The organism is Enterobacter sp. V87_3 (genome assembly GCF_029967835.1).
GTDB lineage: Bacteria > Pseudomonadota > Gammaproteobacteria > Enterobacterales > Enterobacteriaceae > Enterobacter > Enterobacter cancerogenus.
This window is the reverse complement of sequence record NZ_JASCAM010000013.1, coordinates 115344-226246: the sequence shown is the minus strand read 5'-3', so window position 1 is coordinate 226246 and position 110903 is coordinate 115344. Positions and strand designations below refer to the sequence as shown.

The window sequence follows — 110903 nt, the reverse complement described above, 5'->3', positions numbered from 1 at the left end:
GATCCCGCAGCCGATGAAAGCCCCTGTGCTGAAAGTTCAGGCCGTGCCGCAGGCTATTCCTCAGGCAACGCCGCAGGCGATCCCGCAGCCGAAGAATGCCCCGGTGCTGACAGTCGAGTCTGTGTCGCAGAAAACCCCTCAGCCCGTGCTGCCTGCTCAAAAAACACCACCGCTTCCTCACACCGGAACGTCTACCTCTACAACGCTGATCGCTAAAACCCCGGTATTGACTACAACGACAGGCCTGCCAAAAAGCACCCTGATCAATCCGCAAACGCCTCGCACCAGTAGCGTCACTTACATTGATAACACGACGAAAACGACAACGACCACAGAGCCTTCAGCGAAGGCAAACGGTTCTGCCGGTACCGTCACCGAGATCAATCAGGTGAACAATTACTATGTTGCCCAGAGCAATAACCGTCAGGTTGCGGATAACTCGCAGCGCATCGAGAACAACAGCCAGCGCATCGAGAGCAACAGCAAGGCTATCGATCGCAACGCGAGAGAGATTGATGACACCCGGGACGAACTGAAACGTGGCCTGAATAACGCCGCGGCGATGTCCAGCCTCCACTATCACTCAGATAACGCATGGGCGCTCTCAACCGGCACCGCTAACGGCGATGGGGCGGCGCTGGCAGCAGGGATCCAGAAAGGGGTTACCAGCCACGTTGCGGTAAACATGCAGGCATCAAGCTCCTTCGACAGCGGCTGGATGGCAGGCGCGGGTATTTCTGGCGATTTTTAATCTCATTTAATCCAGCGGGCCGTCTTAAAAGCGGCCTGTTAATTTTTTCTTATTAATTAGCACCTCACAATGAAATGAACGCTGTTCGCGGTTCTGGTCTTTATTACCCGCAGCCTGGCGGGTTGCGTCAGGCACACTACGCTCTCCCTTGCCCCACCCTTACGCATTCAACCCTTCATTAGTCAGTAAAATGTCAATCAAATTTGACATGTTGACATTAAAAAGTAACGTATATCTTCCATTTGTGATCGCTAAAGGGTTCCAGCATGCGCTGCTAATAGCCTATGCCATTGCGGGGTGTTAAACTTTTTAGCATACAAATTGACACTCTTATAACTATAGGAAGTATGCGGCATGACACATATCTTTTATGAGTTCTCTTCCCTGAAGCCAGGCGTTCCTGATGTTGAAACATTAATGGAAGTCATCAATTCTTCAGAACTCACGAGTTTTGTCATCGGTGCAGAGGTCGTCGATTTTGTTAAGAAGGCGCTGATCGTGAACACCACGATTGGCAGCTTTAAAAATTGCTATTTTGCCTTCGACGATGGCGCGCACTTTATCGAATTTGACAGTAAGGGAAAATCGAAACGCTTTAGCGAAATACCGGACTGGTTCGTCTCTCCGGCTGAGTTTTCACGCACGCAGTGGCTAATAAACCATAATCTCGCGAAGGTGAAAGCCACCCAGTTTATCGACGTTTTACTGTCCTACCCGCTTAAAGAGCGTCGTGCGCACTGCAACCTGCTGTTTGGCCTTGATCTTGAAAAAGTGAATGCGAACCCGGCGTCGGTAACATCGCCGCGAAAACCGGGCAATAAAAACGGCAAAACCACCAAGCCGCGCGTGACCGATCTCAACTCATTCGAACTTTTTAGCCAGTTTTTTGAACGCATGAAGCGCGCGGTCTATGCCAATGAATTTCCGACCCTGCAGGTACTGACCGACAGCGAAAATCTCGCCAAAGCCCCGCAGAACTTAAAGCAAGGGATCAGAACGTGGTTTAAAGCCATAACAGGCGACCTCCCACCAAACAACAAGCGCGTAGAGGCGGGGAACGCGGTCCTGTTCTGTGCTCCTATCCGCGAGCAGATCCAGCAAATCGAAGCCCTGGGGCTGGAAAATTACTATCAGGGGCTTTCAAAAGCCATCGCCGACGAGGGCGACGGTTTCATCGCCGATTTTACCTATACCCATCCCGCCAACTGACCTCTCGCGCCCTGCCATCCGGCGGGGCGTTTTCCTTTTTCCAGTCTGTAAACAACCTTTTTAAAAAGGCGATTTTATACCTGATAGTCGATATACTGACGGATACTACACACGCCTTTTTTTTTCATTTTTTTTGCATGTAAAACAGGAGGTTTTAATGCTCATCGTTATTCCAGTTCTTATCCTGGTTGCGCTGATCATCGTCGGCGCTGGCGTCAAAATTGTTCCGCAGGGCTATCAGTGGACGGTCGAGCGCTTTGGCCGCTACACCAATACGCTGACGCCAGGCTTGAGCCTTATCGTGCCTTTCATGGACAGAATCGGTCGTAAGATCAACATGATGGAACAGGTGCTGGATATTCCGTCTCAGGAGATCATCTCCAAGGACAACGCTAACGTCACCATCGATGCGGTCTGCTTTATTCAGGTGATCGATGCGCCAAAAGCGGCGTACGAAGTCAGCAACCTGGAACTGGCTATCGTCAACCTGACGATGACCAACATCCGTACCGTGCTGGGCTCGATGGAACTGGATGAGATGCTCTCCCAGCGTGACAGCATCAACACCCGCCTTCTGCACATTGTCGATGAAGCGACCAATCCGTGGGGGATCAAAGTCACCCGTATTGAGATCCGCGACGTGCGCCCTCCGGCAGAACTGATTTCCTCCATGAACGCCCAGATGAAAGCAGAACGTACCAAGCGCGCCTATATCCTGGAAGCTGAAGGCGTACGTCAGGCAGAAATCCTAAAAGCGGAAGGGGAAAAGCAGTCGCAGATCCTGAAAGCCGAGGGCGAGCGTCAGTCGGCATTTTTGCAGGCCGAGGCGCGTGAGCGTTCGGCAGAAGCAGAAGCCCGTGCGACGCAAATGGTATCCGAGGCGATTGCCGCCGGGGATATTCAGGCGGTGAACTACTTCGTTGCGCAGAAATACACGGACGCGCTGAAAGAGATTGGCTCGGCGAACAACAGCAAGGTGGTGATGATGCCGCTGGATGCCACCAGCCTGATGGGCTCTATCGCCGGTATCACCGAACTGATCAAAGACAGCGGAAACGAGCGTAAAAGATGATTGAGCTTATCGTCGCCCATCCTCATGCCTTCTGGCTTAGCCTCGGGGGCTTAATGCTCGCCGCCGAGATGCTGGGGGGCAACGGTTATCTGCTCTGGAGCGGCGTCGCTGCCGTGATCACCGGGCTAGTCGTCTGGCTGCTGCCGGTTGGCTGGGAAGGACAAGGCGTCTTGTTCGCGGTTCTGACTCTCGTTGCTGCGTGGCTGTGGTGGCGCTGGCTTAACAAGCGGGTGAGCAAGCAAAAACCCGCTGATGCCCATCTTAACCAGCGCGGGCAGCAGATCGTCGGCAGGCGTTTTACGCTCGATACCACGCTGGTGAATGGCCGCGGCCACATGCGCGTGGGTGACAGCTCGTGGCCGGTCGTGGCCGATGAAGACCTCGCTGCCGGAACGCAGGTAGAGGTCGTGGCAGTAGAAGGGATAACGCTGCGGGTTAGGGCCTGCTAGCTATGCACCTTGCGATGACAGCAGCCGGAAAGATTGTCGATAATCGGACAGTCGGCGCTGTCATCTCCCGGGCACGAATTCGCCAACTGCAGCAGCTGTTCACGCATCGTCTGCAGCTCAACAATATGCCGTTCGATCTCCGCCACTTTTTCCAGCGTGCGTTTTTTGACGTCGGCGCTGTGGCGTTTCGGATCGTTAAACAGGTTCACCAGCTCGCCGCACTCTTCAAGGTTAAATCCTACCTGCCTTGCCTGTCGCAGTAGCGTCAGCTCGTCAAGGTGCCGCTGGGTGTAGCTGCGATAGCCATTCTCGCTGCGCAGCGGCGGCGTCACCAGCCCTTTCTCTTCGTAAAAACGGATCGCTTTGCTGGTTAATCCGGTTTTTTTCGCCATATCACTGATATTCATTTTCCCCTCCGGCTGTTGGTGTTTTCAGTCATCGGCCTTCTGATATTGTAAGCCTGGCCGGGCAATAACCCATCTCTTTCTGGCATACGCACCGCATTAGAAGATATATCTCATATGATTCAAATGGCTAGTATTCTCTTGTGTGACTTCCGTCTGTGATGCTCGTCACAATTTAGTGTTTACCGCACGTGACGAATTGACTCAAATCAAAGATGTATTGGCTTTACATCTTCGCCGGTGGACGAAGGCGCGTCTCTTTTATATAAATGCGAACGATATTAATTATCATTAAAATTAAGGTTCAAGTTTATGATGCGAAGAACTTGCCAGGAGCGCGTGATGCTCTCCGCAATTTCATTTTTGATGGCGGGTACTGCCACGGCAGCCGCTTCAACCACAGCACAGAATAAAACACACGACGATACCCTGGTTGTCACCGCTAACCGTTCAGAAAGTAGCTTATGGAAAAGCCCGGCGACGATTCAGGTTATTGACCGTGAAACGCTGGAGAGATCCACCAGCACCTCAATTGCCGACGATTTGCAGGATATTCCCGGCGTGGAGGTGACCGATAACGCACTGGCCGGGCGCAAGCAAATCCGTATTCGTGGCGAAGCATCGTCCCGCGTGTTGATCCTGATTGATGGGCAGGAAGTCACCTATCAACGCGCCGGGCAAAACTACGGAGCGGGTCTGCTGATCGATGAATCTGCGTTAGAGCGTATAGAAGTGGTTAAAGGTCCCTACTCCGTTCTGTATGGCTCGCAGGCCATTGGCGGAGTGGTGAATTTTATCACCAAAAAAGGGGGCGATAGGCCGCTGGGCGGCGTGGTAAAAGCCACTTACAACTCGGCAACCGCTGGCTGGGATGAGTCTGCCGCCGCCTGGGGCAGCATCGGGCAGTTCGACTATCGCATCAACGGAAGCTACTCCGATCAGGGCAACCGTGATACACCGGATGGCCGCCTGCCAAATACCCATTTTCGCAATAACAGCCAGGGCGTGTGGCTGGGATATACCGTCGATCGTCACAAGTTTGGCCTGTCAGTCGATCGTTACGATCTCAGTACACAGACGTGGTACGACGATCCAACCTATGAAGATTTCAGCGTCAGGATCCCCGAGCTAAAGCGCGAAAAAATTGGCCTGTTCTATGATTTTGACGTTGCGGGAGAGTACCTGAAAACGCTGCACGTCGATGCCTACACGCAAAATATTAAACGAAAATTTGAAAATAGCGTCGCCGTTAACACCCCCACTGGCAGCCCGATGATCGGTAACCTGCGCGTGGCAAATCAGACGCGTTCGGAAGATAAACAGGAGACTCAGGGCCTGACGCTGCAGTCTAACTTCAGCCTGCCGTCGAATAATAATCTGGTGCTGGGCGCACAGTATCAGCGCGATACGGTAAAACAAACCTCCCGGAGCGCAACCGACACCTCCAGCACTACCGGCTTCCCGTCGGCGGTGAACTACAGTAAAAACACGCTTTCCCATAACCGCTCGGAGCAAACCAACTGGTCCGTATTTGCCCAGAACGACTGGGCATTTGCCGATAACTGGACCTGGACGCTGGGCGCGCGCCAGTACTGGCTTTCGTCGAAGCTTACGGGGGGCGACGAAACCACCACCAGTTCGCTGACGGGCACAACCACCTCCTCGCCTGGTCATGACAGCACCCGTGATAACGAACTGGTTACCTCCACCAGCCTGCGTTATTCCGGATTCGATAATCTGGAGCTGCGTATGGCCTTTGCCCAGGGATACGTCTTCCCGACGCTGAGCCAGCTCTTTATGCAGACATCAGCGGGCGGCGGTGTGAACTATGGCAATCCTGATCTTAAGGCTGAACATTCCAACAACTACGAGATTGGCGCGCGTTATAACGGCAATCTGTGGGTCGTAGACGGCGCGGTGTACTACTCCGAAGCGAAGGACTACATCGCATCCGTCGCCTGTTCCGGTCAGCGCATTTGCAACGGCAACAGCAATAGCTCACGCACGGGGTATTACTTCTACGATAACGTCGACCGGGCGAAAACGTGGGGGATGGAACTGAGCGCCGAGTACAACGGCTGGGCTGTTTCGCCTTATCTGAGCGGCAATATTCTGCGACGTCAGTATGAAGGCAGCACCCTTAAAACCTGGGATACCGGGGAGCCAACGGTCAACGGCCGCGTCGGCGTGAAGCACGCACATTTGTTCAACAACCTGAACATCATGACAGATCTCTTCGTGCGTGCCGCCTCGCGCGCCACGGATAACACCAGCGAGACCCATACCCGTTATCCCGGCTGGGCGACACTGAACCTGGCCTTTAACACCGAGTTTGGCCCGCAGGATCAGTACCTGATCAACCTTGCGCTGAATAACCTGACCAATAAACGCTATCAAACCGCACATGAGTCCATCCCTGCTGCGGGCTTTAACGCCGCCGTTGGCTTTGCGTGGAAATTCTGATGATGAAAAAAACGCTCACGGGACTTCTGCTGCTCTGCGTGACCGCCATCGGCCACACCAGCGACCGCATCGTGGTAGCCGGCGGGTCGCTCACGGAAATGATCTATGCCCTGGGGGCGGGCGATCGCGTGGTCGGGGTGGATGAAACGACTTCCTGGCCGCCACAGACGGCCCGCCTGGCGCACATTGGCTACTGGAAGCAACTTAGCAGCGAAGGCATCTTGTCACTGCATCCGGACACCTTTATGACCTGGCAGGACGCAGGCCCTGCCGTGGTGCTGGAGCAGCTTCGCGCGCAAAAAATCAACGTCGTGACGCTTCCACGCGTGCCCGCCACACTGGAGCAAATGTTTGCCAATATCCAGACGCTGGGGCATATCCTTGGTGCGGAGGAAAAAAGCCACGCCCTGATCGCAAACCTTCGCCAGAGGCTGGATAAGGTCAGGGAGGAAAATGCGGGCAAATCGCCGGTACGCGCCATGTTTATTCTCTCTGCTGGCGGCAGCGCGCCGCAGGTTGCGGGAAAAGGCAGCGTAGCCGACGCCATTCTGACACTGGCAGGCGCGCAGAACGTGGCAACCCACCAGCAGTACAAAGGCTACAGCGCGGAAGCCCTTCTCGCTGCCAATCCGGACGTCATTATCGTCACGCGCGAAATGGTTCAGGGCGATCTCCAGCGCCTGAGCACGGTTGCGGGGCTCACCCGCACCGCCGCGTGGAAAAACCAGCGCATTATTACCCTCGACCAGGCGCTGATCCTGGGTATGGGTCCGCGCATTGCCGACGCGGTTGAAACCCTGCATCAGCAGCTTAAGTAACAAGGATCTTACGTCGTCATGAATTCAACTCCACTCGATCTCACCCCGCATTTTGCGCAGGAAGGCGGGCAGCCCTTTCGCGATCGTCATGCCACTATGCCGTGGCGCGGCGCGGTACCGGTCGCCAGCGAAGAACTGCAGTCCACCTGGCAGGCGTTGCTCAGCCAGCAGATGCCCGCGCGCAAACGGCTTTTGTATTTGCATATCCCGTTTTGTGCCACCCACTGCACCTTCTGCGGGTTCTACCAGAACCGTTTCGAAGAGGACCGTTGCGCTGCTTACACCGACGCGCTGTTGCAGGAAATTGCCATGGAGGCGGACAGCGCGTTGCATCAGTCAGCGCCTGTACACGCAGTCTATTTCGGCGGCGGCACGCCCTCTGCTCTCTCCGCGCGCGACCTTGGCCGTATTATCACCGCGCTGCGCGAGCGACTGCCGCTGGCTCCCGACTGCGAAATTACCGTCGAAGGTCGGGTATTGAATTTCGATGACAATCGCATTGACGCCTGTCTTGACGCGGGAGCTAACCGCTTTTCAATCGGCATTCAGTCGTTCAACAGCCAAATCCGCAAAAAAATGGCCCGCACCTCCGATGGCCCAACAGCAAGAGCCTTTATGGAAGGGCTGATCCGCCGCGATCGCGCAGCGGTGGTATGCGATCTGCTGTTTGGTCTGCCCGGACAAAACGCCGGGCTTTGGGAACAGGATCTCACCATCGCGCGGGATATCGGCCTCGACGGCGTCGATCTGTACGCATTGAATCTGCTGCCACAAACCCCGCTCGGCAAGGCCGTGGCCGCCGAACGCGTCACCATCCCCTCGCCCACAGAGCGACGCGATCTCTATCTGCAGGGCTACGAATTCATGGACCGCGCGGGCTGGCGCTGTATCAGCAACAGCCACTGGGCGCGGACCACGCGCGAGCGCAATCTTTACAATCTGCTCATTAAGCAAGGAGCAGACTGCCTGGCGCTGGGGTCAGGCGCAGGCGGGTCGGTTAACGGCTGGTCGTGGATGGTTGAGCGCAACCTCACGGCCTGGCATGCGGCGATCGCCGCGGGGCAAAAACCACTCATGATGATGATGCGTACACAAGAGCACAGTTTTCAGTGGCGCCACATTCTGCAGGCGGGCGTCGAAACCGCCCGCATCCCGCTGAGTGAACTTACCCCGCGCGCGCAGGAACTGGCCCCGCTGCTGGCGCAGTGGCATCGGGCGGGGCTGGTCAAGGATGCCTCGGACTGCATTCGGTTAACCCGTGAGGGCCGTTTTTGGGCGAGCAATATTTTACAGTCCCTTCAGGAACTGATTCAGCAACTCAATACGCCACACGCCGTGGCGAAATAACCATAAAAGGAGTAGTCCATGAGCCATGTCTCTTTACGTGAATTCATGAAAACCGAGCCGGACGGCACGTTAGAAGCTATTGCATCGCAATATGGCGTCACGCTGCTGGAGGTGGTGGAAAACCTGCCGTCACATACACTTGTGAGCGGCGATAAATTCGACGCGGTGTGGGACAGCGTATGCCAGTGGGGAAATGTGACCACGCTGGTCCATACCGCCGACGTGATTCTGGAATTTACAGGCGAACTGCCTTCCGGTTTCCATCGCCACGGTTACTTCAACCTGCGCGGCAAAAAGGGGATGACGGGCCATATCAAAGCGGAAAACTGCACATACATTGCGCTGGTTGAACGCAAATTTATGGCCATGGATACCGCCTCGATTCTGTTCTTTAATGCCGCAGGCAGCGCGATGTTTAAAATTTTCCTGGGGCGCGACGACCATCGCCAGCTGTTAACAGCGCAGGTGGAGGCGTTTCGCGCCCTGGGTCAAACGCTTAATGAGGAAACGGTATGACTCCATGGCTGATTTTTGGCGCGGGTGGTACGGGCGTCGGTGCGCTGACAGCAGACATCGCGCTGCAACAGCAGCGGCCAGTATATGCGCTGGTGCGCAACCCGCAGGCCGCAGAGCGTCTGCGGGAGCAAGGCGTTCAGGTTGTTATCGGTGACGCCTGCGATGTGGACCGCGTGAAGGAAGTTTGTACCCTGGCGGGAAAGCACGCTCAGATTATCTCCACCCTTGGCGGGCAGGCGGAATATCTGGCAAACCGGACGATTATCGATACCGCTGAAGGTACCGGCATGACCCGCATGATTCTGGTGACATCACTGGGCTGTGGTGACAGCTGGACCTGGTTGTCTGAACGAGCGAAAGCGGCGTTTGGTCAGGCGGTGCGCGAAAAATCGCTGGCCGAGAGCTGGCTTCAGACCAGCACGCTGGATTTTGCCATTATCCGGCCAGGCGGCCTCCTTAACGGCGCACCAACGGGCAAAGCGGAACGCACACAGGGCGTTGAAGTGCATGGTCTGGTGATGCGTGCCGACGTGGCCGCGCATGTGGCCGAGCTTGCCGGGCAACCCACACTTAATAAACAGGTTTATAGCCTCGTTGAACCGGGTCTTAAGCCCGCGTGATGTCACACGCGGCAGCGCTGGCTGCCGCACGTTTAAGGAGAAGGGTGACTTGAAGGATTCACTTTCATCGCTGAGCGTCTGTATCGGGCTGGCGTTTACGCTGGTTGCGCTCACGCTGGTTGCCGCCAGTCAGGGGGCGATGAAGATTGGTTTATCGTCCCTGGCGGACGAAATGTATCGCGATATCTGGCTCAATATCCGCTTGCCGCGCGTGCTGCTGGCGGTGGTTGTAGGCGGTGCGCTGGCGGCGTCAGGCGTATTAATGCAGGGATTATTTCGTAATCCGATGGCTGACCCCGGCCTGCTCGGCGTCAGCAGTGGCTCGGCGCTTTTCGTTGGCATCGCCGTCGTCTTCCCCCTCACCTTGCCCGCCGTGTTGATGCTCTATGAGCAGATGATTTTCGCCATCGCCGGGAGCCTGGTCGTCTGCGCGGTCATTTTTCTGATCGGCCTGCGCCACACCCACGGCGGGATGATGCAATTGTTACTGGCGGGGATCGCCATCAACGCGCTCTGTGGGGCGACTATTGGCGTGCTGAGCTATGTGGGGGATGAGCAACAGTTGCGTCAACTCACGCTGTGGATGATGGGCAGTCTTGGTCAGGCGCAGTGGTCGACGCTGGCGGTGGCGTCGAGCGTCATTCTGCCGACGATTATCGGCACGCTGTGGCTGGCAAATACACTAAACCTGCTGCAACTGGGGGATGAAGAGGCGCACTACCTGGGTATTCACGTCAGGCGCAAACGCCAGCAGCTCCTGTTGCTCAGTTCGGTACTGGTGGGGACGGCGGTCTCGGTCAGCGGCGTGATCGGCTTCATCGGCCTGGCGATCCCGCATCTTGTGCGTATGACTATCGGCGCGGACCATCGCTGGCTGCTTCCCTGCGCAACGCTCGCCGGGGCGTGCCTGTTGCTGGTCGCGGATACGCTGGCGCGTACCCTGGTTCAACCTGCTGAAATGCCGGTTGGCCTGCTCACCAGCCTGACTGGCGGCCCCTATTTTCTGTGGCTGATTTTGCGCGCAAGGAGAGTGATGTGATTGAAGCACGCGAGCTGAGCTATAGCATCCGGGGGCGTAAGCTGACGGATAACGTCTCGTTTATCCTTCCGGGTAACGAAATTGTGGCGATCCTCGGACCGAACGGCGCGGGAAAATCGACATTGCTGCGCCAGCTGACCGGCTACCTGAAACCCGATGCAGGCGAGTGTCTGCTGTTTGGCAAATCGATCCATGCCTGGCCGACGGCCGAGCTGGCCAAAATCCGGGCCGTAATGCGGCAAAACAGCCAGATGGCGTTTCCCTTTAGCGTACAGGAAGTGATCCGAATGGGGCGACATCCGCACCGCGCACGTCATGCGCGCGATGAGACGGAACGTATTATGACACTTTGCGGTTGCGAGACCCTCGCTTCGCGGGATTACCGGCATCTTTCAGGCGGCGAACAGCAGCGCGTTCAGCTTGCGCGCCTGCTGGTTCAACTTTGGGAGCCTGACCCCACGCCAAAATGGCTGTTCCTTGATGAACCGACCTCCGCGCTGGATATTCACCACCAGCAGCAGTTATTTCGGCTGTTGCGTATTTTGGTTCGCGAACGGCAGTTTAGCGTCTGCTGCGTGCTGCATGATTTAAACCTGGCCTCACGCTATGCGGACAGGATCCTGCTACTGGAGGCAGGCAAGGTCGTGGGCAACGGCACGCCAGAGACTGTGTTGACGCAGGGCCAGCTGACCCGACTCTACCGTGCTGAACTGACGGTAACCACCCCGCAGGACGACAATTCTCCCCTGATCGTGCTCGATCGTTAATCCATTTTGCAAAACACCTTGACCTTCCAGTTGCTGGAAGGTTTAACCTTTACGACAGTTAATCAATTCACTGAGGTAAAAGGAGTCTGGGTATGTCACAAACAATCGACCTGACGCTGGACGGTCTCTCCTGCGGCCACTGCGTCAAACGCGTTAAAGAAAGTCTGGAGCAGCGCCCTGATGTGGAAAGTGCTGACGTGACCATCGACCATGCAGCCGTGATCGGCAGCGCCAGCGCCGACGCGCTCATCGACACCATTAAACAGGCCGGTTACGGGGCGGAGCTGAGCCACCCAAAGGCTAAACCGCTGACAGAGTCATCAACCCCGTCGGAAGCACTGACAGCGGTCTCTCCTGAGCTTCCGGTAGCGGATGACGTTGATGACAGCCAGCAGTTGCTGATCAACGGCATGAGCTGCGCCAGCTGCGTCTCCCGGGTACAAAATGCCTTACAGGCCGTACCGGGCGTTGCGCAGGCACGGGTAAACCTTGCGGAGCGGACTGCGTTGGTTATGGGCAGTGCCTCCGCCGCAGAATTAGTGCAGGCGGTTGAAAAAGCGGGCTACGGCGCAGAGGCGATCGAAGACGATGCCGAACGCCGCGAACGCCAGCAGGAAACCGCCATCGCCACCATGAAACGCTTCCGCTGGCAGGCGATTGTCGCCCTGCTGGTAGGTATTCCGGTGATGGTGTGGGGCATGCTCGGCGACAACATGATGGTCACCGACGACAACCGTACGCTATGGCTGGTGATTGGTCTGGTCACGCTGGCGGTGATGGTTTTTGCGGGCGGCCACTTCTATTCCAGCGCCTGGAAAAGCCTGAAAAACCGTACGGCAACAATGGATACGCTGGTCGCGCTCGGCACCGGCGCGGCGTGGCTCTACTCGATGAGCGTTAACCTCTGGCCGCAGTGGTTCCCGATGGAGGCCCGGCACCTTTACTACGAAGCGAGCGCGATGATCATCGGCCTGATCAACTTAGGCCATATGCTCGAAGCCCGCGCGCGTCAGCGCTCCTCGAAAGCGCTGGAGCGACTCCTTGATTTAACCCCGCCGACGGCACGCGTGGTAACCGACGACGGCGAACGGAGCGTACCGCTGGCGGAGGTGCAGCCCGGCATGACGCTGCGCCTGACTACGGGCGATAGCGTTCCCGTCGACGGTGAGATCGTACAGGGAGAAGCCTGGCTGGATGAAGCCATGCTGACCGGCGAACCCATCCCGCAGCAAAAATCACAGGGCGATGTCGTGCACGCCGGGACGGTTGTCCAGGACGGTAGCGTATTGTTCAGCGCCCGTGCGGTCGGCAACCACACTACGCTGTCGCGCATTATTCGGCTGGTACGGCAGGCGCAGAGCAGCAAGCCTGAAATAGGGCAGCTTGCCGATAAAATCTCCGCCATTTTTGTCCCGGTGGTGGTCTGTATCGCCCTGCTGAGCGGGGCCATCTGGTACCTCTTTGGCCCGGCTCCGCAGATTGTTTACACCCTGACCACCGCCACCACGGTGCTGATCATCGCCTGCCCTTGCGCGCTGGGCCTGGCAACGCCGATGTCGATTATCTCCGGCGTAGGCCGCGCCGCCGAATTTGGCGTGCTGGTGCGTGACGCCGATGCGCTGCAGCGCGCCAGCACCCTCGACACCCTGGTGTTCGATAAGACCGGGACGCTGACCGAGGGCAAACCGCAGGTGGTGGCGGTCCATACCCCTGGACTCGCCCAGACAGACGCGCTGCGCCTGGCCGCCGCGCTGGAGCAAGGCTCCAGCCACCCGCTGGCCCGCGCCATTCTGGATAAGGCGGAAAGCGCCGCGCTGCCTGACGTCAGTCAATTCCGCACCCTGCGCGGGCTGGGCGTGAGCGGTGAAGCCGAGGGGCACGCGCTGCTGCTGGGTAATCAGGCCCTGCTGAATGAAAACGGCGTGGATACCTCCGCGCTTGAGAGTGAACTGAACGCGCAGGCATCTCAGGGGGCCACTCCGGTACTGCTGGCGGTGGATGGCAAAGCGGCGGCGCTGTTTGCCGTTCGCGATCCGCTGCGTCCGGACAGCGTAGAAGCCCTCCAGCGCCTGCATCGCGCGGGCTATCGCCTGGTGATGCTGACCGGCGATAACCCCACAACCGCCAATGCGATCGCCAAAGAGGCGGGTATTGATGAGGTAATTGCGGGCGTGCTACCGGACGGCAAAGCCGACGCTATCAAGGCGCTGCAAGCGCAGGGTCGTCAGGTGGCGATGGTCGGCGACGGCATTAACGACGCCCCGGCGCTGGCGCAGGCGGAAGTGGGCATTGCGATGGGCGGCGGGAGCGATGTCGCCATTGAGACGGCGGCAATTACGCTGATGCGTCACAGCCTGACCGGCGTTGCGGACGCGCTGGCGATATCAAAAGCCACGTTGCGCAACATGAAGCAGAACCTGCTCGGGGCGTTTATCTACAACGCGTTCGGCATTCCGATTGCCGCCGGGATTTTGTGGCCGCTGACCGGCACGCTGCTGAACCCGGTCGTGGCGGGGGCCGCCATGGCGCTCTCTTCCATCACCGTGGTGAGCAACGCCAACCGGCTGCTGCGTTTTACACCGAAGGATTGAACCTTGTACTCGTACGCGCTAGCATGAACCTTTCCATTCATGGAGCGCGTATGAGTCTGATTCATCGTATAAAAGCATCGTTTCGCGCCCTGTTTCCCCGCCGTTATGCCTGGCCCGGTATGGATATTGCCCTCCCGGGCGGCCAACTGTTGCACCTGGTTGGCAGTATTCATATGGGCACGCAGGATATGTCTCCCCTGCCTTCCGGCCTGCTTAAACTGCTGAAAAATGCCGACGCGCTGGTCGTTGAGGCGGATATCTCAGGTCAGGAGTCGCCGTTTGCCGGGCTGGAAAGCGATACCCCTCTGGCTGCGCGACTGAATGCGACGCAGCTGGCGGAACTGGAGCGTATCGCAAATGAAACCGGCGTGTCGCTGACGATGCTGGATACGCTGCCGCTGTGGCAAATTGCCATGGTACTTCAGGCCACCCAGGCGCAGCGTCTCGGTTTGCGCGGGGATTACGGCATCGATTATCAGCTGTTGAACGCGGCCCGCGCGCGCCGTCTCGCCATTATCGAGCTGGAAGGTACGGACAGCCAGATCGCCCTGCTTCGCCAGCTTCCCGATGATGGCCTGATGCTGCTGGATGATACCCTGACCCACTGGCACACTAACGCCCGTCTGCTGCAAACGATGATAGGCTGGTGGCTTAATGCCCCGCCTGCGGACAGCACGCTGGCGCTGCCTTCGACCTTTAGCGAGTCGTTGTACGATGTGCTGATGAACGCGCGTAACCAGGCATGGCGCGAGAGGCTGCATGCGCTGCCCGCCGGGCGATACGTCGTCGCGGTCGGCGCGCTGCATTTATACGGTGAAGGAAACTTACCGTCGCTGCTGAAATAAAAAAATGGCCAATATCTCTATTGGCCCGTCAAAGAGGAATTTCATCGTTTTTATTATGCCGAAGGAGACCTTCGGTTGAGCCGATTGTCGCTCAAAGTGACCATCACTGCCAACACTATTGCGCAAGATGGTGCTATTTTTTAGACAACCGTCAGGCGTATGCTGCCAGCATGAAATGTCTGATGTGAGAAGGATAGCTATGACTCCCGCCGTTAAATTACTCGAAAAAAACAAGATTACTTTCCGGATCCATACTTACGATCACGATCCGAACGAAACCAATTTTGGTGATGAAGTGGTGCGTAAACTGGGGCTGAACGCGGACCAGGTTTACAAAACGCTGCTGGTCGCGATGAATGGCGACATGAAGCACCTCGCCGTGGCGGTAACGCCGGTGGCCGGTCAGCTGGATCTCAAAAAAGTCGCCAAAGCGCTGGGGGCCAAAAAGGTCGATATGGCGGACCCGATGGTTGCGCAACGCACCACCGGCTATCTGGTCGGCGGGATCAGCCCGCTCGGGCAGAAAAAACGCCTGCCCACGCTGATCGATGCCCCTTCGCAGGAATTTGACACCATCTACATTTCAGGCGGCAAGCGCGGGCTGGATATTGAACTGGCCGCGAGCGATCTGGCAAAAATGCTCGACGCGAAGTTTGCGGATATTGCGCGCAGGGAGTAAAAAAAAGCCGGGTGGCGGCTACGAGGTAAAAGCAAAACGGTAACAGGCGTTACCGTTTTTTATGTTCGCGCCCTCTCCCGGTGGGAGAGGGTTGGGGTGAGGGCATCAGGCCGCACAACGCTACTGCCAGCTTACCTCGCCTTTCGGCTCGTACGCGTTCACGTCAATCGGTGAATTCTGCTCTATAAACTGCTTCAACACTTCCGCATCGATAAAGCCAGTGTTCACATAGCCGGGTTTGTTATCGATATGCGGATAGCCGTCGCCGCCGGTGGCGTTAAAGCTTAACGTCGCCATACGGTAGGTTTTAGCAGGGTCGACCGGCTCGCCTTTGATTTTGAGATCGTTAAGCTTGCCGTCTTTCGCCACAAAGCTAACGTTGGCAAACTGCGGATAGGCGCCAGAGTCCGGTTTCATTTGCGCCACGGCGGTCAGGTAGTCTGTCACCTCTTTGCCGCTCATATCGACATAGACCACGATGTTGCCAAACGGCTGAACCTTCAGCACGTCTTTATAGGTGATATTGCCGCCCTCGATAGAGTCACGAATGCCCCCGCCGCTCATCACGCCAAAGTCTGCCCCGGTCCGCGCAATTTGCGCTGCCAGCACCAGATGGCCCATGTTGGTCTGCACGAAGCGGACCTTACTGCGATCCCCTTCCAGGCGACCGTTGAGGGTGCCGATCTTAACGTCCAGCTGCGCTTTGCCCTTGCTCTGGAACGGCGTCAGCAGGGAGAGCATCTGCTGGTTTTCCGGGATTTCCGGGGTGTAGAGCACGCGCTCGCTTTTACCGTCCGGGTAGGTCACTTTCTTCTTCAGGTTGACCGGAATCAGCTGGTAGTGCACCAGTTTCATCTCGCCGTTGCGGAATTCAAAGTCCGCGCGGCCCACATATTTGCCCCACTCATGCGCCTGGACAATCCAGATGCCGTTCTGACGGTCTGGCGCGCACGGCGTGCCCGGCACGTAATCCACCTGTTTTTTGTTCTCTGATGCCATGCACACCGGGTCCTGTGAGTGACCGCCCACAATCATTGCCAGCGAACCGGCAGGCAGGCTGCGCGCCATCTCGACGTCACCCGGCGCATTGGAACCGTGCTCGCCGTTGTCGTAGTGGCCCATATGGGTCGTGGCGATGATCACATCCGGCTTCTCGTTCTGCTGCAGCTCCTGGATAACCAGCTTCGCTTCGTCTGCCGGTTTGCGGAATTCAATATCGGTAAAGAATTCAGGATTGCCTATTTTCGCCGTATCGTCGGTCGTTAAGCCAATCACCGCGATGTTAAGACCCTGACGCTTGAACAGCGCCCAGGGTTTAAACAGACGTTCGCCGGTACTTTTCTGGTAAATATTGGCGGAGAGGAACGGGAATTTCGCCCATTTTTCCTGCTGGCGCAGCACGGTCAGCGGATTATCAAACTCATGGTTACCGACGGCCATCGCGTCGTAACCGATTAAATTCATGCCGCGGAAATCGGGTTCGGCATCCTGTAAATCCGACTCCGGCACGCCGGTATTAATATCCCCGCCCGACAGCAGAAGCACGCTTCCGCCCTCAGCCGCCACCTCTTTACGAATGCCATCCACCAGCGTTTTTTGCGCAGACAGGCCATATTCACCGTATTCACTGCGCCAGAAATGGCCGTGATGATCGTTAGTATGCAGGATGGTAATTTTATAGGTTTTGTCTTGTTCGTACGCCTGCGCGGGCAGGCTTGCCATGCCCCACGCGGCAAGCAGCGCCAGCGCGACGCCAAGTTTAATAAACTTCATCTTCTCTCTCCCTGACCCATAGACAAACGCAAAAATTACAATGAGTAATCAGAATAGACAAATATGTTTTCAGAATTGCGACTTTCTTCAAATGTCGGGGACGGGTATGTTAGTCGGATAATAATTACACCCTGCATTTCTAATAACAAAACGACGTGGTATTTATGGCAATCAGTGAATCAACCCAGCCCGCGACGGGCGCTCCGGCGTCGCCGCCAGCCTCGCGCACCTCTTTTAAAGTATTAGGCGCAATCAGTCTTTCTCATCTGCTCAACGACATGATCCAGTCGTTGATTCTGGCGATCTATCCGCTGTTGCAGTCTGAGTTCTCATTAACCTTCGTACAGATCGGGATGATCACCCTCACCTTCCAGCTGGCCTCTTCGCTGCTGCAACCGGTGGTGGGCTACTGGACGGATAAATACCCGATGCCGTGGTCACTGCCGATTGGCATGTGCTTTACGTTAAGCGGGCTGGTATTGCTGGCGATGGCGGGCAGCTTCGAGGCGGTGCTGATAGCCGCCGCGCTGGTGGGTACCGGCTCATCGGTCTTCCACCCGGAATCGTCCCGCGTGGCGCGTATGGCCTCTGGCGGCCGTCACGGGCTGGCGCAGTCGCTGTTCCAGGTCGGCGGAAACTTTGGCAGCTCTCTAGGCCCGCTGCTGGCCGCGGTGATCATCGCCCCTTACGGTAAAGGTAACGTGGCGTGGTTTGTGCTCGCCGCGCTGCTGGCGATCGTTGTGCTGGCGCAGATCAGCCGCTGGTATGCCGCTCAGCATCGCGTGAACAAGGGCAAGCCCGTCGTGAAAGTGGTTAACCCTCTGCCGCGCAATAAGGTCATCCTGGCCGTATCAGTGCTTCTGGTGCTGATATTCTCCAAATATTTCTATATGGCGAGCATCAGCAGCTATTACACCTTTTATCTGATGCAAAAATTTGGATTATCGGTACAAAACGCCCAGTTCCACCTCTTTGCCTTCCTGTTTGCGGTGGCTGCCGGCACGGTAATTGGCGGGCCTATTGGCGATAAAATCGGGCGTAAATATGTGATTTGGGGCTCTATCCTCGGCGTTGCGCCCTTTACGCTTGTTTTACCGTACGCAAGTCTGGAATGGACCGGGATTTTAACCGTTATCATTGGTTTTATCCTCGCATCGGCCTTCTCGGCGATTCTGGTCTACGCACAGGAGCTGTTACCGGGGCGTATCGGTATGGTTTCCGGGCTGTTTTTCGGTTTCGCTTTCGGTATGGGCGGCCTGGGTGCTGCGGTACTGGGGATGGTTGCGGACCATACCAGCATCTTCCTGGTCTATAAAATCTGTGCTTTCCTCCCACTTCTGGGGATGTTGACCATATTCCTGCCTGACAATCGTCACAAAGCGTAGTTTATCGGCCGCCAAAGTTAAACTTTGGCGGCCACACTTCCTGATGTTGTAAGGCTTCCCTCCTGTTCCCCCCGGCGAATTTATCAAAATCTGCTTTTTTTCACGCTTATTGCTGTTTTATTCAAATTTCAACAATTATTCATAAACATAAGCGCGAAAATTGTCATAAACTATTACTCGGCTTTTTGGTATTTACGCCAGAAATGGAACACCCACGACGAAAGGAGACGGAATGCACCACGCCACACCGCTTATCACCACCATTGTAGGTGGACTTGTGCTCGCTTTTATCCTTGGCATGATTGCCAACAAACTTCGTATTTCTCCTCTTGTAGGTTATTTATTGGCGGGTGTGCTGGCGGGACCCTTTACGCCGGGTTTTGTGGCGGATACCAAACTGGCACCTGAACTGGCGGAATTGGGCGTGATTTTGCTGATGTTCGGCGTGGGATTGCACTTCTCACTGAAAGATCTCATGGCGGTAAAGTCTATCGCCATACCGGGAGCGATCGCCCAGATAGGGGTGGCAACGCTGCTGGGGATGGCGCTTTCGGCAGTGCTTGGCTGGTCGTTGATGACCGGCATTGTATTCGGACTGTGTCTCTCAACCGCCAGTACCGTGGTGCTGCTGCGCGCGCTTGAAGAGAGGCAGTTGATAGACAGCCAGCGCGGGCAGATCGCCATTGGCTGGCTGATTGTGGAAGATCTGGTGATGGTCCTGACGCTGGTCCTGCTGCCTGCCGTCGCCGGAATGATGGAAAAAGATAACGTCGGCTTCGCCTCGCTGGCGCTGGATATGAGTATAACCATCGGTAAGGTTGTGGCGTTTATCGCCATCATGATGGTCGTGGGCCGCCGCCTGGTGCCGTGGATCATGTCCCGCAGCGCCGCAACCGGGTCTCGCGAGCTGTTTACCCTGTCCGTGCTCGCGCTGGCGCTGGGGATTGCCTTTGGTGCCGTCGAATTATTCGACGTCTCCTTTGCGCTGGGCGCGTTCTTCGCCGGGATGGTGCTGAACGAATCCGAACTGAGCCACCGCGCGGCGCATGACACCCTGCCGCTGCGCGACGCGTTTGCGGTGCTGTTCTTTGTCTCCGTCGGGATGCTGTTTGACCCGCTGATCCTGATTGACCAGCCGCTGGCCGTCCTCGGCACCCTGGCGATTATCATCTTCGGCAAGTCGGTTGCTGCCTTCTTCCTGGTACGGATGTTTGGCCACTCGCCGCGTACGGCGCTGACCATCGCCGCCAGCCTGGCGCAGATCGGTGAGTTCGCCTTTATTCTTGCCGGCCTTGGCATGGCGCTGAATCTGCTGCCGCAGGCCGGACAAAATCTGGTGCTGGCCGGGGCCATCCTCTCGATAATGCTCAACCCGGTGCTGTTCGCGCTGCTCGAAAAATACCTCGAGAAAACCGAAACGCTGGAAGAACAGACGTTCGAAGAGGCCACGGAAGAAGAGAAGCAGATCCCGGTGGATATTTGTAACCATGCCCTGCTGGTCGGCTTTGGCCGCGTCGGCAGCCTGCTCGGCGAGAAGCTGATGGCTCAGGGCATTCCGCTGGTGGTGATTGAAACCTCGCGTACGCGGGTTGATGAGCTGCGCGAGCGCGGCATCCGCGCCGTGCTGGGCAATGCAGCCAATGAAGAGATCATGAACCTGGCGCATCTGGACTGCGCCCGCTGGCTGCTGCTGACCATTCCTAACGGCTACGAAGCGGGTGAGATTGTCGCCACCGCCCGTGAAAAATGCCCGAACATCGAGATAATCGCGCGCGCCCACTATGACGACGAAGTGGATTACATTACCGAGCGCGGGGCTAATCAGGTGGTGATGGGCGAGCGTGAGATTGCCAATACGATGTTCACGCTGCTGGAGAAACCGCCGATTGAAGAGGCGGTGACGGGTTAAAAAAGCCTGCTGGCGCTACGCTAAGCAGGCCTACAGGTAGCCCCGGTAAGCGTAGCGCCACCGGGGTTTTCTTTTAGCAATCAACGATCCCAGTACGCCTCTTCGAGGCTATCTTCCCGTTCCGGCAGGCCACGCGTTAAGCGCGGGGAGTGCTGGTTGAGCACCTGATAACTCACGCGGTTCGCGTACTTACACACCTGCGCCAGCGACGAATAGGTCAGCCAGCTGAACTTGTGCTTGCTGGAGTTCGGCACGTTGGTTTTATGGTAGGCATTGGCGGTAATATCGTGGAGCAGCGCCGCCAGCGCACCGTCGCCCGCGCCGTTGGTGTTCATGATTTTCTCCGGTCCGCCCATATACGGCGCGATGTGGGAGAAAATACGCAGCGGGTTAACGCAGTCTTTGTGGCGCATCGCGCGGCTAAATTCGTACTGGTTGAACTCGGCAATCGCGCCCGGCAGCAGCGGATGCTGGGTTTTACGCTTGCTCTCTTCTTCCGTAAAACCCGCCATATACAGCCCAACCGGCCCGGCGGTACAGAGCACCAGATCCACCCAGTCCAGCGCTTTATCTGACGCCAGCAGCGGATCGCTTTCGCCGGTCAGCGCTTCGGCCTCTTCTTCGTTCATCGCCAGAATCGAGACGTGATCTTTCAGGAAGGTCTGCCACCACTGCGGATTATCGGCAATCACAAACTTCGTGCCCAGCGTCAGGACAACCGGCACGTTGTATTTTTTGGCATACTCGATCGCCTTCATGGTCGCTTCCGGCATAGGCTCACCGGGCTTGCAGCGCACCAGATAGGAGGTAAGCACCAGCGCAGACGCGCCCGCAATCACCGCTTCCGGGATGCTCTCTGCGCGCAGCTTGTTCATGTGCCCTGGGCTGATGGCGAACGTACGCTCGCCGGAGTCGCTAATCAGCGTGAAGCAGCGGCCAATCGGTCCGTCGACGCCCTGCAGATAGTTCAGATCGGTACGGCTGGAGGTGTTGCACAGGTAGCGGTAGGCGTAGCCGCCGATTTCGATGTTGCTGCACATCACGCCCAGCAGCACCGAACGGTCGTCGGCCAGCACGGAGTAGTTGTGCATGGTGTTGCCGATGGTGCCCCCGGCAAACTGGTGGGTGATGAGATTTTCACGCACCAGCTCCTGGTACAGCGCCTCGGCGACGTCATCTTCGATGACCAGCGAGTGTCCGGCGCTCAGACCGTAACGCGCGACAAACGCATCATCCACTTTGGCTTCGATGTCCACCAGCGTCTGATCGATACCGACCACCCAAGCTGCGCTGGTCTCGGTTTCCGGCTGAATTTGCTGCAAAAGCGGATCGCGGGCGTTGACGGGAAAGTAGTGTTTGGATTTACGTTTACCGGGAAATTTCATGGTCTGAACTGTGCAAGGATTATGGGCCGGGAATGGTAGCACAAACCCGGCCTTCAGCGCGATCAGCGGCTTTGAGTCACCAGCGAGGCCATCATCTCGATGTGTTCCGGCGAGTCGTTAAGTGCCGGAATGTACTCGTACTTTGTCCCCCCGGCTTCAAGGAAGAATTCGCGGTTTTGTACCGCAATTTCCTCGAGCGTTTCCAGGCAGTCCGCCGCAAAGCCCGGCGACATCACCTGAATATGCTTCACGCCTTTCTCGCCAAGCATTTTGAGGGTTTCGTCGGTGTACGGCGTCAGCCACGGCTCGCGGCCAAAGCGCGACTGGAAGGTCATCATCACCTTTTCGGGCGGCAGGCCGAGCGCAGAGACCAGCTCGCGCGTGGTATCGCGGCAACGCTGCGGGTAGTCGTCCCCTTCGTTGGCAAACCGCTGGGGGATGCCGTGATAGGAGAGCAACAGCAGGTCCGGCTCGCCATGTTTTTCAAACGACGCGCGCGCGCTGCTGGCAAGCGCCTTGATGTACAGTTCGTTATCAGCGTAGTCGCGAATAAAGGTCACGCCCGGAATGCGACGGCGGGTTGCCAGGATGCGCGCCAGCTCATCCCAGACGGCAGCCACCGTGGAACAGGAGTATTGCGGATAGAGGGCCAGCACCACAATGTGCTCAACGCCCTGGGCCAGCAGCGCATCGACGGCGCTTTTCAGGGAGGGTTTGCCGTAGCTCATCCCCAGCTCAACGGGCATATCCGGCAGACGGGCGGCCAGGGCTTTCTCCTGACGACGGCTGTAGACCATCAGCGGCGAGCCTTCTTCCATCCAGACGGACTGGTACAGCTTTGCCACGCGCGGGGAACGAATCGGCAGAATGACACCACGCAGCAGCGGCCACCACAGCAGTCTTGGGGTATCCACGACGCGCGTGTCGCTTAAAAATTGGCGCAGGTAACGCTTTACCGCGTCCGGAGTGGGTGCTTCTGGAGTGCCAAGATTGGCAAGCAGGATGCCGGTTTTCGCCTGACTCATTCACGCCTCTTAACCATTTGAATAGGGGTCAATTGTAGCGGAAATGTGGGTAAACGAAACCCATTGCTGTAATAGGTGGGATGAGAATTTTTCTCACCCGGAGAGCCGGGTGAGAAAAGTGCACTTAGCCGAGGATTTTTTCCAGCTCTGCACGCACGTCAGCGACAGGCTGAGTCCCGTCAACTTTCGCGTATTTGGTGTTACCCGCTTCCGCTTCTTTAGAGTAGTAGCCGATCAGCGGCGCGGTCATCTGATGGTATTCCACCAGGCGCTTACGCACGGTCTCTTCCTGGTCATCTTTACGGGTGGTCAGCTCTTCGCCAGTCACGTCGTCTTTGCCTTCAACCTTAGGTGGGTTGAATTTGATGTGATAAACGCGGCCAGAGGCAGCGTGCACGCGACGGCCAACGATACGGTCAACGATCAGCTCGTCCGGTACGTCGAACTCCAGAACGTAGTCCACGGTGATGCCAGCGTCTTTCATGGCGTCAGCCTGTGGAATGGTGCGCGGGAAACCGTCCAGCAGGAAACCGTTGCGGCAGTCTTCCTGCGCAATGCGCTCTTTCACCAGGGCGATAACCAGCTCGTCGGTGACCAGCTTGCCCGCGTCCATGATGTCTTTCGCCTGTTTACCCAGCTCGGAGCCAGATTTAACAGCGGCACGCAGCATGTCACCGGTAGAGATTTGCGGAATACCGTATTTCTCCATGATGAACTGAGCCTGAGTTCCTTTACCCGCGCCCGGAGCGCCAAGCAGAATAATACGCATTGCGAAAATCCCCTCAAAAGTTGGTTCAATTTTTCAAAAACGCTAAACAATACCATCAGAACGGATGTGGCTCAAGGAAGGCGGGACGGCTGAAACGGTTAACGGGGGAGATTATTTGGCGGAGTGTGGTCTGTTGCCCTCACCCTACCCCTCTCCCACAGGGAGAGGAAACTTTTACACCCTCTCCCTGTGGGAGAGGGCGGGGGTGAGGGAAATTGTTACGCCAGCAGCAGCGCATTCACACGTTTAATGAACAGGTTAGGATCTTCCAGCGTACCGCGTTCAGCCAGCAGGGATTGATCCAGCAGAAGCTCAACCCACTCGGCAAAGCGTGCTTCGTCCTGGGTATCCGCCGCGCGTTTCACCAGCGGGTGATCCGGGTTCAGCTCGAAGATATATTTCACTTCCGGCATCGCCTGGCCCGCTGCCGCGAACAGTTTTGCCATCTGGGTACCCATTTCGTCGGCGTCGGTGGTGACAATCGCCGGGGTGTCGGTCAGGCGGTGGGTAAAGCGCACCTCTTTGACGCGATCGCCCAGGAAAGTTTTCACGCGCTCAATGAACGGCTCCAGCGCTTTCTCCGCTTCTTTCGCGCTTTCGTCCACTTCATCTGCCAGCTTGTCGATAGACTCGTCAGCTTTCGCAACGGACTGGAAGGATTTACCGTCGAACTCGGTCAGGTAGTTCATCATCCATTCGTCGATGCGGTCAGACAGCAGCAGAACTTCGATGCCTTTCTTACGCAGCAGCTCCAGGTGCGGGCTGCTCTTCGCTGCGGCGTAGCTGTCGGCGGTGATGTAGTAGATCTTCTCCTGCCCTTCCTTCATGCGGGAGACGTACTCTTCCAGCGACACGGTCTGCGCGGAGGAGTCGTTATGCGTGGAAGCAAATCGCAGCAGTTTAGCGATCGTTTCAACGTTGGCGGTGTCTTCCGCCGGGCCTTCTTTCAGCACCAGGCCGAACTGTTTCCAGAAGGTCTGGTATTTTTCCGCGTCGTCTTTCGCCAGTTTTTCCAGCATCTGCAGCGTACGTTTGGTCAGCGCGTTACGCAGGTTGCGGGTCACAGTGCTGTCCTGCAGGATCTCACGGGAGACGTTCAGCGGCAGGTCGTTGGAGTCAATCAGACCACGGGTGAAGCGCAGGTAGTTCGGCATGAACTGCTCGGCGTCGTCCATGATGAATACGCGCTGCACGTACAGCTTCAGGCCGTGCTTGTGATCGCGGTTCCACATATCCCACGGTGCCTGCGCCGGGATATACAGCAGGCTGGTGTACTCCTGCTTCCCTTCTACGCGGTTGTGGCTCCAGGTCAGCGGATCGGTAAAGTCGTGGGCGATGTGCTTGTAAAACTCGTTGTACTCGTCGTCTTTAATTTCAGACTTGTTGCGCGTCCACAGCGCCTGCGCCTTGTTGATTTTTTCCCAGGAGACAACGGTTTCACCGTCTTTCTCTTCCTGCTTTTCAATCTCAACCGGCAGCGCGATGTGATCGGAATATTTGCTGATGATCGAGCGCACGCGCCAGTCGTTCAGGAAATCATCTTCGCCTTCGCGCAGGTGCAGGGTGATCTCGGTGCCGCGATCCGCTTTGGTAATGTCGTCAACGGTGTACTCGCCTTCGCCTTTAGATTCCCAGAGCACGCCGTTTTCAGCGCTTTCGCCTGCCGCGCGGGTGCGCACGGTGACTTTATCCGCCACGATGAACGCCGAGTAGAAGCCCACGCCGAACTGGCCGATCAGCTGGCTGTCTTTCGCCTGATCGGAGCCCATGGACTCCAGGAACGCTTTGGTACCGGATTTGGCGATGGTCCCGAGATGGTCGATCACCTCGTCACGGTTCATCCCGATGCCGTTATCGGCGATGGTCAGGGTACGGTTCTCTTTGTTGAACGAGACGCGCACGCGCAGTTCGCCGTCGCCCTCGTACAGGTCCGGGTTGGACAGCGCGCGGAAGCGCAGCTTGTCCGCCGCATCCGAGGCGTTGGAAATCAGCTCACGCAGGAAGATTTCTTTATTGGAATACAGGGAATGGATCATCAGGTGCAGAAGCTGTTTTACTTCTGACTGGAAACCGCGGGTTTCTTGTCCTTTCATCTAAGTCGACCTCAACAATGCCATTTAATGGGGTTGTAAAAACGTTGAGTCAGAGATGGGGATAAGGGGGGGAATTTTCAAGCGAAGGCGGCGAACGCCGCCTCCGTTTGGTCAGAAATTAATCTTGTGACGACCGGCCAGAGAGTGCGACAGCGTGGTGCCATCGACCATCTCCAGCTCACCGCCCACCGGCACGCCGTGGGCGATACGGCTGGCGTCAACGCCATACTGCCCGCACAGCTCGGCAATATAGTTAGCGGTTGCCTCGCCTTCCACCGTTGGGTTGGTGGCGAGGATCACCTCTTTGATCGTTTCCGATTCAAGACGCTGTTCGAGCCTGTCCAGACCGATATCGTCCGGGCCAATTCCGTCCAGCGGGGAAAGATGGCCCATCAGCACGAAATAGCGGCCAGAGAACTGCCCGGTTTGCTCAATGGCGTAGATGTCCGCCGGACTCTCCACCACGCAAATCTGACCATTTTCCTGACGACGTGGGTTCGTACAGATGTTACACACGTCCTGCTCGGTAAAAGTACGGCAGTCCGCACAGTGACCAATTTCCGACATGGCGCGGGTCAGAGCCTGCGCCAGGCGCATCCCGCCGCTGCGGTCGCGCTGCAGGAGCGTGAACGCCATGCGCTGGGCCGACTTCGGGCCAACGCCCGGCAGGCAGCGCAGCGCTTCCATTAACTGCGTGAGCAGCGGACTGGTTTGCATCAGAATGGCATCTTGAAGCCCGGCGGCAATTGCATACCGCTGGAAACAGAGGCCATTTTCTCTTTCTGAGTCTCGTCGATACGGCGCGCAGCATCGTTAAACGCAGCTGCCACCAGATCTTCCAGCATCTCTTTGTCGTCTTCGAGCAGGCTTGGGTCGATTTCAACGCGGCGGCAGTTGTGCGCACCGTTGATGGTCACTTTGACCAGACCTGCGCCAGATTCACCCGTGACTTCCAGCTGAGCGATCTCTTCCTGCATCTTCTGCATTTTTTCCTGCATCTGCTGAGCCTGCTTCATCAGGCCACCCAGACCGCCTTTTCCACCAAACATAGGCTTCTCTCTCTTTCACGATTAATGATTAAAACCGTAAGTCAGACTCACGATCAAATGGGGCGAATACTCTCTTCATCCAGGTCCGCGTCGAAGAACCGGCGCAGGGTCTGGATGTTGTTATCCGCAACAATCGACTCGCGCGCCTGCGCGAGCTTCTCTTCATAAATTGCCTGTCGCCACTCCAGCGGCGTTTTTACTGCCGGATTATCATCTTCAATGATAGTCAATTCAACCGACGATCCCTGTAATGCGCTGAGCGCTTCCGCCAGCGCTTTTTGCGCGCCAGGGGAATTGAGGTGGCGTTGACCAGGACGCAGATGCAGACGCACCTGATTGCCGTCCTGCTCTTTCCAGGCGTTCAGCGCGACCTGCTCTACCAGCTTCGGCAGCTGCAGTTTGCTGACCTCGGCGGCCCAGGCGTCGCGCTCAATGGATTCTTCGGCGAGCTTCGCGGAAAGCTCCGGCGTTTTTTCGTGCTCCAGCGCCTTTTTCAGCGCTTTCGGCGTGGCAACCTCAACCTTGACCTCTTGCACGATCGTGGTTGCTTTCCAGCGGTAAGCCTCTTCTTTCACCGGGGCTTTCTGCTCGAGCGCGGACGGCACAGGGCGCGACTGAACGCGCTCCGTTACCGAGGCCAGTCGTTCAAGCGCGGCGTTGTTCACCGGCCGCGCTCTTGAAGGCGCTGCCGGTTCACTCTTTTTTGGTTTGGTTACTCCCTGCGCGCGCTGCAACTGGCTGCGGGCGGCAAGTACCGAACTGGTGGCATCCGACAGCGGCACGTTTTGCGGCGGCGGCGTCGGCTGCGGGGGCACCTGCTGCGGCGACATCACCGCGGTAGGGGCAACGGGCGCAAAGGACTGCCGCGGAACGTCCAGCTCCGGCAGCGGCATGCGCGGGTGAAACGCCAGCGCACGGAGCAGCGTCATTTCAACGCCCATGCGGCGGTCCGGCGCGAACGGCAGCTCTTTACGGCCAATCAGCAGCGTCTGGTAGTACAGCTGGACATCGGCAGGCGGCACGGTGCGAGCCAGCTCGCGCATCCGCTGTTCGATGGTCGCCATGTCCGCCCCGATGGCCGACGGAGAAAGTTGCAGCATGGCCACACGGTGCAGCAGGCCGAGCATCTCCACCAGCAGCGATTCCCACTCCACGCCACGCGCGGCGGCTTCGTTCACCAGCGACATAACGCGTTCGCCGTTGGCGGCAATCATCGCCTCGATGAGAGACAGCGCCTGATCGTCGTCCAGCGTGCCGAGCATGGTGCTGACCGCGTCGGTCGAGAGTTTGCCATCACCGCTGGCAATCGCCTGGTCGGTAAGGCTTAATGCATCGCGCAGGCTGCCGTCCGCCGCACGCGCCAGCAGCTGCAGGGCGCGAGGCTCGTGGACGATCTTCTCTTCGTCGAGAATGTGTTCGAGCTGGGCGCGGATCTGTTCAACGTCCAGCGCCTTCAGGTGGAACTGCAGGCAGCGGGACAGGATCGTCACCGGCAGCTTTTGCGGATCGGTGGTCGCCAGCAGGAATTTCACATGCGCAGGCGGCTCTTCCAGCGTTTTCAGCAGGGCGTTAAAGCTGTGGCGCGACAGCATGTGCACTTCATCGATCAGGTAGACCTTGAAGCGACCGCGCGCCGGTGCGTACTGGACGTTGTCCAGCAGATCGCGCGTATCTTCGACTTTCGTGCGCGAGGCAGCGTCGATTTCGATCAGATCGACAAAACGTCCCTGCTCGATTTCACGGCAGTTATCGCACACGCCGCACGGCGTGGCGGTGATCCCGGTTTCGCAGTTCAGTCCTTTTGCCAGCAGACGGGCAATAGAGGTTTTACCGACGCCGCGGGTGCCGGAAAAAAGATAGGCGTGATGGATGCGACCTAGCGACAAGCCGTTCGCCAGGGCCGTCAGCACATGTTCCTGACCGACAACGTCAGCAAAGGTTTGTGGTCGCCATTTACGGGCTAACACCTGATAACTCATGGGCAGGCTCTGCAACGCTGGAAGGTGGATTTATGGAGGGGAATGCTATCACAACCTCACCCATTGAGCGAGGCTGTGAGAACCGGGATTAATGACCCGGGAAAGGCACCAGGCAATAGCTGGTAATGCCCTGTTTTTCCAGGCGCTGTTCGCCACCCAGATCGAACAGGTTGATGATGAAGGCCGCGTCGGTCACTTCCCCACCCAGACGACGGATCAGCTTCACGGTTGCTTCGATGGTGCCACCGGTTGCCAGCAGATCGTCCACCACCAGCACTTTATCGCCGAGCTTGATAGCATCGACGTGGATTTCCAGCTGATCGGTGCCGTATTCCAGTTCGTAGCTTTCTGCGATCGTTTCACGCGGCAGTTTGCGCGGCTTACGTACCGGCACAAAGCCTACGCCCATCGCCAGCGCAACCGGTGCGCCAAACAGGAAGCCACGGGCTTCAGTCCCTACGACTTTGGTGATCCCGGCGTTTTTATAACGTTCGACCAGCAGTTCAATGCTGAGCGCATACGCTTTCGGGTCTTCCAGCAAGCTGGTGACATCGCGGAAAAGAATGCCAGGCTTTGGATAATCCTGGATACTTTTGATGCTGTTTTTCAGATATTCAAGCTGCTGTGCAGTTGCGGTCATCGGTTTGTGCCTAAATGAAACAGTGTTACTCACGGCGCGCAGAGAGTCGGTCAAGGTAACAATTGTTTAACCTTTAACCAGGCGTGCCTGTGCTCGAAAACGGTCGAATTTACTGGCTGCGGACAATAATTGCAACAGCCAGGATAAGGGTTCAGTGCTTTTGTTGCTTTTCATCAACCACGGGGATCCGCCACATAAAGATCAGCAGGCAGGTGAGGATCGCCAGTAGCAGGATGCGCACCCACAGCATGTTGACCAGCCACAGTGAAATGGCGAAGGTAACAAGAATGACCGCAATCGCGCGCGGCTTGGCCCCGGGCGGCATCGCACGGTGCTGTTGCCAGTGACGCAGATAGCCGCCAAACCACGAGCGATACAGCAGCCAGTGGTGAAAGCGCGGCGACGAGCGGGCGAAGCACCAGGCCGCCAGCAGGATAAACGGCGTTGTCGGGAGCAAGGGCAAGACCACGCCCAGCGTGCCGAGGACTACCGCGAGCCAGCCAATGATGATTAAAATAGTACGCTGCATAATGCGAATCGTTATCAAACTGAACGGCTACTTTACCACTGGAGAGCGTATTGAAAACAGCCTTGCTTCTGGAGACGCTGCAAAATCAGCTGACGGCCCTACGGGCTCAGGCCACGCCGCTGATGGGCCATGCCACGCTGAAGCCGCGCTTTGACAGGCAGCTCTTTCGTACCCGCAGCACTTTAATTCAGGATTATCTCGCGGAATCCCAGACCCATCTCGACGAGCTGCGCCACGCTGTAGAGAGCGGGCAGCAGGAACAGGTGGCCTGGCTTGCGGCGCATCTTACCGAGCAGATCACCGCCCTGCACCGTGAAATTGCCGCCTGGCCGCTGCGCGTCTGGGACACCGCCTCCCCGGGCCTCGGAAAATGGCAGCGCAAGCGGCTGGAGAACCAGGAGTTCGAGCGCCGTCTGTTTGAGATGAAACGCGAGCGCGAGACGCGGCTTAACGCCGCCGAAACGCTTGAAGAACAGCAGTTATTGATGCGCGAAATTACCGCGCTGGAAGGGCGTATCGTCCGCTGTCGTCAGGCGCTGGACGAGATTGAACGCGTCATTGAACGGTTGACCCGCTAACAGGAGCAGGACATGTCACTCGAAAATGCACCCGATGAGGTCAAGCTGGCCGTGGATTTGATTATGCTGCTGGAGGATCACGCTATTCCGGCAGAGACGGTGCTGAAGGCGCTGGAGATTGTTAAGCGGGATTTTGAGGGAAAATTACCCTCACCCCGGCCCTCTCCCTGAGGGAGAGGGGGAAAACATCAGCAGATGTTAAGCGGGAGTGGGGTCGTCCCCCTTCATCTCGCGCTTCACTTCCGTATATTCCTCACCTTTTTCATTGCGCAGGTGAACCTCAAGCTGGTTGAAGGCGATATTAATGTCGTTTTCACGGCACAGGCGATCGATGGCGCGGTTCAGTTCGTCCACGGTGTAGCTGCGATCGCGCAGTTCGCGCACGTACAGACGCAGCTCGTGGTCCAGCGTGCTCGGCCCGAAAGTGGTGAAGAATACCGCCGGCGCAGGATCGTGCATCACTTTCGGATGATCGGCCGCCGCTTTCAGCAGCACCTCTTTCACTTTATCCAGATCGGATCCGTAGGCCACGCCGAGGCGGATCACCACGCGGGTGGTGGTATCGGAGAGTGACCAGTTGATCAGTCGCTCGGTCACGAACGCTTTGTTCGGGATAATCACCTCTTTGCGATCGAAGTCGGTGATGGTGGTCGCACGGATACGGATCTTACTGACGGTACCGGAGAAGGTGCCGATGGTGACGGTATCGCCAATGCGCACCGGACGTTCAAACAGGATAATCAGGCCGGAGACGAAGTTACCGAAGATCTCCTGCAAACCAAAGCCCAGACCGACCGAGAGCGCCGCTGCCAGCCACTGCAGTTTATCCCACGCCACCCCCAGGGAGCCGAAGACGGTCATGGCACCCACGATGATGATCACGTAGTTGAGGATGGTAGTGATGGCATACGATGCCCCCTGACGCAGGTTGAGCCGCGACAGGACCAGCACCTCCAGCAATCCCGGCAGGTTACGAATCAAGGCCCAGGCGATAACCAGCGAAACCAGCGCAAAGAGCAGGCTGCCCATGGTCACACTCTTCATCACCGTGGCGCCGGCCTCGGTCGCGTTGTACTGCCAGAGCGTGATGCTGTCGAGATAGGCAAACACGGTGATCAAATCAGACCAGATGGCCCAGAACATCACTGCAAACAACGCTACCATCACCAGCATGGTAATACGCATGGTCTGCTGGTTAACCTGCTCCAGCGCGATGGTCGGTTCTTCCTGCGGTTCAGCGCCTTCCGCCCCCTCCTTCACCTGATGCTGGCGACGGGCGATAGCACGACGGTAGGCGATACGCCGCGCCGCCACGCTCAGGCCACGCAGCACGGTCTGGAACAGCAGGTTCCAGAGAATCACCAGATACACCGTTTCAATCCAGCGGCCCGACAGGCGCAGCGTGGTGTAGAAGTAGCCCGTCGCCGTCAGCACCATCAGCGCCAGCGGAATAATCGCCAGCACCGTGACGGTGACCAGACGCAGGTTGTGCGACTCTTTATCGCGCCAGCTGTCGCGGCACATCGGCCACATCAGAACGGCAATCAGCAGCAGGTTAAGCATGATGACCAACTGCCCCAGCACATCATCCATCAGATGAAGCGGGGAAAGCTCGGCCAGGACCGACCAGAAGTGCAGCGGCAGCAGCGCAAGGCTGATGCGCACAATCTGGCGACGCCAGTGGCTGGTAAGCGCCTCCGGCATGTTGAAGTGACGCACCGCCACGCCGTCTTTTTCCAGCACCTTCCAGCACAGGCCAAACACCAGCCAGAACAGCGCCAGCTTTTTGCTGAATGCCCACAGCAGGTCGCTGATATTGAGCTGCATGGTGAGCAGGATCAGCCCGGCCGCTAGAATCAGCAGGCAGACCGGCAGCGCGCGGATAAGGTCAATCAGGATAGCTTTCGGGGTGTGCAGCTGGCTGTCATTGCGCAGTTGCCCCACTTCGGATGCGAGCTTCGCCTGGTATTTTTTCAGCCAGCCCAGACGCCAGCGAATTAATCCGGCAATCAGCAGCAACGGCAACCCCGCCAGGAAAGCAATCATCACCGCGGGCCAGGCTTTCTCCCAGTTGACGGTAATTTTTATGCTCTTGATCTGGGTCTTCAGGCTTTCCGGGAAGGATTTAACCCACTCCCAGTCCATCGGTTTGTTGCTGTTCACCCAGAAAATCTGCTGGGTCAAAATCTCCTGCAGGTTTTTCGAAACGCTCACCAGTTGCTGCTGGTTAATTTGCAGGTTGATGGCCATCATCAGCTGATTGCCAAGCTGTTTGTTGAGCTGGTCGAGCAGCTCGCGGCGCATATCCACCACCTGCAACAGCGCATCGTGTACTTCGCCGTTAACTTCTGCGGAGTGCCCTTCTTCCACTTTGGCGACGAACGCATCGCTCTGGAAAAGCGCGTCGCGCTGCTGGTTCACGTCAAACTGCTCCAGACGTAAATCGGCGATGCGGTTGGTCATGTCCTCCAGCTCGTCGGCGGAGGGCAGCGTCTGCTGTTGCTGGTAGAGAATACGCGAGAGCAGAAGGCTGCCTTTCAGCACTGCGATCTGCTCTTTGATGTTACGTTCGGCCTGCAGGGCGCGATCGAGCCAGTTTTTGACTCGGATATTTTGCTGCACCAGCGTGTTGCCGCTCTCGGTTGCCTCAATCAGGCGCTGGCTGAGCTGATGGTTAATCTCCAGCTCTTGCTTCACCAGAGGATTTTCCTGGATGCGGGCCGTTTCGTCTGGCGATACCGCCTCCTGCGCCGTTTTTTCCGTCAGCGTCAGGCGCTTGCTGTTCACCGCTTCCTGCAGCAGCTGGAGCTGGTGTTCAAGGCGGTTGATATTGGCCGTGACGTAATCTCGCTGTTTTTGCAGGGTGTCCTGCAGCACCGTGTTCCCTTCCAGGCTTTTACGCTGCTGTTCAATCTCCGCGTTAAGCAAATTCTGCTGGATGAGCAGCAGCGTTTGCTGAGTGGGACGCAGCGCCCCTTCGCCCACGGTGGTGCCGTTCAGACGGTTGCGGATCTCCTGCAGCTGTTGCGAGGCGGAATACATCGCATTTTGCACGCGCTCAGGCTGGGTTTGCAGCGAGACAAGCTGGCTGTTATAGGTCGAGAGATCGGACTGCGCCGTTTGCAGGTCGTCCAGCAGCTGCGCCACACGCGATTCAAGCTGACGTAGTGAGAGCGAGGCGAGCGTTTTGCGGGTTTCGTCATCGTTATCCACGTCGCTCAGCGCACTCAGGGCATCCATCGCTTTGCGCATGTTGTCCGGTGCCTGCGCCACTTTCTGACGCAGCTGGGTCGTTTCGGCTTTGACGCGCTCGATTTTGTCCAGCGTTTCCAGCGTCTCCGTCAGATCGCCCTGAACGAGCTTCTCCTGAGGCGATAACTCTTTTTGTTTGTTGAGGGTTTCCAGCTGCGACTGAATGTCGGCACGCGTCGGAATATCACTGGAATTGTCTGCACGAGCATGCGCGAAAGGCGCAACCGTGAAAAAAATCAGGATGGAAAAAAGTAAAGCAATAACAGCGTTTTGCGAGCGATAGGTGTGCAGCATAGTCATGAATATGATGTCTGAGGATGACCGAAAATAGTCCTGCGTGAAGGATATCACGCCCGTCAGACGCAGAATAGCGCGAACATTCTCACTCCCGCGCAGAATACGGCTGAAGGGTTCAGGCAGACAACGGTACGGAATCGTCGCGAAGCGTTGGGCAGTACTGGCACATTTCAAGCAGGATGGCGACGTAGCTGCGCGCTTCCGCTTTCAGGTCAAAAGACTGGGGCGCGAAAAGCCAGTTTTCCATCAGCCCGGAAATATAGCTGCGCATCAGGATCGCCGCGCGGCGGGTCAGTAAATTGGCGGGCAACAATTTTGCCTGCATGCATTGATTTAACGTGTATTCTATGCGGTCATAGCTCTCCAGACACAGGCTGCGCTGCGCCTGCTGGACAACGGCCATTTCGCCAACAAATTCACATTTGTGAAAAATGATCTCCATCATCAGGCGACGGCGCTCTTCAACTACCGTTGCTTCAAGGATATATACTAATATCTCTCTTAATACTGAGAGTGGATCGTCGGGGAATTTTGCCCGATACTCAGTCTCAAGATCGCTAATGCTGGACTCTGATAGCTCCCAGATTTCACCGAACAGATCTGACTTGTCTTTAAAATGCCAGTAAATCGCTCCCCGCGTGACGCCCGCGGCCTGAGCAATCTGCGCCAGCGAGGTTGACGAAACACCCTGCTGTGAAAACAAACGCATTGCCACATCAAGAATGTGTTGTCGGGTTTCCAGCGCTTGTTGTTTGGTTTTTCGTGCCATACGTCAGTGAATTTACAGGAGTCAGATTTACATACATTTGTGAATGTATGTACCATAGCATGACGATAATATAAACGCAGCAATGGGTTTTTAAACTCAGGACCCTTGATCAATTTGAAATCGGACACTCGAGGTTTACATATGAACAAAAACAGAGGGTTAACGCCTCTGGCGGTCGTTCTGATGCTCTCAGGCAGCTTAGCGCTTACAGGATGTGACGACAAACAGGCAGAACAAGGAGCTCAGCAGATGCCAGAAGTGGGTGTCGTGACGCTCAAATCCGAACCTCTGCAGATGACCACCGAATTACCGGGCCGAACCAGCGCTTACCGTATTGCGGAAGTGCGTCCACAGGTAAGCGGCATCATCCTGAAACGTAACTTCACCGAAGGCGGTGACGTGAAAGCAGGTGAGTCTCTGTATCAGATTGATCCAGCAACCTATCAGGCGTCTTATGAGAGCGCAAAAGGCGATCTGGCGAAAGCAGAAGCAGCAGCCAAGATCTCTCAGCTGACGTTGAACCGCTACAAAAAGCTGCTCGGCACGCAGTACATCAGCCAACAGGATTACGACACAGCCCTGGCCGATGCGCAGCAGACGAACGCGGCCGTTGTAGCGGCCAAAGCGGCCGTTGAGACGGCACGTATCAACCTCGCCTATACCAAAGTGACCTCCCCTATCAGCGGTCGCATTGGTAAATCTTCCGTCACGGAAGGGGCGCTGGTGCAGAACGGTCAAACCAATGCGCTGGCAACGGTGCAGCAGCTTGATCCGATCTACGTTGACGTCACGCAGTCCAGCAACGATTTCCTGCGCCTGAAGCAAGAGCTGGCTAACGGCACGCTGAAACAGGAAAACGGCAAAGCCAAAGTGGAGCTGGTGTCCAATGACGGTATCAAGTTCCCGCAGGCAGGCACACTGGAATTTTCTGATGTGACCGTCGACCAGACCACCGGGTCCATCACCTTACGTGCGATTTTCCCGAACCCTGACAAAAATCTGCTGCCAGGTATGTTCGTGCGCGCCCGTCTGGAAGAAGGGACCAATCCTAATGCGCTGCTGGTACCACAGCAGGGTGTGACCCGTACGCCGCGCGGCGATGCGAGCGCACTGGTTGTCGGTGCTGATGACAAAGTAGAAACACGCAATATCACCGCCACGCAGGCGATTGGCGACAAGTGGCTTGTAACGGATGGCCTGAAAGCGGGTGATCGCGTGATTATTACTGGTTTGCAAAAAGTACGTCCTGGCGCGCAGGTGAAAGCGCAGGAAGTCAAATCTGACGATAAACAGCAAGCCGCAGCCGGTGGCCAGTCAGAACAAACCAAGTCTTAACTTAAACAGGAGCCGTTAAGACATGCCTAATTTCTTTATCGATCGCCCCATATTTGCATGGGTGATCGCCATTATCATCATGCTAGCCGGGGGACTTGCGATCCTGAAGCTGCCTGTCGCGCAATATCCAACGATTGCGCCACCGGCAGTGACGATCTCCGCAACCTACCCAGGGGCTGATGCCAAAACGGTGCAGGACACCGTGACACAGGTTATCGAACAGAACATGAACGGTATCGATAACCTGATGTACATGTCCTCAAACAGTGACTCAACCGGTACGGTTCAGATCACCCTGACCTTCGAGTCAGGCACTGATGCCGATATCGCGCAGGTTCAGGTGCAGAACAAACTGCAGCTGGCGATGCCGCTGCTGCCGCAGGAAGTACAACAGCAGGGTGTAAGCGTCGAGAAATCGTCCAGTAGCTTCCTGATGGTTGTTGGCGTTATCAACACCAACGGCACCATGACGCAGGAGGATATTTCCGACTACGTAGGCGCCAACATGAAGGACGTGATCAGCCGTACGTCCGGTGTGGGTGACGTGCAGCTGTTCGGTTCCCAGTACGCGATGCGTATCTGGATGGATCCGAACAAACTGAACAACTTCCAGCTGACGCCGGTTGACGTGATCAGCGCTATTAAAGCGCAGAACGCCCAGGTTGCAGCCGGTCAGTTAGGCGGTACGCCGCCGGTGAAGGGCCAGCAGCTTAACGCCTCGATCATTGCACAAACGCGTCTGACCTCTGCGGATGAGTTCGGCAAAATTCTGCTGAAAGTGAATCCGGACGGTTCTCAGGTTCGCCTGCGCGACGTGGCGAAAGTGGAACTGGGCGGTGAAAACTACGACGTTATCGCCAAGTTCAACGGCAAACCGGCTTCCGGTCTGGGTATCAAACTGGCAACCGGCGCTAACGCCCTGGACACCGCGGCAGCGATCCGTGCAGAGCTGAAGAAGATGGAACCTTTCTTCCCGTCAGGTCTGAAAATCGTTTACCCGTATGACACCACGCCGTTCGTGCAAATCTCCATTCACGAAGTGGTGAAAACGCTGGTTGAAGCGATCATCCTCGTGTTCCTGGTCATGTATCTGTTCCTGCAGAACTTCCGTGCAACGCTGATCCCAACCATCGCCGTGCCGGTTGTACTGCTCGGGACCTTCGCGATCCTGGCGATATTTGGCTACTCGATAAACACCCTGACGATGTTCGGGATGGTGCTCGCCATCGGCCTGTTGGTGGATGACGCCATCGTGGTGGTCGAGAACGTCGAGCGTGTGATGGCGGAAGAAGGCCTGCCGCCGAAGGAAGCAACCCGTAAGTCGATGGGCCAGATCCAGGGCGCGCTGGTCGGTATCGCGATGGTACTGTCTGCGGTATTTATCCCGATGGCCTTCTTCGGTGGCTCCACCGGGGCGATTTACCGCCAGTTCTCGATCACCATCGTTTCCGCGATGGCCCTGTCGGTGCTGGTGGCGTTGATCCTGACGCCAGCTCTGTGTGCCACCATGCTGAAGCCAATTCAGAAAGGTGGCCACGGCGAGCATAAAGGCTTCTTTGGCTGGTTCAACCGCATGTTTGACAAGAGCACGAACCACTACACCGACAGCGTGGGCAGCATCCTGCGCAGCACCGGTCGTTACCTGCTGCTCTATATCATCATCGTGGTGGGCATGGCCTTCCTGTTCGTTCGTCTGCCAAGCTCGTTCCTGCCAGACGAAGACCAGGGCGTATTCCTGAGTATGGCTCAGCTTCCTGCAGGTGCCTCGCAAGAGCGTACCCAGAAGGTGCTGGATGAGATGACCGATTACTTCCTGACCAAGGAAAAAGACAACGTTGAATCCGTGTTTGCGGTTAACGGCTTTGGCTTTGCGGGTCGTGGTCAGAACACCGGTATCGCCTTCGTCTCTCTGAAAGACTGGTCCGAGCGTCCGGGTAAAGAGAACAAGGTAGAAGCAATTACCGGCCGCGCGATGGGCACCTTCTCGCAGATCAAAGATGCGATGGTGTTCGCGTTCAACCTGCCGGCAATCGTTGAGCTGGGTACGGCAACCGGCTTCGACTTCCAGCTGATTGACCAGGGCGGTTTAGGCCATGAGAAACTGACTCAGGCGCGTAACCAGCTGTTTGGGGAAGTTGCGAAACACCCTGACCTGCTGACCGGCGTGCGTCCTAACGGCCTGGAAGATACGCCGCAGTACAAGATCGACGTCGATCAGGAAAAAGCGCAGGCGCTGGGTGTGTCCATCAGCGACATTAATACCACGCTGGGTGCAGCCTGGGGCGGTAGCTACGTCAACGACTTCATCGACCGCGGTCGCGTGAAGAAAGTGTACGTCATGTCGGAAGCGAAATACCGTATGCTGCCGAACGATATCAACAACTGGTACGTTCGCGGTAGCGATGGTCAGATGGTGCCGTTCTCCGCCTTCTCTACCTCGCACTGGGAATACGGTTCACCGCGTCTGGAACGCTATAACGGCCTGCCATCGATGGAAATCCTCGGTCAGGCTGCAGAAGGTAAGAGTACCGGTGAAGCGATGGCGATGATGGAGCAGCTGGCCAGCAAACTGCCAGCGGGGATCGGCTATGACTGGACCGGCATGTCCTATCAGGAACGTCTGTCCGGCAACCAGGCCCCTGCCCTGTACGCCATCTCGCTGATCGTGGTCTTCCTCTGTCTGGCGGCGCTGTATGAGAGCTGGTCGATTCCGTTCTCGGTTATGCTGGTGGTTCCGCTGGGGGTTATCGGTGCGCTGCTGGCCGCTACGTTCCGCGGGTTAACCAACGACGTTTACTTCCAGGTGGGCCTGCTAACAACCATTGGGCTGTCGGCGAAGAACGCGATACTTATCGTGGAATTCGCCAAGGATCTGATGGAGAAAGAGGGTAAAGGCCTGATTGAAGCCACGCTTGACGCCGTACGTATGCGTCTGCGTCCCATCCTGATGACCTCGCTGGCGTTCATCCTCGGGGTGCTGCCGCTGGTTATCAGTTCCGGTGCCGGTTCCGGCGCGCAGAACGCCGTAGGTACGGGCGTAATGGGCGGGATGGTGACCGCGACCGTTCTGGCAATCTTCTTCGTGCCGGTGTTCTTCGTGGTGGTACGCCGCCGCTTCAGCCGCAAGAATGAAGATGTTGAGCATAGTCACCCGGTAGAACGTCACTGATACCGGTTTCACCTGATAAAAAGGCCGCATTTGCGGCCTTTTTTCTTTCTGATTAAAATCATAAATTACGCTTATTGCGGTTCTGTATATTTTCCGCCATCGTGAAAAGGCATATCATAATTAACTGAAAATTTAACAGGCGAATTTAGAATTTTTTTATTTCTATTTCTTCGCATACATTATTAGGAACATTCCTGGTTTTTTGTGCAACAGAGAGAGAAGTCTGAATCTGGACATCTAATGGCGTTAAGCTAACTCAATGAAACATAAGGAAGCCCTGAAAAAATAAGGTTATCGGGATAAAAAAATGCCGGCCCGAACGCACATTTGCGTAGAAGATCGCAGAGGCCGCTTTTAATTGTAATTTTTCGTAATAGCGCGGTGAAATCTTGATCAGAGTGGCTTATAGTTAGAGATATCAGGAACACAGCACCCGCGTGGCTAAGTGAGTTGTATCCATCCCGACAATGTTGTTCGGTGAGTAAGAAATCACTCAAAAGGGGATGCGCTATGGACGAGTACTCGCCAAAAAGGCATGATATTGCGCAGTTGAAATTTCTCTGCGAATCCTTGTACCATGACTGTCTTGCCAATCTTGATGAAAGTAACCATGGGTGGGTTAACGACCCCACCTCGGCCATCAATTTGCAGCTTAATGAGCTGATAGAGCATATCGCCACCTTCGCACTTAATTATAAAATTAAGTACAATGAAGATAATAAGCTGATTGAGCAAATTGATGAATATCTGGATGACACCTTTATGTTGTTCAGCAGTTACGGCATTAACGCACAGGATTTGCAGAAATGGCGTAAATCAGGAAATCGGCTATTCCGTTGTTTCATCAATGCAAGTCGAGCTAATCCTGTTAGCCTTTCCTGTTAAAATTATTACAATGACTAAGGTGAATTTATGTCTGAAAAACCATTAACCAAGATCGATTATTTGATGCGCTTGCGACGTTGTCAGTCACTGGACACGCTTGAACGTGTTATCGAAAAAAATAAATATGAGCTTTCTGATAACGAACTGGCTGTATTTTACTCAGCAGCGGATCATCGCCTGGCCGAGTTAACCATGAATAAGCTTTATGACAAAATACCGTCTTCCGTATGGAAATTTGTCCGTTAATTTTTGTACCTGGCTGTAGAGTGTCTACGTCAATGTTAGTGGGATTCCCTTTCGCGTTACGCCCCCCTGTGTGACACACAGGTCCCCGAGTGAAGAATCACTCACAACAATGTTGTGACTATCGTCACACCTGCCTTTTGGGAACGTTCCCTTTATGTTGAATTCCTTTTACCTTTAGGTCATCAACAAATGCTGAGAGGTTCCCATGAGTGAAGAAAAACGAAAGATGATTGCGGGCGAGCTGTATCGCCCTGGCGATGAAACGCTACGGGCCGATCGGTTGCGCGCGCGTCATCTGCTGCATCGTTATAACCACACCGCACCTGATGAGAAAGCAGAACGCACGGCCTTGCTGAAGGAACTGCTGGGGCAAAGCGAAGGCGCATATATAGAGCCGAGCTTTCGGTGTGACTATGGCTACAACATTTTTCTGGGCAACGATTTTTACGCCAACTTTGACTGCGTGATGTTAGACGTCTGCCCTGTCCATATTGGCGATAACTGTATGCTTGCACCGGGCGTGCATATCTATACGGCCACCCACCCGCTGGATCCGACAGAGCGCAATAGCGGGGCTGAATATGGCAAACCGGTGACCATCGGCAACAACGTCTGGATTGGCGGACGCGCGGTAATCAACCCTGGCGTGACGATCGGCGATAACGCGGTGATCGCCTCCGGCGCAGTCGTGGTCAAAGACGTTCCGGCGAATGCCGTGGTGGGCGGTAACCCGGCGAAGATCATTAAGATGCTGTAAGCCTGCCAGACGTAACTGTTATGGCTTTTCACCCCATAACTGTTACTTTCCTCCCCCCGGCCGCTCCCCTAAAATGAGCAGATCCCCTGTATTTTCACGATTCATGAAGGCAAAAAATGACAGAGATACAGCGCCTGCTCACCGCCACCATCGACGATCTCAACACCCGTGAAAAGCGCGACAATCGCCCGCGCTTTAGCATCAGCTTTATCCGCAAACATCCGGGACTGTTTGTTGCCATGTACGCCGCCTGGCTGGCCACGCTGGTTGTCATGATGACCTCCGCAACGCTTGCTGACTCGGTCTGGCTTCTGGTGGTGCTCTTTGTGGTGTTTAACGCGTTCTTCTTTTTTGACGTTAATCCGCGCTATCGCTATGAAGATATCGACGTGCTTGATTTCCGGGTCTGTTATAACGGCGAATGGTATAACACGCGCTATGTGCCGTCGGAGCTGATCGACAACATTCTTCATTCGCCGTCGGTCGATATCAGGCAAAAAGAGCAGCTGCAAAAAATGGTCTCGACCAAGGGGCAACTCTCTTTCTATGACGTCTTCACCCTTTCCCGCCCCGCTGCTGCACAATCAGCTGCTGTAAACGCCTGACAGCGGGTGTGAACTGCGAGGCAGAGGTATTACCGTACCCCAGCACCAGGCCGGTTTGCCCCTGCTTCGTCTCAAGGTAATATCCGCTCAGAGCCGCCGGTGCCAGCTGGAAGGCTCTCGCCTGCTGTGCTATTTCGCTGTCGTCGATGCCCTCAATCGCCACGGTAAGATGCATGCCCCCCTCTCCCGCCAGTACGCGATGTTCAGCGTGCAGTTCCGCGCTTAGCGTCTCGCGAAGCTGTCGGTAGCGTTTACGGTAGAGTCTGCGCATCGCCGCAAGATGCCGCGCATAATGCCCCTCCTCAATAAACAGCGCCAGCGTGCGCTGCTCGGCGCGATGACCGCCGCGCAGCAGCGAGCCGATAGCATGTCCCGTGGCCTTTGCCAGCGCAGGCGGGAGAACCATAAAACCAATCCGCAGCGACGGAAAAAGCGTTTTACTGAACGTCCCGAGATAAACCACCGGCGCGTTTTTTATCATCCCGAGCATCGCCGGAACCGGCTCACCGGCGTAACGAAACTCGCTATCGTAGTCATCCTCGATGATCCACGCCTTGTGGTGCTGCGCCAGCTCAAGCAGCGCCAGGCGTCGGCGCGCGCTGAGTACGCTCCCATAGGGAAACTGATGGGAAGGCGAGGTAAAAATCAGCGACGGGGCAGGCGCGGGCTGTGCTTCCCAGCGCATTCCCGCGTCGTCCACCGGCATACCCACCATCCTTACGCCGGATTTGGCAAACGCGCTTTTTGCTCCGGCATAGCCGGGGTTCTCCACCCAGGCGACGTCGCCTGGCTCGCTGAGCAGTTGAGTGCAGAGGTTAACGCCCTCCAGCGCCCCCTCGGTGATGACTATCTGGCTGGCCTCGCAGTTAATCCCCCGGGAAAGGGCCAGGTGACGGGCGATGGCCTCGCGCAACGCCGGTTCACCCGCCGGGTCGCCATAGCCCAGCAGGGCGCTGCCCTCCTCCCGCAAAACGCGATCGTACAGGCGTCGCCACAAAGGCAGCGGGAAATAATTGATAGCAGGCGTGCCGGGGGTCAATGCCATAACTGGCGTGTCGCGGGGCGTGGGTGTCGGCAGCAGGGTCACACGTTTTGCAAGCGTGACCGCAGGCTCGGGTAAATCCCTGGCGATAGCGCGCGGAGCCAGCTGCGCCACGCGCGTTCCCTGACGGTTACGCAGCAAATACCCTTCGAGCGTGAGCTGCTCCAGGGCCGCATTGACAGTGTTGCGCGAGAGGTTAAGCTGCTGCGCAACGGTGCGTGAGCCTGGCAGGCGGCTATCGGCGCGGAGCCTGCCGCCCAAAATCGCCTCCCGCAGCGTCAGATACAGGGTGCGCTGCAGCGTCTCGTCTTCACGCGCGTCGAGCGCATCCCTTAACAGGGCATGAAATTCATCGCCAGGTATATTCATTTTTCTCTCCCGTGGTACCACCAAAACATAACTCAGTGGTGCTTTTTAAGGAACCAGAACTTATCTACTCTGAGGGTCTACTGACGATGACGGGGAAAACAATGAATACAATCAATGCGTTTGGACAACCGATGGGCGATGCACTGGAAGACTGGCAGCCACGCCCCCATCCTGAGCGAGTGGTACTGACGGGCCGCTATTGTCGACTTGAACCTTTATGCGTCGGGCACGCACAGGCGCTGTTTTCCGCCTATCAGCTGGCGGAAGACACGCGCAGCTGGACGTGGCTGCTGCGCGAACCCGATGCCACCGCCGACGCGTTTGCCGGTTGGGTCGAAAGCGTCTGTGAACTCTCTGATCCCATGCATTTCACGGTGATTGATAATCAGACGCAGTCTCCGGTCGGCACGCTGGCGCTGATGCGTATCGATCCCGCCAACGGGGTTGTCGAAGTGGGTCATGTGCATTTTTCACCGCTGCTCAGCCGCACGGTAATGTCCACCGAAGCGCACGCTCTGCTGATGCGTTATGTCTTTGATACGCTGGGCTATCGACGCTACGAATGGAAGTGCAACAGCCTTAACGAGCCATCCCGCAAAGCGGCGCTGCGTCTGGGCTTTCAGTATGAAGGACGCTTTCGTCAGGCGCTGGTCACGAAAGGTCATAACCGGGATACGGACTGGTTTTCAATCATTGATAAAGAGTGGCCCGGGCTGGCGGTCGCCTTTGAGAAATGGCTTGCCACCGACAATTTCAGCGCCGATGGCAAGCAGGTAAGATCCCTGGAGAAGTGGCGAGATGCGCGCCTCTAACGCCTTTTTTTGCGTCCCTGTACCGCTTTAAAGCGCGGGTTAGATTTGCAAATGACGTACAGACGTCCCTTGCGTTTGACGATCTGGCAGTCGGGATGGCGCTGTTTGGCGCTGCGCAGCGAGTTAAGTACCTGCATGGTTAACCTCGCTTCGCATTAAGAAAGCCGCCAAAACGCTTGCGGAAGCGTGCTGCGCTGCCGTCCGTCGAGAACGTTTTTTGCTTACCGGTATAGAACGGATGCGATTTTGAAGAGACCTCGATGGTGATATACGGATAGGTTTCATCGTCGAGTTCAATTTCGCGGTCCGTTTTGATGGTCGAACCGACCTTAAAGTATTCGTTGGCACTGGTGTCATGAAACACAACGGTGCGATAGGCAGGATGGATATTTGGTTTCATCGTGGACTCTTCATGTATTGTTATAACATAACAAAATGATATCCGAGCGCTGGCGTAAAAACAACCCTCAATCACGCATCGCGTTGACAGCGATCTGTCCTGCATCCCCTTTTCTGAGCTAAAATCAATCGCTTTGACGCGCTATACGGTATTATTTGACGATAACGTCTTTCTCTTCTGAAGGGCTTACTCAGCGCCCCGGGGCGGACATATGAGGAAGGATACAACCGCATGAGAACCCGACATCTGGTCAGTCTGGTAACAGGTATACTGATTTTTTCGGTGCTGGTCCCCATTTGCCTCAGCATCTGGCTGGCACACCGTCAGGCGGAAGAGAAATTTGTGGACGCGCTCGACGGTTATGCATCGCGCGTGCTGCTGCGCACGGATAAAGTGGTTGAGCAGGCGAAAGACGCGCTTTCACAGCTTCAGGCCCTGCCCTATCCCCCGTGCAGCCGTCTGCATCTGCGTGAAATGCGGCGGGTTGCCTTCTCCTTACGTTATATCCAGGAAGTGATTTACGCTGAGAATCTGAAGCCACGCTGCTCCTCTCTGGAACAGACCAGCGCCGCCGCCCCCTTTCCACCGCCAATACGCACCACGCATGATGGCTATGACGCCTGGCTGACCACGCAAAACGATCTGGGCTTTAATCACTACATGGCGGTGATGGGAAAGGGAAATTATCTGGTGATGATCGATCCTGAATCGCTGGTCGATGTGATCCCCTTTGGCGCCGTGCGTATGGATGCGGCTCTGATTGGTCACGATAATCACATTGTCTTTGCCAGCAGTGACACGCTCGAGCCGCAGATTCGCCATCAGCTGGAAACGCTGACGCCTGCACGTTTGCAGTTCAACGGTTCGATGTACGTTGCGAAAGCGGTTCCCGACCTGGGCTTTACGGTGGTGACGTGGGCGGCGTTAAAACCGCTGGAAGCGTCCTGGCACCGGCAGCTTTTTGTCTGGCTTCCCTTCGGGATACTGGTCAGCCTGCTCGCGGCGCTGTTTGTCCTGCGGATCCTGCGCCGCCTTCAGTCTCCGAAGAACCGTCTGCAGGATGCCCTTAACAGCCGCGATTTTGTGGTTCACTACCAGCCTATTGTGGACCTGGACAGCGGTAAAGTCGTCGGTGCCGAAGCGCTGAGCCGCTGGCCCCAGCCTGACGGCAGCAGCCTGTCACCGGATATCTTTGTGCCGCTGGCCGAGCAGACGGGCCTTATTTCACAGCTGACCCAACTGGTTATCGAAAAGGTGTTCGAGGATATGGGGCACTGGCTTCATCTGCATCCTGACCAGCACATTTCGATTAACCTTGCGCCTGCGGATTTGACCTCAGGCAAGATCCCCCCGCTGCTGCACAGCCTGCTGAACAAATGGGAGGTTCATCCCCGGCAGATAGCCCTGGAGCTGACCGAACGCGGCTTTGCCGATCCCACCGTCAGCGCCCCGGCCATCGCCGCATTCCGCCGTTCAGGGCATGCTATCTATATCGATGATTTTGGTACCGGCTACTCCAGCCTGAGTTATTTGCAGGATCTGGACGTCGATACGCTCAAGATCGACAAATCCTTTGTCGATGCGCTGGAGTACAAAAACGTCACGCCGCACATCATCGAAATGGCAAAATCGCTGAAGCTGGCGATGGTTGCGGAAGGGATTGAGACTGAAGGCCAGCTTGCGTGGCTGCATCGTCACGGCGTGCAGTATGGACAAGGCTGGTACTACAGCAAGGCGCTGCCAAAGATGGAGTTTATTCTGTGGGCCGAACGCAATCTCGACCCGCATCAGCCTGAGTAAGTGCGGCCACGCTGGGTGGCCGCGTCGTGCAGATTAACGGTCGCGTTGTTGCCAGCTAAAGCTATAGCGCAACTGACGGTGTTGCAGGATAAATTCCGGTGACACGCTCGGGCTCCACGAATCATCGCCCCCCACGCCCATATGGAAAGCATCCAGGCTCAGCCAGCAGCCCGGCTCATCGCGCAGAAAATGCTGGTGCGTTGTCTCACGAAGCTGCTTCTGGCTATGACGGCTGACGGAGAAGTGGAAACGCCCCCGCAGCGCATGCGCACCGAAATCCAGTTCGCGCGTGTCGCAGCGCAGGCCGTTTTCCGTCGGGAAGATGTACGGCGTCTGCATGGCGTGCAGCGGTAACGTCCAGCGCCCCTGCTGTGCCGCCAGCTTACGGTCCGGGTAGTTTTCCAGCGGTCCTGACCCCAGCCACTGTACGGTTTCAGGCGTCTGCGCAAGCTGAACGCTCAGGCCAATCCGCGCTGGCTCGGGGATATCCGCCGCAACCTGCACCTGGACCTCCCCGTGCAGGATGCCTTCATCATCAATCCGCCAGATCTTGTGACTCAGGAATAACGCCTTGCCGCGATGCTCCCAGACATGACGCGTGGTCACGACCGCCTCGCCAGCCCGTTGTTCCGCCTCGCAGTGCAGCAGGCGCGGGGTAACATCGTACATTCCCGCCGCCTTCCAGCGCTCGACCCAGGCATTGGGATCGATGCGCGTGGCTTCGCTGACGCCGATATCGTTATCCAGCGGGGCACGCGTAAAGTTATCCGTCAGCGGCGTAAGCAGCGTTTCCGCGCCACGGTTCCGCCACCCGGAAAGGTGTCCTGAGACGCGATCAAACAGCCACTGCTGATGCCGGTGCGTAATTTCAAGTCGATCATCGCGCGTCACCAGAACCGGCGCACTGCCTTTGGGTTTTGACGGCGGGATGTACAGCGGAGCCGCAAGCGGCCACTGATCCCAGGCGCAGCGATGGTTTTCCCGTGACCATGGCGTCGCCCGCGGCTGGACGACCTCAACGTTAAGCCAGACCTCGCCCGGCGACGCGGCTAGCGCAGGCTGGTCGATCGCCAGACGCTGCGTGCGCTGCGGCGCAATGCACAGCGCTATCTCGCCGGAGGCCAGCACCTCGCCGTCACGCGCAATGGACCAATTCAGTCGCTCATTATCGGTGTTGCGGAACAGATAATCGCTTTGCACTTCAACCACCAGCGGGGAGGTGCTCGCCAGCCTGAACGTGAAGAATTGCTGGGCGCGCTGGGCCTCATACAGCGCCGGATGCGGAGTACGATCCGGAAAAACCAGCCCGTTCAGGCAAAACTGCCGGTCGTTTGGCTTATCGCCGAAATCGCCGCCGTAGGCCCAGAACTTGTTACCGTTTTCGTCTTTTTTGGTCAGCGCCTGGTCAACCCAGTCCCAGACAAACCCGCCCTGTAGGCGCGGATGGTCGCGAAACGCCTGCCAGTATTTGGCGAAGCCACCGAAGCTGTTGCCCATCGCATGGGCGTATTCGCAGAGGATCAGCGGACGCGTTTCATCCGGCATACCGATCCATTTCTTGATCGACCACTTAGGAACCGCCGGGAACGGCTGATCGCAATCAACGCGGGCGTACATCGGGCACACAATATCCGTCGCCGCCGTGTTTGCCCCGCCGCCTTCATACTGCACCGGACGCGTCGGATCGGTGGTTTTGATCCAGCGATACAGCGCATCGTGGTTGGCCCCATGCCCGGACTCATTGCCCAATGACCAGATGATGATCGACGGGTGGTTGCGATCGCGCTGCACCATGCGGGTCACGCGCTCGCTCATGGCGGGAAGCCAGCGCGGATCGTCAGCGAGGCGGCTCATCGGCACCATGCCGTGCGTTTCGATATTGGCCTCGTCGACCACGTACAGCCCATAGCGATCGCACAGGGAGTACCACAGCGGATGGTTCGGATAGTGCGAGCAGCGTACGGCATTAAAATTGTGCTGCTTCATCAATTCAATATCGCGGCGCATTGTGGCTTCATCCATCACCTGCCCTCGCTCAGGGTGGTGTTCATGGCGGTTCACGCCGCGGATCAACAGCGGTTTGCCGTTTAGCTTCAGCAGACCATTGCTGATTTCAACCCGACGAAAGCCGACATCGCAGGCCTCCACCTCCACCACCTTGCCCTCACTATCCTGGAGCGCAAGCGTCAGACGATACAGCTCGGGGGTTTCCGCGCTCCAGAGGGCGGGAGCATCGACAGGCATCGACACCGTCAGCCGCTCATCCCAGCGGCCACGTTCATCCACGATAGCGGAGCCAGGACGCTGGCAGGCGCTGGCGCACGGTTCGCCGTTGCGCCACAGCGTTAACGCCACGCTGCAATCCGCATAGCGGGCACCGGCCAAGGCGACGTCAACCTTTAGCACCGCGCGGTCACACTCGGCGTTCAGATCGGTCGCCACGGTATAATCGGCAATCTGCGTCCCGGGCTTGTGCAGCAGCGTCACGTCGCGGAAGATACCGCTCATGCGCCACATATCCTGGTCTTCGAGATAGCTCCCGTCGCACCAGCGTAACACCATCACCGCCAGGCGGTTTTCCCCGGGACGCAGCGCGGTGGAGAGATCAAACTCGGCCGGCAGGCGGCTGTCCTGTGAATAGCCGATCCACTCCCCGTTGCACCACAGATGAAACGCCGAATTCACGCCATCAAAGATGATGCGGGTTTGACCGCTTTCCAGCCAGGCGTCATCCGGAGTAAATGTGAGCGAGTAACAACCCGTGGGGTTTTCAGCCGGAACGAACGGCGGATTGACGGCGATAGGGTAAGTGACGTTGGTGTAGATGGGCGTATCGAACCCTTGCATCTGCCAGTTAGACGGCACGGGCATCGCGACGGCATCAGGCAGTTCGTCCGTCACCCACGCCTCGGGAACCTGCTCAGGGGCCGGGAACAGTGCAAACCGCCATTCGCCGTTCAGTGACCGCCTGCCCGGCGAATGTTCGTCCTCTCTGGCGCACCGCTCGTCGCGCCAGCTATGAAGCGGCGCATGGGCCGCCAGACGATTCCACTGCGTAACGCCGGGATTTTCCCAGTCCCGACGCGCCAGAAGTGCGCTGAGGGTCAGCGGCTGTATATTGGACATAATAACCTCGTTGCGAAGCGCTCACAATTTTAGTCAACATGCCCTGGCAACATGCGGGGGTAAAGCGCCAGACGGCAAGGAAGCGGGCCAGATCACAAAAGATCTACCCGCGCGCGATTTTCTCGGCCAGCACGGCCAGGCTTCTTAGCTGCCGGGCCAGATCTTCACGTTCAGCCTGCAAAGGCGCGCGCGGGGCGCTGGACTGTCGGGTAATCAGGGTGACGGGAAGCTGCTTCTGCCAGCGCGTTTCGCCCTGCGTCGGGGCCAGCAGCCACTCCACGCTTTGCTCGCCCGCCTCGCGGAAGGCCTGGCGTATGGTGGTCAGCGGGGGCGTGAACCAGGCGCTGTCGGCCGTGTCATCAAACCCCACGATCGCGATCTGTCCGGGGACGGCAACCCCCTTTTCTGCACAGGCGCGTATCACGCCCAGCGCCATCTGATCGTTTGCCACAAGGATGGCCTCGGGCAATTCCGCGCCCGATAACAGCTGATGGCCTTTTTCGTATCCCGAGGCGGCACTCCAGTCGCCGCAGGCTTCGCCAGCAGGCTGAAGACCCGCCTGCGCCAGCACGTCGCGCCAGCCCGCGAGACGCGCCTTCGCCGAGACAGCATCGTTGGGCCCGCTGAGCAGCGCAATCCGCCGGTGTCCGAGGGCGAGAAGATGCTCAGCCCCGAGTCGCGCCCCCTGCACGGCATCAAAGACCAGACTGTTAACCTCTGCGGAAGGGGCCACATCAAGAAACAGTATCGGCACGGGCGAGGCCATCGACTGCAACCGTTCCGCGTACGGATCGTCGAGCGGAACGTTGACCAGCAGCGCATCCACGCGCTGCGCCAGCAACTCCTGCAGGGCGGCCTGACACTGCTCAGGGCGTTCAACCATCGAAATCAGTACGCTCGCCCCCTGCTCGCCCGCGCGGGATTTTACCGCCGAGGCAATTTGTGACGGGGCGTGGAGGGCAAGGTCGGTGGTTATCAGCCCCAGCGTGCGGGTGCGCTTTCCGGCCAGCTGCTGCGCGCCGCGGTTCGGGACATAATGCAGCTCCGCCATGGCCCGCAGGACCTTTTCCCGCGTCCGGGCAGAGACATGCTCTGCCTCGTTAATGACGCGGGACACCGTCTGATAAGAAACCCCCGCAAGGCGGGCTACGTCATAAAGGGTGATCGCTTTCATGCACTCTGACATCGTTAAAATAGATGCGCTATTCTGGCACATCGGCCTTATGAATACCTGTGAGCGCTTCGCATTATTACATCACCCGCGCGGGCTTACCCACTCGCGGCTTCTGGAGAAACCACGGCATACAGAGCTGAATGAGCGGGCCAATGGACAATGCATACAGCACCGTGCCGACGCCAAAGGTTCCGCCCAGCGCGATGCCAATCACCAGCACCGAGACTTCAATCACCGTGCGCACCACCCGGATTGACCAGCCAAACCGCGCATGCATACCGGTCATCAGCCCGTCGCGCGGGCCTGCGCCAAAGCCCGCGCCGATATACATTCCGGTTGCAAGGGCATTCACCACGATGCCAGACACCAGCAGGGCGATACGGATCGGCAGCGAGGTCAGTTCCGGGATCAGCGCCATTGAAGCATCCGCCGCCAGGCCAATACAGATCACGTTGCTGATCGTCCCAAGCCCGGGAAGCTGGCGAAGCGGGATCCACAGCAGCAAGACCGCCGCCCCGGTCAGGATAATCACCGTACCGATGGTCATTCCCAGCTGAAGCGCGACCCCGAGGTGAAACACATCCCACGGATCGACACCCAGATCCGAACGGATAAACATCGCGGTCGACAGGCCATACAGCCCCAGCCCGATATAAAGTTGAACCAGACGACGTACCATTATTTGCTCTCTACAATGAATCAGGCGTTCATCATGGCGGAAAATGGCACTATGATTAATGTCCAGTTTTCAAATAGTGGACTGCATATGTCATCACGCCGCTTCGGCAGCCAGTCTTTAGTGCGCCTGTTAGGCCACTGGCAGCAACCCTCCTCACGCACCCCGCTCTGGCGACAGCTGGCTGATGCGTTACGTCTGCTCATTCTTGACGGCAGGCTGGCGCTCAATACGCGCCTGCCGGGGGAGCGAGAACTGGCGACCTCGCTTAACGTCAGCCGGACTACCATCAGCAGCGCGCTGGCGCATCTGCGGGAAGAAGGCTACCTGGAAAGCCGCCACGGCAGCGGCTCGCGCGCGATCCTGCCGGACACCCGCGCCGTCCCGACGCTTTCCACCGCAAGCGTCGCGCTCGATCTGTCAACGGCCGCCCTCAGCGCCGGGCCTGAACTTCACCAGGCCTACACCCATGCGCTGACGGCCATCGCCCAGCACCTGACCCTAACCGGATATGATCAGCTGGGGTTACCTGCCCTGCGCGAAGCTATCGCGGCACGTTACACCGCGCGGGGGCTACCCACCCGTGCGGATGAGGTGATGGTGGTCAACGGTGCGGTCAGCGGTTTTGCCCTGGTATTGCGCATGATGACCGGCCCCGGCGACCGCGTGGTGGTGGATCATCCGACGTACCCGCTGGCGATAGCCGCCATTCAGGGCGCGCTGTGCAGGCCGGTCGGCGTCTCGCTGCCTGAAACCGGCTGGGACACCGACGGTTTTGCCGCCACGCTTGCGCAAACCGCGCCGCGTCTGGCGTACCTGATGCCGGACTTCCATAATCCGACCGGACGCTGCATGGATAACGTAACGCGCCAGGCGATAGCCGATATTGCCGCCAAAACCCGCACTCCGCTGGTGGTGGACGAAACCATGGTCGATCTGTGGTTCGATGCCCCGCCGCCACCGCCGCTGGCCGCGTTCAACCCCGAGGCCACGGTCATTACGCTCGGTTCGGCAGGAAAAAGTTTCTGGGGAGGATTGCGGCTCGGGTGGATCCGCGCGTCGTCGCGAACGATTGCCACCCTCGTTCAGACCCGCGACACGCTGGATTTGGGCTCTCCCCTGCTGGAACAGCTGGCCACGGAGTGGCTTATCGAAAACAGCGAGACTTTTCTGCCCGCACGCCGGGCCATGCTGGCGAAACGCCGCGACCGCTGCGGCGAGCTGTTGCGTGAGCATTTTCCGCAGTGGACCTTCAATGAAGCGGAGGGCGGGCTTTCCTACTGGGTTGAGTTGCCCGGCATGCTGGCAACACAGCTTGCCGCCCGGGCGGAGGCGCTGGGAATTAATCTGGGAACAGGTACGCGATTCGGGCTTTCAGGGGCCTTCGACCGCTATCTCCGTATGCCCTTTTCACTCGATTCGGCGGAGCTTGAGCAGGCGCTGCTGAGAATTAAGCCGCTATGGCTGGCGCTAAACGGCACCACGCCGCCCGTGAAGCAAAGCCCGGTATAATTGGTTAAGCGAAGCGGATAATAAAAACTGCTGACTGTCATGCAACAGTCAGCAGTTTTCACAGGTCAGGATTTAGTGCTGAGGAGGAATAGGGAAACCCTTCAGTGAAATAACGAAACTTTCACCTTCTTTCTTTATTTTTGCGCCGGTGTCGCACCAGTCAGACGCAATACGAAAGAACTCATCACTTTCCACATTCCAGCCAAGACGAACATGTTTTACATAGCCTGAACGCAACAGATCGCAGGCCTCTTTGTAGTCACTGGCAGTCGAGGGTTGTTGTTTCATTTTCTCTTCTTCAGAAGTTTTCGTAGAGCTTTGATTTCTTTAGGAGTAAAAGGAGAAACGCTCTCTTCTTCCGTATGCTGATTATCAATATCCTCTTCCGATACTCCCGCCTCTTCTACCGCTTCGAATGCCAGCAGTAGCAGTTTCTCTGTGGTCACGCTCAGGTTCTCATTATTCACTTCGGCATAGTGGCGAAGTCTTTCTTTTAGCGCTTCATCAATTTTAACGTTTAATACCGCAGTAGCCATAATGGTTACATCCCTTCGCAATAAGTTATTTATTTAATACACGAAGTTGTAAGTCTTATCCAGATATATATTTTTTGCTTATGACAGAAAAAAGACGCCCAATAATAAAATGCCAGTCTATTATTACAGGTTTATGACAATATTATTTCAGGAGAATGAAAGAAATATTACACGGCGGAATATAATCCTAATAATTGTGTGGATTAATTCCGTTTCCAGGGTCAAGGCGACAGGGAGGAAAGAGTGAGAATGTCTGGAGAGCAGAAATGGGTGGGGGCCCTGCCAGCTACATCCCGGCACACACGTCGTCTGCCCTGGCTGCTTCCTTCCGGACCTGACCTGGTGAACAGAGTAGCGTTGCGGGAGAACCAACAGAGCCCCCATTGAGAGCGTTGATAACCAACGCGCTGGCGCATTATCCCCATGCAGCACCCTAATTGCAAGCCGCCCGCAACTGGATGGTGGTTTATTGCGCAAACTTCCCTTTAATATCAGGTATTATCTTCTTTTCAGGCCTCTGAACGCCAGAATCGCAATTCCGACAGGAGCAGTAATGGACGAACACGACTCTTTCCCGCAGCGCGTGTGGCAGATTGTGGCCTCCATCCCGGAGGGGTTTGTCACCACCTATGGCGATGTCGCCAGGCTGGCGGGATCACCGCGTGCGGCGCGACAGGTGGGCGGCGTGCTTAAACGTCTGCCGGAAGGCAGCACGCTTCCGTGGCATCGGGTGGTGAACCGCCACGGCGCCATCTCGCTCACAGGGCCGGATTTACAGCGTCAGCGTCAGGCGCTGCTCGCAGAAGGGGTCCAGGTGTCAGGAAAGGGGCAGATTGATATACAGAAGTATCGGTGGCGCTATTAGCGCCCTCTCCCGAAAGAGAGGGCGAAAGGCCGATTAAAGCTGGGTCGGAGGGTTTGTTGGCATCGCGGGCTGATTTGCCTGCGGCGCGACCGGCACGGCGGTCTGCTGGACAGGCACCAGCGTCAGGTCGGCTTTGGTGCCGCCTTTGTTGATCACTTCCTGAACCGTATCGGTGATAAAGACCAACTTATCGTTGATCGTCACCGCGGCACTCAGCAGGATACGCGCGTTAGGCTGAACCTCTGACGGGTTAAACGGCAGCACGAAGCTGAACGGCGCCTGTTTACCCTCGGTACGTACCGCACGCTGTGCCAGCACCTTAGACGGGGCATCGGCCATAGACGCGTCGGAAAGCGTAACCGTCAGGACTGCGTCAGGCGGTAAAGCCACTTTCTGACGGATCCATACCGTACCAGAAACATTCGGCTGCTTAATGGTTTGCTGCGAAAGTGTACTTACTCCACCCGGGGTAGCGGTTGGAACGGCTACATCGGCGCTCTTATCGGCACAGGCTGACAGCGCAACCGCCATCGCAAGACCACTTATCATAGGCACGAGTTTCATTGAAGTCTCCTTATCATCAATGCACCAGCGGGATCGATCCCATCCGATGTCGTTTACATTCACATAACGTTTTCAAGTGTGGCACAAATCACTGATTAATGCCTAATTTTGACCAGATATTCAGACTAATCTACCCATCGGACCACTTAGATTTCTGCGTTATACTCAGCGTATCTTTCGCCACGGCGTTATATTGAGGACAATTATGAGTCAAGCACTGAACAACTTGCTGACGTTACTGAACCTGGAAAAAATTGAGGAAGGGCTCTATCGCGGACAGAGCGAAGATTTAGGTTTACGCCAGGTCTTCGGGGGGCAAGTGGTTGGCCAGGCGCTGTACGCCGCAAAGGAGACCGTCCCGACGGACCGTCTGGTGCACTCCTTTCACAGCTACTTCCTTCGCCCGGGCGATAGCGCAAAACCCATTGTTTATGATGTTGAAGTCCTGCGTGATGGCAACAGTTTTAGCGCCCGCCGCGTGGCGGCGATCCAGCACGGCAAGCCGATCTTCTACATGACCGCCTCGTTCCAGGCACCCGAACCGGGCTACGAGCATCAGAAGACCATGCCGCCAGCGCCTGCACCGGATGATTTGAAATCTGAGACGGACATCGCCCGCTCGCTGGCGCATCTGCTGCCGCCTCAGGCGAAAGAGAAGTTTCTCTGCGATAAGCCGCTCGAGATCCGCCCCGTCGAATTCCATAACCCGATGAAGGGCCACGTCGCCGAGCCAAAACGCCAGGTGTGGATCCGCGCCAACGGCAGCGTGCCGGAAGATTTCCGCGTGCATCAGTATCTGCTGGGCTATGCCTCTGATTTTAATTTCCTGCCAGTCGCGTTGCAGCCGCACGGTGTTGGCTTCCTGGAAAAAGGGATGCAGGTAGCAACCATTGACCACTCCATGTGGTTCCATCGTCCGTTCGACATGAACGACTGGCTGCTTTACAGCGTGGAGAGTACGTCGGCATCCAGCGCACGCGGGTTTGTGCGCGGCGAGTTCTATACCCAGGATGGCGTCCTGGTAGCCTCGACGGTGCAGGAAGGAGTAATGCGTAATCGCGGTTGACGTAAAAAAGCCGGGTGGCAGCTTCGCCTGACCCGGCCTACAAAAGTACAATCACAGGCCCGGTAAGCGCAGCGCCACCAGGCAATGGACTCTGGTTACGCGTTATAGGCGTTCTCGCCGTGGCTGTTGACGTCCAGCCCTTCGCGCTCCTGCTCTTCCGGTACGCGCAGACCCACGGTCATGTCCGCCAGCTTGTAGCCGATAAAGGCCACTACGCCAGACCACACCACGGTGATGGCAATACTTTCCAGCTGAACCAGCACCTGATGCATCATGGTCACGCCTTCCGCGTAGCCCACGCCACCGAGCGAGGTTGAGGCGAAGATACCCGTCATGATACAGCCGATAATGCCGCAGACGCCGTGCACACCAAACACGTCGCAAGGATCGTCCACGCGCAGTACGCGCTTCAGGGCCGTGACGCCCCACAGACCGGCCAGACCCGCCACGATGCCGATCAGCAGCGCGCCGCCAACGCCCACATACCCACAGGCCGGGGTAATACCAACCAGACCGGCAATCGCACCTGAACAGGCACCCAGCAGGGAAGGTTTACCGCGCACCGCCCACTCACCAAACACCCAGGAGAGGATTGCGCCCGCGGTAGCCACCACGGTGTTCACAAAGGCCAGCGCCGCGATTTCGTTAGCCGCACTTGCTGAACCGGCGTTGAAGCCGAACCAGCCAAAATAGAGAATTGCCGTACCGGTAAACACCATCGGCAGGTTATGCGGCTTGAATGCTTCTTTGCCAAAGCCCACGCGCTTGCCGATCAGGTATGCGCCGACCAGGCCCGCCACCGCAGCGTTAATATGCACAACGGTACCGCCCGCAAAGTCCAGCGCGCCGTGGGAGGCCAGCAGACCGCCGCCCCAGACCATGTGCGCAATTGGCACGTAGGAGAGCGTCAGCCAGACCACCACAAAAATCAGCACCGCCGAGAAACGAATGCGCTCGGCCAGCGCGCCGACAATCAGCCCGACGGTAATACAGGCGAACGACCCCTGGAAAGCGACGTGAATATACTGGTAGAAGCTGCCCATTAAGGCGGTCAGCTCGATATTTTTCAGCATCGCCCAGTTGAAGTTACCAAAGAAGGCGTTGCCTTCCCCGAAGGCCAGCGAGTAGCCGTACACTACCCACAACACGCAGACCAGCGCGAACGTCACTGCCACCTGCGTCAGCATAGAGAGGACGTTTTTGCCGCGGATCAGGCCGCCGTAAAACAGCGCAATGCCCGGGATAGTCATGAACAGCACCAGCGCGGTGCAGATCATCATAAAAGCGTTATCCGCTTTGTCTGCCACAGCAGGGGCAGCCATGGCGAGGCCCGGCAGCAGCGCCAGCGACCCCAGACCTGTTTTAATCGTTGCTATCTTCATTTTCTCGATCCCTATCACTGTATGCAGGCGTTAATTAAAGAGCCGCTTCGTCGTTTTCGCCGGTACGGATGCGAATGACGCGCTCCAGTTCAGCAACAAAAATTTTGCCGTCGCCAATTTTGCCGGTATAGGCAGCTTTGCTAATAATATCAATCACTTCATCAAGCTGATCGTCTGCGATTGCGACATCAATCTTCACTTTTGGCAGGAAGTTAACGCTGTACTCTGCGCCGCGATAAAGCTCGGCATGCCCTTTCTGACGCCCAAAGCCTTTCACTTCGGTGACCGTCAGCCCCTGAATACCCATGGAAGACAGGGCTTCACGCACGTCCTCAAGTTTGAATGGTTTAATAATCACCGTAACGAGCTTCATAAATCCCCTCCAGTCAGAATTCGGTATTGGCCGTAGCTGCACGAAGAGGCTATTGCAAGCGGTATGCCAGAATTGAAAAAGCGAGGAAAAAGCGGCGCGGTGAACGCAGGACGGGGATTGTCATTTAACAGGTGAAAAAAAACGCACCATGGCAGTGCACGGTGCGTTTCATTTTTGCACCAACGGATATGCCCGTCGGCGCAATGCCTGATTATGGTGCATCAGGCGTTCAGGGACGCTTCCTCACGGGTGCTGGCGGCCAGCTCTTCACCGGCCAGCTGCAGCTGATACATCTGCCAGTAGCGCCCTTTCGCTTCGAGTAGCGCTCTGTGCGTGCCGCGCTCCACGACCTGTCCACGGTGCAGCACCAGAATAATGTCAGCATCCACGATCGTTGAAAGACGGTGGGCGATCGCCACCAGCGTCGTACGATCGCGTACGGCCGCCAGCGCCTGCTGGATCGCCTGTTCGGTGCCGGAATCAATGCTCGCCGTGGCTTCATCCAGAATCAGCACCTGCGGCGTGTCGATTAACACCCGCGCCAGCGCCAGAAGCTGCTTTTGCCCAACGGACAGATTGTTGCCCTGCTCGCCCAGTTTGGTGTTGATCCCGTCGCTAAATCCCCGCGCCAGGTCCGCCAGCTGCACCTTTTCCAGCACGTCCCAGACCTGTTCCTGAGTAAAGGGTCGGCCGAGCGTCACGTTGGCGAAGAAGGTATCGGCCAGCACGACCGGATCCTGCTGCACCATTGCGACGCCCTTACGCAGCGTGTTGTGACTTAATGATGCGAGAGGACGCCCGTCGAGACGAATTTCTCCCTGCGTTAAGGGGTAGTAGCCCATCAGCAGGCTGGCAAGCGTGCTTTTGCCGCTGCCGGTATGCCCCACTAAGGCCACAAAGCCGCGCGAGGGGATATCCAGGGTGATGTCCTGCAGCACCAGCCGGTCATCGCGATAGGCAAAGGAGACGTTATCAAAGGCAATGCTGCCGCTTTGCAGCGGGCGGTCATCATCACCGTAGGTCTGACGCGGTCTGTCCATCAGTTCAAAAACGCGTTCCCCGGCGACGACCGCCTGCTGGAGCATCGACTGCTGCGTCGTCAGCTCAATCAGCGGCTCGTTGAGGCGGCCAAGGTAGCTGATAAAGGCGTACAGCACCCCAACCTCAATGGTTCCCTGGGTTGTCAGGCCAAACAGCATCAGCAGGCCACACAGCACCAGCGTCGAGAATAGGCTCAGCAGCGGGCGTAACAGAAAACCGTCGAGGCGCAGCGTCTGCATTCTCGCCATATAGTGCGAACGGCTGGCTTCCCCCATCCGCTCGCCAAAGCGCGCCTGCTGGCGGAACTGCTGAATAACGCTCATGCCGTTGATCACTTCGTTAAAGCCATCGTTGATGTCCGCCAGATAGGCGCGCACCCGGCGAACAATAGGCGTGCTGTAACGCTGGTAGATAACCATCACCGTCAGGACGGCCGGGAAGATGGTTATCGCCACCAGCGCCATCCGCCAGTCGAGGCTAAACATCGCCACCAGCATCGCGCCAATCAGCGCCGCGCTTCGCAAGACGGTTGCGACCACGGTGACGTAAAGATCGCGGATCACTTCGGTATCGTTAGTCACGCGCGAGATCACCTGCCCGACCGGCTGGGTATCAAATTCGCTGAGCGGCTGGCGCAGCGCCGCGTCCATAACATCCGTACGCAACTGCTGCACGACGCCAACGGCCGCGCGGTTAAACAGCAGCGATTGGGCATAGTGCAGCCCGGCCGCCGTTAACTGAAGCCCGATATAGGCCACGCCCAGTCCCGCCACCAGCCCCAGCGGCAGGTCGCGTTTCGCCACCATATTATCGATGAAGTAGCTGATGAGTAGCGGACCGCTCACTTCGGCAATGGCCGCAATCCACAACAGCCCCACGGCAATGGACAGCGGTTTTCGCCACGGCGAACCGTAGGCCAGCAGGCGTTTTAGCGTCGGCCACTGGGCGGTAAATTTACGCATCAGACGCCTCCTTTTCCGGCTCCGGCGCATCGTCCAGCGCCGCCTCAAGCTGCTGATAGCGGTACATATCGCGATACCAGCCGGGCGATTCAACCAGCTGCTCGTGCTGCCCGCGCTGAACAATGTGCCCGTGCTGCAGCACCAGAATTTCACTGGCCTCCGTCAGCGCCGACAAACGGTGCGCGCTGATGATCACCGTGCGTCCTTCCCCCCACTCGCGCAGGTTGTGCAGGATCTGATGTTCCGTTCGGCCATCAACGGCGGAGAGCGCGTCATCAAGGATCAGAATTTCCGCGTTCAGGAGCAGCGCGCGGGCAATGGAGATACGTTGTTTTTGCCCGCCAGACAGCATAACGCCGCGCTCGCCCACTTCCGTTTCATAACCCTGCGGCAGGCGCAGAATATCCTCGTGAACGCTGGCTAAGCGCGCCACATGCTCAATGTCTTCCTGCGTCGCCGAAGGGCAGCCGAGGGCGATGTTATTGGCGATGGTGTCGGAGAATAAAAACGGCGTCTGGCTGACCACCGCCAGGCGACTGCGCCACTCGTCCAGCACCAGGTTACTCAGCGGAAGAGTGTGGAAACGAATGTCCCCCTTTGTCACATCGAAATGGCGCTGGAGCAGCGACAGAAGCGTGCTTTTGCCGGACCCGGTCGGGCCGCAAATCCCCATCATCTGACCCGGCTCAAGCGTAAAGGTGACGTTCTCAAGCACCGGATGTTCCGTCTGCGGATAGCGAAACTCGCGGATGTCCGCCTGCACGATGCCACGCCCCTGCGGAACCGCTTCGCTGCCGTCATTGACGACCGGCGCTTCAGCCAGCATGGCGCGGATACGGCTATAGGCCGCGCTGCCGCGCTCCACGATGTTAAACATCCATGCCAGAGCCAGCATCGGCCAGATCATCAGCCCCAGATACATGGCAAAGCTGGTGAGTTGCCCGAGGGTCATCGTTCCCTGCACCACCATCCAGCTGCCGCCGCCAATGGCCAGCAGGTTCGCCATACCGATCGCGATATAAATTGTGGGATCAAACCGGGCGTCAATCCGCGCCACGCGCATGTTTTTCGCCCCGGTATCGGCGGCATCGGCGGCAAACAGGGCTGACTGACGGTCTTCCAGACCAAAGGCTTTGATCATCCTGATGCTGGTCATGCTCTCCTGCGTGCGGTCGTTCAGGGAGGAAAACGCCGCCTGCGCCAGCTTGAAGCGCTCATGCAGCTTTTCGCCGTAGCGGTTGATGGCGAGCGCCATCAGCGGCATCGGCAGTAGCGCGAGCAGGGTGAGCTGCCAGCTGATCTGGGTCGACATGACGATCAGAACCGCGCAGCCCATCACCAGGGAATCGACCAGGGTCAACACCCCTTCCCCGGCGGCGAAGACCACGCGGTCGACGTCATTGGTCGCGCGGGCAATCAGATCCCCGGTGCGATGGCGCAGGTAAAATTCAGGATGCTGGCGGCTCAGCTGACGGTAAAAATCTTCGCGTAGCTCAACGGCCAGCTGATAGGACGCCCCGAACAGCAGCACGCGCCACACGTAGCGCAGCAGGTAGACAATTATCGCGGTCAGCACCAGCGTCCCCACCCACATCATCACCCGTGCGGCGGTGTAATGCTGCTCGGTCACGCCGTCCACGACGTATCCCACCACTTTCGGCGGGAGCAGTTGCAGAATGGCAATAATAATAAGCAGGCAGACTGCACCGAGGTAGCGTTGCCACTCCCGACGAAAGTACCAGCTCAATTGGGCAAATAATCGCACGCGGTTTGTTCCTGAAGGTATTGTATGAAGTTATTCAATAGGTAACGCAGTGGTGTATTTAATCTGTTCCATCGCGAAGCTGGAGGTGACGTCCGACAAGCCCGGCACGCTGTTGACCAGCCGCTTGTAGAAGTCGTCATAACGTTTCATGTCGGCCACCTGAACGCGCATAAGGTAATCGTACTCACCGGCCATGCGCCAGAAACCGAGCACCTCAGGCATATCTGAAACCTGGTTAACGAAACGGCAATACCATTCACTGCTGTGATGCTGCGTTTTTATCAGGACAAAGGCGGTCAGCCCCAGCCCCAGTTTTTCGGGATCCAGTAGCGCCACGCGTCCCAGCAGGACGCCGTCATCTTCCAGCTTTTTCAGGCGCTTCCAGCAGGGTGTGGTGGTCAGATTAACGGCATCAGCCAGCGCCTGCAAAGAGAGGGTGCAGTCGTTTTGCAGCAGGCAAAGCAGCTTGCGGTCAATTTTATCTAGCATACCCACCTCACAGAGAAAAATTTTCTCCTTACATTCTATTTTAAAGGCCAGATAGCAACAATTTTTTCTGTGCTTTTCGCTATGCTGGGCACAAAATGACAAACGGATAAATACGATGAATAGCAACTGGGTTAAACATGCCATCAGCGAAATCAATGCCGACTACCAGCGTTCGGCTGATACCCATCTGATCCGCCTTTCGCTGCCCGGCTTTGCGGGCATTCAGCTCTATCTGAAAGATGAAAGCACCCATCCTACCGGTAGCCTGAAGCACCGCCTGGCGCGTTCGCTATTTTTATACGGGTTATGTAACGGCTGGATTAAAGAAGGCACCACCATCATTGAATCCTCATCCGGTTCAACGGCGGTCTCAGAGGCCTATTTTGCCCGCCTGCTTGGCCTGCCGTTTATCGCCGTGATGCCCTCCTGCACCGCCAAACGCAAAATCGAGCAGATCGAATTTTACGGCGGTCGCTGCCACTTTGTGGAAAGCGCCTGCGAAATCTACGCCGCATCGGAGATGCTGGCCCGCGAGCTGAACGGCCATTACATGGATCAGTTCACCTTTGCCGAGCGTGCGACCGACTGGCGGGGCAATAACAACATTGCCGACAGTATTTTCCGCCAGATGGCCCACGAGCCTCATCCGGTACCCTCCTGGGTTGTGATGAGCGCAGGCACCGGCGGCACCTCGGCGACAATCGGACGCTATATCCGCTGTCAGGGCTACGATACGCAGTTGATGGTGGTTGACCCGCAAAACTCGGTGTTCCTCGACTACTGGCAGAGCCGTGATGCCGGGCTGCGCAGCCCGGTGGGGAGCAAAATAGAAGGGATTGGTCGCCCGCGCGTGGAACCGTCGTTTATTCCAGAAGTGGTGGACGAGATGCTCCGCGTACCGGATGCGGCCAGCGTGGCGACGGCCCACTGGCTGGAGACACAGCTTGGCCGTAAGGTCGGTGCTTCCACCGGGACCAACATGTGGGGCGCGCTACAGCTGGCGGTGCGTATGCGCGAGGCCGGGAAAACCGGCTCTATCGTGACGCTGCTGTGCGACAGCGGTGAGCGCTATCTGGATACCTATTACAACACCGGGTGGGTGCAGGCCAATATCGGTGACATTGCGCCATGGAAAGCGCAAATTGCCGGGATGCTGAAATAAAAAAAAGCCAGACCGAAGTCTGGCTTGCTGGAAGGGTCTCACTATTCGGGGGAATACGGGAGGTTGTTGTTGTCCAGCCAATGAGTCAAAAAATGGGACACGGCTTCGTTACGGCAGTGTCCGATAACCGGCAGATGAGGTAGCTCAGCAATCAGCTGCGGCATCGCGTTCCCCATAATCACACCGCGACCGACGCTGCCCAGCATCTCGCGGTCGTTCATGGCGTCGCCGAACGCCATACAATCCTGCATCGTTAAGCCCAGGTGATCGCTCAGCACCGCCAGGGCCGAACCTTTGTTACAGCCCACCGGCAGCACTTCCAGACAGTCCACCGCCGAGAAGGTCAAATGCGCGCGGTCCCCTAACGCTTCGTTAAGCTGTACGCGCAGGCGGCGGAGATCGTCGTGATCGCCGCAGAAACAGATCTTGGTCACCGCATGCGCGGGGAGGCGGCGCAGATCGACGATTTGATAGCTGAACCCGCTATAAACGTGAGCGTGCAGCAGATCGGGGATCGCCTGTCCGGTAAACCAGCCGTTATCATTGAAGACATGTACGCTGGCCTGGGTATCCCAGGTACTGTGCAGCACAATGTCCGCCACTTCCGGGTTGAGATCCTGACGGTGCAGCACATCACCTTCGACGGAGTGGATCCGCGTCCCGTTACCGGTTATCAAAAACGCGTCCAGGGAAAACGCGCCCATCAGATGGCGCATCTCCAGCACATGACGACCGGTGGCAAATGTCAGAGTGATATCACGCTCGTGCAGACGCTTCAGCGTGTTCAGGGTGATTTCCCCTAAACGGTGATCCGGCATTAACAAGGTGCCGTCCATATCGAATGCTGCGAGCCGAGCCATGAGTACTCCTGAAAAAAGATGCAATTAACTTGTGCATCAGTATTGCGTGAGATATACGGAAGTAATAGTGAATAGATGATAATTATTGTTCCGGGTTTCTTATGCGCCTGCTTAACCGTCTCAATCAGTATCAACGCCTGTGGCAGCCCTCCGGTGGTGCACCACAGCAGGTCACCGTCAACGAACTTGCTGGCCGCTGTTTTTGCAGCGAGCGGCACGTGCGTACGCTGCTGCGCCAGGCGCAGGAGGCGGGCTGGCTAAGCTGGCGTGCGCAGTCCGGCCGCGGCAAGCGCGGTGAACTGACGTTCCACGTCACCCCGGAGTCCCTGCGTAATACGATGATGGAAGAGGCGCTGAAAAGCGGGCAGCAGCATAATGCGCTCGAGCTGGCGCAGCTTGCCCCTGAGGATTTGCGCGCCCTGCTGCATCCGTTTATGGGTGGCCTTTGGCAGAACGATACGCCCGTATTGCGCATCCCCTATTACCGCTCACTGGACCCGCTAACGCCCGGCTTTTTGCCCGGCCGGGCGGAGCAGCATCTGGCAAGCCAGGTTTTTTGCGGATTAACCCGCTTTCACGACAGCAGCAATGAACCGGCGGGCGATCTGGCGCACCACTGGGAGGTCTCTCCCGACGGGCTGCGCTGGCATTTTTATATCCGCTCCACGCTACACTGGCACAACGGCGATAAAGTCGACACCGCCCAGTTGCAACAAAGCCTGCTGGGGCTGCTGGCCATGCCCGCCCTGCAAAAGCTGTTTCAGAGCGTTTTGCGCATTGAAGTGACGCATCCTCAGTGCCTGACGTTTATGCTGCATCGCCCGGATTACTGGCTGGCGCACCGGCTGGCAACCTACTGCAGCCGGCTTGCGCACCCTGACCAGCCGATGACGGGCTGCGGTCCGTTCAGGCTTACCCTGTATGATGCGGAGCTGGTCCGTCTTGAAAGCCATGAGCAGTACCACTTGAACCACCCGCTGCTGAAAGCGATCGAGTTCTGGATCACCCCACAGCTTTTCGATTCCGGGCTGGGAACAAGCTGCCGCCACCCGGTTCAAATCGCCATTGGCGAACCGGACGAGCTGGCCAGTCTGCGGCTGGTGAGTAACAGCACCAGCCTCGGCTTTTGCTATCTCACGCTTAAACAGGGCGGCCGCCTCAGCGAACGCCAGGCGAAACGGCTGGTCAATATCATCCACCTTTCCACGCTCCTGCACACCCTTCCGCTGGACGAGGGGTTAATCACCCCTACAGAGGAGTTGCTTCCCGGGTGGCGCATTCCCGAGTGGCCGGACCTCACCGACGTGCCGCTGCCGCAAACGCTGACGCTGGTTTACCATCTTCCCGTTGAGCTACACACCATGGCGAACCAGTTGAAAGCGTATCTTTCCCGGCAAGGCTGTGAGCTGACCCTGATTTTTCATGACGCTAAAAACTGGGATGGGTGCCCGGCCCTGGCGCAGGCCGACATCATGATGGGCGATCGTTTGATTGGCGAAGCGCCAGAATATACGCTCGAACAGTGGTTACGCTGCGACCCGCTGTGGCCGCATCTGCTAAGCGCGCCGCAGTATTCGCACCTGCAGGCGACGCTGGACGCGGTGCAAACGCAGGTGGATGAGCAGGCAAGGCACGCCGGGCTTAAAGCGATATTCAGCCAGCTGATGGAAAATGCGGTGCTGACGCCGCTGTTTAACTATCAGTACCGGATCAGCGCCCCGCCGGGCGTCAACGGGATACGGTTGAATACCCGCGGCTGGTTTGACTTCACCGAAGCCTGGCTTCCGGCCCCCAAATCGTGAAGGGGCTGGTCGCCGCCAGAGCCAGGCGGTAACATAACGCTTTTACCGTAACTGTCGAGATGATTTATGAAACGTGCCGTCGTCGTGTTCAGCGGAGGACAAGATTCCACTACCTGCCTGATTCAGGCGCTTCATCAGTACGATGAAGTTCACTGTGTCACTTTCGATTATGGTCAACGCCATCGCGCTGAAATCGACGTTGCGCGCGAACTGGCCCTGAAACTGGGCGCGCGAGCGCACAAGGTGCTGGACGTTAACCTGTTAAACGAACTGGCCGTGAGCAGCCTCACCCGCGACAGTATTCCGGTTCCTGATTACGAACCCGACGCCAGCGGCATCCCGAACACCTTTGTGCCGGGCCGTAATATCCTCTTTCTGACCTTAACCGCGATCTATGCATACCAGGTTAAAGCCGAAGCGGTGATCACCGGCGTGTGTGAAACCGACTTTTCGGGCTATCCGGATTGCCGCGATGAGTTCGTCAAAGCATTGAACCACGCGGTAAACCTTGGCATGGCGAAAGAGACGCGCTTCGAAACGCCGCTGATGTGGCTCGACAAAGCCGAAACCTGGGCGCTGGCAGACTACTGGGGCAAACTGGACCTGGTGCGCAGTGAAACCCTGACCTGCTACAACGGCATCAAAGGCGACGGGTGCGGCCAGTGTGCGGCCTGTAACCTGCGTGCTAATGGCCTGAACCACTACCTGGCCGATAAACCCGGCGTGATGGCCGCCATGAAGCAAAAGACCGGCCTGAAATAACCGGGCATTACACCGTGCTGCCGCCACGTTAACGCCGACAGCACGGTGATATCTATCTCACCTTACACGATCATCAACTCCAGCTTTTCACGTAACTCCCCTTCCAGCGGCAGCGCTTTTTGCGTTTTGAGATCGATGCACACAAAGGTGATCAGGGCATCGGCCACCACCTGCCCTTCTGGATCCAGCGTCACCACCTGGCTTAGTACACCGCTTTTTCCGTTTAGCTGCTGGACCTGGCTGGTCACGGTCAGGACATCGCCCAGCACGGCAGGACGCCGGTAGTTGATATTAATATTGACGACCACAAACGCGATGTTGTGTGCGGTCAGCCACTGAAAACTGTCGCTGTGTTCCAGGCCATCCCAGCGAGCCTCTTCCAGAAATTCGAGATAGCGAGCGTTATTGACGTGCTGGTACACATCAAGATGGAAACCGCGTACTTTGATTTTTGTCTGCATAGCGCAAAAGCCTTTACTGTAGTTATAGGTTCAGAGGTCATAACTGGTATGACCTCTTTATCCTGGCAAATTTTTGCCGCCGTGCAAGTTATTGTGCGATTACAACGTCAGGTGTGAGAGGTTGCGCTCAACCAGCGAGCTCCCCATGCCCGGAACCTGTTTCAGATCGTCGAGCGTTTTAAATGGACCGTACTCTTCCCGGTAGCTGACGATCGCCTGGGCTTTTTTCAGGCCGACGCCGTTCATCGCGCGGGCAAGATCCTCTGCCGATGCTGAATTGATGCTCACTCGCGCGCCGTCATCCTCCGCGCTTTTACCCGCGTCAGTGGCTTTCATTTGCCCCTGCGCCTGTGCGGTTGAATCAGATTTGCTCTGGGCGGCCTGCGTTTTAGCTGCGGGCGTTGACGCCAGCGCGCCTGCGCTCATCCCGGTGGTGGCAATAGCCAGGGTAATAAGCAGTGCTTTGATTCCACGTTTCATGCTGTTTTCTCCTTGTTTGTTGACAGCCACATCACGATAGCGACAAGGGAAAACAGGCACAAACGGCAGATAACAGAAATGGAAAAGGCCGCGAAAGCGGCCTTTAGGTTTTGCAGAGCGTTACGAAAATCTGCGAGCAGCGACGTAATTATTGCTGCTGCGTGATGACGTCGCCGAGCTTAATTTTGGCTTCTTTACGCAGGTTGCTCATCATCGCTTCGAACGTGATCTGAGCGTTGTTCTGGGTGATACCCTGAACCATCGCTTTTTTCTGTGCGTCCGGCAGCGTTCCCGCTTTCACTTCGTCCAGCGCCAGCAGAACCACGTTACCCTGCATATCGGTTGCAGTGCCGTAGCCTGGCTTGCCTTTCGCTGGCTGGCTCAGGCTGAACGCCGCCTGGCTGACAGGATCCTGACCGGTACGGCTCAGCGTTTTCGCTTCACCGAAGCTCAGACCCGCCGCTTTCAGCGCCTCATCACCTTTGCCCGCCTTCAGAGCGGCCAGCAGTTTTTCAGCGTCCAGCTTCGCCTGCTGCTCGGCTTTGCTGTGTTTAACCTGGGCAACCACCTGGTCTTTCACCTCAGCCAGCGGTTTCACCGCTTCAGCTTTATGATCGGTCACGCGCAGCACGAAGGCACGGTCACCGTCGACGGTAATGATGTCTGAGTTGCTACCCGGCGCACCGTTTTCGCCCACCAGACCACCGTTGAAGATGGCATCAGAAACCGGCTTGAAGTTCAGCTCTTCCGGCAGGTTGTCGTGGCCGAACCAGCCCGTCTCAACGGCTTTCACACCCGCGGCCTGCTCTGCACCCGCCAGAGATTCGTTGTCGTTGCTCGCAGCATCGCTCACTTTCTGCTGCAGGGCGTAGAAGGCATCCAGCGCTTTTTCCTGCTTCACTTTGGCCGCGATCTCATCGCGTACCTCATCCAGCGGCTTGGTTTTTGCGGCCTGAACATCGTCCAGACGCGCCACGAGGAAACCAACGGAGGATTTAATCACGCCAGACAGCTGGCCTTTGTCTTTCAGACCGGCGTTTTTCAGTTCGTCCGGGGTCGTTGCCGCTTCCAGCCAGCCCATATCGCCACCATTTTTGGCAGAGATGATGTCGGTGGATTTTGCTTTCGCCAGCGTCGCGAAATCGGCACCTTTGTTCAGCTCGTCGAGAACGGCTTTGGCATCGGCTTCGGTTTTGGTCTGGATCACGCTGTAGCGGTTACGCTGCGGCTGGGTGAACTGATCCTGGTGCTGGTCGTAGTAAGACTGAATGTCCGCATCTGAGGCATTCCCCTGCAGAGCGGCAGCATCCAGCTTGATGTAGCTTACGCGGAACTGCTCAGGCGCAACGAAAGAATTCTTGTTCTGCTCGTACCAGGCGTTCACTTCGGCGTCGCTCACCTGCTGCTTCGCAGCCAGGGCGTTGACGTCGATAGTCGCTTCACGCACAACGCGCTGTTGCGCCACCAGCGCAGCCAGTTCGTCCGTTTCACCTTTGAGCATGAAATCCGTGCCCACAACGGCATTGATGAGCTGCTGGGTGGTGAGTTGGTTACGCAGCGCCTGCGCGTACTGGTCTGCCGTCATCCCCATCTGATTAACGATGCTGTTATAACGAGCGTTATCGAATTTACCGTTAGACTGGAATGCCTGCGTCGAGAAGATCGCTTTTTTGACCTGCTCGTCGCTGATCCCCAGTCCCAGGTTTTTGGCATACTGGTCAAGCAGCGCTTCATCGATAAGACGGTTCAGCGTCTGCTGGCGCAGGTTATTCATGTAGCCTTCGTTTGCAGCCAGTTCAGAGAATTGATCGCCCAGCTGTTGCTGCATACGGTTACGTTCACCGGCGAAAGCATTCTCAAACTGCCCACGGCTAATTTCCTGGCCATTCACTTTTGCGGCATAGTTGGCGCCACCGCCGATGAGGTAGCTACTCACGCCGGTCAATATGAACGACACGATAATGATACCGAATATAATCTTGAGCACGAGACTGTTAGCAGCCGTGCGTAAGCTGTCCATCATGGTGTAACAACACTCCGCTGTATGTGACTGGTTACCTGACGCTAACGGAAAATCCTGACCGCTGCGCGTAAAGGCGTATTGTGACAAGAAACCAGTGCGATTGTCAGCCCACAACTCGCATAAACTCGCACAAATCAGGCCTGGACAAACAAAAAAGGCACATCGAATGATGCGCCCTTATACTTTTCGGCTTCCCTTAAGCGGGAAAGCAATCAGTTTACTGCGTCTTTCAGCGCTTTACCTGCACGGAAGCCCGGCACTTTAGCGGCAGCAATAGTGATCTCTTTACCGGTTTGAGGGTTGCGGCCAGTACGGGCAGCACGCTCTTTAACAGCAAAAGTACCGAAACCAACCAGTGCAACGTCGTCCCCAGCCTGCAGAGATTCAGTAACAGAAGCAATTAAAGCATCTAACGCACGTCCAGCTGCAGCTTTAGAAATATCAGCACCAGCAGCAATTTTGTCAATCAGTTGAGATTTATTCACTGTTCTCTTCCTCTCTTTATAATTTATATCGCGCCTGAATCCTTCACAACGCGACCGCGCAGCAGTTATATCAGGCCTGCCATGACCTTACAACACCCGTTGTTGATGGCTGGCCCGATCAGCAATCTAAATTAGCTATACAAAAAAAGGCTGGCAAGTACGAAATGACTTACCAGCCTTGTTTTTATTGACGCTCTTTGCGCGAGGTCACTATTTTGCGGTTACAACCTGCATTCCGGAGGGTTCATTCTGCAGTGCGAGAGTCAGAACTTCCTCAATGCGTTTCACCGGATGGATCTGCAGATCGGCAATAACGTTGTCCGGAATCTCTTCCAGGTCGCGTTTATTTTCGTCCGGAATTAATACGGTTTTGATCCCACCACGGTGCGCCGCCAGCAGTTTTTCTTTCAATCCACCGATTGGCAGAACCTGGCCGCGCAGGGTGATTTCACCGGTCATCGCCACATCGGCACGCACCGGGTTACCCGTCAGGCAAGAGACCAGCGCGGTACACATCGCGATACCGGCGCTTGGGCCGTCTTTCGGCGTTGCCCCTTCAGGAACGTGAACGTGGATGTCGCGTTTTTCGTAGAAATCAGGGTTGATACCCAGTTTCTCCGCACGCGCACGCACCACGGTCAGCGCTGCCTGGATGGATTCCTGCATCACTTCACCCAGCGAGCCGGTATAGGTCAGCTTGCCTTTGCCCGGTACACAGGCGGTTTCGATGGTCAGCAGATCGCCACCCACTTCCGTCCATGCCAGACCAGTAACCTGGCCCACGCGGTTCTCGTTGTCGGCACGACCGTAGTCGAAGCGCTGAACGCCAAGGTACGCATGCAGGTTGTCGCCGTTAATCTCAATGTGTTTCAGGCTCTTATCCAGCAGCAACTGTTTCACCGCTTTACGGCACAGCTTAGAGATTTCACGCTCAAGGCTACGCACGCCCGCTTCACGGGTGTAGTAACGAATGATGCCAATAATCGCGCTGTCATCTACGGTCAGCTCGTTGGCTTTCAGGGCGTTACGCTCAATCTGCTTCGGCAGCAGGTGCTGCTTAGCGATGTTCAGCTTTTCGTCTTCGGTATAACCGGACAGACGGATCACTTCCATACGATCCAGCAGCGGAGCCGGAATATTCATGGAGTTGGAGGTCGCCACGAACATCACATCGCTCAGGTCGTAGTCCACTTCCAGATAGTGATCGCTGAACGCCACGTTCTGTTCTGGATCAAGCACTTCAAGCAGTGCAGACGCCGGATCGCCACGCATGTCCGATGACATTTTGTCGATCTCATCGAGCAAGAACAGCGGGTTTTTAACCCCCACTTTCGCCATCTTCTGGATCAGTTTACCCGGCATGGAGCCGATATAGGTCCGACGGTGACCGCGAATTTCCGCTTCATCACGTACGCCGCCCAACGCCATGCGGATGTACTTACGTCCGGTCGCTTTCGCGATGGACTGGCCCAGAGAGGTTTTACCTACCCCTGGCGGCCCAACCAGACACAGGATTGGCCCTTTGATTTTGTTTACACGGCTCTGTACCGCGAGGTACTCAAGAATGCGGTCTTTCACGCGTTCCAGGCCGTAGTGGTCGGTATCAAGGATTTCCTGCGCCTGACGCAGGTCTTTTTTGACCTTGCTGCGGGCGTTCCACGGAACCTGTACCATCCACTCAATGTAGCCACGCACAACGGTCGCTTCAGCCGACATTGGAGACATCATTTTCAGCTTCTGCAGTTCTGCTTCGGCTTTCTCTTTCGCCTCTTTCGGCATCTTCGCCGCGTCGATTTTACGCTTCAGCGCTTCGTTTTCGTCCGGCGCGTCGTCCATCTCGCCCAGTTCTTTCTGAATGGCTTTCATTTGCTCATTCAGATAGTACTCACGCTGAGATTTCTCCATCTGCTTTTTCACGCGGTTGCGAATGCGCTTCTCAACCTGCAGCAGATCGATTTCAGACTCCATCATCGCCATCAGATATTCCAGACGTTCATTAACGTCGGACATCTCCAGCACGGACTGTTTGTCCGTCAGCTTCAGCGGCATATGCGCTGCGATGGTGTCAGCCAGACGTGCAGGATCGTCAATGCTGTTCAGCGACGTCAGCACTTCTGGTGGGATTTTCTTGTTCAGCTTGATATAGCCTTCAAACTGGCTAATCGCGGTGCGCACCAGCACTTCCTGCTCGCGCTCATCAAGCTGTGGCGAATCAAGGTACTCTGCCTTCGCAGAGAAATGCTCGCCATTGTCAGACAGAGTGGTAATACGCGCACGCTGCAGCCCTTCTACCAGCACCTTAACGGTGCCGTCAGGCAACTTCAGCATCTGCAAAATAGAGGCCACGGTCCCGACGGTGAAAAGATCGTTTACACCCGGCTCATCCGTTGATGCTTCTTTCTGGGCAACCAACATGATTTTTTTATCATGATCCATGGCGGCTTCGAGGCAACGGATAGATTTTTCCCGCCCTACAAATAAGGGTATGACCATGTGCGGATAAACCACCACATCGCGCAACGGCAATACGGGGATTTCAATGCGTTCAGAACGCTCAGGATTCATAGAGCTCTCTCTTAGTTTAGTGTCCGCCAGGTAAACTGGTCATGTAACTGTGCTTCACACAACCATTAACATGTAATCCAGTATATGGGGATGTATTCCATACATTCAACGCCATGAATAAGGAAAAAATAAAGGGGAGATAAAATCCCCCCTTTTTGATTAACTGCTTGTATGAATTGGCGAATTATTCGCCAGATGCCTGCTGCGCTTCCGGCTTACCGTAAATCAGTAACGGTTTGCTTTGACCGCCGATAACTGACTCATCAATCACCACTTTCTCGACATCTTCCATGGACGGTAAATCGTACATGGTGTCGAGCAGCGCCGCTTCGACGATAGAGCGAAGACCACGGGCACCGGTTTTACGGATCATGGCTTTCTTCGCAATCGCGTCCAGCGCTTCGTCACGGAACTCCAGCTCAACGCCTTCCAGATTAAACAGCGCCTGATACTGCTTGGTCAGGGCGTTTTTCGGCTCTTTCAGGATCTGGATCAGCGCGTCTTCGCTCAGCTCGTTCAGCGTGGCGACAACCGGCAGACGACCAATAAACTCAGGGATCAGACCAAATTTGATCAAATCTTCTGGTTCAACCTGTGAAAGCAGCTCGCCTTCGTTCGGTTTTTCGGACGTGGATTTCACCGTCGCGCCAAAACCAATGCCGGAGCCGGTTTCAACACGGTGAGAGATCACTTTATCCAGACCGGCGAACGCACCACCACAGATGAACAGGATCTTGGAGGTATCAACCTGCAGGAACTCCTGCTGCGGATGTTTACGTCCACCCTGCGGTGGAACCGCGGCAACGGTGCCTTCGATCAGCTTCAGCAGAGCCTGCTGTACGCCTTCACCCGATACGTCACGGGTGATAGACGGGTTATCTGACTTACGGGAGATCTTGTCGATCTCATCGATGTAGACAATCCCGCGCTGTGCTTTCTGCACGTCGTAATCGCACTTTTGCAGCAGTTTCTGAATGATATTTTCAACGTCTTCACCCACGTAACCGGCTTCGGTCAGCGTGGTAGCATCGGCCATGGTGAAAGGAACATCCAGCAGGCGTGCCAGCGTTTCAGCCAGCAGCGTTTTACCGGAACCCGTCGGCCCGATCAGCAAAATGTTACTTTTACCCAGTTCAACACCATTACTGGTGTCGCCGTTACGCAGACGTTTATAGTGGTTGTACACCGCAACGGCCAGCACTTTCTTAGCCTGCTCCTGACCGATGACATAGTCGTCAAGATGATGACGAATCTCATGCGGTGTTGGCAGTGCGCTGCGTTCACGGTGAGGCGCTACTTCTTTAATCTCTTCGCGAATGATGTCGTTACATAAGTCGACACATTCGTCGCAGATATACACGGACGGCCCGGCAATCAGTTTACGCACTTCATGCTGGCTTTTGCCGCAAAAAGAGCAGTACAGCAGTTTGCCCGAACCATCTTTGCGTTTATCTGTCATGAGTCCAAACCTCTTTTTAAGTTCTTTGTGCCGCACATGACGACGCAAATGCCATTCTCAGACGCAAGCTGTTTACAGCAGCGTGCCGCCCTACCTTAGTATAGCGGCACACTCGCGTCGCAGGCATCAATTACGATGGGTCAAAACGGAGTCGACTAAGCCGTACTCAACTGCCTCTGGTGCAGAGAGGAAGCGATCGCGCTCGGTATCGCGCTCGATCTGCTCAAGAGATTGACCCGTATGCTGCGCCATAAGTTCATTCATGCGCGCTTTTACTTTCAGAATTTCGCGGGCGTGGATTTCAATATCCGTTGCCTGACCCTGGTAGCCGCCCAGCGGCTGGTGGATCATCACGCGGGAATTTGGCAGGCAGAAACGCTTACCTTTGGCACCCGCGGTGAGCAGGAATGCCCCCATGGATGCCGCCTGACCCATACAAATGGTGCTTACATCCGGCTTGATAAATTGCATGGTGTCATAAATGGACATCCCCGCCGTAATAACCCCGCCAGGCGAGTTAATGTACAGGTAGATGTCTTTTTCCGGGTTTTCCGCTTCCAGAAACAGCATCTGCGCCACGATCAGGTTAGCCATATGGTCTTCGACCTGGCCGGTCAGAAAGATAACGCGTTCCTTGAGCAGACGGGAATAGATATCAAAAGAACGCTCACCACGTGAGGTCTGTTCAATAACCATTGGCACCAGAGCCATATGGGGTGCAAAGTTATCTCGTTCGCCACTGTATGACATGTCCGTCTCCTGGATCTAAATTGAAAACACCTGCTGTACTGATTGTAACCTCATGGACGGATTATCAGCCAGTCTCATTGATCGTGATTACATACTTATGGGGTTCGCAGTGCTCTATTTCAAGCATAACAACCTTTTGTTGATACGCTATCACTGAAAGGGCGTTTTCGCACTCTTCCTGGCCTATCGCTGCGATAAAAAAAACCCGCCGCCGTGAGGCAACGGGTTTTTTGTTCAAACTTTAAACGTTGAGGCGAAATTACGCCTGCTGGTTCATCAGTTCGGTGAAAGAGGTCTCTTTTTCGGTTACTTTCGCTTTCGCCAGTACCGCTTCAACAGCCTGCTCTTCCAGTGCGACGTTGCGCATGTTGTCCATCAGCTCTTTGTTCTTACCGTAGAACTCAACAACTTCTGATGGATCTTCGTACGCGGAAGCCATCTCTTCGATCAGGCCTTTCACACGCTCTTCGTCAGCTTTCAGCTCGTGGGTACGAATCACTTCGCCCAGCAGCAGGCCAACAACAACGCGGCGTTTCGCTTGCTCTTCGAACAGTTCGCGAGGCAGTTCCATCGCTTGCTGCTGGTTGCCACCGAAGCGCTGTGCAGCCTGACGGCGCAGAACATCGATTTCGCCGTCGATCAGGGCAGCAGGAACGTCGATTTCGTTCGCTTTCACCAGGCCTTCGATAGCCTGAGATTTCACACGGTTACGTACAGCACCGTTCAGCTCGCGTTCCATGTTTTTACGCACTTCGGCACGCAGACCCGCGATAGAACCATCTTCCACGCCGAAACGTTTGATGAATTCTTCAGTCAGTTCTGGCAGCTCGCGCTCTTCAACTTTCTTCAGGTTGATCACGAACTTCGCTGCTTTCCCTTTCAGGTTTTCAGCGTGGTATTCTTCCGGGAAGGTCACGTCGATGGTGAACTCTTCGCCCGCTTTGTGGCCTTTGATACCGTCTTCGAAGCCTGGGATCATACGACCCTGGCCCATTGCCAGCACGAAGTCAGACGCTTTGCCGCCTTCAAACTCTTCGCCATCTACGGAACCGGTGAAGTCGATTGTTACGCGGTCTTCAGCGTCAACTGCGCCTTCTTTGTCTTTCCAGTTCGCCTGCTGCTTGCGCAGGGTATCCAGCATGCCGTCAACGTCTTCGTCAGTCACGGAAACGATCGGTTTTTCAACTTCGATGGATTCCAGACCTTTCAGCTCAACTTCCGGGTACACTTCGAACTCTACGGAGTAGGTGAAGTCTTCGCCCATTTTGTATTCGCCTGGCACGTAGTTTGGCGCACCGGCTGGATTAATTTTTTCTTTGATGATGGCATCAATAAAGTTGCGGCTCATCAGTTCACCCAGCACATCCTGACGCACGGAAGCGCCATAACGCTGAGCAACAACATTCATTGGTACTTTGCCCTTACGGAAGCCGTCAATACGTACTTTTTTTGCTACGTTGACCAGCTCGCTTTTCACAGCAGTTTCGATGCTGTCAGCAGCGATAGTAATCGTTACACGGCGGCCAAGGCCTTGAGTGGTTTCAACTGAAACTTGCATCTTGTTACCTCAAAAAAATCACAGTGCTCGGTCAACTCTGAATCTGTCTGTTTTACCGGGATGCTCTCTCAATGTGCAGATTTACATTCCCTGTCGCCAGAATCATCCCGAAGACATTCAATAAGACGCGGCATTATAGCGGCATCACTTAGGTGAGTCGAGAACGGTTGGGGCATGTTGCTGCGGCTTTTTTCACACTTTAAGGCTATTTTTAGCCTTAAAAATGCGCCATGCGCTCAAAACTCAGACAAAACAAAACGGCCCGGAGGCCGTTTTGACGAAATCTTTAAGCAACATACTGGAAAAACTCCAGCGGTTGCAAATCCGATTTATCAGGCTATGCTGCCCGCACCGCGACAGGGAGGTGAGGCAAAGACCGTATCCTGCAGGCCTTCCCATTCCTTAATGGTATAGGTGTGCAATGCCAGCGCATGTACGGTTGTGGAGAGTTCATCCGTCAGGGTACTGTAGATTAAGCGATGACGATTCAGGAAGCGCTCTCCCGTGAAACGATCGCTCACCAACACCACTTTGAAGTGGCTTTCAGACCCTGCCGGTACGTTATGACGATAGCTTTCGTCGACGACTTCGAGGAACACAGGGTTAAACGCTGCCCTTAGTTTTTCTTCTATCTGTTCACGTATCATCATGAAATTACTCCTCCGACAACGCTAAGATGTCACCCATCCCTTTAAATATTAGCCGCTTTTACCGTTTCCATTACACCTTGACAACAAATATTTAGCTTTCATCCGATTTTCTCAGTCAAACGAATGAAGTTAACGATGAGACTCATGCGATTTGCCCATAACGGGCGGAGAAAAGCGGTGGGCCGGTTAGTTTTCGGACAAGGCGATGAATTTACATGCGTTGACCACTTCCCCTCGCCGTTGGCAATGTTATGATGGCGACAAATTCTCTCTCTAAATGCTTACGATTCGTTGAGAACCTCAAAATGTTAAAAAAAATCTTCTTTCCGTTGGTAGCACTTTTCATGCTGGCAGGCTGCGCAACCCCGCCAACGACCATTGATGTGACGCCAAAAATTACCCTTCCTCAGCAAGACCCGAGCCTGATGGGCGTGACGATCAGCATTAACGGTGCCGACCAGCGTCAGGATCAAGCCCTGGCAAAAGTGACCCGTGATAACCAGCAGGTTACGCTGACCGCTTCCCGCGACCTGCGTTTCCTGCTGCAGGAAGTGCTTGAGAAGCAGATGACCGCTCGCGGTTACATGGTTGGCCCAAGCGGCGCGGTAGATCTGCAGATCATCGTGAACAACCTGTACGCTGACGTTTCCCAGGGTAACGTGCGTTACAACATTGCCACCAAAGCCGACATCGCGATCATCGCAACGGCGAAGAATGGCAACAAGATGAACAAAAACTACCGTGCCAGCTACTCCGTTGAAGGCGCTTTCCAGGCCTCTAACAAAAACATTGCTGACGCGGTTAATAGCGTGCTGACTGACACCATTGCCGATATGGCTCAGGACACCAGCATCCACGAGTTTATCAAACAGAACGCACGTTAATCCTGCTCACTGACCCGGCGGTTAGCCGGGTCAGACTTAGAAGAACATGTCGAGTCACTACTTACGCATTTTCCAGCAGCCTAAATCAGCTATCTTGCTGATCCTCGGTTTCGCCTCAGGTTTACCGCTCGCGCTCACGTCAGGCACGCTGCAAGCCTGGATGACCGTTGAGAACATCGATCTTAAAACCATTGGTTTCTTCTCGCTCGTGGGCCAGGCCTACGTGTTTAAATTCCTGTGGTCGCCTGTCATGGACCGCTATACACCGCCGTTCCTGGGGCGTCGTCGCGGCTGGTTGGTCATCACTCAGATTCTGCTGCTGCTGGCCATCGCCGGTATGGGCTTCCTGGAGCCGACAACGCAGCTGCGCTGGATGGCCGCGCTGGCGGTGGTTATCGCCTTCTGCTCCGCGTCGCAGGATATCGTTTTTGATGCCTGGAAAACGGACGTCTTACCTGCCGAAGAGCGTGGGGCGGGAGCCGCCATCAGCGTGTTGGGTTATCGGCTGGGGATGCTCGTGTCCGGTGGGCTGGCGCTCTGGCTGGCCGACCGCTACCTTGGCTGGCAGGGCATGTACTGGCTGATGGCCGCCCTGCTGATCCCCTGCATCATCGCGACCCTGCTTGCGCCCGAACCGAGCGATGTGATCCCGGTTCCACGCTCGCTGGAACAGGCCGTTGCCGAACCGCTGCGTGATTTCTTTGGCCGTAACAATGCCTGGCTCATCCTTCTGCTGATTGTCCTTTATAAGCTGGGCGATGCGTTTGCCATGAGCCTGACGACCACCTTCCTGATCCGCGGCGTTGGCTTTGATGCCGGTGAAGTTGGCGTGGTGAATAAAACGTTGGGGCTGTTTGCGACCATCCTCGGCGCGCTGTATGGCGGCGTCCTGATGCAGCGCCTGAGCCTGTTCCGCGCCCTGCTGATCTTCGGCATCCTGCAAGGGGCATCGAACGCGGGTTACTGGCTGCTTTCCATCACTGACAAACATATGATCAGCATGGCGACCGCGGTGTTCTTTGAAAACCTCTGCGGCGGAATGGGAACCGCGGCCTTCGTCGCTCTGCTCATGACCCTGTGCAACAAGTCGTTTTCCGCCACGCAGTTCGCCCTGCTCTCGGCGCTCTCCGCCGTGGGCCGCGTTTATGTTGGCCCGATTGCGGGCTGGTTTGTTGAAGCGCACGGCTGGCCGACGTTTTATCTCTTCTCCGTGATTGCTGCCGTACCTGGAATATTACTGCTACTGGTGTGTCGCCGGACGCTGGAATATACCCAGCGGACAGACCACTTTATGCCGCGCACCGAATACCATCGCGTCTACCGTTTTGCATTGCGTCTGTTAATGGTGGGCTGCCTTGCGCTGGTGCTGTGGCTTGCAGTACTGATTATCAACGCCACAACCGCGTTGTCACTTCCGTTTGATACCCTTCTGCTGGACGTGGGTGCGCTGCTGGCCGTTGCCGGGATCCTTCTCGGCGGCATGCTTGATTTCCTGGCATTGCGTAAAACGCAGATGACCTGAAGAAAAAAGCGAAAGGTTATTTCCCGTTGTAATCACGAGACGAAATTATAACGGCGAAATAACCGACGGCGGCTAAAAAAAATATTTGTTGTTTTGTGCGGGATAGTTTTTGGAAATTATTGGAGCCAAATCCAAAACGCTATTTCCGTTAACCGATTCAGCATTTGAAAGATTGATTTTTCGTTTTTTAATTGTCTTTATATTGATAATTAATTGTTAATTTTTTGTATATTTTAGACAATGGTTATACCAATTGCCCCTTTTGAGCTATGCTTGGGGATCCTTTCGTAATAAAGCCCGTGGCACGCGGCTTCTGTCTTAAAAAGCGACACAATTTGCAACACTTGTGACATGCACGGCAGAACCCGGTAACACCTTCCTGACACAGGCCTAATGATGTTTACAGTAATGTAACCTTCCCGTAAAATGCCCCCACACTTTAAACGCCACCAGACTCCCGTGGAATTGAGGTCGTTAAATGAGACTCAGGAAATACAATAAAAGTTTGGGATGGTTGTCATTATTTGCAGGCACTGTATTACTCAGCGGCTGCGATTCTGCACTACTAGACCCCAAAGGACAGATTGGACTGGAACAACGTTCACTGATTCTGACGGCATTTGGCCTGATGATGATAGTGGTTATCCCGGCCATCTTGATGGCTGTTGGTTTCGCCTGGAAGTACCGTGCGAGCAATAAAGATGCGAAGTATAGCCCTAACTGGTCACACTCCAATAAAGTGGAAGCTGTGGTCTGGACGGTGCCTATTCTGATCATCCTGTTCCTTGCCGTACTGACCTGGAAAACCACTCACGCGCTTGAGCCAAGCAAACCGCTTGTTCACGATGAGAAACCTATTACCATTGAAGTGGTCTCCATGGACTGGAAATGGTTCTTCATCTATCCGGAACAAGGCATTGCTACCGTGAATGAAATCGCCTTCCCGGCGAACACTCCGGTTCAGTTCAAAGTGACCTCCAACTCCGTAATGAACTCCTTCTTCATCCCGCGTCTGGGTAGCCAGATCTATGCGATGGCCGGTATGCAGACCAACCTGCACCTGATCGCTAATGAAGCAGGCACCTACGACGGTATCTCCGCCAGCTATAGTGGCCCAGGCTTCTCGGGTATGAAGTTTAAAGCTATCGCTACGCCAGACCGCGCCGCGTTCGACCAGTGGGTTGAAAAAGCGAAGCAGTCACCAAACACCATGTCTGACATGGCGGCGTTCGAAAAAGTGGCTATTCCAAGCGAATACAACAAGGTGGAGTACTTCTCTAACGTGAAGCCTGATTTGTTCAAAGACGTTATTGGCAAATTTATGGACCACGGTAAGAGCATGGACGTGACCCAACCTGAAGGTGAGCATAACGCACACCAGGGGATGGAAGGCATGGACATGAGCCACGCGGAAACCGCTCACTAAGGGGCCGAGGAAGAAAATGTTCGGAAAATTGACACTGGATGCAGTGCCCTACCATGAACCCATTATCATGGTTACGGTGGCTGCCATTATCATCGGTGGTGCGGCCTTAGTTGGCCTGATCACTTACTTCGGTAAGTGGAGCTACCTGTGGAAAGAGTGGCTGACTTCGGTTGACCACAAAAAACTCGGTATCATGTACTGCATCGTCGGTATCGTCATGTTAATTCGTGGCTTTGCGGATGCAATCATGATGCGTAGCCAGCAGGCACTTGCTTCTGCGGGTGAAGCTGGCTTCCTGCCGCCGCACCACTACGACCAGATCTTTACCGCCCACGGCGTTATCATGATCTTCTTCGTAGCGATGCCGCTGGTTATCGGTCTGATGAACGTGGTCATTCCGCTGCAAATCGGCGCGCGCGACGTAGCGTTCCCGTTCCTGAACAACCTGAGCTTCTGGTTCACGGTTGTCGGCGTTATTCTGGTAAACCTGTCACTGGGTGTGGGCGAATTCGCACAGACCGGCTGGCTGGCCTACCCGCCGCTTTCGGGAATTGAGTACAGTCCTGGCGTAGGTGTCGACTACTGGATTTGGGCGCTTCAGCTCTCCGGTGTTGGTACAACCCTGACCGGTATCAACTTCTTCGTGACCATTATCAAGATGCGTGCCCCTGGCATGACCATGTTCAAGATGCCGGTATTTACCTGGGCATCTCTGTGCGCCAACATCCTGATTATTGCATCATTCCCAATTCTGACCGTCACCGTCGCGCTGCTGACCCTGGATCGCTATCTGGGCACCCATTTCTTCACGAATGACATGGGTGGCAACATGATGATGTACATCAACCTGATTTGGGCATGGGGTCACCCGGAAGTGTACATTCTGGTTCTGCCAGTGTTCGGTGTCTTCTCCGAAATCGCAGCAACCTTCTCGCGTAAACGCCTGTTTGGCTACACCTCGCTGGTGTGGGCAACCGTGTGTATTACCGTACTGTCGTTCATCGTTTGGCTGCACCACTTCTTCACCATGGGTGCGGGCGCGAACGTAAACGCCTTCTTCGGTATCACCACGATGATTATCGCAATCCCTACCGGGGTTAAGATCTTCAACTGGCTGTTCACCATGTACCAGGGTCGTATCGTGTTCCACTCAGCGATGCTGTGGACCATCGGCTTCATCGTCACCTTCTCTGTAGGGGGTATGACCGGTGTACTGCTGGCGGTACCAGGTGCGGACTTCGTACTGCACAACAGCCTGTTCCTGATTGCGCACTTCCATAACGTTATCATCGGTGGCGTGGTCTTCGGCTGCTTCGCTGGCGTAACCTACTGGTGGCCAAAAGCGTTCGGTTTCACCCTGAACGAAAAATGGGGTAAACGCGCGTTCTGGTTCTGGATCATCGGCTTCTTCGTTGCCTTTATGCCGCTGTACGTGCTGGGCTTCATGGGTATGACCCGTCGCCTGAGCCAGCAGATCGATCCGCAGTTCCACCCAATGCTGATGATTGCAGCAGGCGGTGCGGTGCTGATTGCCTGTGGTATTGCGTCCCAGCTGATTCAGTTCTACGTCTCTATTCGCGACCGCGAGCAGAACCGTGACCTGACCGGTGACCCATGGGGTGGCCGTACGCTGGAGTGGGCAACCTCTTCCCCACCTCCTTTCTATAACTTCGCCATTGTGCCGCAGATCCACGAGCGCGACGCATTCTGGGAAATGAAAGAAAAAGGTGAAGCGTACAAGCAACCTGCTCATTACGAAGAGATCCACATGCCGAAAAACAGCGGTGCGGGCATTGTGATTGCCGCCTTCGCAACGGTATTTGGTTTCGCAATGATCTGGCACATCTGGTGGCTTGCGATTGTTGGCTTTGCTGGCATCGTCATCAGCTGGATTGTGAAGAGCTTTGACGAGGACGTGGACTACTACGTACCAGTCCGTGAAGTTGAAACGCTGGAAAAACAGCATTTCGACGAGATTTCTAAAGCGGGGCTGAAACATGGCAACTGATACTCTGGCGCACTCAACTGCCCACGCGCATGAACATGCGCACCACGATACAGGGCCGATGAAAGTCTTCGGTTTCTGGATCTACCTGATGAGCGACTGCATTCTGTTCTGCTGTCTGTTCGCGACCTATGCCGTTCTGGTGAACGGCACGGCGGGTGGCCCGACCGGCAAGGATATTTTTGAACTGCCGTTCGTGCTGGTAGAAACCGCACTGCTGTTATTCAGCTCCATCACCTACGGCATGGCGGCGATCGCCATGTACAAAAACAACAAGAGCCAGGTTGTCTCCTGGCTGGCGTTGACCTGGTTGTTTGGTGCTGGGTTCATCGGGATGGAAATCTATGAATTCCATCACCTGATCATGGAAGGTTTCGGTCCGGATCGTAGCGGCTTCCTGTCAGCGTTCTTCGCGCTGGTGGGTACCCACGGTCTGCACGTCACCTCGGGTCTTATCTGGATGGCTGTACTGATGTTCCAGGTATCCCGTCGCGGCCTGACCAGCACAAACCGCACGCGTATCATGTGCCTGAGTCTGTTCTGGCACTTCCTGGACGTGGTGTGGATCTGTGTGTTCTCTGTAGTGTATCTGATGGGGGCGATGTAATGAGTCATTCAAACGATCATGGCGCTTCCCACGGTAGCGTAAAAACCTACATGACAGGTTTCATCCTGTCGATCATCCTCACGGTGATCCCGTTCTGGATGGTGATGAGCGGTTCTGCGTCTAAGCCGGTTATTCTGGGTGCAATCCTGGTGACCGCGGTGATTCAGATTCTGGTGCATCTGGTTTGCTTCCTGCACATGAACACCAAGTCCGATGAAGGCTGGAATATGACCGCCTTTATCTTTACCGTGATTATCATCGCTATCCTGGTAGTCGGTTCCATCTGGATTATGTGGAACCTCAACTACAACATGATGGTTCACTAAGAGCGGCGAGTATGTTTAAGCAATACCTGCAAGTAACGAAACCAGGCATCATCTTTGGCAACCTGATCTCCGTGATCGGAGGGTTCCTGCTGGCCTCCAAAGGCAGCATCGATTACACCCTCTTTGCTTCCACGCTGGTGGGTGTGTCACTGGTTGTTGCGTCCGGTTGTGTATTTAACAATTACATCGACATGGATATCGACAAGAAGATGGAGAGGACCAAAAATCGGGTGCTGGTGAAAGGCCTGATCGCCCCTTCCGTCTCGCTGGTGTACGCCACCTTGCTGGGTATTGCTGGCTTTATGCTGCTGTGGTTTGGTGCTAACCCGCTTGCCTGCTGGCTGGGGGTGATGGGGTTCGTGGTATATGTGGGCGTTTATAGCCTGTATATGAAACGTCACTCCGTCTACGGCACGCTGATTGGTTCACTCTCCGGCGCTGCGCCGCCGGTGATTGGCTACTGCGCCGTCACGAACGAGTTCGACAGCGGTGCGCTCATCCTGCTGGCTATCTTTAGCCTGTGGCAGATGCCGCACTCCTATGCCATCGCGATTTTCCGCTTTAAGGATTATCAGGCAGCGAACATCCCGGTTCTGCCGGTTGTGAAAGGCATTTCAGTGGCCAAGAACCACATTACGCTCTACATCATCGCTTTTGCCGTGGCAACGCTGATGCTCTCTCTGGGCGGTTACGCTGGATACAAATATCTGGTGGTGGCGGCTGCGGTGAGCGTCTGGTGGCTCGGCATGGCGCTGCGTGGCTACAAAGTGGAAGATGATAAGGTCTGGGCGCGCAAGCTGTTCGGCTTCTCCATCATCGCCATTACCGCACTCAGCGTGATGATGTCCGTGGACTTCATGGTACCGGATTCACACAGCCTGCTGACATACGTCTGGTAAGTGTGCTGAATTGAAAAAGCCGGGTTGAACCCGGCTTTTTTTATGCCTGCGGCGTCACGCCTTTCTTCAGTAAAATATTGCCGTACTTCGCCGTCTCGCCCGTCACGACGATGGCAAATGCCTGCTGCGCCCGTTGGTAAAACGCGTAACGGTCGATGCGCACGATCCCCTCCCCTTCTTCGTTGCCGAATAATGCCTGGCGGTACCGCGCCTCGACCGCAGCATCAAGCGTATCCCCTTCCACGGGTGCCATCATCACCAGCGGCGGGGCATAGCTGTCGAGTTCAAAAAGCGGGATGACGGCAGCCAGTAACTCGCTCACCCGCAGACCGTCGGCGCGAATAACCTCTGGGCCGAGGCTGTGCGCGGGAAAATGGGCGTCCGCAAAAATAATCTCATCTCCGTGCCCCATTTCCGCCAGGGTTTTAAGCAGCGCGGGTGAGATCAGCGGTGATATCGTTTTAAGCATGGTTTTTTCCCTCTGGATAAAAATAGCGGTAGCGATACTCCACGCAGGCGCGAGCCGCAACGGCACTGGCGGCCTCTCCGGTGCCCCACCAGCCGTACAAGGCCGCACCAAGCACCGTCGTTTCACCCTCATCAAGCACTTTAACCGGGATCCCGAGGGCATCGGCTTTAAGCTGATTCCACAGCGCATTGCGACTGCCGCCGCCCACCAGCAGAAGCTCGCGCGCCGTAAACTGCGCGATGTCCTCCAGCGCGCCCAGGTTATCCTTCAGTCGCGCCGTCAGCCCCTCCAGCGCCGCGCGGTAAAAGTGGGCAGGCGTGGTGTTGAGCGTCACGCCCTGCCAGCCGGCGAGCGGGGAATCGAGCAGTTGCGTATTCATCGTCACCCCGTCCGCCCCCCTCGGCAGCTCTGCCACCTGAGAAAGGATGGTGTCCCAGCTCGTATCAGGAGACCAGAACAGGCTGCGGATCCACTCCAGCACGCCGGATGCCATGTATTGCGTGCCCGGATTAAACAGCCCCGGCTGGCTGTCCAGCTCACAGGTCGCCCCGGGATAGTGAATGAGCGACGCGGTGTTTACACGCGACGTGCGCGCCATCAGGATCTCCCAGGTCCCCGAAGAAAGAACCGCTTCATCAATCCCCGCCCCCGCGCCAAACAGCGCAAACTGCGTGTCATGCCCGGCGGAGATCACCGGCACGCCGGGAGGCAACCCGAGCCGAGCCGCCGCGACGGGCTGCAGCTCGCCAATAACGTCACCGGGGTACACCAGCGCCGGGAAAAGCGAAGGCGCAATCCCCGCCTTCGCGAGAATCGCTTCGCTGAACCGCTGCTGAGCGAGATCGAACATCTGGCTGGTGCCCGCCATGGTGAAATCGGTGGTCATTTTGCCCGTCAGGCGATGGTTGATCAGCGAGGAGATAAAGAGCCAGGCGTGGGCGCGCTGCAGCAGGTCGGGACGGTTTTCCCGCAGCCACAGCACTTTGTATAACGTGTTAAAACTAAACTGCCCTACCCCGGTTATTCGCTGCAGCTCTGCCGGGGAGAAGCGTCGGGACGCATTTTCCATCACCGCGACCGTGCGCGGGCATTTCCAGCTGATCACCGGGTAAAGCAGCTCTCCCGTCTCATCCACCAGCGCGCCATCCACCCCGAAGGTGGTGACGCTTATGCCGCACAGCCGGTACGTACTCAGGACCGCGCCGATCGCCTGACAGCATTGGGCAAATCGCTGCATGATGGCGTCCAGCGACCACTGGTGCCATGCCGGATTTTCAGCCGCGCTTTCGCTGGCGTTTGCGACAGCCGCACGCGCCACAATCTTCCCGTCAGGATCGAGCGCAATGGCGCGCACGTTGGTCGCGCCACAGTCGAGAACCAGAAAGCATTTTTTCATTATGGCCCCCACAGGTTGCCCGCCCGGACAGGCGGGCAGTCAGGGTTAACGTTTGTACAGCGGTCCGTAGTTTTCGCAGGCGCGGTAGTCCTGCCCTTCGACGTCCATTCCGTGCGCACCCCAGGCCGTCGGGCGGTAAATCTGCGCGTCCGGCACGTTATGCATGCACACCGGAATACGCAGCATGGATGCCAGGGTGATGAAGTCGGCCCCGACGTGTCCCACGGTCAACACCCCGTGGTTCGCCCCCCAGTTTGCCATCACCGAATAGACATCGCTGAACGGGCCTTTCCCGGTAAGACGTGGCGCAAACCAGGTCGTCGGCCAGGTGGAGTCCGTACGCTTGTTCAATACGTCGTGCACCGCGTCGGGCAGATCGACGCTCCAGCCTTCTGCGATTTGCAGTACCGGGCCAATGCCCTTAATGATATTCACCCGGGTCATGGTAAACGGCACGCCACCGCGGGTAAGGAAATGAGACGAGAAGCCACCGCCGCGGAAATATTCATGCACCGCCGGACACCAGCGGGTCGCCGCGAGGCAGGCATCGGCCTCCTGCTGGGTCATTTCCCAGTGCGGCTTGAGGGTCGGTTTCCCGTTAGCATCTTTCTGCTCGGCCGTACCGTCGAGCGCAGCCGAACCGGAGTTAATCAGGTGGATAATGCCGTGCTCAGCAAGCCCGGTAAGCTTCTGGCCGGTCACACGTTCCACCGACTCCGGGGACCAGAAGGTGCGCACGTCGGCAAAAATTTGTGCCGTCCCCGTCATCAAATGGCCAAACAGCATCGCCACGCCGTTCAGGCTGTCGTTTTCGGTTGCCACCAGGCAGGGCTGGCGAATGCCGTTCCAGTCGAAGGAGCTGTTGAGCAGCGCTTCTGCGGTATCGCCGTTCGGGTAGTGATCCGTCCAGTGGCGCTGCCCCTGGAAGCCGGAGACGATGGCGTTATAGCCCAGCGACTCCTCCACGCGTCCAGCCTCGGCCAGCTTCGCGTTGCCCTGCATCATGTCGCGGATGCACATCGCCATCAGCAGGCTTTCGCGCAGGATCGCCGCGTTTTGCTGCTCATCGCGCCGATACTGCTGCGCATTTTTGTCCTCGCCAAAGCGGAAATGCGCGTTCGCCCAGCCCAGCGCCAGCTCAAGCTCATGCTCATCGTAGATCTTATGATCGATGCGGCGACGCAGTTCAGTCATGTCCACGGCCTGGACCTTCATGCCAAGCCAGGATTCAAAGAAGTTATGATCGACAATCGAGCCGGCAATCCCCATCGAGACGCCACCGATGGAGAGATAGCTTTTCCCCTTCATGCTGGCAACCGCCAGGCCCGCCCGGGCGAAGCGCAGCAGTTTTTCTTCTACGTCAGCGGGGATACTCTCGTCCCCTGCGTCCTGCACGTTGTGACCATAGATCGAAAACGCCGGGATGCCCTTCTGGTTGTGCGCCGCCAGCGCCGCCGCCAGATACACCGCGCCGGGGCGCTCGGTGCCGTTAAAGCCCCAGATGGCTTTCGGACGCAGGGGATCCATATCAATGGTTTCGCTGCCATAACACCAGCAGGGCGTCACGGTTATCGTCAGGCCAACGTGCGAAGTGCTGAACTTCTCCTCACAGGCCGCCGACTCGGCCATACCGGCGATGCAGGTATCGGCAATCACGCATTCCACAGGCGTTCCGCAGGGATGGCGGAGTTTTTCGCTCAACAGCGCCGCCGTTGCCTTCGCCATGTTCATGGTCTGCGCTTCCAGAGATTCACGTACACCCAGCCGGCGGCCATCGATAACGGGTCGGATGCCAATACGGGGTAACGCTGTTTTTGTTTTCATAGCCCTTCCTCACGTTGGTTAACCTCTCCGTTTCATGGGGCGTAGCCGTACAAAACGCGCATCGACAGCACCGTTGACCGAGAGATGTGAAATTTGCTAACTCGAATTAGCTTAGGTTTCACACTGAAAACGAGACAAGAGAATTGTGCAGGATCTGTGAGCAGTTTCACGATGAGTGGTCAAAATTCGATCGGTGTCAGGTATTACGATTCAGCAAAAATTGCGTTATCGGATATTTATCAATAAGTTAATAAATTACCTTTGCACAGCGTCACAATTTGAATACAAATGATTTGGCTAAATTCTGACCCTAAAATAGCTTTTAAGGACGCAAGCTAAGTCGAGTTAGCTTACTTATAAAACCGTTATGCCAGTGATTCATTGCCTTTCCAACACAGGAATCTTGCAATGTCAGAAACTCTTATACAGATGAAGCGGATAACGAAACGCTTTCCCGGCGTCCTTGCGCTGAGCCAGGTTGATTTTGATTTACGTCGCGGCGAGGTGCATGCCCTGCTGGGCGAAAACGGCGCCGGTAAATCGACGCTGATGAAAATTCTGTCCGGCGTGTATCAACCTGATGCGGGAGAGATCCTGTTTGAAGGCCAGCCGGTTTCATTCAGCGATCCGCTCAGCGCCCAGCTGGCGGGTATTACCATCATCCATCAGGAATTCAATCTCTTTCCCGATTTAACCGTCGAAGAGAATATCTTTATTGGCCGCGAGTTTTGCAAAAACAGCCGCTGGCAGCTCGATAAACGTGCGCAGCGCCAGGCGGTTGAGAAAATACTGCAAACCCTGAATTTAAAGATTGCCCCGGATGCCCGGGTCAGTGATTTAACCGTGGCTCAGCAGCAGATGGTGGAAATTGCCAAAGCCATTTCCGTTAACGCAAAAGTGCTGATTATGGATGAGCCCACCGCCGCGCTGACCGAGAGCGAAATAGAGAGCCTGTTCGAGGTGACGCATATGCTCAAGGCCCAGGGAACGGGTATCGTCTACATCTCGCACCGCCTGGAGGAGCTGGCGCTGATTGCCGACCGCGCCACGGTAATGCGCGACGGGCAGTACATCGCCACCGTCGATTACGACAGAGTGCAGATTAGCGAGCTGATCGCCATGATGGTGGGCCGCAATCTCGACAATATCTATCCCAAACGCCCACCGCATCAGCGCACCGAGAAAGTGCTTGAGGTGACTGGCCTGACGCGCAACGGCGTGCTGAAGGATATCGATTTTACCCTCTGGCGCGGGGAGATCCTCGGCCTGGCCGGTCTGATGGGCGCGGGCCGGACGGAGCTTGGCAGAGCGCTGTTTGGGGCCGATCCGATCGACGGCGGCACCCTGACGCTGAACGGCACGCCAACCCGCATCAAAGACGTGGCGGACGCCATTGGCAAAGGCATCAGCTATTTAACCGAAGACCGCAAAAAAGAGGGGCTTGCCCTCGGCCTCTCCGTTGAAATGAACATCATGCTCGGCAATTACCCGGACTATTCCGGCGTGGCGGGCAACGTTGATGAAAAACGCTGCCGGGCGTCCAGCCAAAAACTGGTGGATGCGTTGCGAATTAAAACGCCGCATCTGGAACAGGCGGCCCTCAACCTCAGCGGCGGCAATCAGCAAAAGATCATCATCGCCCGCTGGGTCTGTAAAGACACCGACATTTTAATTTTTGATGAGCCAACCCGGGGAATAGACGTCGGCGCCAAGCTGGAAATTTATGAATTAATGAACCGCCTTGTCGCTAAAGGTAAATCGATCATCATGATTTCATCCGAACTGCCGGAAGTGTTGGGCATGTGCGACCGCATCCTGGTGATGCGCAGCGGTCGTATTGCCGGCGAAATAGAGGCTGAGCACGCCACTCAGGAAAAAATCATGCAATACGCCACGCTGGAGGATTAATCATGTCCGTTACCGTCCCTTCGCCGCAACGCGGGAATGCTTCTGTGAAGATAAATAAAGCGCTGCTGATGCGCCTCGCCCCCCTGTTTAGCCTGGTGCTGCTGGTGCTGTTTTTCAGCTTCAGCTCACCGTTCTTCTTTAATACCGAAAATATCATGACCATCGCCCTGCAAACGGCGGTGATTGGCATCATGGCCATTGGCGTCACCTTTGTGATTATCACCGCCGGGATCGACCTGTCGCTTGGCTCGGTGGTGGCCTTTTCAGGCGTTGCAGTGGGGATCGCCGCCGGGTTTGGGCTGCCGCTGCCGGTGTGTATTCTGGCGGGCGTGCTGGCGGGCGGCGTGTGCGGTTATGTGAACGCATTTCTGGTGACGAAGATGACCATCCCGCCGTTTATCGCCACCCTCGGGCTGATGATGTCGGTTCGCGGCATCAACATGGTGATGACCGACGGACGCGCGATTTACTTCTCTGACTACCCGCAGTTCCGAATGCTGGCGCAGGGCCGTCTGTTCGATGTCCTGCCCTATCCGGTGTTTTACCTGGTGATTGTGGCGCTGATTGCCATGGGGATCCTGAAAAAAACGGTGATGGGGCGCTATATCTACGCCGTCGGCAGCAATGAAACCGCAGCGCACCTTTCCGGGATCAACGTGCAGCGGGTGAAGATTTTCGTCTATGCCTTCTGCGGCCTGTTAACCGGCGTGGCCGGGGTGATCCTCGCCTCGCGCCTCAACTCCGGCCAGCCCACCGTGGGAGTGGGTTACGAGCTGGAAGCTATCGCTGCCGTGGTTATCGGCGGCACCAGCCTGATGGGCGGCGTGGGTACCATCGGCGGCACCATCATCGGCGCGTTCATTATGAGCGTGCTGAAAAACGGCCTCAATTTGATGGGGGTCTCCCAGTTCTGGCAGATGGTGGCGATGGGAGTCGTGGTCGTTGCTGCCGTCTATCTGGATACGTTGCGTAAAAGAATGCGTTAGGTTCCCGACATAAAAAAGCCCTGCAAACCCTACTACGGAGCAAAATAATGAAAACCAGCCATATCCTGAGCGCCCTGTCGCTCGCCGCAATCATGACCAGCAGCACGCTGGCGAAAGAGTTAAACCTGCCGGTGGTCAGTAAAGGCTACCAGCACGAATTCTGGCAGACGGTCAAAATGGGGACCGAAGCCGCTGCAAAAGAGCTGGGGGATAAGACCAGCTACGTAGGCCCGGCGGATGAAACGCAAATCGCCGAGCAGATCCAGCTGGTGGAAAACACCATGGCGCAAAAACCGGACGGCCTGCTGCTGGCTGCGCTGGACGCCAACGCCCTTGCCCCGCTGGTGGAAACCGCCAACAGCCGCGGGATCAAGGTCGTGACCTTTGACTCCGGCGTAAACTCCGATATTCCGGCCAGTTTTGTCGCCACCAACAACCGTAAGGCGGGCGCGCAGGCGGCCGATGCGCTGGCCGAACAGGTCGGCAAAAAAGGCAAGGTGGGCATTATTGCGCACGTTGCCGGAACAACATCGGCTATCGAACGCTCCGAAGGTTTCAGCGAAGAGATGAAGGCGAAGTACCCGGACATTCAGGTGCTGCCGGTGCAGTACAGCGACGGCGATCCGCAAAAAGCGATGGATAAAACCATCGATATGGTTCAGGCCAACCCGGATATCGCGGGCATTTATGCCACCAACGAAGGTTCAACGCTGGGCGTGGCGAACGCCATCGACAGCCAAAACCTGAAAGGCAAAGTCAAAGTCATTGGCTTCGACAGTACCGAAGCGATCATCAACTTCCTCAAGAACGGTGTGATCCAGGGGTTTGTGGTGCAGGACGCATACCAGATTGGCTATCAGGGGATTAAGGCGCTTAATGCGGCAATCGCCGGGCAGACCGTGGCGAAAGAAATTGATATTCCAGTCAAATATGTCAACGCGCAGAATATCAACACCCCTGAAATTGATAAACTGCTGCATCCATTTGGTAAAAAATAAGGGAGTTCAGGATGAGTGACGGCTATTTCCTCGGGGTTGATGTCGGGTCGGCCAGCGTGCGCGCCGGGCTGTACTCCGCACAGGGCGAGCGTTTGCGCTTCGCGACCCGCCCGATTTCGCAGTTTCGCGCCGACAACGCGCGCGTAGAACAATCCTCTGCGGAAATCTGGCAACAGGTTTGCGCCGCGGTACGGGAAGCCGTCAATGCATCCGGGATCGCCCGCGACGCGATCCGCTCCATAGGGTTCGACGCCACCTGCTCGCTGGTGGCGCTGGACGCCCAGGGCCATGGCCTGAGCGCGTCGCCGGACAGCCCGGCGGCGCAGGACATTATTATGTGGATGGATCACCGGGCGCAGGAGGAGACTGCCCGCATCAATGCCACCCGCGACCCGGCACTTGGCTACGTGGGCGGCGAGGTGAGCATTGAGATGGAGCTGCCAAAGCTGCTGTGGCTTAAAGAACGCCATCCTGAAACCTGGAACCACGCCTGGCGCTTTTTCGATCTGGCTGATTTTCTGGTGTGGAAAGCGACCGGTCAGGACGTCGCCAGCCTGTGCACCCTCACCTGCAAGTGGAACTATCTGGCGCACGAGGCGCGCTTCAGCGATACGCTGCTTCAGGCCGTGGGGCTGGAGAGCCTGCTGACCAAAATCCCTGAGACGATCCTCGACGTGGCCGACCGCGCCGGCACGCTAAGCCCGCAGGCGGCACAAGAGCTGGGATTACCCGAACACGTTATTGTCGCCGGCGGGATGATTGACGCCCACGCGGGCGGCGTGGCGCTGACCGGCGCACAGCCTGAAGGTACGCTGGCCTTGATTAGCGGCACATCAAACTGCCATATGCTTGCCAGCCAGACGGCGATCTTTACTCCCGGCGTCTGGGGCCCGTACTGGGGGGCGATGCTTCCCGGCTACTGGCTGACGGAAGGCGGGCAAAGCGCCGCGGGCGCGCTGGTTGACTGGACGCTGCGCGAGCATCACGCCAGCGCGGCGCTGTTTGCCAAAGCCGAGGCGGCGCAACGCCATCCGGTCGCGGTAATTAACGACTGGGTGGCCGCGCTGGAGCAGGAAGAGAAATACCCGACCCGTAACCTGCATGTTCTGGCGGATCACCACGGCAATCGTTCCCCGCGCTCGCGCCCGGACGCCCGGGGGAGCGTAGTGGGGCTGACGTTAGAGACCGGCGAGCGCGCGCTGGCGAGGCTCTACCTTGCGACGTTGCAGGCTATCGCCTACGGCACGCGGCATATCATCGACACCCTGCACAATCACGGTCACAGGCTGTCGCGCATTGTTATCTGCGGCGGGGCGACCCATAACCGGCTGTGGCTGCGGGAGTATGCCGATGCCACCGGCTGTCACATTCACCTTCTGGCTGAAGAAGATGCCGTTACGCTGGGGGCTGCACTCTGTGGCGCGGTTGCCAGCGGCGCGTGGGCAACGCTGTCCGACGCGACCCGGGCGATGGTCAACACCGGCGACGTCATCGCCCCTCGCCCGGAAACCGCCACCTTCCACCAGCAAAAATATGCCGCCTACCTGGCGCTATGGACCCAGCAGCAGGCGCTTAATCAACTGATGCAACAGGAAATGTAATGGCAGGATGCGTATGCTTTATCTGCGGTTTTTCACACACGAAAAGGATTGAGGCGTAGCGATGGCCAAAACAGTTGAACAGATAGCGAAGGACCTGAATTTATCCGTTACCACCGTGCGCCTGGTGCTGGGCGGCAAAGCCGGGCAGTACCGGATCAGCATGAAAACGCAGGCCAGAATCAATGAACACGTCGAGCGCTACGGCTACACCCTGAATCATTCAGCGCGCAGCCTGAAGCTGAACAAAACCGAGACGCTGGGGCTGATCGTCCCCAATATCTCGAACGTGTTCTTCGCCACGCTTGCAGAAAAGCTGGAGCTGCGCTGCCGCCGTTCGGGCTATCAGCTGATGATCAGCTGTACCTACAACGACGTGGACTATGAGAACAAGCTGGTCAGAGCCCTGATGGCGCGAAACGTCGACGGCCTGTTTATCGTCCCCTCGACGCTGGAAAACCAGCAGCATCATCTGCGGCAGATCCAAAAGCCGCTGGTGCTTCTCGACCGGGATTTTGGCTTCACCGACAACGCGCTGGTGGAGAGTCATAACGAAGCCGGTGGCGATGAACTGGCGCGCAGCATGTTGGGCGTCAGCGATACCCCGCTCTGGTTCCTGGTAGGCGATACCGCCCTGCCGAGCATCACCGACCGACTGAACGGCTATTTACATGCTCTGAACACGGCGGGCATTGATCACCGCGACTGGGTGATTGAAGGCCCGGACAATACGCCGCAGGGAGGATATGCCCTGATGGACAAACTGATCGACAGCCATGGCGTGCCCCAGGCCTTTATCGCCTCGTCGCTCCCGGTGCTGGAAGGGGCAATCGAGGCGCTGCGCGCGCGCGCCGGCACCGTGCCGCAGCACATCAATATCGGTACGTTCGATGAACACCCCATGCTGGGATTCCTGCCGAACAGCGTCTGGTCGATGCAGCAGGATGAAGATACCTGGGCGGAAAAAGCGTTTGAGCTGATGCAACGAGCCATCGACGGCGAAGCGGTCAACGAGACGGCGAAGGTGGATATGAAGCTGGTCAAACGTTCCCGTCAGTAAAAATAAAACTGTACCCGGAGAATAAAAATGGAACGAGCCAGATTAGCCAGAGACATCATCGACACCTGCCTTGAGATGACCCATCTGGGATTAAATCAGGGCACCGCAGGCAATATCAGCGTGCGCTACCGCGACGGCATGCTGATCACGCCGACCGGCATTCCCTACGAGCGCCTGACCGAAGAGAGCATCGTCTACGTTGATGCCGGGGGTCGCCACGAGGAGGGGAAGCTGCCGTCCAGCGAATGGCGTTTTCATCAGGTGGTGTATCAAACCCGCCCGGAAGCCAACGCGGTGGTGCATAACCATGCCGTCCACTGCACGGCGGTTTCGATACTCAATCGTCCGATCCCGGCCATTCACTACATGATCGCGGCCGCGGGCGGCAACTCAATCCCCTGCGCGCCCTACGCCACCTTCGGCACGCGGGCGTTATCCGAACACGTTGCCGTTGCCCTGCGCGATCGCAACGCCACGCTGCTGCAGCATCATGGGTTAATCACCTGCGAAGAGAGTCTCGAAAAAGCGCTGTGGCTGGCACAGGAGGTGGAAGTGCTGGCAAAACTGTATCTGACAACGCTGGCGATTGTAGACCCGGTTCCGGTGCTGGATGACGACGAAATTGCCGTCGTGCTGGAGAAATTCAAAAGCTACGGCCTGCGCGTGGAAGCGTAATTTTTTTACCCGGGGGTGCTTTTATTACACCCTCGTAATATCTCTTAAACAAACACCTATTTACCACACTTATCACCCCGCCTAAACTATGGCCTGCTTTTTGGTAGAGGTGGTAATGAACGATTATAAAATGACGCCGGGCGAGTTGCGCGCGACCTGGGGTTTAGGGACTGTTTTCTCGCTACGTATGCTTGGCATGTTTATGGTCCTGCCTGTTCTGACCACGTACGGCATGGCGCTTCAGGGTGCCAGCGAAGCGTTGATTGGCCTGGCCATTGGTATCTATGGTTTAGCCCAGGCCATTTTCCAGATCCCCTTTGGCCTGTTGTCAGACCGCGTGGGCCGTAAACCGCTGATCGTCGGCGGGCTGCTCGTCTTTGTGATCGGCAGCGTGATTGCCGCCCTCTCCGACTCCATCTGGGGGATTATTCTTGGCCGCGCCCTGCAAGGCTCCGGCGCGATTGCCGCTGCCGTCATGGCGCTCCTGTCGGATTTAACCCGCGAGCAAAACCGCACCAAGGCGATGGCGTTTATCGGCGTCAGCTTTGGCGTCACCTTTGCCATCGCGATGGTTCTCGGCCCGATCATTACCCATCACCTCGGCCTGCACGCCCTGTTCTGGATGATCGCCGTGCTGGCGAGCGTGGGTATCGCCTTAACCCTGTGGGTGGTGCCGGACAGCAAAAACCACGTCCTCAACCGTGAATCCGGCATGGTGAAAGGCTGCTTCAGCAAAGTGTTAGTTGAACCGCGCCTGCTGAAGCTGAACTTCGGCATTATGTGTCTGCATATTCTGCTGATGTCGACCTTTGTCGCCCTGCCGGGCCAGCTGGCGGCAGCGGGCTTCCCGGCGGAAGAACACTGGAAAATTTATCTGGTGACGATGCTCATCTCCTTCCTCTCGGTGGTGCCGTTTATTATCTATGCCGAAGTGAAGCGCAAGATGAAGCGCGTTTTCGTGGGCTGCGTGGCGCTGCTGTTGATATCTGAGATCGTGCTGTGGGGCTCTGGCCCGCACTTCTGGGAGCTGGTTGCCGGCGTGCAACTGTTCTTCCTGGCGTTTAACCTGATGGAAGCCCTGCTGCCGTCGCTGATCAGCAAAGAGTCTCCTGCGGGCTATAAAGGCACGGCGATGGGCATTTACTCCACCAGCCAGTTCCTCGGCGTGGCTATCGGCGGCTCGCTCGGCGGCTGGGTGGACGGCCTGTTTGACTCGCAAACCGTATTCCTGATGGGGGCGCTGCTGGCGATGGTCTGGCTGTTTGTCTCCAGCACCATGAAAGAGCCACGCTACGTGAGCAGCCTGCGCGTTGAAATCCCTGAGGGCATAGAGATTAGCGAAACGCTGAAACAGCGGCTTGAGGCCACGGAAGGGGTGAATGAAGTGCTTATCGTCCCGGAAGAGCGCAGCGCCTATGTCAAAATTGACAGCAAAGTCACCAACCGGTTTGAAGTGGAGCAGGCGCTAAACGCCTGAAAAAATGCCCGGTCTGACCGGGCATTTTCGTCTTAATCGCGGAAGTTTTTAAACTGGAATGGCTGTCCCAGATCGCCGCCGCGGATCAGCGCCATCACGCCCTGCAAATCATCACGGGATTTACCGGTAACGCGGATCTCTTCGCCCTGGATCTGCGCCTGGACCTTCAGCTTGCTGTCCTTGATGAGCTTAACGATTTTCTTCTGCACCGCGCTCTCAATACCCTGCTTGAGTTTGGCTTCAACAAACCAGGTTTTCCCGCTGTGGACAAACTCTTCCGGCACGTCCAGCGAGGTGCCTTCAATGCCGCGTTTTAACAGCTTGGCGCGCAGAATATCGAGCAGCTGATTGACCTGGAAATCAGACTCGCTCAGCACTTTAATGGTCTTATTTGCGTCGTTCAGCTCAAACGTCGCCTCAACGCCACGAAAATCGAAACGTGACTCAACTTCACGGCTTGCGTTATCCACGCCGTTGCGGACTTCCTGGATATCAACTTCGGAAACAATATCGAAAGATGGCATCTTTTCTTCTCCCTTCATTTTTGTTGCGTTGCATAATACCCGTAACGAGGCATAACGAGAAGCTTAGCTGACGGCGCTATACTTAGGCCGTAACACCTGGCGCAGTTGCAGGTGAGGAGGAACAATGAAAATAACAGTGCTCGGATGCGGGGCGCTTGGTCAGCTGTGGCTGACGGCGCTGTGCAAGCACGGACACGAGGTACAGGGCTGGCTGCGTGTGCCACAGCCCTATTGTAGTGTAAACCTGATTGATGAAGACGGAAGCATCTTTAACGAATCACTCACCGCCAACGATCCGGATTTTCTGGCGCAAAGCGATCTGCTGCTGGTCACGCTGAAAGCGTGGCAGGTTTCAGATGCGGTAAAAGCCCTGGCGGCCCAACTCCCCCCGACATCGCCTATTCTGCTGCTGCACAACGGCATGGGAACCCTTGATGAGCTGAAAAGCATCGCGCAGCCGCTGCTGATGGGCATTACCACCCATGCCGCGCGTCGGGATGGCAACATCATCGTCCACGTTGCCAGCGGCGTAACACACATCGGCCCTGCCCGCGAACAGGATGGCGACTACAGCTATCTGGCTGACGTTCTGCAAAGCGTGCTGCCGGACGTGGCCTGGCACAACACTATTCGCCCGCAGCTGTGGCGTAAGCTGGCGGTGAACTGCGTGATAAATCCGCTGACCGCGCTGTGGGATTGCCCCAACGGCGAGCTGCAAAATCATCCGCAGGAGGTTGCCGTGCTGTGTGCCGAGGTGGCGGCAGTGATTGAGCGTGAAGGCCTGCACACGTCGGCGGAGGATTTACGCTATTATGTCGACCAGGTAATTGATAGTACGGCAGAAAATATCTCGTCGATGCTGCAGGACGTTCGGGCGCTACGCCATACCGAAATCGACTATATCACCGGCTATCTGTTAAAACGCGCTCGCGCGCACGGTGTTGCAGTGCCGGAAAACGCCCGCCTGTATGACCTGGTTAAACGTAAGGAGAGTGAATATGAGCGTGTCGGCACTGGTCTGCCTCGCCCCTGGTAGCGAAGAAATGGAAGCCGTGACCACCATCGATGTGATGGTACGCGGCGGTATCGCCGTCACAACGGCCAGCGTGGCCAGCGACGGCAACCTGGCTGTCACCTGCTCACGCGGCGTGAAGATCCTCGCCGATGCGCCGCTGGTGCAGGTGGCGGATGGCGATTACGACATCATCGTGCTGCCTGGCGGTCTGAAAGGCGCGGAGTGTTTTCGCGACAGCCCGTTGCTGGTTGAGACCGTTCGTCAGTTTCACCTTTCAGGGCGCATCGTCGCCACTATCTGCGCCTCAGCCGGCACAGTTCTGGTGCCGCACGATCTCTTCCCGATTGGCAACATGACCGGCTTCCCTGCGCTCAAAGAGACCATCCCGGAAGATCAGTGGGTGGACAAGCGCGTTGTCTGGGACCCGCGCGTCAACCTGCTCACCAGCCAGGGACCGGGTACGGCGATTGATTTCGGGCTGAAGATTATCGACCTGCTGGTCGGGCGCGAGAAGGCCTACGAAGTGGCTTCGTCGCTGGTGATGGCGGCGGGAATTTATAATTTCTACGAAGCCTGATGTCCTTCCGGGCTGGCAACGCGCTGGCCCGTCTGCCCTGGAGAAATAGTGCAGCCAGCGTCACAATTCTGCGATTCATTTCCCTGCCCTGAAGCTTCACCCCACCGTTTTACACCTAAAAAAAACCTTTATTTTCATAGAAATAATCATATTTCTACCACGTTGCACGCCTGTTTGACAGGCTAAAAGAACCGTGAAAAACTGCACCCAACTGGTATATACCAGTTTAAAAATCCGCCAGCAAAGCCTGATAACATCAACAGCGGCGGGAGAGCAGAAATCTCTTCTGGAGTAAGCAATGTGATTACATTTCTTGAGCGCAGAGTCATTCCTGTACTGATTCGCGTAGGCGAAAATAAAATACTGGTCGCCGTGCGCAACGGTATTGCGCTGACCTTACCCTTCACCATCACCGGCAGCCTGTTTCTCATTCTCGCCAATCTACCGTTACCCGGCTGGAGTGAATGGCTTGGCCCGTTTGCCGAAAAGCTCAGCGCCCCGGTGGCTGTTACCTTTGGTGCGATAGGGCTGATTTCTGCGGTGGGTATCAGCTACAACCTCGCGAAGGAGTACAACCTCAACGCCATCACCTGCAGCATAGTCACGCTGGTGGTTTTCTTACTGGCACAACTCAACGACAACTATCAGCTCAACGTTGACAATCTTGGTGCCGCGGGGCTGTTTTCTGCCATCATCCTGGCGATTTTGACGGTGCAAATTGTGCGATTTTTTATCCGGCACAACGTCGTGATCACCCTGCCGGAGGGCGTGCCTCCTGCCGTGGCGCAATCTTTTGCGAGCCTGATCCCCGCCGCGGTGGCAATCACTCTGATCTGGCTGATTCGGGTCATCCTGAATTTTGATATCAACCACTTCTTCACCCTGCTGCTCAGCCCGCTTGTCTCCGGCCTCGGTTCGCTGCCGGGCATGCTGGTGCTTATTTTTCTGATTTCGCTGCTGTGGTGCTGCGGCATACATGGCGACAATGTGCTTTCCGGCATCACCAGCCCCATTTTCCTGAAATACATCGCTGAAAATACCCAGGCCTATCTGCATCATCAGCCCATTCCCCATATTACCGCCGACGGGTTTTATATCGTCTTTATGTGCCTGGGCGGAACGGGCGCGACCATGGGGCTTGTCATTGCCATGCTGCGTTCCCGCAGTCGGCTGTACAAATCAGTGGGCAAGCTCTCCCTGCCCTCCGCGATATTTTGTATTAATGAACCCGTCATTTTCGGTTGCCCGATTGTCTTCAATCCACTGCTGATGATCCCGTTTACCCTGACGCCGATGATCCTGTGCATCTCAACCTGGTCGCTGATGTACTTCGACATCATCGGTCGCCCCGTCTTACAGATCCCCTGGACCATGCCGCCGATCTTCGCCGCATGGTTCGTGACCGGCGGCAATATCCCTGCCGTGATCTGGTCCGTCTGCACGCTGGTTATTTCCGCCCTGGTCTGGCTGCCGTTTTTCAAACTGGCCGAGCGCAAACAGCTTGAAACCGAAGCGGCCGAAGAGAATGCCCGCCGCAATGCGGACACGCTTTCCGACCCCATCTTGTAAAAAGGAACCACGATGAAAAAGCTCAAGGTTGTCACTATTGGCGGCGGCTCCAGCTATACGCCAGAACTGATCGACGGTTTTATCAAACGCTACGCAGAGCTGCCGGTCACCGATTATTATTTGCTCGATATTGAAGAGGGAAAAGAGAAGCTGGAGATTGTCGGAAAGCTGGCCCAGCGCATGGTAGCTGAAGCCGGGCTCCCGATGAATATCCACCTGACGCTCGATCGGGAAGAGGCGCTGAAAGATGCCGATTTTGTCACCACGCAGCTGCGCGTCGGCTTCCTTGATGCCCGCATCAACGATGAAAAAATTCCGCTAAAATACGGCGTTCTGGGGCAAGAGACGACAGGTCCCGGCGGGTTTATGAAAGCCCAACGCACGATCCCGGTCCTGCTGGATATCTGTAAGGACATGGAAAGATGGTGCCCGAACGGCTGGTTGATTAACTTCACCAACCCGGCCGGGATTGTCACCGAGGCGATCACCCGCCACTCGGCCATTCGGACCATAGGCATTTGCAGTGGCGCAAACAGCATGATGATGGACATCGCCAAAGCCTACGGTGTGCAGAAATCGGACGTTTACGCACGCATTATTGGTCTGAACCATCTTATTTTTGCCGATCAAATTTTCCTCAAGGGAGAGGATTATACCGACGACTTTATTGAGAAACTGGCCGAGGGCAGCGCAAATAACTCTCTGAAAAATATACCGGATATTGGGTTCAGCGCCCGCTTTGCCAGGGCGCTCCACATGTACCCTATCTCCTACCTGAAATACTATTTCCTGACCCGCGAGATGACCGACGCCGCGCTGCGCGATGCGAATACAAAGGGAACTCGCGGCGAGCAGACGCGCGAAATTGAGCAACGGCTTTTTACGCTTTATCAGGACCCTCATCTCGCGCACAAGCCGAAAGAGCTGGAGCAGCGCGGAGGCGCCTGGTACTCCGATACCGCATGCTCGATCATCAGCGCTATTTATAACGATAAAAAAGAGATCCACGTTGTAAATGTTCCTAACAGGGGTACAACGCCCGATCTGCCGGATCACGTCACGCTGGAAACCAACGCCATGATCGACCGAAACGGCGCGCATCCCCTCGCCTATGGCAGGCTGCCCGTGAAGATCCGCGGCCTGATCCAGAGCGTGAAGGCCTACGAAGAGCTGACCGTTGAAGCCGCTGTCACCGGACATTACGACACGGCGCTGCTGGCGCTGAGCGTCAATCCCCTGGTGCCATCTGCCGCCGCGGCAGAGCAGATCCTTAACGAATACCTTGAGGTCAACCACCGTTATTTACCCCAGTACGCCAAACGTAAGGACGCACAATGAACGTAGAACAGACAGAAGATTATGCGGCGCTGAGTGACGCCGTGGCGAAAGCGGTCTTTGAAACGGTTACGCAAAAACCCGACGCGCTGATTTGCATCGCGGGTGGAGATACGCCGCTGGGCGTTTTTGCCGCGCTGGTGCGCGCCAGCAAACAGGGTAAGGTCGATTTTACCCGTGCGGCATTTGTTGGCCTGGATGAGTGGCTGGGTCTGGGCCAGGCCGATAAAGGCAGCTGCCGGGAGATGGTATGGGGCCATTTCTTTAGCCACCTGGCCCTGCGCGACGATCAGATCTGTTTTTTTGACGGCCTGACGAACTCCCCCGAGGAAGAGTGCCAGCGTGTGGATAACTTTATTGCGGCCCACGGCGGGCCAGACATCATTGTGCTGGGGATCGGTATGAACGGCCATATCGGCTTCAATGAACCGGGCGCCGCCGTTGATACCGGCTGCCACGTCGTGGATCTGGATGCGGTGACGCAGGCCGTTTCGGTTAAATACTTCGGCCAGCAGCGTCATATCCGTCAGGGCATTTCGCTGGGGATGAAGACTATCCTGGCCTCACGGGCCATTATTTTGATGGCAAGCGGCGAGAAAAAAGCCGACATCATCGCAACAACCGTCAATTCCGCACCGGACCCGGCGGTTCCCGCGACGCTGCTAAAGCCGCACCCACGGTTAAGGATCATTGTTGATAAAGCGGCAGCCGCTAAGCTGTAAAAGAGAAACAGGCGCTGATGCGCCTGTTATCGTTTGATGTGCATATTCTTGACGCGGAAAATATCTGCCCGGTTGTAGCTGATGGAGAAGTTAAACGCTCTACCGTCATCGAGGCGCGTGACTTCGGTAATTTTCAACATCGGCTGGCCTGGCAGAATATTGAGATGGGCCGCCAGCGCCTCATCAAACAGATCCGCTTCAATCAGTGAATCGGCGTCGCTGATTTTCTTACCAGTAAAGTCTTCGATATAGCCATACAGCGATCCCGCTTCGAGAATAGCCTGCGGAACAGTGGCAACCACCTTGTGAGGAATATTGCTGTCTTCAATTAACACCGGCTGTCCGTCCAGTAAACGGATACGGCGAATAAACCAGACATCATCACCCTGCGCAATTTCGAGGTGCTGTGCCAGCGCCGCGTCGGCGTGAAGGGTCGTCAACGTCAGCAAGCGGCTGGTTACGTTGACCCGCCCCTGAAATTCACGGGAAAACCCAAGAATACTGTCACTCTTTTCATTATTCAGAATGTAAATATTGCTGGCAGTATTTTTTAAAACAAACATGCCCTTGCCGTGGATACGCTCGATATACCCTTCCTGTACCAGCATCGCCATGGCTTTCTGAACCGTTACGCGCGTAACGTCATAAATACCGGCAAGATCGCGCTCCGACGGAATGCTCTCGCCCTTTTTGTAGACTTCATTGAGAATATCTTTTTTGATTCTCTCTTTGATTTCCCAGTACTTATGTTTTTTTTCCATTGTCGATTACCCGGCCAAAAAGAGCATAGAATCGCAGGCCCGGTAGCGCTCGCGCTACCGGGCAAGAACGCTACGGGCGATACACCTTCACATTGGCAAAGCCCTGCTCGCGCAGATAGAGCGCCTGCAGACGGCTCATCACGCCACGCTCACACCACAGCAGGTAGGTTTTGCTCTTATCCAGATCGCCAAATTTGGTGCTCAGCTTGTAGAACGGCAGCGAGGCCACTTCAACACCTTCTGGCTCAAACGGCTTCGCCTCCTGCTCATCCACAGAACGGATATCCAGCAGCACGTCGTCAGGACCGAAACCGTTCACGGTTTCAACTTCTACGACCTCCTGCTCGGTCTGCTGGGCAATTTCGCGAATATCGATGTTAGAGGCTTCGGCCACCACTTTCTCAAGGATGCTGAAATCGAAGTTTTCTTCTTCCGCTTCGATTTTCGCCTTCACCGCCTTCACGGTTGGGCTTTTCGAGATCACGCCGCAATACTCCGGCATGGTACGGGCGAAATCTTCGGTGCCAATTTCACGCGCCAGATCGATGATGTGCTCTTTGTCATGGGAGATGAGCGGGCGCAGGATCAGCGTGTCGGAGACGTTATCGATCAGGCGCAGGTTGGTCAGGGTCTGGCTCGACACCTGGCCCAGCGCTTCGCCGGTGACCAGCGCCTGCACGCCGTAGCGCTCAGCCACTTTCGACGCTGCGCGCACCATCATGCGCTTGAGCACCACGCCCATCTGACCGTCGTCGACCTTCTCCAGGATTTCACCGACAACCGGTTCAAAGTTGATCGCCACAAAGCGTACACGGTGGGAGCTGCCGAAGCGGTTCCACAGGTAATGCGCCACCTGACGTACGCCAATTTCATGCGCCGCTCCGCCCAGGTTGAAGAAGCAGTAGTGAACGCGGCAGCCACGACGCATCAGCATATAGCTGGAAACGCCGGAATCAAAACCGCCGGAGATCAGCGACAGCACATCTTCCTGCGTGCCGATCGGGAACCCGCCGATACCTTCGTAGCGGCCTTTCACCAGCAGCAGGCGATCGTTTTCAATTTCGAGATTCACGGTCACGTCAGGGTGAGTCAGACGCACGCGCGCCGTTTCAACGTGCTGGTTCAGACCGCCGCCAACGTAGCGTTCTACTTCAATTGAGCTGAACTCATGCTTGCCGCGACGCTTCACGCGCACGCAGAAAGTTTTGCCTTCGATCTGATCGCGATACTGCGCCAGCGCCTTCTCAAAGATGTCATGCAGGGAAGTGAAGGGTACATCTTCCACTTCAAGAATGTGGTGGATACCCGGAATGCGGGTCAGCGCGTCGCGAATATCCAGACGTTTGTTTTCGTCTTTCGCGCGAACTTCTACGTGGTCCCAGTGACGCACCACGGCAAGGGTGTCATCGTAGTGCTTTAATACGTTACGGATGTTCCCGGTGAGAATTTTAATAAAGCGCAAACGCACAGATTGGCTTTTGATGGTGATTTCAGGGAACAATTTAATGATAAACTTCATGGCGGCAATGTTTCTTAGGCAAGCGATAAGGCTTGTAATGGAAAAGTACAGCAGCCCCTATAACCGAAGGCTGCTTCCAGGCGCGCAAGTATACCACCATCGCGCGGCTCCTGTGCACATTGCGCGTTATTTGATAATTGCCCCGAGTCCGTTACCATGTCGGGGCTGAGAATATAAGAGTCAATTCACTATGCCGAAGAAGAACGACGCACCGGCCAGTTTCGAAACTGCGCTGAATGAACTGGAGCACATCGTAACCCGTCTTGAAAGCGGCGATTTACCGCTGGAAGAGGCGCTGAACGAATTCGAACGCGGCGTGCAGCTGGCGCGCCAGGGGCAGGTCAAACTGCAGCAGGCCGAGCAGCGCGTGCAGATCTTGCTCTCTGATGCCGAAGATGCCAAACCTGCGCCCTTCACACCGGACGCCGAGTAAATGGATTTTGCCACCGAGCTTCAGGCGCGCGTTGTGCGCGCCAACGACGCCCTGCGCCGTTTTATCGCGCCACAGCCTTTTCAGAACACTCCACTGGTTGAAGCCATGCACTATGGCGCACTCTTGGGTGGAAAGCGCCTGCGGCCGTTCCTGGTGTATGCCACGGGCAACATGTTCGGTATCAGCGACGCCACGCTGGACGCCCCGGCCGCTGCCGTTGAGTGCATCCACGCCTATTCGCTGATCCACGATGATTTACCGGCCATGGACGATGACGATCTGCGTCGCGGCCAGCCAACGTGCCACATTAAGTTTGGCGAGGCGAATGCCATTCTGGCCGGAGACGCCCTGCAAACGCTGGCGTTCTCGATTCTGAGCGATGCGCCGATGGTCGAAGTGAGCGACCGCGATCGTCTGGCCATGGTGTCCGAACTGGCGATGGCCAGCGGCGTGGCCGGCATGTGCGGCGGACAGGCGCTGGATCTGGAAGCCGAAGGCCGTCAGGTGAATCTTGAACAGCTGGAGCGTATTCATCGCCATAAAACGGGGGCATTAATACGTGCCGCCGTTCGACTGGGGGCATTGAGCGCCGGGGAGAAAGGGCGGAAAGCCCTGCCGATTCTGGACAGATACGCAGAAAGCATCGGTCTGGCGTTCCAGGTTCAGGATGACATTCTGGATGTGGTGGGCGATACTGCAACATTGGGTAAACGTCAGGGTGCGGACCAGCAGCTTGGCAAAAGTACCTACCCCGCCCTGCTGGGACTTGAGCAAGCCCAGCGTAAAGCCCGAGATCTGATAGAGGATGCCCGTCAGTCGCTGAGTCAGCTGGCCGCGCAATCCCTGGATACCTCGGCACTGGAAGCGCTAGCGGACTACATAATCCAGCGTAATAAATAAACTACCTATCTCGATGAGCCTTTGATGAGTTTTGATATTGCCAAATACCCGACACTGGCGTTAGTGGACTCCACCCAGGAGCTGCGTCTGCTGCCGAAAGAGAACCTGCCGAAGCTGTGCGACGAACTGCGTCGCTACCTGCTCGACAGCGTCAGCCGCTCCAGCGGCCATTTCGCCTCCGGGCTTGGCACGGTTGAACTGACCGTGGCGCTGCACTACGTCTACAACACGCCGTTCGATCAGCTGATCTGGGACGTGGGACACCAGGCATATCCGCACAAAATTCTGACCGGACGTCGCGATAAAATTGGCACCATTCGTCAGAAAGGCGGCCTGCACCCGTTCCCGTGGCGCGGTGAGAGCGAGTATGACGTGCTGAGCGTCGGCCACTCGTCCACGTCGATTTCTGCCGGGATCGGGATTGCCGTTGCCGCCGAAAAAGAGAATAAACAGCGTCGCACCGTCTGCGTTATTGGCGACGGCGCGATCACCGCAGGCATGGCCTTTGAGGCGATGAACCACGCGGGTGATATCAAGCCAGACATGCTGGTTATCCTCAATGATAACGAAATGTCGATCTCCGAGAACGTCGGCGCGCTGAATAACCATCTGGCGCAGCTGCTCTCCGGCAAGCTCTACTCCACCCTGCGGGAAGGCGGCAAAAAGGTCTTCTCCGGCGTGCCGCCAATCAAAGAGCTGCTCAAGCGTACGGAAGAACATATCAAAGGCATGGTTGTGCCGGGCACGCTGTTTGAAGAGCTGGGCTTTAATTATATCGGCCCGGTCGACGGCCACGACGTGCTGGGACTGGTGACCACGCTCAAGAACATGCGTGATCTCAAAGGGCCGCAGTTCCTGCATATCATGACCAAAAAGGGACGCGGATACGAACCGGCGGAAAAAGATCCGATCACCTTCCACGCGGTACCGAAATTTGACCCGACCAGCGGCTGTCTGCCAAAAAGCAGCGGCGGCATGCCGAGCTATTCCAAAATCTTTGGCGACTGGCTGTGCGAAACCGCCGCGAAAGACAACAAGCTGATGGCCGTAACGCCTGCGATGCGTGAAGGCTCGGGTATGGTGGAGTTCTCCAAAAAATACCCTGATCAGTATTTCGACGTGGCGATTGCCGAGCAGCACGCGGTGACCTTCGCCGCCGGGCTGGCGATTGGCGGTTATAAGCCGATTGTGGCGATCTATTCCACCTTCCTGCAGCGCGCCTACGACCAGGTGATCCACGACGTGGCTATCCAGAAGCTGCCGGTGCTGTTTGCTATCGACCGTGCGGGCATCGTCGGTGCCGACGGCCAGACGCACCAGGGGGCGTTCGACCTGTCATTCCTGCGCTGCATTCCTGACATGGTGATCATGACCCCGTCAGATGAAAACGAATGTCGTCAGATGTTGTTTACTGGCTACCACTATCAGGATGGCCCAAGTGCGGTTCGCTATCCGCGCGGCAACGCCGTGGGGGTCGAACTTAAGCCGCTGGAAAAACTGGCGATCGGCAAAGGCCTGGTCAAGCGTCGCGGTGAGAAAGTCGCCATCCTCAACTTCGGTACGCTGATGCCGGAAGCCGCTCAGGTCGCCGACACGCTGAACGCGACGCTCGTCGATATGCGCTTTGTGAAACCGCTCGACGAGGCGCTTATTCTTGAGATGGCCGCCAGCCACGAGATGCTGGTCACGCTGGAAGAAAACGCCATTATGGGCGGCGCGGGCAGCGGCGTGAACGAAGTATTGATGGCGAACCGTAAATGGGTGCCGGTACTGAACCTCGGCCTGCCGGATCACTTTATTCCGCAGGGCACCCAGGACGAAGCCCGCGCGGCGATTGGCCTTGACGCCGCCGGTATCGAAGCCAAAATTCGCGCCTGGCTGGCGTAATCCCTCCCCTTTTCCGCTCCTGCTATGCTTAAACATCAGGTTTAAAAACAGCAGGAGTGGAACCATGCAATACACAACATTAGGAAAAACAGACCTCAAGGTTTCCCGACTTTGCCTGGGCTGCATGACGTTTGGCGAGCCTGACCGCGGGAATCACGCCTGGACGCTGCCGGAAGAGAGCAGCCGCCCCATCATCAAACGCGCCCTTGAGGGCGGCATTAACTTCTTTGACACCGCCAACAGCTACTCCGACGGCAGCAGCGAGGAGATCGTGGGCCGCGCCCTGCGCGATTTTGCCCGTCGTGATGAGGTCGTCGTTGCGACGAAGGTTTACCATCAGGTCGGCGATCTCGCCGAAGGGTTGTCCCGGGCGCAGATCCTGCGCTCCATCGATGACAGCCTGCGCCGCCTGAACATGGATCACGTCGACCTGCTGCAGATCCACCGCTGGGATTACAATACGCCCATCGAAGAGACGCTGGAGGCCCTGAATGACGTGGTCAACGCGGGTAAAGCACGTTACATCGGCGCGTCGTCGATGCATGCGTCGCAGTTTGCCCAGGCGCTGGATCTGCAGGCGCAGCACGGCTGGGCGCGATTTGTCTCAATGCAGGACCATTACAACCTGATCTATCGCGAAGAAGAGCGCGAGATGCTGCCCCTGTGCTATCAGGAAGGGGTAGCGGTGATCCCGTGGAGCCCGCTGGCGCGGGGACGCTTAACCCGCCCGTGGGGGGAAACGACAGCCCGCTCGGTATCGGATGCGTTCGGTAAAACGCTGTATGAAAATACGGAAAGCAGCGACGCCGTGATTGCGGAGCGCCTGGCGGGCATTGCCGATGACACCGGCGCAACGCGCGCGCAGGTGGCGCTGGCATGGCTGCTGAGCAAACGTGGCGTTGCGGCACCGATTATCGGCACCTCGCGCGAGGAGCAGCTGGACGAACTGCTGAACGCGGTAGACATCACGCTGACGCCAGAACAGATTGCCGAGCTTGAGACGCCGTACGAGCAGCATCCGGTGGTGGGGTTTAAATAAACAAAAGCCGGGTGGCGGCTTCGCCTTACCCGGCCTACAAAATCATATGCTCGCGTAGGCCGGTTAAGGCGAAGCCGCCACCCGGCAACACGGAGCGTACAGAATCACCCGAAGTGATCGTACCCTTTCCAGTCGAGCGTGACCGGCGAGCCATCCCGGACAAACTGCAGCCCTTCGCTTTCCGGCATAATCTGCCCGATGCAGGTAAACCGCGCGCCCAGATGCCCTAACGCAACGTCCAGCGTCCCGCGGTTCAGTTCCGGAACGGTAAAGCACAGCTCGTAATCTTCACCACCGGACAGCGCCCAGCGCAACGCCTGCTCAGGCTCTGTGTGACGCAGGAGCTGTTCTGACAGCGGGAAAAGGTCGAGATCGACACGCGCACCCACGCCGCTGGCCTTGAGGACATGACCGAGATCGGAGATCAGGCCATCAGACAGATCGATAGCCGAACTGGCGCGATCGCGCAGCGCCTGGCCGTGCAGAATACGCGGCGTTGGGCGCAGATGGCGTTTGACCAGATACGCCGCATCGTCTTTATCTTCAACGGTTAAACGGTCCTGAAGGATCGCCAGCCCTGCGGCGCTATCCCCCGGCGTACCGGTAACGTAAATCCAGTCGCCCGGTTTGGCCCCGGAACGCTTCAGGGCCCGCCCAGCGGGAACATAGCCGTGGATCGCCAGGGTCATCGACAGCGGCCCGGCCGTGGTGTCTCCCCCGATCAACTGCATATCGTAATAGTTGAGCTGATCAAACAGCGCATCGCTAAAGGCTTCAAGCCAGGCTTCATCGACATTCGGCAGGGTTAAGGCCAGCGTCAGCCACGCGGGATCGGCCCCCATCGCCGCCAGATCGCTGACGTTAACCGCCAGCGCTTTATACGCCAGGTCAGCAGGATCGATATCGGGAAGGAAATGACGTCCGCAGACTAAGGTGTCGGTGCTGATAGCCAGCGTCTGTTTTTCAGGAATATTGAGAAGTGCACAGTCATCGCCAATGCCAGTTTCAACATCAAGACGAGAGGTTCTGACACGGTCGAAATAACGGGCAATCAGGGAGAATTCGCCGCATGCCATACGTTATGCCTCAGCAAATAAAAGAAAAAACCGGAGCCGCACTGCCGGTGAGGCAGTGCAAGACTCCGGTTTGCGGATCACTTTTTGTGGGGACGGATCGCAGGTGCGGCTTTATCCAGCACGCCGTTAACAAACTTGTGGCTGTCTTCAGCGCCGAAGGTTTTCGCCAGTTCGATCGCTTCGTTGATGGCCACTTTGTACGGCACATCATCACGTTTGGACAGCTCGAACAGCGCGATACGCAACACTGCTTTTTCAACCTGACCCAGCTCTTCAAGAAGACGGGACAGGTATGGCTTCATCAGGCCATCGAGATACGCGCTATTAGTCGCCACTCCCGACAGCAGTTCACGGAAGTACAGAACATCGACGTCTTTCACGTCCTGTTCTGACAGGAACTGGTACTCAACATCGGCGATGTCGTTGTGGGACAACTGCCAGGAGTAAAGTGCCTGAACGGCACATTCACGGGCGCGGCGACGAGCAGCAGGTTTCACGGAATTCCCCTTACAAAAA

At 56.5% G+C, this 110903-nt stretch carries 99 protein-coding genes, 1 other RNA gene, 1 pseudogene and 1 other annotated feature; of the genes and pseudogenes, 55 read left to right on the top strand and 46 right to left on the bottom strand.

Annotated elements, in window-relative coordinates; genetic code table 11:
* The 4 genes from QLG21_RS06120 to QLG21_RS06105 all read left to right on the top strand — a co-directional run.
* Positions 1-751: hypothetical protein (locus QLG21_RS06120; protein ID WP_282484068.1), on the top strand; the 751-nt coding region annotated here is incomplete at its 5' end.
* Positions 752-1105: 354 nt separating this feature from the next.
* Positions 1106-1960: a hypothetical protein gene (locus QLG21_RS06115; RefSeq protein WP_282484067.1), complete on the top strand. Its 855-nt coding sequence runs from the start codon at positions 1106-1108 to the stop codon at positions 1958-1960.
* Between the two features lie 157 nt (positions 1961-2117).
* On the top strand, positions 2118-3032 hold the full coding sequence (locus QLG21_RS06110) for an SPFH domain-containing protein (protein WP_282484066.1): 915 nt from the start codon (positions 2118-2120) through the stop codon (positions 3030-3032).
* Positions 3029-3481 carry an NfeD family protein gene (locus QLG21_RS06105; RefSeq protein ID WP_282484065.1) on the top strand — a complete coding sequence of 151 codons (453 nt, stop codon included), beginning with the start codon at positions 3029-3031 and terminating at the stop codon, positions 3479-3481. Before QLG21_RS06110 ends, QLG21_RS06105 begins: the two co-directional genes overlap by 4 nt.
* Here QLG21_RS06105 and cueR read toward each other — a convergent pair.
* The gene (gene cueR / locus QLG21_RS06100; protein ID WP_282484064.1) at positions 3478-3888 is read right to left on the bottom strand and encodes a Cu(I)-responsive transcriptional regulator; all 411 of its coding nucleotides are present in this window, start codon (positions 3886-3888) and stop codon (positions 3478-3480) included. The genes QLG21_RS06105 and cueR overlap by 4 nt on opposite strands.
* A gap of 309 nt (positions 3889-4197) precedes the next feature.
* Here cueR and QLG21_RS06095 point away from each other — a divergent pair, with 309 nt between their 5' ends.
* From QLG21_RS06095 to ybaK, 10 genes are all read left to right on the top strand, one after another.
* On the top strand, positions 4198-6348 hold the full coding sequence (locus tag QLG21_RS06095; protein WP_282484063.1) for a TonB-dependent receptor: 2151 nt from the start codon (positions 4198-4200) through the stop codon (positions 6346-6348).
* 2 nt (positions 6349-6350) lie between these two features.
* Positions 6351-7166, top strand: coding sequence for an ABC transporter substrate-binding protein (locus QLG21_RS06090; protein WP_282484072.1), 816 nt, complete (start codon positions 6351-6353; stop codon positions 7164-7166).
* Between the two features lie 18 nt (positions 7167-7184).
* Positions 7185-8513, top strand: coding sequence for a heme anaerobic degradation radical SAM methyltransferase ChuW/HutW (gene hutW / locus QLG21_RS06085; RefSeq protein WP_282484062.1), 1329 nt, complete (start codon positions 7185-7187; stop codon positions 8511-8513).
* An 18-nt stretch (positions 8514-8531) separates the two neighbouring features.
* The gene (gene hutX / locus QLG21_RS06080) at positions 8532-9029 is read left to right on the top strand and encodes a heme utilization cystosolic carrier protein HutX (protein WP_282484061.1); all 498 of its coding nucleotides are present in this window, start codon (positions 8532-8534) and stop codon (positions 9027-9029) included.
* The gene (locus QLG21_RS06075) at positions 9026-9649 is read left to right on the top strand and encodes an SDR family oxidoreductase (RefSeq protein ID WP_282484060.1); all 624 of its coding nucleotides are present in this window, start codon (positions 9026-9028) and stop codon (positions 9647-9649) included. The genes hutX and QLG21_RS06075 overlap by 4 nt, the downstream gene beginning before the upstream one ends.
* 49 nt (positions 9650-9698) lie before the next feature.
* Positions 9699-10688, top strand: coding sequence for an iron ABC transporter permease (locus QLG21_RS06070; RefSeq protein ID WP_249357429.1), 990 nt, complete (start codon positions 9699-9701; stop codon positions 10686-10688).
* Positions 10685-11455 (top strand): heme ABC transporter ATP-binding protein, encoded by a 771-nt coding sequence (locus tag QLG21_RS06065; RefSeq protein ID WP_282484059.1) that lies wholly within the window; start codon positions 10685-10687, stop codon positions 11453-11455. The genes QLG21_RS06070 and QLG21_RS06065 overlap by 4 nt, the downstream gene beginning before the upstream one ends.
* Positions 11456-11547: 92 nt before the next feature.
* Positions 11548-14046 carry a copper-exporting P-type ATPase CopA gene (copA, locus tag QLG21_RS06060; RefSeq protein ID WP_282484058.1) on the top strand — a complete coding sequence of 833 codons (2499 nt, stop codon included), beginning with the start codon at positions 11548-11550 and terminating at the stop codon, positions 14044-14046.
* 50 nt (positions 14047-14096) lie between these two features.
* Positions 14097-14891, top strand: coding sequence for a TraB/GumN family protein (locus QLG21_RS06055; RefSeq protein ID WP_042320851.1), 795 nt, complete (start codon positions 14097-14099; stop codon positions 14889-14891).
* A 199-nt stretch (positions 14892-15090) separates the two neighbouring features.
* Entirely contained in the window at positions 15091-15570 is a 480-nt protein-coding gene (ybaK, locus tag QLG21_RS06050; RefSeq protein ID WP_058609274.1) for a Cys-tRNA(Pro)/Cys-tRNA(Cys) deacylase YbaK, read from the top strand.
* Between the two features lie 120 nt (positions 15571-15690).
* Here the strand turns inward: ybaK and ushA are convergent, their stop codons facing one another.
* Positions 15691-17343, bottom strand: coding sequence for a bifunctional UDP-sugar hydrolase/5'-nucleotidase UshA (ushA, locus tag QLG21_RS06045; RefSeq protein WP_282484057.1), 1653 nt, complete (start codon positions 17341-17343; stop codon positions 15691-15693).
* A 164-nt stretch (positions 17344-17507) separates the two neighbouring features.
* Here ushA and QLG21_RS06040 point away from each other — a divergent pair, with 164 nt between their 5' ends.
* Together QLG21_RS06040 and ybaL are read left to right on the top strand one after the other, a co-directional pair.
* Positions 17508-18728 (top strand): MFS transporter, encoded by a 1221-nt coding sequence (locus QLG21_RS06040; RefSeq protein ID WP_282484056.1) that lies wholly within the window; start codon positions 17508-17510, stop codon positions 18726-18728.
* A gap of 232 nt (positions 18729-18960) precedes the next feature.
* Positions 18961-20637, top strand: coding sequence for a YbaL family putative K(+) efflux transporter (gene ybaL, locus QLG21_RS06035; RefSeq protein WP_006176955.1), 1677 nt, complete (start codon positions 18961-18963; stop codon positions 20635-20637).
* A gap of 80 nt (positions 20638-20717) precedes the next feature.
* On the opposite strand, the gene QLG21_RS06030 is transcribed toward ybaL, so the two are convergent.
* The 9 genes from QLG21_RS06030 to QLG21_RS05990 all read right to left on the bottom strand — a co-directional run bounded on the left by QLG21_RS06030 (position 20718) and on the right by QLG21_RS05990 (position 30106).
* The gene (locus QLG21_RS06030) at positions 20718-22022 is read right to left on the bottom strand and encodes an inosine/guanosine kinase (protein WP_282484055.1); all 1305 of its coding nucleotides are present in this window, start codon (positions 22020-22022) and stop codon (positions 20718-20720) included.
* Positions 22023-22084: 62 nt separating this feature from the next.
* Positions 22085-23047, bottom strand: coding sequence for a ferrochelatase (gene hemH / locus QLG21_RS06025; protein WP_006176953.1), 963 nt, complete (start codon positions 23045-23047; stop codon positions 22085-22087).
* Positions 23048-23171: 124 nt separating this feature from the next.
* Positions 23172-23816: an adenylate kinase gene (gene adk / locus QLG21_RS06020; protein ID WP_006176952.1), complete on the bottom strand. Its 645-nt coding sequence runs from the start codon at positions 23814-23816 to the stop codon at positions 23172-23174.
* A 218-nt stretch (positions 23817-24034) separates the two neighbouring features.
* Complete coding sequence (gene htpG / locus QLG21_RS06015) at positions 24035-25909, bottom strand: molecular chaperone HtpG (RefSeq protein ID WP_137271698.1); 1875 nt, start codon at positions 25907-25909, stop codon at positions 24035-24037.
* Between the two features lie 111 nt (positions 25910-26020).
* A complete protein-coding gene (gene recR / locus QLG21_RS06010) occupies positions 26021-26626 on the bottom strand; it encodes a recombination mediator RecR (RefSeq protein ID WP_006176950.1) in 606 nt (201 codons plus the stop codon).
* Complete coding sequence (locus QLG21_RS06005) at positions 26626-26958, bottom strand: YbaB/EbfC family nucleoid-associated protein (protein WP_003858972.1); 333 nt, start codon at positions 26956-26958, stop codon at positions 26626-26628. Before QLG21_RS06005 ends, recR begins: the two co-directional genes overlap by 1 nt.
* Before the next feature lie 53 nt (positions 26959-27011).
* A complete protein-coding gene (dnaX, locus tag QLG21_RS06000; protein WP_282484054.1) occupies positions 27012-28937 on the bottom strand; it encodes a DNA polymerase III subunit gamma/tau in 1926 nt (641 codons plus the stop codon).
* Positions 27618-27682, bottom strand: a sequence feature (DnaX frameshifting element). Its footprint overlaps the gene before it by 65 nt.
* 88 nt (positions 28938-29025) lie before the next feature.
* On the bottom strand, positions 29026-29577 hold the full coding sequence (apt, locus tag QLG21_RS05995; protein WP_282484053.1) for an adenine phosphoribosyltransferase: 552 nt from the start codon (positions 29575-29577) through the stop codon (positions 29026-29028).
* A 151-nt stretch (positions 29578-29728) separates the two neighbouring features.
* On the bottom strand, positions 29729-30106 hold the full coding sequence (locus QLG21_RS05990; protein ID WP_006176946.1) for a DUF454 family protein: 378 nt from the start codon (positions 30104-30106) through the stop codon (positions 29729-29731).
* 50 nt (positions 30107-30156) lie between these two features.
* Between QLG21_RS05990 and priC the strand changes: the two genes are divergently transcribed.
* A complete protein-coding gene (gene priC, locus QLG21_RS05985) occupies positions 30157-30684 on the top strand; it encodes a primosomal replication protein N'' (protein ID WP_006176945.1) in 528 nt (175 codons plus the stop codon).
* A 12-nt stretch (positions 30685-30696) separates the two neighbouring features.
* Positions 30697-30855: a pleiotropic regulatory protein RsmS gene (gene rsmS, locus QLG21_RS05980; RefSeq protein ID WP_088207828.1), complete on the top strand. Its 159-nt coding sequence runs from the start codon at positions 30697-30699 to the stop codon at positions 30853-30855.
* 27 nt (positions 30856-30882) lie between these two features.
* On the opposite strand, the gene mscK is transcribed toward rsmS, so the two are convergent.
* Positions 30883-34230, bottom strand: a complete 3348-nt coding sequence (gene mscK, locus QLG21_RS05975) for a mechanosensitive channel MscK (protein WP_282484071.1) — start codon at positions 34228-34230, stop codon at positions 30883-30885.
* 118 nt (positions 34231-34348) lie between these two features.
* Positions 34349-35002, bottom strand: coding sequence for a multidrug efflux transporter transcriptional repressor AcrR (acrR, locus tag QLG21_RS05970; RefSeq protein ID WP_006176942.1), 654 nt, complete (start codon positions 35000-35002; stop codon positions 34349-34351).
* A 141-nt stretch (positions 35003-35143) separates the two neighbouring features.
* Between acrR and acrA the strand changes: the two genes are divergently transcribed.
* The 6 genes from acrA to QLG21_RS05940 all read left to right on the top strand — a co-directional run bounded on the left by acrA (position 35144) and on the right by QLG21_RS05940 (position 41999).
* A complete protein-coding gene (acrA, locus tag QLG21_RS05965) occupies positions 35144-36337 on the top strand; it encodes a multidrug efflux RND transporter periplasmic adaptor subunit AcrA (RefSeq protein WP_006176941.1) in 1194 nt (397 codons plus the stop codon).
* A gap of 22 nt (positions 36338-36359) precedes the next feature.
* Positions 36360-39506 carry a multidrug efflux RND transporter permease subunit AcrB gene (gene acrB, locus QLG21_RS05960; RefSeq protein WP_282484052.1) on the top strand — a complete coding sequence of 1049 codons (3147 nt, stop codon included), beginning with the start codon at positions 36360-36362 and terminating at the stop codon, positions 39504-39506.
* A gap of 510 nt (positions 39507-40016) precedes the next feature.
* Positions 40017-40391, top strand: a complete 375-nt coding sequence (tomB, locus tag QLG21_RS05955) for an Hha toxicity modulator TomB (RefSeq protein WP_006176939.1) — start codon at positions 40017-40019, stop codon at positions 40389-40391.
* Between the two features lie 27 nt (positions 40392-40418).
* Positions 40419-40637, top strand: coding sequence for an HHA domain-containing protein (locus QLG21_RS05950; protein WP_006176938.1), 219 nt, complete (start codon positions 40419-40421; stop codon positions 40635-40637).
* Positions 40638-40842: 205 nt separating this feature from the next.
* The gene (maa, locus tag QLG21_RS05945; RefSeq protein ID WP_102891332.1) at positions 40843-41394 is read left to right on the top strand and encodes a maltose O-acetyltransferase; all 552 of its coding nucleotides are present in this window, start codon (positions 40843-40845) and stop codon (positions 41392-41394) included.
* A 116-nt stretch (positions 41395-41510) separates the two neighbouring features.
* Complete coding sequence (locus QLG21_RS05940; protein ID WP_042320836.1) at positions 41511-41999, top strand: YlaC family protein; 489 nt, start codon at positions 41511-41513, stop codon at positions 41997-41999.
* Here QLG21_RS05940 and QLG21_RS05935 read toward each other — a convergent pair.
* Positions 41950-43410: a PLP-dependent aminotransferase family protein gene (locus QLG21_RS05935; RefSeq protein WP_137849188.1), complete on the bottom strand. Its 1461-nt coding sequence runs from the start codon at positions 43408-43410 to the stop codon at positions 41950-41952. The genes QLG21_RS05940 and QLG21_RS05935 overlap by 50 nt on opposite strands.
* Positions 43411-43511: 101 nt before the next feature.
* On the opposite strand from QLG21_RS05935, the gene QLG21_RS05930 reads away from it, so the two are divergent.
* Positions 43512-44222, top strand: a complete 711-nt coding sequence (locus QLG21_RS05930; RefSeq protein ID WP_058609365.1) for a GNAT family protein — start codon at positions 43512-43514, stop codon at positions 44220-44222.
* On the opposite strand, the gene ykgO is transcribed toward QLG21_RS05930, so the two are convergent.
* Together ykgO and QLG21_RS05920 are read right to left on the bottom strand one after the other, a co-directional pair.
* Positions 44219-44359, bottom strand: a complete 141-nt coding sequence (gene ykgO / locus QLG21_RS05925) for a type B 50S ribosomal protein L36 (RefSeq protein ID WP_003859006.1) — start codon at positions 44357-44359, stop codon at positions 44219-44221. The genes QLG21_RS05930 and ykgO overlap by 4 nt on opposite strands.
* Positions 44360-44361: 2 nt before the next feature.
* Complete coding sequence (locus QLG21_RS05920; RefSeq protein ID WP_282484051.1) at positions 44362-44622, bottom strand: type B 50S ribosomal protein L31; 261 nt, start codon at positions 44620-44622, stop codon at positions 44362-44364.
* 231 nt (positions 44623-44853) lie between these two features.
* Between QLG21_RS05920 and QLG21_RS05915 the strand changes: the two genes are divergently transcribed.
* On the top strand, positions 44854-46422 hold the full coding sequence (locus tag QLG21_RS05915; RefSeq protein WP_282484050.1) for an EAL domain-containing protein: 1569 nt from the start codon (positions 44854-44856) through the stop codon (positions 46420-46422).
* Positions 46423-46455: 33 nt separating this feature from the next.
* On the opposite strand, the gene QLG21_RS05910 is transcribed toward QLG21_RS05915, so the two are convergent.
* The 3 genes from QLG21_RS05910 to QLG21_RS05900 form a co-directional block, all read right to left on the bottom strand.
* Positions 46456-49548 (bottom strand): beta-galactosidase, encoded by a 3093-nt coding sequence (locus tag QLG21_RS05910; protein ID WP_282484049.1) that lies wholly within the window; start codon positions 49546-49548, stop codon positions 46456-46458.
* Between the two features lie 103 nt (positions 49549-49651).
* On the bottom strand, positions 49652-50722 hold the full coding sequence (locus QLG21_RS05905; RefSeq protein WP_282484048.1) for a LacI family DNA-binding transcriptional regulator: 1071 nt from the start codon (positions 50720-50722) through the stop codon (positions 49652-49654).
* Between the two features lie 76 nt (positions 50723-50798).
* Positions 50799-51401, bottom strand: a complete 603-nt coding sequence (locus QLG21_RS05900) for a hypothetical protein (protein WP_282484047.1) — start codon at positions 51399-51401, stop codon at positions 50799-50801.
* 87 nt (positions 51402-51488) lie between these two features.
* Between QLG21_RS05900 and QLG21_RS05895 the strand changes: the two genes are divergently transcribed.
* A complete protein-coding gene (locus QLG21_RS05895; protein WP_102892085.1) occupies positions 51489-52910 on the top strand; it encodes a PLP-dependent aminotransferase family protein in 1422 nt (473 codons plus the stop codon).
* Positions 52911-52982: 72 nt separating this feature from the next.
* On the opposite strand, the gene QLG21_RS05890 is transcribed toward QLG21_RS05895, so the two are convergent.
* From QLG21_RS05890 to ffs, 3 genes are all read right to left on the bottom strand, one after another.
* Positions 52983-53198, bottom strand: coding sequence for a hypothetical protein (locus QLG21_RS05890; RefSeq protein WP_006176927.1), 216 nt, complete (start codon positions 53196-53198; stop codon positions 52983-52985).
* Positions 53195-53446 carry a hypothetical protein gene (locus QLG21_RS05885; protein WP_006176926.1) on the bottom strand — a complete coding sequence of 84 codons (252 nt, stop codon included), beginning with the start codon at positions 53444-53446 and terminating at the stop codon, positions 53195-53197. The genes QLG21_RS05890 and QLG21_RS05885 overlap by 4 nt, the downstream gene beginning before the upstream one ends.
* 277 nt (positions 53447-53723) lie before the next feature.
* Positions 53724-53820, bottom strand: an RNA gene (ffs, locus tag QLG21_RS05880) — signal recognition particle sRNA small type.
* Between the two features lie 179 nt (positions 53821-53999).
* On the opposite strand from ffs, the pseudogene QLG21_RS05875 reads away from it, so the two are divergent.
* A pseudogene (locus QLG21_RS05875) lies at positions 54000-54311 on the top strand (MGMT family protein); the annotation flags it as partial.
* 33 nt (positions 54312-54344) lie between these two features.
* Here QLG21_RS05875 and QLG21_RS05870 read toward each other — a convergent pair.
* Complete coding sequence (locus QLG21_RS05870) at positions 54345-54875, bottom strand: YbaY family lipoprotein (RefSeq protein WP_137849194.1); 531 nt, start codon at positions 54873-54875, stop codon at positions 54345-54347.
* A gap of 205 nt (positions 54876-55080) precedes the next feature.
* On the opposite strand from QLG21_RS05870, the gene tesB reads away from it, so the two are divergent.
* Positions 55081-55941, top strand: coding sequence for an acyl-CoA thioesterase II (tesB, locus tag QLG21_RS05865; protein ID WP_006176923.1), 861 nt, complete (start codon positions 55081-55083; stop codon positions 55939-55941).
* A gap of 95 nt (positions 55942-56036) precedes the next feature.
* On the opposite strand, the gene amtB is transcribed toward tesB, so the two are convergent.
* From amtB to QLG21_RS05840, 5 genes are all read right to left on the bottom strand, one after another.
* Positions 56037-57323, bottom strand: a complete 1287-nt coding sequence (amtB, locus tag QLG21_RS05860; RefSeq protein ID WP_042320831.1) for an ammonium transporter AmtB — start codon at positions 57321-57323, stop codon at positions 56037-56039.
* A gap of 34 nt (positions 57324-57357) precedes the next feature.
* Positions 57358-57696 (bottom strand): P-II family nitrogen regulator, encoded by a 339-nt coding sequence (glnK, locus tag QLG21_RS05855; protein ID WP_006176921.1) that lies wholly within the window; start codon positions 57694-57696, stop codon positions 57358-57360.
* A 221-nt stretch (positions 57697-57917) separates the two neighbouring features.
* Positions 57918-59699, bottom strand: a complete 1782-nt coding sequence (locus tag QLG21_RS05850) for a SmdB family multidrug efflux ABC transporter permease/ATP-binding protein (protein ID WP_137849195.1) — start codon at positions 59697-59699, stop codon at positions 57918-57920.
* A complete protein-coding gene (locus QLG21_RS05845) occupies positions 59692-61464 on the bottom strand; it encodes a SmdA family multidrug ABC transporter permease/ATP-binding protein (RefSeq protein ID WP_282484046.1) in 1773 nt (590 codons plus the stop codon). The genes QLG21_RS05850 and QLG21_RS05845 overlap by 8 nt, the downstream gene beginning before the upstream one ends.
* Before the next feature lie 30 nt (positions 61465-61494).
* Positions 61495-61953: an Lrp/AsnC family transcriptional regulator gene (locus QLG21_RS05840; protein WP_006176918.1), complete on the bottom strand. Its 459-nt coding sequence runs from the start codon at positions 61951-61953 to the stop codon at positions 61495-61497.
* Positions 61954-62068: 115 nt separating this feature from the next.
* On the opposite strand from QLG21_RS05840, the gene QLG21_RS05835 reads away from it, so the two are divergent.
* Positions 62069-63115 carry a PLP-dependent cysteine synthase family protein gene (locus QLG21_RS05835; protein ID WP_282484045.1) on the top strand — a complete coding sequence of 349 codons (1047 nt, stop codon included), beginning with the start codon at positions 62069-62071 and terminating at the stop codon, positions 63113-63115.
* Between the two features lie 41 nt (positions 63116-63156).
* Here QLG21_RS05835 and cof read toward each other — a convergent pair whose 3' ends face one another.
* The gene (gene cof / locus QLG21_RS05830; RefSeq protein WP_006176916.1) at positions 63157-63975 is read right to left on the bottom strand and encodes an HMP-PP phosphatase; all 819 of its coding nucleotides are present in this window, start codon (positions 63973-63975) and stop codon (positions 63157-63159) included.
* Positions 63976-64076: 101 nt separating this feature from the next.
* On the opposite strand from cof, the gene QLG21_RS05825 reads away from it, so the two are divergent.
* Entirely contained in the window at positions 64077-65777 is a 1701-nt protein-coding gene (locus QLG21_RS05825; protein ID WP_137849199.1) for an SgrR family transcriptional regulator, read from the top strand.
* 66 nt (positions 65778-65843) lie between these two features.
* Positions 65844-66539, top strand: a complete 696-nt coding sequence (queC, locus tag QLG21_RS05820) for a 7-cyano-7-deazaguanine synthase QueC (protein WP_058609290.1) — start codon at positions 65844-65846, stop codon at positions 66537-66539.
* Positions 66540-66601: 62 nt separating this feature from the next.
* On the opposite strand, the gene QLG21_RS05815 is transcribed toward queC, so the two are convergent.
* From QLG21_RS05815 to bolA, 9 genes are all read right to left on the bottom strand, one after another.
* The gene (locus QLG21_RS05815; RefSeq protein ID WP_282484044.1) at positions 66602-67000 is read right to left on the bottom strand and encodes a YbgC/FadM family acyl-CoA thioesterase; all 399 of its coding nucleotides are present in this window, start codon (positions 66998-67000) and stop codon (positions 66602-66604) included.
* Positions 67001-67099: 99 nt separating this feature from the next.
* On the bottom strand, positions 67100-67480 hold the full coding sequence (locus QLG21_RS05810; protein ID WP_282484043.1) for a helix-hairpin-helix domain-containing protein: 381 nt from the start codon (positions 67478-67480) through the stop codon (positions 67100-67102).
* A gap of 148 nt (positions 67481-67628) precedes the next feature.
* The gene (ppiD, locus tag QLG21_RS05805) at positions 67629-69503 is read right to left on the bottom strand and encodes a peptidylprolyl isomerase (RefSeq protein ID WP_282484042.1); all 1875 of its coding nucleotides are present in this window, start codon (positions 69501-69503) and stop codon (positions 67629-67631) included.
* Between the two features lie 212 nt (positions 69504-69715).
* On the bottom strand, positions 69716-69988 hold the full coding sequence (hupB, locus tag QLG21_RS05800) for a nucleoid-associated protein HU-beta (RefSeq protein WP_002444653.1): 273 nt from the start codon (positions 69986-69988) through the stop codon (positions 69716-69718).
* 210 nt (positions 69989-70198) lie between these two features.
* Positions 70199-72553 (bottom strand): endopeptidase La, encoded by a 2355-nt coding sequence (lon, locus tag QLG21_RS05795; protein WP_006176909.1) that lies wholly within the window; start codon positions 72551-72553, stop codon positions 70199-70201.
* Positions 72554-72737: 184 nt separating this feature from the next.
* Complete coding sequence (gene clpX, locus QLG21_RS05790) at positions 72738-74012, bottom strand: ATP-dependent protease ATP-binding subunit ClpX (protein WP_006176908.1); 1275 nt, start codon at positions 74010-74012, stop codon at positions 72738-72740.
* Positions 74013-74138: 126 nt separating this feature from the next.
* Positions 74139-74762, bottom strand: a complete 624-nt coding sequence (gene clpP, locus QLG21_RS05785) for an ATP-dependent Clp endopeptidase proteolytic subunit ClpP (RefSeq protein ID WP_014069126.1) — start codon at positions 74760-74762, stop codon at positions 74139-74141.
* Positions 74763-75021: 259 nt separating this feature from the next.
* Positions 75022-76320 (bottom strand): trigger factor, encoded by a 1299-nt coding sequence (gene tig / locus QLG21_RS05780; RefSeq protein WP_006176906.1) that lies wholly within the window; start codon positions 76318-76320, stop codon positions 75022-75024.
* 332 nt (positions 76321-76652) lie between these two features.
* On the bottom strand, positions 76653-76970 hold the full coding sequence (bolA, locus tag QLG21_RS05775) for a transcriptional regulator BolA (protein ID WP_006176905.1): 318 nt from the start codon (positions 76968-76970) through the stop codon (positions 76653-76655).
* Positions 76971-77275: 305 nt separating this feature from the next.
* Here bolA and QLG21_RS05770 point away from each other — a divergent pair, with 305 nt between their 5' ends.
* The 7 genes from QLG21_RS05770 to cyoE all read left to right on the top strand — a co-directional run bounded on the left by QLG21_RS05770 (position 77276) and on the right by cyoE (position 84639).
* The gene (locus QLG21_RS05770; protein ID WP_137849202.1) at positions 77276-77854 is read left to right on the top strand and encodes a lipoprotein; all 579 of its coding nucleotides are present in this window, start codon (positions 77276-77278) and stop codon (positions 77852-77854) included.
* A gap of 46 nt (positions 77855-77900) precedes the next feature.
* Positions 77901-79376, top strand: coding sequence for a muropeptide MFS transporter AmpG (gene ampG, locus QLG21_RS05765; protein ID WP_137849203.1), 1476 nt, complete (start codon positions 77901-77903; stop codon positions 79374-79376).
* A 478-nt stretch (positions 79377-79854) separates the two neighbouring features.
* Positions 79855-80802: a cytochrome o ubiquinol oxidase subunit II gene (cyoA, locus tag QLG21_RS05760; RefSeq protein ID WP_006176902.1), complete on the top strand. Its 948-nt coding sequence runs from the start codon at positions 79855-79857 to the stop codon at positions 80800-80802.
* 16 nt (positions 80803-80818) lie between these two features.
* The gene (cyoB, locus tag QLG21_RS05755; RefSeq protein WP_137849204.1) at positions 80819-82810 is read left to right on the top strand and encodes a cytochrome o ubiquinol oxidase subunit I; all 1992 of its coding nucleotides are present in this window, start codon (positions 80819-80821) and stop codon (positions 82808-82810) included.
* Positions 82800-83414 (top strand): cytochrome o ubiquinol oxidase subunit III, encoded by a 615-nt coding sequence (locus QLG21_RS05750; RefSeq protein WP_006176900.1) that lies wholly within the window; start codon positions 82800-82802, stop codon positions 83412-83414. The genes cyoB and QLG21_RS05750 overlap by 11 nt, the downstream gene beginning before the upstream one ends.
* Positions 83414-83740 carry a cytochrome o ubiquinol oxidase subunit IV gene (locus QLG21_RS05745; protein WP_006176899.1) on the top strand — a complete coding sequence of 109 codons (327 nt, stop codon included), beginning with the start codon at positions 83414-83416 and terminating at the stop codon, positions 83738-83740. The genes QLG21_RS05750 and QLG21_RS05745 overlap by 1 nt, the downstream gene beginning before the upstream one ends.
* An 11-nt stretch (positions 83741-83751) precedes the next feature.
* Complete coding sequence (gene cyoE, locus QLG21_RS05740; RefSeq protein WP_006176898.1) at positions 83752-84639, top strand: heme o synthase; 888 nt, start codon at positions 83752-83754, stop codon at positions 84637-84639.
* A 40-nt stretch (positions 84640-84679) separates the two neighbouring features.
* Here the strand turns inward: cyoE and fucU are convergent, their stop codons facing one another.
* From fucU to QLG21_RS05725, 3 genes are read right to left on the bottom strand one after another with little or no spacing between them, the layout of a single operon-like run.
* Positions 84680-85108: an L-fucose mutarotase gene (gene fucU, locus QLG21_RS05735; RefSeq protein WP_058609293.1), complete on the bottom strand. Its 429-nt coding sequence runs from the start codon at positions 85106-85108 to the stop codon at positions 84680-84682.
* Positions 85101-86504, bottom strand: a complete 1404-nt coding sequence (gene fucK, locus QLG21_RS05730; protein ID WP_282484041.1) for an L-fuculokinase — start codon at positions 86502-86504, stop codon at positions 85101-85103. The genes fucU and fucK overlap by 8 nt, the downstream gene beginning before the upstream one ends.
* 45 nt (positions 86505-86549) lie before the next feature.
* A complete protein-coding gene (locus QLG21_RS05725) occupies positions 86550-88328 on the bottom strand; it encodes an L-fucose isomerase (protein WP_282484040.1) in 1779 nt (592 codons plus the stop codon).
* A 408-nt stretch (positions 88329-88736) separates the two neighbouring features.
* Between QLG21_RS05725 and QLG21_RS05720 the strand changes: the two genes are divergently transcribed.
* From QLG21_RS05720 to QLG21_RS05690, 7 genes are all read left to right on the top strand, one after another.
* Entirely contained in the window at positions 88737-90236 is a 1500-nt protein-coding gene (locus QLG21_RS05720; protein ID WP_137849207.1) for a sugar ABC transporter ATP-binding protein, read from the top strand.
* A gap of 2 nt (positions 90237-90238) precedes the next feature.
* On the top strand, positions 90239-91222 hold the full coding sequence (locus QLG21_RS05715) for an ABC transporter permease (protein ID WP_282484039.1): 984 nt from the start codon (positions 90239-90241) through the stop codon (positions 91220-91222).
* A 47-nt stretch (positions 91223-91269) separates the two neighbouring features.
* On the top strand, positions 91270-92220 hold the full coding sequence (locus tag QLG21_RS05710; RefSeq protein WP_137849209.1) for an ABC transporter substrate-binding protein: 951 nt from the start codon (positions 91270-91272) through the stop codon (positions 92218-92220).
* An 11-nt stretch (positions 92221-92231) separates the two neighbouring features.
* Positions 92232-93821, top strand: coding sequence for an FGGY-family carbohydrate kinase (locus QLG21_RS05705; protein ID WP_282484038.1), 1590 nt, complete (start codon positions 92232-92234; stop codon positions 93819-93821).
* A 61-nt stretch (positions 93822-93882) separates the two neighbouring features.
* Positions 93883-94878: a LacI family DNA-binding transcriptional regulator gene (locus QLG21_RS05700; protein WP_006176890.1), complete on the top strand. Its 996-nt coding sequence runs from the start codon at positions 93883-93885 to the stop codon at positions 94876-94878.
* Between the two features lie 27 nt (positions 94879-94905).
* Complete coding sequence (fucA, locus tag QLG21_RS05695; protein WP_006176888.1) at positions 94906-95553, top strand: L-fuculose-phosphate aldolase; 648 nt, start codon at positions 94906-94908, stop codon at positions 95551-95553.
* Positions 95554-95668: 115 nt separating this feature from the next.
* Positions 95669-97030: an MFS transporter gene (locus tag QLG21_RS05690; protein WP_282484037.1), complete on the top strand. Its 1362-nt coding sequence runs from the start codon at positions 95669-95671 to the stop codon at positions 97028-97030.
* A gap of 32 nt (positions 97031-97062) precedes the next feature.
* On the opposite strand, the gene QLG21_RS05685 is transcribed toward QLG21_RS05690, so the two are convergent.
* Positions 97063-97554 carry a YajQ family cyclic di-GMP-binding protein gene (locus QLG21_RS05685; RefSeq protein ID WP_042320808.1) on the bottom strand — a complete coding sequence of 164 codons (492 nt, stop codon included), beginning with the start codon at positions 97552-97554 and terminating at the stop codon, positions 97063-97065.
* 124 nt (positions 97555-97678) lie between these two features.
* On the opposite strand from QLG21_RS05685, the gene panE reads away from it, so the two are divergent.
* The 5 genes from panE to QLG21_RS05660 all read left to right on the top strand — a co-directional run bounded on the left by panE (position 97679) and on the right by QLG21_RS05660 (position 102772).
* A complete protein-coding gene (gene panE, locus QLG21_RS05680) occupies positions 97679-98590 on the top strand; it encodes a 2-dehydropantoate 2-reductase (protein WP_006176883.1) in 912 nt (303 codons plus the stop codon).
* Positions 98553-99146 (top strand): protein deglycase YajL, encoded by a 594-nt coding sequence (gene yajL, locus QLG21_RS05675; protein ID WP_101738162.1) that lies wholly within the window; start codon positions 98553-98555, stop codon positions 99144-99146. Before panE ends, yajL begins: the two co-directional genes overlap by 38 nt.
* A gap of 300 nt (positions 99147-99446) precedes the next feature.
* Positions 99447-100715 (top strand): PTS transporter subunit EIIC, encoded by a 1269-nt coding sequence (locus QLG21_RS05670; RefSeq protein WP_137849212.1) that lies wholly within the window; start codon positions 99447-99449, stop codon positions 100713-100715.
* Positions 100716-100727: 12 nt separating this feature from the next.
* Complete coding sequence (locus QLG21_RS05665) at positions 100728-102053, top strand: 6-phospho-beta-glucosidase (RefSeq protein ID WP_101738164.1); 1326 nt, start codon at positions 100728-100730, stop codon at positions 102051-102053.
* On the top strand, positions 102050-102772 hold the full coding sequence (locus tag QLG21_RS05660; protein ID WP_137849213.1) for a glucosamine-6-phosphate deaminase: 723 nt from the start codon (positions 102050-102052) through the stop codon (positions 102770-102772). Before QLG21_RS05665 ends, QLG21_RS05660 begins: the two co-directional genes overlap by 4 nt.
* A gap of 26 nt (positions 102773-102798) precedes the next feature.
* Here the strand turns inward: QLG21_RS05660 and QLG21_RS05655 are convergent, their stop codons facing one another.
* Both QLG21_RS05655 and thiI read right to left on the bottom strand, forming a co-directional pair.
* Positions 102799-103533, bottom strand: coding sequence for a GntR family transcriptional regulator (locus QLG21_RS05655; RefSeq protein ID WP_101738166.1), 735 nt, complete (start codon positions 103531-103533; stop codon positions 102799-102801).
* 70 nt (positions 103534-103603) lie between these two features.
* On the bottom strand, positions 103604-105052 hold the full coding sequence (gene thiI / locus QLG21_RS05650) for a tRNA uracil 4-sulfurtransferase ThiI (protein WP_282484036.1): 1449 nt from the start codon (positions 105050-105052) through the stop codon (positions 103604-103606).
* Between the two features lie 190 nt (positions 105053-105242).
* Between thiI and xseB the strand changes: the two genes are divergently transcribed.
* From xseB to QLG21_RS05630, 4 genes are all read left to right on the top strand, one after another.
* Positions 105243-105485, top strand: a complete 243-nt coding sequence (xseB, locus tag QLG21_RS05645) for an exodeoxyribonuclease VII small subunit (protein ID WP_006176880.1) — start codon at positions 105243-105245, stop codon at positions 105483-105485.
* Positions 105486-106385, top strand: coding sequence for a (2E,6E)-farnesyl diphosphate synthase (gene ispA, locus QLG21_RS05640; RefSeq protein ID WP_137849216.1), 900 nt, complete (start codon positions 105486-105488; stop codon positions 106383-106385).
* A gap of 24 nt (positions 106386-106409) precedes the next feature.
* Positions 106410-108272, top strand: a complete 1863-nt coding sequence (gene dxs, locus QLG21_RS05635; RefSeq protein ID WP_101738167.1) for a 1-deoxy-D-xylulose-5-phosphate synthase — start codon at positions 106410-106412, stop codon at positions 108270-108272.
* A 64-nt stretch (positions 108273-108336) separates the two neighbouring features.
* Complete coding sequence (locus tag QLG21_RS05630; protein WP_042320800.1) at positions 108337-109311, top strand: aldo/keto reductase; 975 nt, start codon at positions 108337-108339, stop codon at positions 109309-109311.
* A gap of 104 nt (positions 109312-109415) precedes the next feature.
* Here the strand turns inward: QLG21_RS05630 and thiL are convergent, their stop codons facing one another.
* On the bottom strand, positions 109416-110387 hold the full coding sequence (gene thiL / locus QLG21_RS05625) for a thiamine-phosphate kinase (RefSeq protein ID WP_282484035.1): 972 nt from the start codon (positions 110385-110387) through the stop codon (positions 109416-109418).
* A gap of 77 nt (positions 110388-110464) precedes the next feature.
* Complete coding sequence (gene nusB / locus QLG21_RS05620) at positions 110465-110884, bottom strand: transcription antitermination factor NusB (protein ID WP_014882759.1); 420 nt, start codon at positions 110882-110884, stop codon at positions 110465-110467.
* Positions 110885-110903: the final 19 nt, after the last annotated feature.

Bases quoted from the DNA above. Each gene is read 5' to 3' on its own strand.
- QLG21_RS06115 (WP_282484067.1), top strand. From the start codon at position 1,106: ATGACACATATCTTTTATGAGTTCTCTTCCCTGAAGCCAGGCGTTCCT.
- QLG21_RS06110 (WP_282484066.1), top strand. From the start codon at position 2,118: ATGCTCATCGTTATTCCAGTTCTTATCCTGGTTGCGCTGATCATCGTC.
- QLG21_RS06105 (WP_282484065.1), top strand. From the start codon at position 3,029: ATGATTGAGCTTATCGTCGCCCATCCTCATGCCTTCTGGCTTAGCCTC.
- cueR (WP_282484064.1), bottom strand. From the start codon at position 3,888: ATGAATATCAGTGATATGGCGAAAAAAACCGGATTAACCAGCAAAGCG.
- QLG21_RS06095 (WP_282484063.1), top strand. From the start codon at position 4,198: ATGATGCGAAGAACTTGCCAGGAGCGCGTGATGCTCTCCGCAATTTCA.
- QLG21_RS06090 (WP_282484072.1), top strand. From the start codon at position 6,351: ATGAAAAAAACGCTCACGGGACTTCTGCTGCTCTGCGTGACCGCCATC.
- hutW (WP_282484062.1), top strand. From the start codon at position 7,185: ATGAATTCAACTCCACTCGATCTCACCCCGCATTTTGCGCAGGAAGGC.
- hutX (WP_282484061.1), top strand. From the start codon at position 8,532: ATGAGCCATGTCTCTTTACGTGAATTCATGAAAACCGAGCCGGACGGC.
- QLG21_RS06075 (WP_282484060.1), top strand. From the start codon at position 9,026: ATGACTCCATGGCTGATTTTTGGCGCGGGTGGTACGGGCGTCGGTGCG.
- copA (WP_282484058.1), top strand. From the start codon at position 11,548: ATGTCACAAACAATCGACCTGACGCTGGACGGTCTCTCCTGCGGCCAC.
- QLG21_RS06055 (WP_042320851.1), top strand. From the start codon at position 14,097: ATGAGTCTGATTCATCGTATAAAAGCATCGTTTCGCGCCCTGTTTCCC.
- ybaK (WP_058609274.1), top strand. From the start codon at position 15,091: ATGACTCCCGCCGTTAAATTACTCGAAAAAAACAAGATTACTTTCCGG.
- ushA (WP_282484057.1), bottom strand. From the start codon at position 17,343: ATGAAGTTTATTAAACTTGGCGTCGCGCTGGCGCTGCTTGCCGCGTGG.
- QLG21_RS06040 (WP_282484056.1), top strand. From the start codon at position 17,508: ATGGCAATCAGTGAATCAACCCAGCCCGCGACGGGCGCTCCGGCGTCG.
- ybaL (WP_006176955.1), top strand. From the start codon at position 18,961: ATGCACCACGCCACACCGCTTATCACCACCATTGTAGGTGGACTTGTG.
- QLG21_RS06030 (WP_282484055.1), bottom strand. From the start codon at position 22,022: ATGAAATTTCCCGGTAAACGTAAATCCAAACACTACTTTCCCGTCAAC.
- hemH (WP_006176953.1), bottom strand. From the start codon at position 23,047: ATGAGTCAGGCGAAAACCGGCATCCTGCTTGCCAATCTTGGCACTCCA.
- adk (WP_006176952.1), bottom strand. From the start codon at position 23,816: ATGCGTATTATTCTGCTTGGCGCTCCGGGCGCGGGTAAAGGAACTCAG.
- htpG (WP_137271698.1), bottom strand. From the start codon at position 25,909: ATGAAAGGACAAGAAACCCGCGGTTTCCAGTCAGAAGTAAAACAGCTT.
- recR (WP_006176950.1), bottom strand. From the start codon at position 26,626: ATGCAAACCAGTCCGCTGCTCACGCAGTTAATGGAAGCGCTGCGCTGC.
- QLG21_RS06005 (WP_003858972.1), bottom strand. From the start codon at position 26,958: ATGTTTGGTGGAAAAGGCGGTCTGGGTGGCCTGATGAAGCAGGCTCAG.
- dnaX (WP_282484054.1), bottom strand. From the start codon at position 28,937: ATGAGTTATCAGGTGTTAGCCCGTAAATGGCGACCACAAACCTTTGCT.
- apt (WP_282484053.1), bottom strand. From the start codon at position 29,577: ATGACCGCAACTGCACAGCAGCTTGAATATCTGAAAAACAGCATCAAA.
- QLG21_RS05990 (WP_006176946.1), bottom strand. From the start codon at position 30,106: ATGCAGCGTACTATTTTAATCATCATTGGCTGGCTCGCGGTAGTCCTC.
- rsmS (WP_088207828.1), top strand. From the start codon at position 30,697: ATGTCACTCGAAAATGCACCCGATGAGGTCAAGCTGGCCGTGGATTTG.
- mscK (WP_282484071.1), bottom strand. From the start codon at position 34,230: ATGCTGCACACCTATCGCTCGCAAAACGCTGTTATTGCTTTACTTTTT.
- acrR (WP_006176942.1), bottom strand. From the start codon at position 35,002: ATGGCACGAAAAACCAAACAACAAGCGCTGGAAACCCGACAACACATT.
- acrA (WP_006176941.1), top strand. From the start codon at position 35,144: ATGAACAAAAACAGAGGGTTAACGCCTCTGGCGGTCGTTCTGATGCTC.
- acrB (WP_282484052.1), top strand. From the start codon at position 36,360: ATGCCTAATTTCTTTATCGATCGCCCCATATTTGCATGGGTGATCGCC.
- tomB (WP_006176939.1), top strand. From the start codon at position 40,017: ATGGACGAGTACTCGCCAAAAAGGCATGATATTGCGCAGTTGAAATTT.
- QLG21_RS05950 (WP_006176938.1), top strand. From the start codon at position 40,419: ATGTCTGAAAAACCATTAACCAAGATCGATTATTTGATGCGCTTGCGA.
- maa (WP_102891332.1), top strand. From the start codon at position 40,843: ATGAGTGAAGAAAAACGAAAGATGATTGCGGGCGAGCTGTATCGCCCT.
- QLG21_RS05940 (WP_042320836.1), top strand. From the start codon at position 41,511: ATGACAGAGATACAGCGCCTGCTCACCGCCACCATCGACGATCTCAAC.
- QLG21_RS05935 (WP_137849188.1), bottom strand. From the start codon at position 43,410: ATGAATATACCTGGCGATGAATTTCATGCCCTGTTAAGGGATGCGCTC.
- QLG21_RS05930 (WP_058609365.1), top strand. From the start codon at position 43,512: ATGAATACAATCAATGCGTTTGGACAACCGATGGGCGATGCACTGGAA.
- ykgO (WP_003859006.1), bottom strand. From the start codon at position 44,359: ATGCAGGTACTTAACTCGCTGCGCAGCGCCAAACAGCGCCATCCCGAC.
- QLG21_RS05920 (WP_282484051.1), bottom strand. From the start codon at position 44,622: ATGAAACCAAATATCCATCCTGCCTATCGCACCGTTGTGTTTCATGAC.
- QLG21_RS05915 (WP_282484050.1), top strand. From the start codon at position 44,854: ATGAGAACCCGACATCTGGTCAGTCTGGTAACAGGTATACTGATTTTT.
- QLG21_RS05910 (WP_282484049.1), bottom strand. From the start codon at position 49,548: ATGTCCAATATACAGCCGCTGACCCTCAGCGCACTTCTGGCGCGTCGG.
- QLG21_RS05905 (WP_282484048.1), bottom strand. From the start codon at position 50,722: ATGAAAGCGATCACCCTTTATGACGTAGCCCGCCTTGCGGGGGTTTCT.
- QLG21_RS05900 (WP_282484047.1), bottom strand. From the start codon at position 51,401: ATGGTACGTCGTCTGGTTCAACTTTATATCGGGCTGGGGCTGTATGGC.
- QLG21_RS05895 (WP_102892085.1), top strand. From the start codon at position 51,489: ATGTCATCACGCCGCTTCGGCAGCCAGTCTTTAGTGCGCCTGTTAGGC.
- QLG21_RS05890 (WP_006176927.1), bottom strand. From the start codon at position 53,198: ATGAAACAACAACCCTCGACTGCCAGTGACTACAAAGAGGCCTGCGAT.
- QLG21_RS05885 (WP_006176926.1), bottom strand. From the start codon at position 53,446: ATGGCTACTGCGGTATTAAACGTTAAAATTGATGAAGCGCTAAAAGAA.
- QLG21_RS05870 (WP_137849194.1), bottom strand. From the start codon at position 54,875: ATGAAACTCGTGCCTATGATAAGTGGTCTTGCGATGGCGGTTGCGCTG.
- tesB (WP_006176923.1), top strand. From the start codon at position 55,081: ATGAGTCAAGCACTGAACAACTTGCTGACGTTACTGAACCTGGAAAAA.
- amtB (WP_042320831.1), bottom strand. From the start codon at position 57,323: ATGAAGATAGCAACGATTAAAACAGGTCTGGGGTCGCTGGCGCTGCTG.
- glnK (WP_006176921.1), bottom strand. From the start codon at position 57,696: ATGAAGCTCGTTACGGTGATTATTAAACCATTCAAACTTGAGGACGTG.
- QLG21_RS05850 (WP_137849195.1), bottom strand. From the start codon at position 59,699: ATGCGTAAATTTACCGCCCAGTGGCCGACGCTAAAACGCCTGCTGGCC.
- QLG21_RS05840 (WP_006176918.1), bottom strand. From the start codon at position 61,953: ATGCTAGATAAAATTGACCGCAAGCTGCTTTGCCTGCTGCAAAACGAC.
- QLG21_RS05835 (WP_282484045.1), top strand. From the start codon at position 62,069: ATGAATAGCAACTGGGTTAAACATGCCATCAGCGAAATCAATGCCGAC.
- cof (WP_006176916.1), bottom strand. From the start codon at position 63,975: ATGGCTCGGCTCGCAGCATTCGATATGGACGGCACCTTGTTAATGCCG.
- QLG21_RS05825 (WP_137849199.1), top strand. From the start codon at position 64,077: ATGCGCCTGCTTAACCGTCTCAATCAGTATCAACGCCTGTGGCAGCCC.
- queC (WP_058609290.1), top strand. From the start codon at position 65,844: ATGAAACGTGCCGTCGTCGTGTTCAGCGGAGGACAAGATTCCACTACC.
- QLG21_RS05815 (WP_282484044.1), bottom strand. From the start codon at position 67,000: ATGCAGACAAAAATCAAAGTACGCGGTTTCCATCTTGATGTGTACCAG.
- QLG21_RS05810 (WP_282484043.1), bottom strand. From the start codon at position 67,480: ATGAAACGTGGAATCAAAGCACTGCTTATTACCCTGGCTATTGCCACC.
- ppiD (WP_282484042.1), bottom strand. From the start codon at position 69,503: ATGATGGACAGCTTACGCACGGCTGCTAACAGTCTCGTGCTCAAGATT.
- lon (WP_006176909.1), bottom strand. From the start codon at position 72,553: ATGAATCCTGAGCGTTCTGAACGCATTGAAATCCCCGTATTGCCGTTG.
- clpX (WP_006176908.1), bottom strand. From the start codon at position 74,012: ATGACAGATAAACGCAAAGATGGTTCGGGCAAACTGCTGTACTGCTCT.
- clpP (WP_014069126.1), bottom strand. From the start codon at position 74,762: ATGTCATACAGTGGCGAACGAGATAACTTTGCACCCCATATGGCTCTG.
- tig (WP_006176906.1), bottom strand. From the start codon at position 76,320: ATGCAAGTTTCAGTTGAAACCACTCAAGGCCTTGGCCGCCGTGTAACG.
- bolA (WP_006176905.1), bottom strand. From the start codon at position 76,970: ATGATGATACGTGAACAGATAGAAGAAAAACTAAGGGCAGCGTTTAAC.
- QLG21_RS05770 (WP_137849202.1), top strand. From the start codon at position 77,276: ATGTTAAAAAAAATCTTCTTTCCGTTGGTAGCACTTTTCATGCTGGCA.
- ampG (WP_137849203.1), top strand. From the start codon at position 77,901: ATGTCGAGTCACTACTTACGCATTTTCCAGCAGCCTAAATCAGCTATC.
- cyoA (WP_006176902.1), top strand. From the start codon at position 79,855: ATGAGACTCAGGAAATACAATAAAAGTTTGGGATGGTTGTCATTATTT.
- cyoB (WP_137849204.1), top strand. From the start codon at position 80,819: ATGTTCGGAAAATTGACACTGGATGCAGTGCCCTACCATGAACCCATT.
- QLG21_RS05750 (WP_006176900.1), top strand. From the start codon at position 82,800: ATGGCAACTGATACTCTGGCGCACTCAACTGCCCACGCGCATGAACAT.
- QLG21_RS05745 (WP_006176899.1), top strand. From the start codon at position 83,414: ATGAGTCATTCAAACGATCATGGCGCTTCCCACGGTAGCGTAAAAACC.
- cyoE (WP_006176898.1), top strand. From the start codon at position 83,752: ATGTTTAAGCAATACCTGCAAGTAACGAAACCAGGCATCATCTTTGGC.
- fucU (WP_058609293.1), bottom strand. From the start codon at position 85,108: ATGCTTAAAACGATATCACCGCTGATCTCACCCGCGCTGCTTAAAACC.
- fucK (WP_282484041.1), bottom strand. From the start codon at position 86,504: ATGAAAAAATGCTTTCTGGTTCTCGACTGTGGCGCGACCAACGTGCGC.
- QLG21_RS05725 (WP_282484040.1), bottom strand. From the start codon at position 88,328: ATGAAAACAAAAACAGCGTTACCCCGTATTGGCATCCGACCCGTTATC.
- QLG21_RS05720 (WP_137849207.1), top strand. From the start codon at position 88,737: ATGTCAGAAACTCTTATACAGATGAAGCGGATAACGAAACGCTTTCCC.
- QLG21_RS05715 (WP_282484039.1), top strand. From the start codon at position 90,239: ATGTCCGTTACCGTCCCTTCGCCGCAACGCGGGAATGCTTCTGTGAAG.
- QLG21_RS05710 (WP_137849209.1), top strand. From the start codon at position 91,270: ATGAAAACCAGCCATATCCTGAGCGCCCTGTCGCTCGCCGCAATCATG.
- QLG21_RS05705 (WP_282484038.1), top strand. From the start codon at position 92,232: ATGAGTGACGGCTATTTCCTCGGGGTTGATGTCGGGTCGGCCAGCGTG.
- QLG21_RS05700 (WP_006176890.1), top strand. From the start codon at position 93,883: ATGGCCAAAACAGTTGAACAGATAGCGAAGGACCTGAATTTATCCGTT.
- fucA (WP_006176888.1), top strand. From the start codon at position 94,906: ATGGAACGAGCCAGATTAGCCAGAGACATCATCGACACCTGCCTTGAG.
- QLG21_RS05690 (WP_282484037.1), top strand. From the start codon at position 95,669: ATGAACGATTATAAAATGACGCCGGGCGAGTTGCGCGCGACCTGGGGT.
- QLG21_RS05685 (WP_042320808.1), bottom strand. From the start codon at position 97,554: ATGCCATCTTTCGATATTGTTTCCGAAGTTGATATCCAGGAAGTCCGC.
- panE (WP_006176883.1), top strand. From the start codon at position 97,679: ATGAAAATAACAGTGCTCGGATGCGGGGCGCTTGGTCAGCTGTGGCTG.
- yajL (WP_101738162.1), top strand. From the start codon at position 98,553: ATGAGCGTGTCGGCACTGGTCTGCCTCGCCCCTGGTAGCGAAGAAATG.
- QLG21_RS05665 (WP_101738164.1), top strand. From the start codon at position 100,728: ATGAAAAAGCTCAAGGTTGTCACTATTGGCGGCGGCTCCAGCTATACG.
- QLG21_RS05660 (WP_137849213.1), top strand. From the start codon at position 102,050: ATGAACGTAGAACAGACAGAAGATTATGCGGCGCTGAGTGACGCCGTG.
- QLG21_RS05655 (WP_101738166.1), bottom strand. From the start codon at position 103,533: ATGGAAAAAAAACATAAGTACTGGGAAATCAAAGAGAGAATCAAAAAA.
- thiI (WP_282484036.1), bottom strand. From the start codon at position 105,052: ATGAAGTTTATCATTAAATTGTTCCCTGAAATCACCATCAAAAGCCAA.
- xseB (WP_006176880.1), top strand. From the start codon at position 105,243: ATGCCGAAGAAGAACGACGCACCGGCCAGTTTCGAAACTGCGCTGAAT.
- ispA (WP_137849216.1), top strand. From the start codon at position 105,486: ATGGATTTTGCCACCGAGCTTCAGGCGCGCGTTGTGCGCGCCAACGAC.
- dxs (WP_101738167.1), top strand. From the start codon at position 106,410: ATGAGTTTTGATATTGCCAAATACCCGACACTGGCGTTAGTGGACTCC.
- QLG21_RS05630 (WP_042320800.1), top strand. From the start codon at position 108,337: ATGCAATACACAACATTAGGAAAAACAGACCTCAAGGTTTCCCGACTT.
- thiL (WP_282484035.1), bottom strand. From the start codon at position 110,387: ATGGCATGCGGCGAATTCTCCCTGATTGCCCGTTATTTCGACCGTGTC.